The organism is Enterobacter sp. WP_7_1 (genome assembly GCF_003688535.1).
Taxonomy (GTDB): Bacteria; Pseudomonadota; Gammaproteobacteria; order Enterobacterales; family Enterobacteriaceae; genus Enterobacter; species Enterobacter asburiae.
This window is the reverse complement of sequence record NZ_REFK01000001.1, coordinates 1769630-1883942: the sequence shown is the minus strand read 5'-3', so window position 1 is coordinate 1883942 and position 114313 is coordinate 1769630. Positions and strand designations below refer to the sequence as shown.

General features: G+C 54.5%; 110 protein-coding genes, 2 tRNA genes and 1 other annotated feature (2 of these 113 cut by a window edge). Of the genes, 56 read left to right on the top strand and 56 right to left on the bottom strand.

Features of this window, described 5'->3' with window-relative positions; genetic code table 11:
- The 4 genes from BJ885_RS09365 to BJ885_RS09350 form a co-directional block, all read left to right on the top strand.
- A protein-coding gene (locus tag BJ885_RS09365; protein WP_121931773.1) for an HNH/endonuclease VII fold putative polymorphic toxin crosses the window boundary here: on the top strand, positions 1 to 2866 show its 3' portion. It extends 1493 nt beyond the left edge of the window; the window shows 2866 of its 4359 coding nt (coding positions 1494-4359); the start codon falls outside the window, past its left edge; its stop codon occupies positions 2864 to 2866.
- Positions 2867 to 3256: an Imm50 family immunity protein gene (locus tag BJ885_RS09360; RefSeq protein WP_039024232.1), complete on the top strand. Its 390-nt coding sequence runs from the start codon at positions 2867 to 2869 to the stop codon at positions 3254 to 3256.
- A gap of 689 nt (positions 3257 to 3945) precedes the next feature.
- Positions 3946 to 4302 (top strand): hypothetical protein, encoded by a 357-nt coding sequence (locus tag BJ885_RS09355; RefSeq protein WP_121931772.1) that lies wholly within the window; start codon positions 3946 to 3948, stop codon positions 4300 to 4302.
- 217 nt (positions 4303 to 4519) lie between these two features.
- Positions 4520 to 4813, top strand: coding sequence for a YciI family protein (locus BJ885_RS09350; protein ID WP_121931771.1), 294 nt, complete (start codon positions 4520 to 4522; stop codon positions 4811 to 4813).
- A 54-nt stretch (positions 4814 to 4867) separates the two neighbouring features.
- Here the strand turns inward: BJ885_RS09350 and ychF are convergent, their stop codons facing one another.
- Positions 4868 to 5962 (bottom strand): redox-regulated ATPase YchF, encoded by a 1095-nt coding sequence (ychF, locus tag BJ885_RS09345; protein WP_121931770.1) that lies wholly within the window; start codon positions 5960 to 5962, stop codon positions 4868 to 4870.
- Between the two features lie 126 nt (positions 5963 to 6088).
- Positions 6089 to 6673 carry an aminoacyl-tRNA hydrolase gene (gene pth / locus BJ885_RS09340; protein ID WP_023336005.1) on the bottom strand — a complete coding sequence of 195 codons (585 nt, stop codon included), beginning with the start codon at positions 6671 to 6673 and terminating at the stop codon, positions 6089 to 6091.
- 274 nt (positions 6674 to 6947) lie between these two features.
- Between pth and ychH the strand changes: the two genes are divergently transcribed.
- A complete protein-coding gene (gene ychH / locus BJ885_RS09335) occupies positions 6948 to 7223 on the top strand; it encodes a stress-induced protein YchH (protein ID WP_121931769.1) in 276 nt (91 codons plus the stop codon).
- Between the two features lie 120 nt (positions 7224 to 7343).
- Positions 7344 to 8402: a MerR family transcriptional regulator gene (locus BJ885_RS09330; protein WP_121931768.1), complete on the top strand. Its 1059-nt coding sequence runs from the start codon at positions 7344 to 7346 to the stop codon at positions 8400 to 8402.
- Here BJ885_RS09330 and dauA read toward each other — a convergent pair.
- From dauA to lolB, 4 genes are all read right to left on the bottom strand, one after another.
- Positions 8388 to 10067, bottom strand: a complete 1680-nt coding sequence (dauA, locus tag BJ885_RS09325) for a C4-dicarboxylic acid transporter DauA (RefSeq protein ID WP_121931767.1) — start codon at positions 10065 to 10067, stop codon at positions 8388 to 8390. The two genes, BJ885_RS09330 and dauA, sit on opposite strands and share 15 nt — an antisense overlap.
- 124 nt (positions 10068 to 10191) lie before the next feature.
- Positions 10192 to 11139: a ribose-phosphate diphosphokinase gene (prs, locus tag BJ885_RS09320; RefSeq protein WP_003856663.1), complete on the bottom strand. Its 948-nt coding sequence runs from the start codon at positions 11137 to 11139 to the stop codon at positions 10192 to 10194.
- 125 nt (positions 11140 to 11264) lie between these two features.
- Positions 11265 to 12134 carry a 4-(cytidine 5'-diphospho)-2-C-methyl-D-erythritol kinase gene (ispE, locus tag BJ885_RS09315; RefSeq protein WP_029741606.1) on the bottom strand — a complete coding sequence of 290 codons (870 nt, stop codon included), beginning with the start codon at positions 12132 to 12134 and terminating at the stop codon, positions 11265 to 11267.
- Positions 12131 to 12742, bottom strand: a complete 612-nt coding sequence (lolB, locus tag BJ885_RS09310) for a lipoprotein insertase outer membrane protein LolB (protein ID WP_023312128.1) — start codon at positions 12740 to 12742, stop codon at positions 12131 to 12133. Before lolB ends, ispE begins: the two co-directional genes overlap by 4 nt.
- A gap of 201 nt (positions 12743 to 12943) precedes the next feature.
- Between lolB and hemA the strand changes: the two genes are divergently transcribed.
- Genes hemA through kdsA form a run of 6 tightly spaced genes read left to right on the top strand, consistent with a single transcriptional unit; the run spans position 12944 to position 18247 of the window.
- Positions 12944 to 14200 (top strand): glutamyl-tRNA reductase, encoded by a 1257-nt coding sequence (gene hemA, locus BJ885_RS09305; protein WP_023335999.1) that lies wholly within the window; start codon positions 12944 to 12946, stop codon positions 14198 to 14200.
- 41 nt (positions 14201 to 14241) lie between these two features.
- Positions 14242 to 15324, top strand: a complete 1083-nt coding sequence (gene prfA, locus BJ885_RS09300; protein ID WP_021240360.1) for a peptide chain release factor 1 — start codon at positions 14242 to 14244, stop codon at positions 15322 to 15324.
- Complete coding sequence (prmC, locus tag BJ885_RS09295; protein ID WP_121931766.1) at positions 15324 to 16154, top strand: peptide chain release factor N(5)-glutamine methyltransferase; 831 nt, start codon at positions 15324 to 15326, stop codon at positions 16152 to 16154. The genes prfA and prmC overlap by 1 nt, the downstream gene beginning before the upstream one ends.
- Complete coding sequence (gene sirB2, locus BJ885_RS09290; protein WP_029741602.1) at positions 16151 to 16543, top strand: invasion regulator SirB2; 393 nt, start codon at positions 16151 to 16153, stop codon at positions 16541 to 16543. Before prmC ends, sirB2 begins: the two co-directional genes overlap by 4 nt.
- 3 nt (positions 16544 to 16546) lie before the next feature.
- Entirely contained in the window at positions 16547 to 17356 is an 810-nt protein-coding gene (gene sirB1 / locus BJ885_RS09285) for an invasion regulator SirB1 (protein ID WP_023312124.1), read from the top strand.
- Positions 17357 to 17392: 36 nt separating this feature from the next.
- On the top strand, positions 17393 to 18247 hold the full coding sequence (gene kdsA, locus BJ885_RS09280) for a 3-deoxy-8-phosphooctulonate synthase (RefSeq protein ID WP_121931765.1): 855 nt from the start codon (positions 17393 to 17395) through the stop codon (positions 18245 to 18247).
- A gap of 87 nt (positions 18248 to 18334) precedes the next feature.
- Here the strand turns inward: kdsA and chaA are convergent, their stop codons facing one another.
- Positions 18335 to 19435, bottom strand: coding sequence for a sodium-potassium/proton antiporter ChaA (chaA, locus tag BJ885_RS09275; protein WP_023312122.1), 1101 nt, complete (start codon positions 19433 to 19435; stop codon positions 18335 to 18337).
- Positions 19436 to 19705: 270 nt separating this feature from the next.
- On the opposite strand from chaA, the gene chaB reads away from it, so the two are divergent.
- Together chaB and BJ885_RS09265 are read left to right on the top strand one after the other, a co-directional pair.
- On the top strand, positions 19706 to 19936 hold the full coding sequence (chaB, locus tag BJ885_RS09270) for a putative cation transport regulator ChaB (RefSeq protein WP_121931764.1): 231 nt from the start codon (positions 19706 to 19708) through the stop codon (positions 19934 to 19936).
- Between the two features lie 177 nt (positions 19937 to 20113).
- Positions 20114 to 20809 carry a gamma-glutamylcyclotransferase gene (locus BJ885_RS09265; RefSeq protein ID WP_023344362.1) on the top strand — a complete coding sequence of 232 codons (696 nt, stop codon included), beginning with the start codon at positions 20114 to 20116 and terminating at the stop codon, positions 20807 to 20809.
- A gap of 30 nt (positions 20810 to 20839) precedes the next feature.
- On the opposite strand, the gene BJ885_RS09260 is transcribed toward BJ885_RS09265, so the two are convergent.
- From BJ885_RS09260 to BJ885_RS09250, 3 genes are all read right to left on the bottom strand, one after another.
- Positions 20840 to 21079, bottom strand: a complete 240-nt coding sequence (locus BJ885_RS09260) for a DUF1883 domain-containing protein (RefSeq protein WP_010432930.1) — start codon at positions 21077 to 21079, stop codon at positions 20840 to 20842.
- Between the two features lie 211 nt (positions 21080 to 21290).
- The gene (locus BJ885_RS09255) at positions 21291 to 23075 is read right to left on the bottom strand and encodes a methyl-accepting chemotaxis protein (protein WP_121931763.1); all 1785 of its coding nucleotides are present in this window, start codon (positions 23073 to 23075) and stop codon (positions 21291 to 21293) included.
- A 106-nt stretch (positions 23076 to 23181) separates the two neighbouring features.
- Positions 23182 to 23535, bottom strand: a complete 354-nt coding sequence (locus tag BJ885_RS09250; protein ID WP_121931762.1) for a DsrE/DsrF/TusD sulfur relay family protein — start codon at positions 23533 to 23535, stop codon at positions 23182 to 23184.
- A gap of 177 nt (positions 23536 to 23712) precedes the next feature.
- Here BJ885_RS09250 and BJ885_RS09245 point away from each other — a divergent pair, with 177 nt between their 5' ends.
- The gene (locus tag BJ885_RS09245) at positions 23713 to 25119 is read left to right on the top strand and encodes a YchO/YchP family invasin (RefSeq protein ID WP_121931761.1); all 1407 of its coding nucleotides are present in this window, start codon (positions 23713 to 23715) and stop codon (positions 25117 to 25119) included.
- Positions 25120 to 25122: 3 nt separating this feature from the next.
- Here BJ885_RS09245 and narL read toward each other — a convergent pair whose 3' ends face one another.
- Together narL and narX are read right to left on the bottom strand one after the other, a co-directional pair.
- Positions 25123 to 25773, bottom strand: a complete 651-nt coding sequence (gene narL / locus BJ885_RS09240) for a two-component system response regulator NarL (protein ID WP_008499531.1) — start codon at positions 25771 to 25773, stop codon at positions 25123 to 25125.
- Entirely contained in the window at positions 25766 to 27562 is a 1797-nt protein-coding gene (narX, locus tag BJ885_RS09235) for a nitrate/nitrite two-component system sensor histidine kinase NarX (RefSeq protein WP_121931760.1), read from the bottom strand. The genes narL and narX overlap by 8 nt, the downstream gene beginning before the upstream one ends.
- A 309-nt stretch (positions 27563 to 27871) precedes the next feature.
- On the opposite strand from narX, the gene BJ885_RS09230 reads away from it, so the two are divergent.
- From BJ885_RS09230 to narI, 5 genes are all read left to right on the top strand, one after another.
- A complete protein-coding gene (locus tag BJ885_RS09230) occupies positions 27872 to 29269 on the top strand; it encodes a NarK family nitrate/nitrite MFS transporter (RefSeq protein ID WP_121931759.1) in 1398 nt (465 codons plus the stop codon).
- Between the two features lie 381 nt (positions 29270 to 29650).
- Entirely contained in the window at positions 29651 to 33394 is a 3744-nt protein-coding gene (locus BJ885_RS09225) for a nitrate reductase subunit alpha (RefSeq protein ID WP_121931758.1), read from the top strand.
- The gene (gene narH, locus BJ885_RS09220; RefSeq protein ID WP_023312109.1) at positions 33391 to 34926 is read left to right on the top strand and encodes a nitrate reductase subunit beta; all 1536 of its coding nucleotides are present in this window, start codon (positions 33391 to 33393) and stop codon (positions 34924 to 34926) included. Before BJ885_RS09225 ends, narH begins: the two co-directional genes overlap by 4 nt.
- Positions 34923 to 35633, top strand: a complete 711-nt coding sequence (gene narJ / locus BJ885_RS09215) for a nitrate reductase molybdenum cofactor assembly chaperone (protein WP_121931757.1) — start codon at positions 34923 to 34925, stop codon at positions 35631 to 35633. The genes narH and narJ overlap by 4 nt, the downstream gene beginning before the upstream one ends.
- Positions 35633 to 36310, top strand: a complete 678-nt coding sequence (gene narI / locus BJ885_RS09210; RefSeq protein WP_023312107.1) for a respiratory nitrate reductase subunit gamma — start codon at positions 35633 to 35635, stop codon at positions 36308 to 36310. The genes narJ and narI overlap by 1 nt, the downstream gene beginning before the upstream one ends.
- Here the strand turns inward: narI and BJ885_RS09205 are convergent.
- Positions 36307 to 37203, bottom strand: coding sequence for a DMT family transporter (locus BJ885_RS09205; RefSeq protein WP_121931756.1), 897 nt, complete (start codon positions 37201 to 37203; stop codon positions 36307 to 36309). The two genes, narI and BJ885_RS09205, sit on opposite strands and share 4 nt — an antisense overlap.
- Positions 37204 to 37311: 108 nt before the next feature.
- On the opposite strand from BJ885_RS09205, the gene BJ885_RS09200 reads away from it, so the two are divergent.
- Positions 37312 to 37755: an Lrp/AsnC family transcriptional regulator gene (locus BJ885_RS09200; protein ID WP_029740417.1), complete on the top strand. Its 444-nt coding sequence runs from the start codon at positions 37312 to 37314 to the stop codon at positions 37753 to 37755.
- Between the two features lie 101 nt (positions 37756 to 37856).
- Here the strand turns inward: BJ885_RS09200 and BJ885_RS09195 are convergent.
- From BJ885_RS09195 to BJ885_RS09180, 4 genes are all read right to left on the bottom strand, one after another.
- Positions 37857 to 37941 (bottom strand) — tRNA-Tyr (locus tag BJ885_RS09195).
- Between the two features lie 35 nt (positions 37942 to 37976).
- A tRNA-Tyr gene (locus BJ885_RS09190) sits at positions 37977 to 38061 on the bottom strand.
- Positions 38062 to 38218: 157 nt separating this feature from the next.
- Entirely contained in the window at positions 38219 to 39061 is an 843-nt protein-coding gene (purU, locus tag BJ885_RS09185; RefSeq protein ID WP_021240336.1) for a formyltetrahydrofolate deformylase, read from the bottom strand.
- Positions 39062 to 39107: 46 nt separating this feature from the next.
- Positions 39108 to 39566: a YchJ family protein gene (locus BJ885_RS09180; RefSeq protein WP_121931755.1), complete on the bottom strand. Its 459-nt coding sequence runs from the start codon at positions 39564 to 39566 to the stop codon at positions 39108 to 39110.
- Positions 39567 to 39680: 114 nt separating this feature from the next.
- Between BJ885_RS09180 and rssA the strand changes: the two genes are divergently transcribed.
- The 3 genes from rssA (at position 39681) to galU (ending at position 42797) form a co-directional block, all read left to right on the top strand.
- Positions 39681 to 40583, top strand: a complete 903-nt coding sequence (gene rssA, locus BJ885_RS09175; protein ID WP_029741684.1) for a patatin-like phospholipase RssA — start codon at positions 39681 to 39683, stop codon at positions 40581 to 40583.
- A 91-nt stretch (positions 40584 to 40674) separates the two neighbouring features.
- Complete coding sequence (gene rssB / locus BJ885_RS09170) at positions 40675 to 41688, top strand: two-component system response regulator RssB (RefSeq protein WP_023312101.1); 1014 nt, start codon at positions 40675 to 40677, stop codon at positions 41686 to 41688.
- A 200-nt stretch (positions 41689 to 41888) separates the two neighbouring features.
- On the top strand, positions 41889 to 42797 hold the full coding sequence (gene galU / locus BJ885_RS09165; RefSeq protein ID WP_047647520.1) for a UTP--glucose-1-phosphate uridylyltransferase GalU: 909 nt from the start codon (positions 41889 to 41891) through the stop codon (positions 42795 to 42797).
- Between the two features lie 201 nt (positions 42798 to 42998).
- On the opposite strand, the gene hns is transcribed toward galU, so the two are convergent.
- Positions 42999 to 43412 (bottom strand): histone-like nucleoid-structuring protein H-NS, encoded by a 414-nt coding sequence (gene hns, locus BJ885_RS09160; RefSeq protein WP_008502781.1) that lies wholly within the window; start codon positions 43410 to 43412, stop codon positions 42999 to 43001.
- A gap of 548 nt (positions 43413 to 43960) precedes the next feature.
- Between hns and tdk the strand changes: the two genes are divergently transcribed.
- Positions 43961 to 44575 carry a thymidine kinase gene (gene tdk / locus BJ885_RS09155; RefSeq protein WP_029741683.1) on the top strand — a complete coding sequence of 205 codons (615 nt, stop codon included), beginning with the start codon at positions 43961 to 43963 and terminating at the stop codon, positions 44573 to 44575.
- A gap of 65 nt (positions 44576 to 44640) precedes the next feature.
- On the opposite strand, the gene adhE is transcribed toward tdk, so the two are convergent.
- The gene (adhE, locus tag BJ885_RS09150) at positions 44641 to 47319 is read right to left on the bottom strand and encodes a bifunctional acetaldehyde-CoA/alcohol dehydrogenase (RefSeq protein ID WP_121931754.1); all 2679 of its coding nucleotides are present in this window, start codon (positions 47317 to 47319) and stop codon (positions 44641 to 44643) included.
- Between the two features lie 478 nt (positions 47320 to 47797).
- Here adhE and BJ885_RS09145 point away from each other — a divergent pair, with 478 nt between their 5' ends.
- The 7 genes from BJ885_RS09145 (at position 47798) to BJ885_RS09115 (ending at position 55685) form a co-directional block, all read left to right on the top strand.
- Positions 47798 to 48445: a YchE family NAAT transporter gene (locus BJ885_RS09145; protein WP_023312098.1), complete on the top strand. Its 648-nt coding sequence runs from the start codon at positions 47798 to 47800 to the stop codon at positions 48443 to 48445.
- A 770-nt stretch (positions 48446 to 49215) separates the two neighbouring features.
- On the top strand, positions 49216 to 50847 hold the full coding sequence (oppA, locus tag BJ885_RS09140) for an oligopeptide ABC transporter substrate-binding protein OppA (RefSeq protein WP_038417461.1): 1632 nt from the start codon (positions 49216 to 49218) through the stop codon (positions 50845 to 50847).
- Between the two features lie 84 nt (positions 50848 to 50931).
- Entirely contained in the window at positions 50932 to 51852 is a 921-nt protein-coding gene (oppB, locus tag BJ885_RS09135; protein WP_008502786.1) for an oligopeptide ABC transporter permease OppB, read from the top strand.
- Between the two features lie 14 nt (positions 51853 to 51866).
- Entirely contained in the window at positions 51867 to 52775 is a 909-nt protein-coding gene (gene oppC / locus BJ885_RS09130; protein WP_023312096.1) for an oligopeptide ABC transporter permease OppC, read from the top strand.
- Positions 52776 to 52786: 11 nt separating this feature from the next.
- Positions 52787 to 53800 (top strand): ABC transporter ATP-binding protein, encoded by a 1014-nt coding sequence (locus BJ885_RS09125; RefSeq protein ID WP_121931753.1) that lies wholly within the window; start codon positions 52787 to 52789, stop codon positions 53798 to 53800.
- Positions 53797 to 54801, top strand: coding sequence for a murein tripeptide/oligopeptide ABC transporter ATP-binding protein OppF (gene oppF / locus BJ885_RS09120; protein WP_023312094.1), 1005 nt, complete (start codon positions 53797 to 53799; stop codon positions 54799 to 54801). Before BJ885_RS09125 ends, oppF begins: the two co-directional genes overlap by 4 nt.
- 14 nt (positions 54802 to 54815) lie before the next feature.
- A complete protein-coding gene (locus BJ885_RS09115) occupies positions 54816 to 55685 on the top strand; it encodes an ion transporter (protein ID WP_183128616.1) in 870 nt (289 codons plus the stop codon).
- Between the two features lie 30 nt (positions 55686 to 55715).
- On the opposite strand, the gene BJ885_RS09110 is transcribed toward BJ885_RS09115, so the two are convergent.
- The gene (locus BJ885_RS09110; protein WP_006810881.1) at positions 55716 to 56045 is read right to left on the bottom strand and encodes an HI1450 family dsDNA-mimic protein; all 330 of its coding nucleotides are present in this window, start codon (positions 56043 to 56045) and stop codon (positions 55716 to 55718) included.
- A 33-nt stretch (positions 56046 to 56078) separates the two neighbouring features.
- Complete coding sequence (gene cls / locus BJ885_RS09105; RefSeq protein ID WP_029741729.1) at positions 56079 to 57539, bottom strand: cardiolipin synthase; 1461 nt, start codon at positions 57537 to 57539, stop codon at positions 56079 to 56081.
- Between the two features lie 144 nt (positions 57540 to 57683).
- On the opposite strand from cls, the gene BJ885_RS23190 reads away from it, so the two are divergent.
- The 3 genes from BJ885_RS23190 to BJ885_RS09095 all read left to right on the top strand — a co-directional run bounded on the left by BJ885_RS23190 (position 57684) and on the right by BJ885_RS09095 (position 59649).
- On the top strand, positions 57684 to 57857 hold the full coding sequence (locus BJ885_RS23190; protein ID WP_086379783.1) for a YciY family protein: 174 nt from the start codon (positions 57684 to 57686) through the stop codon (positions 57855 to 57857).
- A gap of 109 nt (positions 57858 to 57966) precedes the next feature.
- On the top strand, positions 57967 to 58602 hold the full coding sequence (gene leuE, locus BJ885_RS09100; RefSeq protein WP_023312092.1) for a leucine efflux protein LeuE: 636 nt from the start codon (positions 57967 to 57969) through the stop codon (positions 58600 to 58602).
- Between the two features lie 93 nt (positions 58603 to 58695).
- Entirely contained in the window at positions 58696 to 59649 is a 954-nt protein-coding gene (locus BJ885_RS09095; RefSeq protein WP_121931752.1) for a helix-turn-helix domain-containing GNAT family N-acetyltransferase, read from the top strand.
- A 41-nt stretch (positions 59650 to 59690) separates the two neighbouring features.
- Here BJ885_RS09095 and BJ885_RS09090 read toward each other — a convergent pair whose 3' ends face one another.
- Complete coding sequence (locus tag BJ885_RS09090) at positions 59691 to 59987, bottom strand: YciI family protein (RefSeq protein ID WP_032656697.1); 297 nt, start codon at positions 59985 to 59987, stop codon at positions 59691 to 59693.
- A gap of 220 nt (positions 59988 to 60207) precedes the next feature.
- Here BJ885_RS09090 and tonB point away from each other — a divergent pair, with 220 nt between their 5' ends.
- Positions 60208 to 60930: a TonB system transport protein TonB gene (tonB, locus tag BJ885_RS09085; protein WP_121931751.1), complete on the top strand. Its 723-nt coding sequence runs from the start codon at positions 60208 to 60210 to the stop codon at positions 60928 to 60930.
- A gap of 38 nt (positions 60931 to 60968) precedes the next feature.
- On the opposite strand, the gene yciA is transcribed toward tonB, so the two are convergent.
- The 4 genes from yciA to BJ885_RS09065 all read right to left on the bottom strand — a co-directional run bounded on the left by yciA (position 60969) and on the right by BJ885_RS09065 (position 63238).
- Entirely contained in the window at positions 60969 to 61364 is a 396-nt protein-coding gene (gene yciA, locus BJ885_RS09080; RefSeq protein ID WP_008502796.1) for an acyl-CoA thioester hydrolase YciA, read from the bottom strand.
- A 104-nt stretch (positions 61365 to 61468) separates the two neighbouring features.
- Positions 61469 to 62008: a septation protein A gene (locus tag BJ885_RS09075; protein ID WP_059346875.1), complete on the bottom strand. Its 540-nt coding sequence runs from the start codon at positions 62006 to 62008 to the stop codon at positions 61469 to 61471.
- Positions 62009 to 62064: 56 nt separating this feature from the next.
- Positions 62065 to 62808, bottom strand: coding sequence for a YciC family protein (locus tag BJ885_RS09070; RefSeq protein WP_047647551.1), 744 nt, complete (start codon positions 62806 to 62808; stop codon positions 62065 to 62067).
- A gap of 25 nt (positions 62809 to 62833) precedes the next feature.
- A complete protein-coding gene (locus tag BJ885_RS09065) occupies positions 62834 to 63238 on the bottom strand; it encodes a YkgJ family cysteine cluster protein (RefSeq protein ID WP_032665088.1) in 405 nt (134 codons plus the stop codon).
- A 282-nt stretch (positions 63239 to 63520) separates the two neighbouring features.
- On the opposite strand from BJ885_RS09065, the gene ompW reads away from it, so the two are divergent.
- On the top strand, positions 63521 to 64153 hold the full coding sequence (gene ompW, locus BJ885_RS09060) for an outer membrane protein OmpW (protein WP_023312086.1): 633 nt from the start codon (positions 63521 to 63523) through the stop codon (positions 64151 to 64153).
- Positions 64154 to 64199: 46 nt separating this feature from the next.
- Here ompW and BJ885_RS09055 read toward each other — a convergent pair whose 3' ends face one another.
- The 3 genes from BJ885_RS09055 to yedE form a co-directional block, all read right to left on the bottom strand.
- A complete protein-coding gene (locus BJ885_RS09055; protein ID WP_054829751.1) occupies positions 64200 to 64538 on the bottom strand; it encodes a hypothetical protein in 339 nt (112 codons plus the stop codon).
- A gap of 126 nt (positions 64539 to 64664) precedes the next feature.
- Entirely contained in the window at positions 64665 to 64898 is a 234-nt protein-coding gene (gene yedF, locus BJ885_RS09050; RefSeq protein ID WP_003856774.1) for a sulfurtransferase-like selenium metabolism protein YedF, read from the bottom strand.
- A complete protein-coding gene (yedE, locus tag BJ885_RS09045) occupies positions 64895 to 66106 on the bottom strand; it encodes a selenium metabolism membrane protein YedE/FdhT (RefSeq protein WP_121931750.1) in 1212 nt (403 codons plus the stop codon). The genes yedF and yedE overlap by 4 nt, the downstream gene beginning before the upstream one ends.
- A gap of 618 nt (positions 66107 to 66724) precedes the next feature.
- Between yedE and BJ885_RS09040 the strand changes: the two genes are divergently transcribed.
- Positions 66725 to 67360, top strand: a complete 636-nt coding sequence (locus BJ885_RS09040; RefSeq protein WP_047647555.1) for a response regulator transcription factor — start codon at positions 66725 to 66727, stop codon at positions 67358 to 67360.
- Between the two features lie 133 nt (positions 67361 to 67493).
- Here BJ885_RS09040 and trpA read toward each other — a convergent pair whose 3' ends face one another.
- From trpA to trpL, 6 genes are all read right to left on the bottom strand, one after another.
- Complete coding sequence (gene trpA, locus BJ885_RS09030) at positions 67494 to 68303, bottom strand: tryptophan synthase subunit alpha (protein WP_029740534.1); 810 nt, start codon at positions 68301 to 68303, stop codon at positions 67494 to 67496.
- Positions 68303 to 69496 carry a tryptophan synthase subunit beta gene (trpB, locus tag BJ885_RS09025; protein WP_010431806.1) on the bottom strand — a complete coding sequence of 398 codons (1194 nt, stop codon included), beginning with the start codon at positions 69494 to 69496 and terminating at the stop codon, positions 68303 to 68305. Before trpB ends, trpA begins: the two co-directional genes overlap by 1 nt.
- Before the next feature lie 10 nt (positions 69497 to 69506).
- Positions 69507 to 70865: a bifunctional indole-3-glycerol-phosphate synthase TrpC/phosphoribosylanthranilate isomerase TrpF gene (gene trpCF, locus BJ885_RS09020; protein ID WP_121931748.1), complete on the bottom strand. Its 1359-nt coding sequence runs from the start codon at positions 70863 to 70865 to the stop codon at positions 69507 to 69509.
- A 3-nt stretch (positions 70866 to 70868) separates the two neighbouring features.
- Entirely contained in the window at positions 70869 to 72464 is a 1596-nt protein-coding gene (trpD, locus tag BJ885_RS09015) for a bifunctional anthranilate synthase glutamate amidotransferase component TrpG/anthranilate phosphoribosyltransferase TrpD (RefSeq protein WP_121931747.1), read from the bottom strand.
- Positions 72464 to 74026, bottom strand: coding sequence for an anthranilate synthase component 1 (locus tag BJ885_RS09010; protein ID WP_121931746.1), 1563 nt, complete (start codon positions 74024 to 74026; stop codon positions 72464 to 72466). Before BJ885_RS09010 ends, trpD begins: the two co-directional genes overlap by 1 nt.
- Positions 74027 to 74049: 23 nt before the next feature.
- Positions 74050 to 74143: a sequence feature (Trp leader region), on the bottom strand.
- Positions 74120 to 74164 (bottom strand): trp operon leader peptide, encoded by a 45-nt coding sequence (gene trpL / locus BJ885_RS23570; RefSeq protein WP_106993556.1) that lies wholly within the window; start codon positions 74162 to 74164, stop codon positions 74120 to 74122. (Overlaps the previous feature by 24 nt.)
- Before the next feature lie 139 nt (positions 74165 to 74303).
- Here trpL and rnm point away from each other — a divergent pair, with 139 nt between their 5' ends.
- The 3 genes from rnm (at position 74304) to rluB (ending at position 76774) form a co-directional block, all read left to right on the top strand.
- Positions 74304 to 75185 carry an RNase RNM gene (gene rnm, locus BJ885_RS09000; RefSeq protein ID WP_029740530.1) on the top strand — a complete coding sequence of 294 codons (882 nt, stop codon included), beginning with the start codon at positions 74304 to 74306 and terminating at the stop codon, positions 75183 to 75185.
- The gene (locus tag BJ885_RS08995) at positions 75182 to 75802 is read left to right on the top strand and encodes an L-threonylcarbamoyladenylate synthase (RefSeq protein WP_047061018.1); all 621 of its coding nucleotides are present in this window, start codon (positions 75182 to 75184) and stop codon (positions 75800 to 75802) included. The genes rnm and BJ885_RS08995 overlap by 4 nt, the downstream gene beginning before the upstream one ends.
- 96 nt (positions 75803 to 75898) lie before the next feature.
- Positions 75899 to 76774: a 23S rRNA pseudouridine(2605) synthase RluB gene (gene rluB / locus BJ885_RS08990; RefSeq protein WP_023312076.1), complete on the top strand. Its 876-nt coding sequence runs from the start codon at positions 75899 to 75901 to the stop codon at positions 76772 to 76774.
- A 35-nt stretch (positions 76775 to 76809) separates the two neighbouring features.
- On the opposite strand, the gene cobO is transcribed toward rluB, so the two are convergent.
- Together cobO and BJ885_RS08980 are read right to left on the bottom strand one after the other, a co-directional pair.
- Positions 76810 to 77400, bottom strand: a complete 591-nt coding sequence (cobO, locus tag BJ885_RS08985; RefSeq protein ID WP_121931745.1) for a cob(I)yrinic acid a,c-diamide adenosyltransferase — start codon at positions 77398 to 77400, stop codon at positions 76810 to 76812.
- Positions 77397 to 78158 (bottom strand): YciK family oxidoreductase, encoded by a 762-nt coding sequence (locus tag BJ885_RS08980; protein ID WP_121931744.1) that lies wholly within the window; start codon positions 78156 to 78158, stop codon positions 77397 to 77399. The genes cobO and BJ885_RS08980 overlap by 4 nt, the downstream gene beginning before the upstream one ends.
- A 251-nt stretch (positions 78159 to 78409) precedes the next feature.
- Between BJ885_RS08980 and sohB the strand changes: the two genes are divergently transcribed.
- Positions 78410 to 79456, top strand: a complete 1047-nt coding sequence (gene sohB / locus BJ885_RS08975; RefSeq protein WP_029740527.1) for a protease SohB — start codon at positions 78410 to 78412, stop codon at positions 79454 to 79456.
- Between the two features lie 34 nt (positions 79457 to 79490).
- On the opposite strand, the gene BJ885_RS08970 is transcribed toward sohB, so the two are convergent.
- The gene (locus tag BJ885_RS08970) at positions 79491 to 79742 is read right to left on the bottom strand and encodes a YciN family protein (RefSeq protein ID WP_023312072.1); all 252 of its coding nucleotides are present in this window, start codon (positions 79740 to 79742) and stop codon (positions 79491 to 79493) included.
- A 399-nt stretch (positions 79743 to 80141) separates the two neighbouring features.
- Between BJ885_RS08970 and topA the strand changes: the two genes are divergently transcribed.
- The 6 genes from topA to acnA all read left to right on the top strand — a co-directional run bounded on the left by topA (position 80142) and on the right by acnA (position 87627).
- Positions 80142 to 82739 (top strand): type I DNA topoisomerase, encoded by a 2598-nt coding sequence (gene topA / locus BJ885_RS08965; protein ID WP_121931743.1) that lies wholly within the window; start codon positions 80142 to 80144, stop codon positions 82737 to 82739.
- A gap of 187 nt (positions 82740 to 82926) precedes the next feature.
- Entirely contained in the window at positions 82927 to 83901 is a 975-nt protein-coding gene (gene cysB / locus BJ885_RS08960; protein WP_008502814.1) for an HTH-type transcriptional regulator CysB, read from the top strand.
- A 338-nt stretch (positions 83902 to 84239) separates the two neighbouring features.
- Positions 84240 to 84380 (top strand): YmiA family putative membrane protein, encoded by a 141-nt coding sequence (locus BJ885_RS08955; RefSeq protein ID WP_213327741.1) that lies wholly within the window; start codon positions 84240 to 84242, stop codon positions 84378 to 84380.
- Positions 84381 to 84382: 2 nt separating this feature from the next.
- Positions 84383 to 84553: a hypothetical protein gene (locus BJ885_RS23340; protein WP_032656727.1), complete on the top strand. Its 171-nt coding sequence runs from the start codon at positions 84383 to 84385 to the stop codon at positions 84551 to 84553.
- A gap of 138 nt (positions 84554 to 84691) precedes the next feature.
- On the top strand, positions 84692 to 84790 hold the full coding sequence (gene ymiC / locus BJ885_RS23470) for a small membrane protein YmiC (protein ID WP_032623144.1): 99 nt from the start codon (positions 84692 to 84694) through the stop codon (positions 84788 to 84790).
- 161 nt (positions 84791 to 84951) lie between these two features.
- Positions 84952 to 87627: an aconitate hydratase AcnA gene (acnA, locus tag BJ885_RS08950; protein WP_121931742.1), complete on the top strand. Its 2676-nt coding sequence runs from the start codon at positions 84952 to 84954 to the stop codon at positions 87625 to 87627.
- Positions 87628 to 87663: 36 nt separating this feature from the next.
- Here acnA and ribA read toward each other — a convergent pair whose 3' ends face one another.
- Complete coding sequence (gene ribA / locus BJ885_RS08945; RefSeq protein WP_008501210.1) at positions 87664 to 88254, bottom strand: GTP cyclohydrolase II; 591 nt, start codon at positions 88252 to 88254, stop codon at positions 87664 to 87666.
- Positions 88255 to 88451: 197 nt separating this feature from the next.
- Here ribA and pgpB point away from each other — a divergent pair, with 197 nt between their 5' ends.
- The 5 genes from pgpB (at position 88452) to yciH (ending at position 92101) form a co-directional block, all read left to right on the top strand.
- On the top strand, positions 88452 to 89219 hold the full coding sequence (gene pgpB / locus BJ885_RS08940) for a phosphatidylglycerophosphatase B (RefSeq protein ID WP_059446799.1): 768 nt from the start codon (positions 88452 to 88454) through the stop codon (positions 89217 to 89219).
- A 148-nt stretch (positions 89220 to 89367) separates the two neighbouring features.
- Entirely contained in the window at positions 89368 to 89676 is a 309-nt protein-coding gene (locus BJ885_RS08935) for a LapA family protein (protein WP_023312067.1), read from the top strand.
- A 6-nt stretch (positions 89677 to 89682) separates the two neighbouring features.
- A complete protein-coding gene (gene lapB, locus BJ885_RS08930; protein WP_023335944.1) occupies positions 89683 to 90852 on the top strand; it encodes a lipopolysaccharide assembly protein LapB in 1170 nt (389 codons plus the stop codon).
- 185 nt (positions 90853 to 91037) lie between these two features.
- Complete coding sequence (gene pyrF, locus BJ885_RS08925; protein WP_029740523.1) at positions 91038 to 91775, top strand: orotidine-5'-phosphate decarboxylase; 738 nt, start codon at positions 91038 to 91040, stop codon at positions 91773 to 91775.
- Positions 91775 to 92101: a stress response translation initiation inhibitor YciH gene (gene yciH, locus BJ885_RS08920; RefSeq protein ID WP_023312064.1), complete on the top strand. Its 327-nt coding sequence runs from the start codon at positions 91775 to 91777 to the stop codon at positions 92099 to 92101. The genes pyrF and yciH overlap by 1 nt, the downstream gene beginning before the upstream one ends.
- 105 nt (positions 92102 to 92206) lie before the next feature.
- Here yciH and osmB read toward each other — a convergent pair whose 3' ends face one another.
- From osmB to BJ885_RS08905, 3 genes are all read right to left on the bottom strand, one after another.
- A complete protein-coding gene (osmB, locus tag BJ885_RS08915) occupies positions 92207 to 92425 on the bottom strand; it encodes an osmotically-inducible lipoprotein OsmB (RefSeq protein WP_008501216.1) in 219 nt (72 codons plus the stop codon).
- Positions 92426 to 92688: 263 nt separating this feature from the next.
- Positions 92689 to 93441 carry a DNA-binding transcriptional regulator YciT gene (locus BJ885_RS08910; RefSeq protein ID WP_023312063.1) on the bottom strand — a complete coding sequence of 251 codons (753 nt, stop codon included), beginning with the start codon at positions 93439 to 93441 and terminating at the stop codon, positions 92689 to 92691.
- Between the two features lie 43 nt (positions 93442 to 93484).
- Positions 93485 to 93667, bottom strand: coding sequence for a hypothetical protein (locus BJ885_RS08905; RefSeq protein WP_029740522.1), 183 nt, complete (start codon positions 93665 to 93667; stop codon positions 93485 to 93487).
- A gap of 193 nt (positions 93668 to 93860) precedes the next feature.
- Here BJ885_RS08905 and BJ885_RS08900 point away from each other — a divergent pair, with 193 nt between their 5' ends.
- On the top strand, positions 93861 to 94730 hold the full coding sequence (locus BJ885_RS08900; protein WP_029740521.1) for a crotonase/enoyl-CoA hydratase family protein: 870 nt from the start codon (positions 93861 to 93863) through the stop codon (positions 94728 to 94730).
- Here the strand turns inward: BJ885_RS08900 and pdeR are convergent.
- The 7 genes from pdeR to BJ885_RS08865 form a co-directional block, all read right to left on the bottom strand.
- Entirely contained in the window at positions 94727 to 96718 is a 1992-nt protein-coding gene (gene pdeR, locus BJ885_RS08895) for a cyclic di-GMP phosphodiesterase (RefSeq protein ID WP_029740520.1), read from the bottom strand. The two genes, BJ885_RS08900 and pdeR, sit on opposite strands and share 4 nt — an antisense overlap.
- A 323-nt stretch (positions 96719 to 97041) precedes the next feature.
- Positions 97042 to 98976, bottom strand: a complete 1935-nt coding sequence (locus tag BJ885_RS08890) for an exoribonuclease II (protein WP_045355886.1) — start codon at positions 98974 to 98976, stop codon at positions 97042 to 97044.
- Between the two features lie 88 nt (positions 98977 to 99064).
- Positions 99065 to 100051 carry a CMD domain-containing protein gene (locus BJ885_RS08885; protein ID WP_121931741.1) on the bottom strand — a complete coding sequence of 329 codons (987 nt, stop codon included), beginning with the start codon at positions 100049 to 100051 and terminating at the stop codon, positions 99065 to 99067.
- Between the two features lie 152 nt (positions 100052 to 100203).
- A complete protein-coding gene (gene fabI / locus BJ885_RS08880; RefSeq protein ID WP_003856831.1) occupies positions 100204 to 100992 on the bottom strand; it encodes an enoyl-ACP reductase FabI in 789 nt (262 codons plus the stop codon).
- Between the two features lie 270 nt (positions 100993 to 101262).
- Complete coding sequence (locus BJ885_RS08875; RefSeq protein WP_121931740.1) at positions 101263 to 104358, bottom strand: multidrug efflux RND transporter permease subunit; 3096 nt, start codon at positions 104356 to 104358, stop codon at positions 101263 to 101265.
- A gap of 4 nt (positions 104359 to 104362) precedes the next feature.
- Entirely contained in the window at positions 104363 to 105274 is a 912-nt protein-coding gene (locus BJ885_RS08870) for an ABC transporter six-transmembrane domain-containing protein (protein WP_121931739.1), read from the bottom strand.
- Positions 105275 to 105397: 123 nt separating this feature from the next.
- Positions 105398 to 105808, bottom strand: coding sequence for a transporter (locus BJ885_RS08865; RefSeq protein WP_080352820.1), 411 nt, complete (start codon positions 105806 to 105808; stop codon positions 105398 to 105400).
- Between the two features lie 247 nt (positions 105809 to 106055).
- On the opposite strand from BJ885_RS08865, the gene BJ885_RS08860 reads away from it, so the two are divergent.
- Both BJ885_RS08860 and BJ885_RS08855 read left to right on the top strand, forming a co-directional pair.
- On the top strand, positions 106056 to 106760 hold the full coding sequence (locus tag BJ885_RS08860; protein ID WP_059346861.1) for a response regulator: 705 nt from the start codon (positions 106056 to 106058) through the stop codon (positions 106758 to 106760).
- Entirely contained in the window at positions 106757 to 107821 is a 1065-nt protein-coding gene (locus tag BJ885_RS08855) for an ATP-binding protein (protein ID WP_121931738.1), read from the top strand. Before BJ885_RS08860 ends, BJ885_RS08855 begins: the two co-directional genes overlap by 4 nt.
- Here BJ885_RS08855 and BJ885_RS08850 read toward each other — a convergent pair.
- The 7 genes from BJ885_RS08850 to pspF all read right to left on the bottom strand — a co-directional run.
- Positions 107802 to 108743: an ATP-grasp fold amidoligase family protein gene (locus BJ885_RS08850; protein ID WP_121931737.1), complete on the bottom strand. Its 942-nt coding sequence runs from the start codon at positions 108741 to 108743 to the stop codon at positions 107802 to 107804. The two genes, BJ885_RS08855 and BJ885_RS08850, sit on opposite strands and share 20 nt — an antisense overlap.
- Positions 108744 to 108905: 162 nt before the next feature.
- Positions 108906 to 109712: a putrescine export ABC transporter ATP-binding protein SapF gene (gene sapF, locus BJ885_RS08845; RefSeq protein WP_023312051.1), complete on the bottom strand. Its 807-nt coding sequence runs from the start codon at positions 109710 to 109712 to the stop codon at positions 108906 to 108908.
- Between the two features lies 1 nt (position 109713).
- Positions 109714 to 110706 carry a putrescine export ABC transporter ATP-binding protein SapD gene (gene sapD / locus BJ885_RS08840; protein WP_121931736.1) on the bottom strand — a complete coding sequence of 331 codons (993 nt, stop codon included), beginning with the start codon at positions 110704 to 110706 and terminating at the stop codon, positions 109714 to 109716.
- Complete coding sequence (gene sapC, locus BJ885_RS08835; protein WP_032656751.1) at positions 110706 to 111596, bottom strand: putrescine export ABC transporter permease SapC; 891 nt, start codon at positions 111594 to 111596, stop codon at positions 110706 to 110708. Before sapC ends, sapD begins: the two co-directional genes overlap by 1 nt.
- Positions 111583 to 112548, bottom strand: a complete 966-nt coding sequence (gene sapB, locus BJ885_RS08830) for a putrescine export ABC transporter permease SapB (RefSeq protein WP_023312049.1) — start codon at positions 112546 to 112548, stop codon at positions 111583 to 111585. The genes sapC and sapB overlap by 14 nt, the downstream gene beginning before the upstream one ends.
- Complete coding sequence (gene sapA / locus BJ885_RS08825; RefSeq protein WP_029740510.1) at positions 112545 to 114185, bottom strand: ABC transporter substrate-binding protein SapA; 1641 nt, start codon at positions 114183 to 114185, stop codon at positions 112545 to 112547. The genes sapB and sapA overlap by 4 nt, the downstream gene beginning before the upstream one ends.
- Before the next feature lie 88 nt (positions 114186 to 114273).
- A protein-coding gene (pspF, locus tag BJ885_RS08820) for a phage shock protein operon transcriptional activator (protein ID WP_054829758.1) crosses the window boundary here: on the bottom strand, positions 114274 to 114313 show its end. 938 nt of this gene lie beyond the right edge of the window; the window shows 40 of its 978 coding nt (coding positions 939-978); the start codon falls outside the window, past its right edge — the gene reads right to left on this strand; it ends in the stop codon at positions 114274 to 114276.

Sequence of the window (114313 nt, the reverse complement as noted above, 5' to 3'; positions counted from 1 at the left end):
GGTGACGCGTGAATACCGCTATAACGAGCACGGGCTGATGGTCTGGCACCGGATGCCGGGCGGTCTGGAGAGCGAATACCGCTGGAAAAAATTCGACCACTGGCGCGTGGTGGAAAACCGCACCAGCACCGGCGACGGGTGCCGCTTTAGCTACGATTTAGCCGCCGGGCTGACGACCGTCGAGCACTACGACGGCCAGACGCGCCGCCACTACTGGAACGCGCAGAATCTGATCGTCCGCTACGTTGACGAGCGCGGTGAAAACTGGCGCTACGAGTGGGATGAGAACGAGCTTCTGACGCGTCGCATCGATCCGCTCGGAAACGCCGTCACCTTCGTCTACGACGAGATGGGCAACCGGGTTCAGGAGATCGACGCCGACGGCAATACCCGCACCACCGCCTGGCTGGAGCACCGCGCGCTTCCTGCGGCCATTATCGAAGCCGACGGCAGCGCCACCCGGTTCTGGTACGACGAACATCACGGGCTGAAGCGCGTGGTGGACCCGATGGGGCAGACCACGCAGCTGCGCCGGGACGCGTTCGGCCTGGTCGTTGAAGAGGTCGATGCCGCCGGAAACAGCCGCTACCAGGAGTACAACGAGGCCGGGCAGATCGTTCGTTCGACGGACTGTTCCGGGCGTATTACCCGCTACCGCTATCACCCGCTGGGCTGGCTGGTGGCTGAAGTTAGCGCCGACGGGGAAGAGACGCGATATCGCTACGACGCCGCAGGGCGTCCGGTGCAGCTCGATCGCCCGGAAGGCTGGACGGAATCGCTCAAATGGAACGAACGTGGTCTGCCGGTGAAGCATGCGGGCGCCGACGGGAAAGAAAGTGAGTTCAGATACGATGAGGCAGGGCGCTTAACCGCCACCCGTAATACCCATGGTGAAGAGGTCCGTCGCCGCTGGGACAGCCGCGGGCGTCTGATTGCCCTAGAAAACGAAAACGGCGAAGCGTATCAGTTCCGCTGGGGCGCGGACTCGCTGCTGCTGGAAGAGGTGGGGCTTGATGGCGTAGCCTCGCAGTATCGATACGACGCCTGCGGGCGCACGATAGCGCGCACGCTTGCCGCAGGTCATCCGGAGGCCATCACCCACGCCTTCGCCTGGAGCGCGAGCGGCCAGCTGGTCGCCCGCACCACGCCGGAAGGGCAGACCCGCTACCACTACACTCCGGCCGGACTGTTAAGCCGGATTGGGCTACATCCTGCGCTTGCAGCCGACGCGTGGACCACCGAGGCAGAGCAGGAGCTCGCCTTTGACTATGACGCGCTCGGTCGCGTGACGCGCGAGGCGGGCGAGCACGGCGAGCTGGCGTGGGAGTATGACGCGCTGGGCAACCGCACTTCGATTACTTTGCCCGATGGACGCGAGCTGAAGCAGTTCTACTACGGCAGCGGGCATCTGCTCAGCATTGCTCTCGATAAGCTGTCGGTCTCTGATTTTACCCGCGACGAACTCCACCGTGAGACCAGCCGCACCCAGGGGCTGCTGACCACACGCAGCGAGTACGACCGCCTCGGCCGACTGCATCGCCGGGACGTCTTTACCGGCAATGCGCAGCGCCCGTCGCCGCGCCGCTGGTCCCGCCGCTGGGATTACGACTACCGCAATAACCTGGTGCGGGAAGAGCGGGACGATAATCCGTTCAGCTGGTACCGCTGGCAGTACGACAGCGCCGGGCGTCTGCTCGTTCAGGACGGCACGCTGCCCGGACAGGAGCAGTGGCGCTGGGACGCTGCCGGTAACCCGCTGGAAGGTGCTGCTGAGAAGGTCACGCACAACCGCCTGACGCAGCTGAACGGCATTCGCTGGCGCTATGACATCCACGGCCGCACCGTGGAAAAAGATAACGGCCAGACCCGCTGGCACTACTGCTACGACGGTGAACATCGCCTGACGGAGGTTATCAGCCAGCCGCGGGACCGCAACAAACCGCAGACGCAGGTAAGCTTCCGCTACGATCCGCTCGGGCGACGCATCAGCAAAACGCGACGCCAGATGCTGGGCGGACAGCCAACCGGCAAGCCGGTCACAACCCGGTTTGTCTGGGAAGGGTTACGCCTGCTGCAGGAGGTGCACGGGGATGTGCCGCTCACCTACGTCTACAGCGATCAGGACAGTTACGATCCGCTGGCGCGTATCGATGGCGTTGATTCCCCGGAGATTTTCTGGTTCCACTGCCAGCCCAACGGCACGCCGGAGCGGATGACGGATATCGAAGGGCAGGTGCGCTGGGAAGGGGTGAACAGCGCCTGGGGCAAGCTGCTGCGGGAAAGCGAGACGCAGGTATCAGGATATTCTCAGAACCTGCGCATGCAGGGGCAATACCTGGACCGTGAGACAGGGCTGCACTACAATCTGTTCCGGTATTATGACCCGGACTGCGGGCGGTTTACGCAGCAGGACCCGATAGGGCTGGCGGGGGGGATAAACCTTTACCAGTATGCGCCGAATGCGCTGGGGTGGGTGGATCCGTGGGGGTTGACGAAATGTAGTAGTGGTGGACCTAATAAAAAAACCAGTTATGAAGGAGTTAGTCGAAGAGATGCATTCAGGCAGGCTAAACGTGATGCGGGAATTCCTATGAATCAGCACCCTAGAGCTATTTCCAGACCAGACCTATTAGATGGGGAAGGCAACAAAATACTAAACTCAAAAGGATTGCCGATAAAAACTCGACAATATGAATTTAGGGATTCAAATAACAAGCCTGTTTTTATTCAGGAACATAGTTTGGGGCATGATAAAGCGACCACTGGTCATGGTGCTGAACCCCATTTCAATGTTAGGCCGCCACAAAACTTGAATACAGGTAGTGTTCCGGGTACTCATGGTCATTATAATTTTGAGGGTTTATAAATGTGGTTTGACAACGCAATAGGGAAAGAGAAAATTAATTTCATGTTTGGTGGGGAATTAAGCATGGAATTAGTCGAGTTCGATGGTTTTACCTTTGAAAGGTTTTCTGATATTTCATGTCGTTTTTTTACAAGAAAAATTCCATCTAACTACCCAAAAAAATGGAAAGAGAGTGAATTCAATGCCCTTTGTATTGTGTTGACATTTGGGGATGTGGTTAAATTTGATGTTAAAGGAATGAGGGTGGGTTTTGTTTGCTCTCCTGTGATTGTTTCGACGGAAAATTATAGTGAAATATCTATAAAAGATGAAAAATTAAATTTCCATTGTCAATCAAGATTTCTTACAATTGAAGGTATCACACCTTATCTTGACGAACGTTGGGATTGACGAGAATAAAATTGTAGAGCCAATAAATGGATATGTATTCCATGTTGTCCATCTGAGTTTTATTATTATTTTTTGTGTGTGAGTTCGCAACTATTCGTAAAGTATTATCCCCTCTGCAATCGCGCGTCATTTACACTGTGGGATGACCGCGAGTTGAAGCAATCCAACTACGAAAGAGGGGGATTACTCAGTATGGTCACAGCGATTACGGCTATCCTGATTTACTGTATCGACGCGGCATCTCTCCCGGCAATATGGAATGTTTATCATCAACGAAGTTAACCCTCCCGTGGATATTAAACTTACCTGTATTTAATGCGATTATAAAATATGCAACTATGTTTAGGGGGATGATTTTCCAAATAAAAAAAGTAAACATGCCGCCAGATAGAATATTAATTTGAGATGCAGTATAGACGCTTTGTTGTATGAATATATATGAAATTTAATGTGGAAAAATTAAGTAAGAACGTGAGGGTTTCGCATTTAAAAATAAACGGGTTAACCTGAATTATTAGGTTATATAATCTTAGGTTGGGGAAATATCCCATAGTTATGATGCAGTAAGCTGATTTGTTAAGCCTTGTGGTGTGAATGAATGGGTGTAAGGCGTACGCCATTGACTATTTTCTCAAATTATACAGTGGTCGTACTTGATACATATAAAGTAAAGATCGGTGTAAAGGATAATGAATATTACCGATGGCATTCGCTTTAATAATTCTAATCAAACTATTATTTTTAATCACTATAGCTGGGTTGAGTTAATTAAAGCGATTATTGTTGGATATGCTAATAAAACAGAGAGTGAGGCTGAGCGTATAGTATTAGCCTCTCCACTTGTTTGTATTACGGAAAATGATTACATGTCTGTGGCTTTGCGCAGTCATGAAAGTGAATATCATTGGGCAATGTTAATTGTCTATGGCGATCAATATTGGACCAAAGGCGTTTCTTCAAATGAACCTGAGGGTTACTTCGAGTGGGAAAAGGAATACAAGGAAAAAAATAAACTAGCGGAAAATAACTTTATTTTTAGTGATTAAATAAAATCTTAAGAAGAAAGAGCTTGCCAGTTTTTAATGTATGTTATGGCATTATTATGGTTAAGCATAAAGTAATATCTCATAGCGATCCCTTTTTAAGATTAAAATCTCCGCTAAAAAGTATTATGTTAGCTTAAGGCATAAGAGGATGTATTTCTGTAGAACCAACGAACGACTTAATTATTACTTTGAGATAATCCTAACTTAGGGGCAAAGGATGACCACGGTTTACATTGTTATTTTGACCTATATAAAACCACTCGATGAAATCGATGCAGCGATACCTGCTCATGTTGAGTGGCTAAAAAAGGGGTATGCAGAGGGGATTTTTCTGGCGTCCGGTAGACGGATCCCAAGAAACGGCGGTGTCATTCTCGCTAAGTGTGAGAGTCTTGCCTCTCTGGAAGAGCGCTTGCGCGAGGATCCTTTTCAGAGGTTAAAACTTACGACTGTTGAAATCATTCCCTTTGAACCCAGCATGAAGGCAGAACTTTTAGACAATGTGTTTTAACGCCGCAATAAAAAAATCCACGCCAGGGCGTGGATTTTTTTCATTCAAGACGACTCAGACGTTAAACAGGAAGTTCATCACATCGCCATCTTTAACGATGTAATCTTTCCCTTCCGCACGCATCTTGCCTGCTTCTTTCGCGCCTTGCTCACCCTTGTAGGTGATAAAGTCTTCAAACGCGATGGTCTGCGCACGAATAAAGCCTTTCTCGAAGTCAGTGTGGATTTTACCAGCCGCCTGAGGTGCAGTCGCACCTACAGGAATCGTCCACGCACGCACTTCTTTCACGCCAGCGGTGAAGTAGGTCTGCAGGTTCAGCAGCTCATAGCCTGCGCGAATTACGCGGTTCAGGCCAGGCTCTTCCAGACCCAGCTCGGCCATGAACTCTTCACGGTCGGCGTCGTCCAGCTCGGCAATATCGGATTCAACGGCAGCGCAAACAGCCACAACCACAGAACCTTCAGCCGCTGCGATTTCACGCACTTTGTCCAGGTACGGGTTGTTTTCAAAACCGTCTTCGTTAACGTTGGCGATGTACATGGTTGGCTTCAGGGTCAGGAAGCTCAGGTATTTGATCGCCGCCTTGTCTTCTTCAGTCAGGTTTTTCAGCGCGCGCAGCATGCCGGCGTTTTCCAGCTGTGGCAGGCATTTTTCCAGCGCAGCCAGTTCCGCTTTCGCGTCCTTGTCGCCGCCTTTGGCTTTCTTCTGCACGCGGTGAATAGCGCGTTCGCAGGTGTCGAGGTCAGAGAGCGCCAGCTCGGTGTTGATAACCTCGATGTCGTCAGCCGGATCCACTTTGTTGTTAACGTGGATGATGTTGTCGTTCTCGAAGCAGCGCACAACGTGGCCGATCGCTTCGGTTTCACGAATATTGGTCAGGAACTGGTTACCCAGGCCTTCACCTTTGGATGCGCCTTTTACCAGGCCCGCGATGTCCACGAATTCCATGGTGGTTGGCAGGATGCGCTGCGGCTTCACGATTTCCGCGAGCTGGTCCAGACGCAGGTCCGGCATTGGCACAACGCCGGTGTTAGGTTCGATGGTACAGAACGGGAAGTTCGCCGCTTCGATACCCGCTTTGGTAAGCGCGTTAAACAGGGTGGATTTGCCCACGTTTGGCAGACCGACGATACCGCATTTGAATCCCATTTCTAAATCACCTTAATATCTTGATAATCAATCCGTTAACGATAACCGACTGATGAAAAGTAAATAACTACGCTTATTATACACGTAACCCGCATGACGCGCGGTAAAAAAGCCGGATCGGGCGGATTATTGCGCTTTGAAAGCGTGCAAGCGGTTTGTCGCTTTGGTTAACCCATCTTTCAGCCAGATTTCAGTGCAGCGCGCCGCTTCGTCTACCGCCTCGTCAATCAGTTTCTGCTCAGAAACCGGGGGCTTACCGAGTACGAAACCGACAACTTTGTTTTTATCGCCCGGATGGCCGATTCCAACGCGCAAACGGTGGAAATTCGGGTTATTACCCAGCTTGCTGATGATGTCTTTAAGACCGTTGTGGCCGCCGTGCCCGCCGCCCAGTTTGAATTTTGCCACGCCGGGCGGGAGATCCAGCTCATCGTGAGCCACCAGAATTTCATCCGGATTGATGCGATAAAACGTTGCCATTGCCGCCACCGCTTTACCGCTCAGGTTCATAAAGGTGGTGGGCACCAGTAAGCGAACATCCGCGCCAGCAAGGTTGATACGTGAGGTATACCCGAAGAATTTAGGTTCTTCACGCAGGGGAGCACGTAACCGCTCGGCCAGCAGATCGACGTACCAAGCCCCGGCGTTGTGGCGGGTGGCCGCGTATTCTGCGCCCGGGTTGGCGAGGCCGACAATCAGTTTAATCGTCACGATTTAATTCCTAATGGGTTCCAGATCTGGCGCGTAGTTTACTGTCTGGCGCGCCGCTTGACAAAATTCTGCGATCTTCTCAGCGAAATACGAATAATTTCTGATTTGAACAATTAGAATTTCAAGCTGTTCAAAGTGTTATTTGTAAACTTTTGTTTGGGAGTTATCTGTAATTGTGATCATTCACGCAACTCATAAAAGGGGCGTTGTCTATACTTTACACACAAGGATTAGGGGCTTTTCCCCTGACAACCCAAAGTTCCGGAGGTGACACATGAAACGCAAAAACGCTTCGTTACTCGGTAACGTACTGATGGGATTGGGGCTGTTCGTGATGGTTGGCGGCGTGGGTTATTCCATTTTAAACCAGTTACCTCAGATTAACCTCCCGCAATACTTCGCGCACGGCGCGATATTGAGCATCTTCGTTGGTGCGGTATTGTGGCTCGCCGGGGCGCGCATGAGCGGCCATGAGGAAGTCTGCGATAAATACTGGTGGGTGCGCCACTACGATAAACGATGTCGTCGCGATCAGCATAAGCACAGCTAGTGCCTGAAAAAGAACGCCGAAACGGCTCCCGCGGGAGTCGTTTTTTTTTGCATCAAGGGTTGACCCTCACGTAACGTAAGGCTCCAGAGTGGCACCACTGGCAAAGAAAAAGGAGCAGTTATGTTGATTCAGGTGGGTGAGCTGGCGAAACGCGCCGGGATCACCGTGCGGACATTGCACCACTATGAGCAAACAGGGTTGTTGCTGCCTTCTGCCAGAAGCGCGGCAGGTTACCGGCTTTACAACCTGGCGGATGTCCAGCGTCTGCACATGATCCAGACGCTGGCAAAAGCGGGGCTGGAACTTGCTGAAATCAGGGATTTCCTGGAACAGGAGTCGCTGTCGTTAACCGAGTTACTCGATGCGCAAATCACGCTGCTGGATAAACAGCTGCGCAGCATACATACGCTGCGCGACCGGCTGGTGGAGCTGCGAACCGGGCTTATCGACGATGCGACGCCGGATCTGGAATCCTGGCTACAGACTCTGGAGTTAATGAATATGTACGATCGCTGGTTTAGCAAAGAAGAGTTACAGCAGCTGCCGTTTGCGGTGCAGAAGGATGCGCTGGCGGCTATTTGGTCGGGGCTGGTTGCAGAGGCCAGTGCGCTACTGGAGCAACATATCCCCGCTACGGACGCTCGGGCGATGGATCTGGCGACGCGCTGGATGGAGCGCCTTGAGCAGGACACGGCGGGCAAGCCGGAGTTTCTCACCCGGCTGAACGAGATGCACAGCGTTGAACCGCAGATGCAGGTGCAGACCGGTATCACGCCAGAGATGACGGATTACATCACGCGCGCGTTTGCTGAGTCTAAGCTCAGCATATGGGAGAAGTATCTCACTGCCGAAGAGATGGCCTTTACCCGGGCACACTACTTTGACCGCATGATGGAGTGGCCGCCGCTGGTGGCGAAACTGCATCAGGCGCAGCGGGATAATATCGATCCCGCTTCGGAGGAGGCGCAAAAGCTGGCTGAAAACTGGCTGGCATTGTTCCAGTCTTACGCGGGCACCAACCCGGAAACTCAGCAAAAGTTTCGTACTGCCATGCAGCAGGAGCCGCACCTGATGAAAGGAACCTGGATGACGCCTGCCGTGCTTGCATGGCTCCAGCAGGCGATCGGGGTGTTGATGCAGAGACGTTTCTCTGCATCAGGTCACTCACAGATCCGCTAACGCGGCTTCACGGTTAGGGTAGAAGGAGAGTCGGCCAGGGATAGGCTGCACGCCGGCGCGCGCCATGGTGCGCAGCGGCTGAAACTCCAGGTTACTCACCCGCAGCTCGCAGCCTTCCGGCAGACGTGCCACAAAGCGCTGGAAGGCATCAAGGCCGCCTGCATCCAGCACGGGTACGGCATCCCACTTCAGCACCACAACCCGTTTGCCAGCGATGCGGGACTCCAGATCGCTGAACAAACCTTCCGCCGCGGCGAAGAACAGCGGGCCAATCACGCGCAGCACCAGCACATCGTCAGGCACCTCGACGTTAACCGGGGAAAGGCGCGTCATCTGCGCGATGCGGCGCATAAACAGCAGGGAAGCCAACACGATCCCGACGCTGATGGCGATAACCATATCGAACAGCACGGTCAGCGACATACAGATCAGCATCACGATGATGTCGTCTTTCGGCGCGCGACGCAGCAGGTTCACCACCTTATGCGCCTCACTCATGTTCCAGGCCACCATCAGAAGCAGGGCAGCCATGGCGGAAAGCGGTAGCCATGATAGCAGCGGGGCGAGGATCAGCAGGGCGAGGATCACCAGCACGGAGTGGATGACCGCCGAAACGGGTGAAGTTGCCCCTGCGCGCACGTTGGCAGCAGAGCGGGCGATGGCTGCCGTTGCGGTAATACCGCCGAAGAACGGCGCGACGAGGTTGCCTAATCCCTGACCAACCAGCTCGCTGTTGGCTTTGTGTTTGGTGCCGGTCATGCCGTCCAGAACGACGGCGCAGAGCAGGGATTCAATCGCCCCCAGCATTGCCATAGAGAACGCGGCGGGAAGCAGGGCTCGCAGTGAATCCCAGCTTAGGGTGAAGCTGGAGCCGGGCATGTCCCACGGCAGCACCAGCTGCGGTAGCAGTTGCGGAATGCCGCTACCCTGTGAACCGTCCGCCAGAACATAGTGGAACTGCGAGCCGATAGTCGCGACGTGGCCACCGAACATATTGACGAGGGCCATCACCGCGCAGCCCAGCAGCAGCGCGGGCAGATGGCCCGGCAGACGAATACCGAGGCGAGGCCAGACGATCAGCGTGCCCAGCGTCACAATCCCGATGGCGGCGTCGCCCAGATTGGCCGTCGGCAGCGCCATAAACAGCGCCCCCACTTTTTGCAGATAGTGCTCTGGTACGTGGTGCATCTGCAGGCCGAGGAAATCTTTGATCTGCATGGTTCCGATGGTAATACCAATCCCCGAGGTGAACCCCAGCGTCACGGAAAGGGGAATATATTCAATCAGGCGACCAAAGCGTGCCAGACCAAACAAAATCAAAAAGACGCCGGACATCAGGGTGGCGACCAGCAGGCCTGCCAGACCAAACTGCTGCGAAACCGGGTAGAGGATCACCACGAAGGCGGCGGTCGGGCCGGAGACGCTGAAGCGCGAGCCGCCCGTCAGGGCGATGACGATCCCGGCAACGGCCGAGGTGTACAGACCGTACTGCGGCGCAACGCCGCTGCCAATTGCCAGCGCCATCGCCAGCGGGATGGCGATAATGCCGACGGTGATCCCGGCAATGAGGTCACGGACAAAGCGTGACGAGGTGTACTTCTCTTTCCAGCAGGCGTCGATGAGGGCGCGAAAGGGCAGAACATGTGAGGAGGCTACATTTTTCACAATTATCTATCATCCGTATGCGCATCATCTGTCATGTGAATGGCAGGTGAAGGAGGCATTAATCATACAAATAAAACCCGGAGACAAAAAAACCCGCCGCAGCGGGTTTTTCGGCCGTGTTCGATTAGTGTTCGAACATTGCTGAGATGGATTCTTCGTTGCTGATACGACGAATCGCTTCGGCCAGCATCCCGGACAGGGTCAACGTACGCACGTTTGGCAGTGCTTTGATCTCGTCGCTCAGTGGGATGGTATCGCATACCACCACTTCGTCAATGACGGAGTTGCGCAGGTTGTTTACCGCGTTACCGGAGAAGATCGGGTGAGTCGCGTAAGCGAACACGCGCTTGGCACCACGTTCTTTCAGCGCTTCAGCTGCTTTACACAGCGTACCGCCGGTATCGATCATGTCGTCAACCAGCACGCAGTCACGGCCAGCAACGTCACCGATGATGTGCATCACCTGAGAAACGTTTGCGCGCGGACGGCGTTTGTCGATGATTGCCATGTCGGTATCGTTCAGCAGCTTAGCGATAGCACGGGCACGTACCACGCCGCCGATGTCTGGAGAAACCACGATTGGGTTATCCAGGTTCAGCTGCAGCATGTCTTCCAGCAGTATTGGGCTGCCGAATACGTTATCAACCGGGACGTCGAAGAAGCCCTGGATCTGCTCTGCGTGCAGGTCAACGGTCAGTACGCGGTCAACGCCGACGCTGGACAGGAAGTCAGCGACAACTTTAGCGGTGATTGGCACACGTGCGGAACGGACGCGACGGTCCTGACGGGCATAGCCGAAGTAAGGGATTACAGCAGTGATACGGCCTGCTGAAGCGCGACGCAGGGCGTCGACCATAACAACCAATTCCATCAGGTTGTCGTTTGTTGGAGCACAGGTGGACTGGATGATGAAAATATCACCACCGCGTACATTTTCGTTAATTTGTACGCTGACTTCGCCGTCGCTAAAGCGACCTACGGCGGCGTCGCCGAGGGAAGTGTACAGGCGGTTGGCAATACGTTGTGCTAGTTCCGGGGTGGCGTTACCAGCAAAAAGCTTCATATCAGGCACGAGAAGAACCTCAGGCATGCGTCCAGTGGTGGATAGCGCTCGCCGCAAACTGTGCGGGCCAGGCGAAGGCTATCCAGGCGGTGTATTAAAGAGCGCGATGCAACGTCTGGAACAGGGTGACGTTGTCACCGAAACTCAGTCTGCGCCAGAATGGTCTGCTGTAGGGGGGAGGTGTTCATCCCGCGTGCTACAAAACCATGCAGCCAAACCGGCGCTTGCTCAAGCACCTGACGAGCGGCGGATTCGGTGTCAAATTCAGCAAAGACACAGGCCCCTGTACCAGTCAGGCGCGACGGCGCGTATTCTAACAGCCAGGAAAGCACCGCATCAACCTCGCGAAAACGTTTTCTTGCGATATCCTCGCAATCGTTGCTGAATTCACAATTTAATAACGTTTCTATTGACCGAACCGGGGTATTCCTTTTCAGGTCAGGATCTTTAAAGATGACCGGCGTCGGAATACTCACGCCAGGGTGGGCAACCAGATACCACTTCTCTGGCGGTTCAGCCGGGGAGAGGATCTCACCCACGCCTTCAGCAAAGGCCGCATGACCGCGCACAAACACCGGGACATCCGCCCCCAGCGTCAAGCCCAGGGCTGCCAGTTCGTCCTTTGACAGCCCGCAGCCCCAGAGGTGGTTCAGCGCAACCAGCACGGTGGCGGCGTTGGATGATCCGCCGCCCAGACCGCCGCCCATCGGCAGGCGTTTCTCGATACGGATATCCGCACCGCTTCCCGCGGGCAGACGGCCCGATTCCGCCGCGGCTTTCATCAGCAGACGCGCGGCGCGCACGATCAGGTTGTCCTCATGCGCCACGCCTTCGACAGGCGTTAGCAGGCAAATCTGCCCGTCCTGGCGCAGTTCAATGGAGATCGTGTCGCCATAGTCAATAAACTGAAACAGCGTCTGCAGGGTGTGATAACCGTCAGCACGCTGGCCGGTGATGTATAAAAACAGGTTCAGCTTTGCCGGAGAGGGCCAGTGGGTCATCATTTAACGATCCAGTTGTCCATTTTCAGCTTGATACGCTGGCTGCCCTGGGTCAGTTCCATGTTTGATGGCAGCGACGGTTTACTCTTGCTGTCATAGGCGCTGTACACCACTTTCCAGGTTTTGCCGTTCTGCGTGTAGTTCACCTGGCTCAGACGGTACTGATCGTCAAGGGTGTAGTCAGTTGCCTCGCCCGGCAGGCCAAGGATCCACTGGCGCAGGCTGTTGAGCGGGATTGGCATCCCGGTCAGCTTGCCAATCATCTCTTCGGCATCGGTCGCGGTATAGTGCTGGCCTTTGTTATCGGTGATCTGCGCTTCGCCCGGTTTGGCGATAAGCTCCAGCTCGGTGCTGCCCAGCGGGTTCAGCAGCAGCAGGCGGTAGTTGTCCTGCCCCGTCTGCTGCCAGAAGAAGCGGGCATAAACCTTTTGTTCGTCAGAGAGATAAGCGAAAGCGCCGCGGGTCTGGTACTGGTTCAAATTACGGACGTCCTGCTGGTGCTGACGCCACTGCGGTGAATCAGGGCTTTTGCCCGGGCCTTTTGGTTGGGTGACGGTACAGGCGGTCAGAACCAGTGCTGCCAGCGGCAGCAGGCGAATCAGTCGGGTCATAATGAGGACAAATCCTTGAGATACGTTGCAGTTATAACTGTTAATGCTAGCGTCGAAGGGGGCGACCGTCTACGTTCAAATTATCTCAAAGGGTTATGTAACCTATTACTCCGAAAGGGGGCAGTCCCTTTTATTGATCTCGCGCATCCTGTATGATGCGTTCTGCTAACCTTATTAACGCTGGTACTACTCCCGCTCAACATGACCCTATTAGCACTCGGCATCAACCACAAAACGGCTCCGGTTTCGCTGCGAGAACGCGTGACGTTTTCGCCGGATACGCTTGACCTGGCGCTGGACAGCCTGCTTGCACAGCCGATGGTGCAGGGTGGCGTGGTGCTCTCGACGTGCAACCGTACCGAGCTGTATTTAAGCGTGGAAGAGCAGGACAACCTGCACGAAGCGCTGATCCGCTGGCTATGTGACTACCACAACCTCAATGAAGACGAGCTGCGCAACAGCCTGTACTGGCATCAGGACAACGATGCGGTCAGCCATCTGATGCGCGTCGCCAGCGGGCTGGATTCGCTGGTGCTGGGCGAGCCGCAAATTCTGGGTCAGGTGAAAAAAGCGTTTGCGGATTCGCAAAAAGGGCATCTGAAGGCCAGCGAGCTGGAGCGCATGTTCCAGAAGTCGTTCTCCGTGGCGAAGCGTGTGCGAACCGAAACCGACATTGGTGCCAGTGCGGTTTCCGTTGCTTTCGCGGCCTGCACCCTTGCACGCCAAATCTTTGAATCCCTGTCTACCGTCACCGTGATGCTGGTGGGAGCGGGCGAAACCATCGAACTTGTTGCGCGCCATCTGCGCGAGCATAAAGTGAAAAAGATGATTATCGCTAACCGCACCCGCGAACGCGCGCAGGTGCTGGCGGATGAAGTGGGTGCAGAGGTGGTTGCCCTGAGCGACATTGATGAACGCCTGAAAGAGGCGGACATTATCATCAGTTCTACCGCCAGCCCGCTGCCGATTATCGGAAAAGGGATGGTGGAGCGTGCGCTGAAGTCCCGCCGTAATCAGCCGATGCTGCTGGTGGATATCGCCGTCCCGCGCGATGTGGAGCCGGAAGTGGGCAAGCTGCCTAACGCCTATCTCTACAGCGTGGATGACCTGCAAAGCATCATTTCGCACAACCTTGCCCAGCGTAAAGCGGCGGCGGTTCAGGCGGAAACCATCGTCGAGCAGGAAACCAGTGAGTTTATGGCCTGGCTGCGCGCGCAAAGCGTCAGCGAGACCATCCGCGAGTACCGCGGGCAGGCGGAGCAGGTGCGTGATGACCTGACTGCCAAAGCGTTAGCAGCCCTTGAACAGGGCGGCGACGCGAATGCGATTATGCAGGACCTGGCGTGGAAACTGACCAACCGCCTGATCCATGCACCAACCAAATCTCTTCAGCAGGCTGCCCGTGACGGGGATGATGAACGCCTGACCATTCTGCGCAACAGCCTCGGGCTGGAATAGCGCCCTATACCCATTTTCTAAGACAAGGTGCACTTACGCCTATGAAGCCTTCTATCGTCGCTAAACTGGAAGCTCTGCACGAGCGCCATGAAGAAGTACAGGCGCTGCTCGGGGATGCCGGGACCATTGCGGACCAGGAACGTTTTCGCGCGCTCTCGCGTGAATACGCGCAGTTAAGTGATGTTTCTAAATGCTTTACCGACTGGCGACAGGTTCAGGAAGATATCGAAACCGCGCAGATGATGCTCGACGATCCTGAAATGCGCGAGATGGCGCAGGAAGAGTTGCAGGATGCGAAAGCGCGTTCTGAAGAGATGGAGCAGCAGCTTCAGGTGCTTCTGCTGCCGAAAGATCCGGACGACGAGCGTAACGCGTTTGTGGAAGTGCGCGCCGGTACCGGCGGTGACGAAGCGGCGCTGTTTGCCGGGGATCTGTTCCGCATGTACAGCCGCTACGCCGAATCGCGTCGCTGGCGCGTGGAGATCATGAGCGCCAACGAAGGCGAACATGGTGGCTACAAAGAGGTTATCGCCAAGATCAGCGGCGACGGCGTGTACGGTCGTCTCAAGTTTGAATCCGGCGGTCACCGCGTGCAGCGCGTGCCGGCCACCGAATCTCAGGGCCGCATTCACACCTCCGCCTGTACGGTTGCGGTGATGCCGGAGCTGCCGGAAGCTGAACTGCCTGATATCAATCCGGCTGACCTGCGTATTGATACGTTCCGCTCCTCTGGCGCGGGCGGTCAGCACGTTAACACCACCGATTCCGCCATCCGTATTACCCACCTGCCGACCGGCATCGTCGTCGAATGTCAGGACGAGCGTTCGCAGCACAAAAACAAAGCCAAAGCGTTGTCCGTGCTGGGCGCGCGTATCCACGCAGCCGAAATGGCGAAACGCCAGCAGGCGGAAGCGTCTACGCGCCGTAACCTGCTGGGCAGCGGCGATCGCAGCGACCGTAACCGCACCTATAACTTCCCGCAGGGGCGCGTAACCGACCACCGCATCAACCTGACGCTGTACCGTCTGGACGAGGTGATGGAAGGGAAGCTGGATATGCTGATTGAGCCTATCGTGCAGGAATACCAGGCCGACCAGCTGGCGGCGCTGTCCGAGCAGGAATAATGGATTTTCAGCGCTGGTTACGTGAGGCGGCCGGTGAGCTTTCAGAAAGCGAAAGCCCGAAACGCGACGCCGAAATTTTGCTTGAGCACGTGACGGGTAAAGCCCGCACGTATCTGCTGGCTTTTGGCGAAACCGAACTGACCGCGGAACAGGAAGCGCAGCTCGCCGCGCTGCTTGCCCGTCGTAAAACCGGCGAGCCGGTGGCGCACCTTGTCGGTGAGCGCGAGTTCTGGTCGTTACCGCTGTACGTCTCGGCGGCGACGCTGATCCCACGTCCGGACACCGAGTGTCTTGTGGAGCAGGCGCTGGCGCGTTTACCGGCGGCGGCCTGCAGCATTCTCGATCTCGGTACCGGGACCGGGGCTATCGCGCTGGCGCTGGCCACCGAGCGGCCCGACTGCGCGGTGACGGCGGTGGATGTAATGCCCGATGCGGTGGCGCTGGCGCAGCGTAACGTGGAACGTCTCGGGCTCAGCAACGTGACGGTTCTGCAAAGCAGCTGGTTTGAGGCGCTGGAGAATCGCTCATTTGCGATGGTTGTCAGCAATCCTCCCTACATCGACGAACATGACCCGCACCTTGCGCAGGGAGACGTGCGCTTCGAACCGCTGACGGCGCTCGTGGCCGCCAACGCGGGATTAGCCGATCTCGATCACATTGTGACAACGTCACGAAAACATTTGCTTCCCGGCGGCTGGCTGCTCGTGGAGCATGGCTGGACGCAGGGAGAAGCCGTGCGGGCACTGTTTACGCAAGCAGGCTACGGCGCTGTCGAAACCTGCCGCGACTACGGCGGCAACGAACGCCTGACGCTGGGGCAGTGGCTATGAGCCTGTTTACCGTGCTCATTACCGTCCACCTCATTTCCGTTGCGCTGACCGTCAGCTTTTTCATCGTCCGTTACTGGTGGCGCTACAGCAACAATCCGCTGATGGATGCCCGCTGGGTGCGTATCGCACCGCACTGCATCGATACGCTATTGCTCCTTTCCGGTGCCGGGCTCATGTGGAAGACCGGCTATCTGCCATTTACTGATAAAGGTGCATGGCTGACTGAAAAGCTGTTTGGCGTTATCATCTACATCGTTTTGGGTTTTATCGCGCTTGGGCGTCGTCGTCCGCGCAGCCAGCAGGTCGGGTTTATCGCCTTTCTGCTGGGTCTGGTGGTGCTGTACATCATCATTAAACTCGCCACCACAAGAATACCGTTACTGGGGTAAGTCATGAGGTCCTTAGCCGATTTCGAATTTAATAAAGTGCCGCTTTGCGATGGCATGATCCTGATTTCTGAGATGATTCGCGACGATTTTACGTCGCAGTTTGTCTACGATGAGCTGGAGAATCTGGTCAGCCTGGCGCGTGAAGAGATTAATCAGGCTCGCCCGCAAGACTGGCAATTAGAGAAGCTGCTGGAGCTTTTCTACGGCGAATGGGGTTTCTGCGACACGCGGGGCGTGTATCGCCTGTCTGACGCGTTATGGCTGGACCAGGTCTTAAAAAATCGTCAGGGCAGCGCCGTGGCGCTGGGCTCTATTTTGCTGTGGGTCGCGCACCGTCTGGATATTCCGCTGGTCCCGGTCATTTTCCCGACGCAGATGATCCTGCGTGCAGAGTGGCTGGACGGCGAAATGTGGCTCATTAATCCCTTCAACGGCGACACGCTGGATGAACATACGCTGGACGTGTGGCTGAAAGGCAATATCAGCCCAGTGGCCGAACTCTTCAACGAAGATCTCGACGAGGCGGATAACGCAGAAGTGATCCGCAAGCTGCTGGATACGCTGAAGTCTGCGTTAATGGAAGAGCGTCAGATGGAGCTGGCGTTGCGCGCCAGCGAAGTGCTGCTGCAGTTCAACCCGGAAGATCCGTACGAAATTCGCGATCGCGGGCTGATCTATGCCCAGCTCGACTGTGAGCACGTTGCACTGAATGATTTGAACTATTTCGTCGAGCAGTGTCCGGAAGACCCCATTAGCGAAATGATTCGTGCGCAGATCAACGCGATCTCGCACAAACAAATTACACTGCATTAATCTTAATTCCGATTCACACCTGAATAAGGCGATCCTATGAAACAAAAAGTGGTTAGCATTGGTGATATCAATGTAGCAAACGACCTGCCGTTCGTACTGTTTGGCGGCATGAACGTGCTGGAATCCCGCGATCTCGCCATGCGTATCTGCGAACACTACGTGACCGTGACCCAGAAGCTGGGCATCCCGTACGTGTTTAAGGCCTCTTTTGACAAAGCCAACCGCTCCTCCATCAACTCTTACCGTGGCCCGGGCCTGGAAGAGGGAATGAAGATTTTCCAGGAGCTGAAGCAGACCTTTGGCGTGAAAGTGATCACCGACGTGCATGAAGCCTCACAGGCGCAGCCGGTGGCAGACGTGGTGGACGTGATTCAGCTTCCGGCGTTCCTGGCTCGCCAGACCGACCTGGTTGCAGCGATGGCGAAAACCGGCGCCGTGATTAACGTGAAAAAACCACAGTTCGTCAGCCCGGGCCAGATGGGCAACATCGTCGATAAGTTTATCGAAGGCGGAAACGACAAGGTGATCCTGTGTGACCGTGGCGCAAACTTCGGTTACGACAACCTGGTTGTCGACATGCTGGGCTTCAGCGTGATGAAAAATGTCTCCGGCCAGTCTCCGGTGATTTTCGACGTGACCCACGCCCTGCAGTGCCGCGACCCGTTCGGTGCCGCGTCCGGTGGCCGTCGTGCCCAGGTGACCGAGCTGGCGCGCGCCGGTATGGCGACCGGTCTGGCCGGCCTGTTCATTGAAGCGCACCCGGATCCGGCTAACGCGAAATGCGACGGCCCATCCGCGCTGCCGCTGGACAAGCTGGAGCCGTTCCTGAAGCAGATCAAAGCGATTGACGATCTGGTGAAGAGCTTCGACGAGCTGGATACCAGCAACTGATAAAAAAACCCGCTTCGGCGGGTTTTTTGTTCTCCCTCTCCCTGTGGGAGAGGGTTAGGGCGAGGCATCAGCCCGCGCCGCATAAAATTACGCAAATATCGTCATCAGATACGCAATAAACAACGCCATATGCGCCGCGCCGTTCAGCACGTTGGTACGCCCGGTTGAGAACGAAATCTGGCACAGCAGCAACGAGGCGACCATCACAATCATCTCCGGCGCGCCCAGCGCAAACTGCAGTTCGTTACCCGTCATAAAGGCAATCAGCGTCACCACCGGGACGGTGAGTGAAATCGTCGCCAGTACGGAGCCGAAGAACAGGTTCATTGCGCGCTGCACCTGATTATTCAACACCGCTTTCAGCGCGCCCAGCCCTTCCGGCGAAAGGATCAGCAGCGCCACCAGGAAGCCAGTAAACGCCACCGGCGCGTTCAGCTCGGTTAACAGCGTCTCCAGCGGGTTAGCGTTCATCTTGGTGACGGCAATCACCGCAATCAGATGCACGATCAGCCAAACCGTATGCCACGCGCTGCTGTGGGCCGACGGTTTGCCGTGGTGCGGGTCATCATCGTCGCCGTCATCTTCATGCTCGTACACAAACAGGCTCTGGTGCGTTTTGGTCTGAATCAGCAGGAACACGCCGTACATGGCGGCGGAAATCAGTGCGACCAGCAGCGCCTGCCCGGTAGAAAAATTCGCGCCCGGCAGCGCCATCGGGAAGACCAGCACGATAATGGCCAGCGGGAAGAGGGCAATTAGATACTGTTTAATGCCGAACAGGTTCATATACTGGGTCGCAAATTTGCGCCCGCCCAGCAGAAGAGAAAAGCCCACCAGGCCGCCCGTCACTATCATAATGATCGAGTAAAGCGTGTCGCGCATCAGCGTCGGCGCGGCATCGCCGGTTGCCATGAGCGCGGAAATCAGGCTGACTTCGAGGATAACAACGGAAAGGCTGAGAATTAACGATCCGTACGGCTCGCCCAGACGGTGGGCCAGGACGTCCGCATGGCGAACGACGCTAAATGCGCTGGTTAAGATGCCGACCAGGGCAAGAATATTGATACCAACCACCACTGGCAGTGACTGACTGCTTCCCCAGAAGAGCAGCACAGCCAGTGCCAGAACCGGGAAAATGAGTGACGTCTCCTTGTGGCGGGTCTTTACCGCCTCGTGTGTTGCTGTCATGTGCTTCTCCATCAATGCAGGTGCTTGTAATTATAGATAGATTTTTGAGGTCATTAAACTAACAGATCTCTGTTAAATACCCTTTATTTTTTACTTAATTTTACCCTTTGTCATGATTTTTTTGTTTGATGTCTATAATTTGCTGTCTTTATTTAATATTCATTAAATAACAATGAATTATAAATGGTATATATTCATAAATTATCGCGGAGTGGCACGCTGCCATATCGTCGTCCACACTTATCTCTTTAGCCAAAAGAGAGGTCAGTGATGCCCTATAAAACGAAACGCGAATTACCCGATAACGTACAAAACGTGCTGCCCGTCCACGCGCAGGATATCTACAAAGAGGCGTTTAACAGCGCATGGGATCAATACAAAGATAAGGACGATCGCCGGGATGATGCCAGCCGTGAAGAGACGGCGCACAAAGTCGCCTGGGCCGCCGTAAAACATGACTATGAGAAAGGAGACGACGATAAATGGCATAAAAAGAAATAGCCGTGAAATAATTCGCTGCCTTCATTTTGACTTTTCAGGCGGTTGAACTTCCGTTGTATTGCAACTGGTCCGCTAATTGCTTATCGTTATTTAACTGCTGGCAAAATGACCAGCAAAAAATGCCGGGAAGGCGAATTACAGATGTCGCAAGGAAGCATGCAGTGGCGGAGGTGGAAAGTGTTAACGCGTGATTTCTTAATGAAGGCAGATTGTAAGACGGCATTTGGTGCTATTGAGGAATCGCTTCTCTGGTCAGCTGAACAACGTGCGGCGTCACTCGCTGCCACGCTTGCCTGCCGCCCGGATGATGGCCCGGTATGGATTTTTGGCTACGGTTCTCTGATGTGGAACCCGGCTCTGGAATTTGTCGAATCGGCAACGGGAACGCTGCCTGGCTGGCATCGCGCATTCTGCCTGCGCCTGACGGCCGGACGCGGCAGCGCGTGCCAGCCGGGGCGCATGCTTGCACTGAAAGAGGGCGGGCGCACCACGGGCGTGGCGTATCGCCTGCCGGATGCCACGCTGGAAGAGGAGCTCACGCTGCTCTGGAAGCGCGAGATGATCACCGGCTGCTATATGCCGAGCTGGTGCAAGCTGGAACTGGACGACGGTCGTACCGTCAATGCGCTGGTGTTTATTATGGACCCGCGCCATCCGCTGTATGAAGCGGATACACGTACGCAGGTGATTGCCCCGTTGATTGCCGCCGCGAGCGGGCCGCTGGGCACCAACGCGCAGTATCTGTTCTCCCTCGACCAGGAGCTAACCCGCCTCGGCATGAAGGACGACTGTCTGAATGAGCTGGTGGTGAAGGTAAAGGCGCTGCTGGAAGGGAACCCGCTCAACGGCACGCTGCGACCGGGTTTTGCCTGACAATACGCCCGGCTTGCCGGGCGTTTAAACTTATGCTGCCACGTAGCTGACGGAATGCTCCAGCGACTGGCTGTGGCTATCGATCAGCACATCCCACGTGCCGGTATACGGCACGGTAAGCCAGGCCTTATCGTCCTGTACGGTGAGAATATCCGCCTGGGACTGTTTTTGTGCTTTCGAACTCATCAGATGAATACGACAGCGTTCTGAGCAACGCACCACTACCGTATCCCCGCCAAACAGTTTCAAACTTGTTTTTACCAGTGCCATTTTTTACCCCGTAGTCTCAAACAACGCTCTCCCTGCAACCATATCCGAGCGTGATGTTGTTCACAATTCACTCATGGCATAACACCAAAGGGGAGGGGGCGGGATGCTGATTTTGATCAAAAAATGGCATAACGATTAAACAAAAATGACAAAATTCCTCAAAATTTACGCTGGCGCGCGTTTTACCCGCTAAACGCGCGCCGGAAGAAGATTAAATGCGGAAATGACCGGCTGTTTCAGCAAGGTCGCCCGCCTGGCTCTGCAGGGCACCCGCGGCGGCGGCGGATTCCACCACCAGCTCGGCGTTCTGCTGAACCATTCTGTCGAGATGGGTCACCGCGTGGTTGATTTCATGAATCCCTTTCATCTGCTCGCTGGTGGCGATGGAGATTTCGCGCATAATGCCGGAGACGCTGCCGATGCTGGAGCGGATCTCATCCATGCTTTCCCCTGCCAGATGCACGTAGCGGGAGCCGGTTGCCACGCTGTCGGTGGTGGAATCAATCAGGGATTTGATCTCTTTCGCCGCCTGAGCGCTGCGGCTCGCCAGGTTACGCACTTCGCCTGCTACGACCGCAAACCCACGCCCCTGCTCACCCGCTCGCGCCGCCTCGACGGAGGCGTTCAGCGCCAGAATGTTGGTCTGGAAAGCAATGCCGTCAATCACGCTGGTGATATCGCCAATTTTTGCCGACGCGACTTCAATGGACTGCATGGTGCTGATCGCCTGCGATACCACCTCGCCGCCGCGCGCCGCGGCCGCTGAGGCCTTGCTCGCCTGGTCGTTCGCTTCTGCCGCCGATTCATTCGACTGCGTCACGGAGGCGGTGATCTGCTCTACTGCGCTGGCCGTCTCGCGCAGGCTGGATGCCGCCTGCTCGGTACGTCCGGAAAGATCCTGGTTACCCGCGGCAATCTCCTGCGCCGCGTTTTTCACCGATTCACTGGCATCCCGGAGCTGCACCATCACCACCGACAGCTTATCGCTGAAGGCGTTAAAGGCCTGGGCAATCTGCGCGACTTCGTCCTCGCCGCTGTCCGGCAGGCGCTGGGACAGATCGTTAGTCCCGTTGGCAATGTTGTGCATCGCGTCGCGAATGTCGGACAGACGCTTCAGCAGGCGGGCAATCAGGAAGTGAACAATGGCCGCGCTCAGGAGTGCCAGGATCACCAGCGAAATCGCCGATGCTTTGAGCAGGGAACGCATGCCGGAGGTGGCGTCACCGCTGTCGAGCGCGACGACTAGCAGCCAGTTAGTGCCCGGTACGGCTGTCGCCACGAAGGTTTTTTCAGCGTCGTTCAGCGTTCCGTCGACGAGGTTACCGCTTTTCAACGCAGCAAAATCAATGCCTTTGATCGTCTCAGCAAAGGGTTTGAGCGTCAGGGCCGGATCGTTAGCGGCAATCACGCTGCCGTCACTGTTCAGAAGCAACCCGCTGCTGGCCGGAGTTGGATGGATCCCGCGCACGTTTGCCACCACGCTGTCCATCGCCACATCGCCCGCCACCACCGCTTTAAGGGTGCCATTTTCTTTCACCGGCACGGCGAAGGTCACCACCAGTTTACCGGTCCCCGCGTCAACGTAGGGCGCGGTGACAACCGGACCGTCCGTGCTGACTACCTGCTGATACCAAGGGCGAATGGTCGGGTCATAGTCCGCCGGGACGCCCGCCGGCTCAGAGAATTTCGCCGTTTTGCTGGCGTAGCCAACATAGACGTTGGTAAAACCACCCGCCTGCGCAAGCTGTTTAAACACCGGAACCGGATCGTCATTCAGCGCAACGGTCTGCGCAGAGGCAATCACCGTCATCTTGCTTTTGACCCAGTCGGCAATCGCCATGTTATGGCTGGCGCTGGTGCTGGTCAGGATATCTCGCTGGGACTGCTGGTTATCCTGGCGCGTGACCTGGAAGTTGATAACGGTGTTAAGGAGAAGGGCGACGACCAGACAGCCTGCCGTCGCAGCGATGATGCGTGCACGAATCGATCTGAACATAAGTGAAATACCTGCTGTGTTGTTTCCATGCCTATCGGCAACCCCGCAGGTAAACTTGATGCTGAAACCGCGTCCATAAGAAAATAATATTTTTACGAGTTTATTATTAAAAAGTTAATACTTTATCTGCGGACAGCGTCCACTCGGCAAGCTCAACCAGCGTACCAATTTCTACCCCCTCAATCAGCGGCAGTCCGGTAATGCCGCGGCCGTCGGTGCAGGTCTTGCACAGCTTCACCGGCACGTTTTGCGCGGTCAGGATTTCAATCATTTGCTGAATGTTATAGCCCTCTGCCGGTTTTTGACCCTTCAGCCCCGCGGTGACCGCGTCCGACATTAAAAAGAGCCGTAACGCCAGGTCGCTCTCTTTTTCACGCAGCGCAATGGCCAGGCGCAGGCTGTTAAAAAGGGATTCGCTGCCGTAGGCCGCACCGTTGGCGACGATCACAATCTTTTGCATGTTGACTCCTGTTCTTATAAAGGCACGAATAATATAGGGTTTAACGAGTTTACGCTGCTTGCAGCCGACAATAAACTTCAGGTTATTCCTGGAATGTCCCGTAAGGCTGCAATTCTTTCCCAATGACGTTAAGGTAAGAGGGTCTTTAACAAAACTCAGGCGCAAATCCCGACGTTGATGGCTGTATCGTCCCGCATTCGTTTGCTGTTATTACTCCCCCTTCTTACGGCCGGAGCCGTTCACGGTGCGCCGAATTCCTTTATCCAGCAGGCACAACATCCCTTCGATAATAATGGGGACAGTTTGCCTGACCTCGGCATGGCGGCACCCACCGGGGAGGGGGAAAAACATCTGGCCGAAATGGCGAAAGCCTTCGGTGAGGCCAGCATGACCGACAACGGCCTGACAACGGGCGAGCAGGCGCGTCAGTTTGCGTTTGGCCAGGTGCGCGACGCGGTGAGCGGCGAAGTGAACCAGCAGATTGAATCCTGGCTTTCGCCATGGGGTAACGCCAGCGTGAACTTGCTGGTAGATAACGATGGCAAATTTAACGGCAGCAGCGGGAGCTGGTTTATCCCCTGGAACGATAACAACCGCTATCTGAGCTGGAGCCAGCTTGGCCTGACCCAGCAGACGGATGGCCTGGTGAGTAACGCTGGAATCGGTCAGCGCTGGGTCGCCGGAAAATGGCTGCTGGGTTACAACACCTTTTACGATAACCTCCTGGATGAAAACCTGCAGCGTGCCGGACTGGGCGCGGAAGCGTGGGGGGAAAATCTGCGCCTGTCAGCCAACTATTATCAGCCCTTTGCCGGCTGGCGCGACCGCTCCGACGTCCAGGAGCAGCGCATGGCGCGCGGATATGACGTCACCGCTAAAGCCTGGCTGCCGTGGTTTCATCACCTGAACACCAGCGTTAGCTTCGAGCAATATTTTGGCGATAACGTCGATCTCTTCAACAGCGGAACTGGCTATCACAATCCGGTGGCGGTGAATCTGGGGCTTAACTATACCCCCGTTCCGCTGGTCACCTTGACCGCCGGGCATAAGCAGGGCGAAAGTGGCGCGAGCCAGAATAACCTCGGACTGAAGCTCAACTATCGCTTTGGCGTGCCGCTGGTTAAGCAGCTTTCCGCCGGTGAAGTTGCCGCCACGCGCTCCCTGCGCGGAAGCCGCTATGACTCGCCGGAGCGCAATAGCCTGCCGGTGATGGAGTTCCGCCAGCGTAAAACGCTGTCCGTGTGGCTGGCAACGCCGCCGTGGGATTTGAAAGGGGGCGAGACCGTTATGCTGAAGCTGCAGGTTCGCAGCGCGAACGGTATTCGTCAGATCCACTGGCAGGGGGATACGCAGGCGCTGAGCCTGACGTCGCCGACTAAAAGCAACAGCAGCGACGGCTGGAGCGTGATTATGCCTGCCTGGGATGACCGCGAAGGGGCGACAAACCGCTGGCACCTGTCGGCGGTGGTGGAAGATGAGAAAGGCCAGCGCGTCTCGTCCAATGAGATCGCGCTGACCGTCGTGCAGCCGCTGGTCGCATTGCCGGACAACGACCCGCGCTGGAAGCTTCTGCCGGAGGAGTAATCCTTAAAAAATGCGTTCCTGGTGCACCCACACCGCGGCTTCAACGCGGGATTTGAGCTTCATTTTCTTCAGCATATGCTTCACGTGCACTTTGACCGTGCTTTCGGTGATGTCCAGGCGGCGGGCGATCATTTTGTTCGGCAGCCCCTGGGCAATGAGTTTGAGAATATCGCGCTCGCGCGGGGTTAACTGACTCACGTCACGGTCAGAGGTGGCGCGGTTGGCGCGCAGGCTGGCGGCCAGCACCGGCGTTAAGGCTTCGCTGAGAACCATTTCGCCCGCCGCAGCCTGCTGCAGCGCCTTAAGCAAGTCTTCCGGCTCCATATCCTTCAGCAGATAACCATCCGCCCCGCGCTTCAGCGCCGTGACCACATCCTCTTCATGGTTTGACACGCTAAAGACGACGATGCGCCCGGAAAGCGATTTTTCCCGCAGCTTGTCGAGGGTTTCCAGCCCGTTCATGCCGGGCATATTCAGATCGAGCAGGATCAGATCGGGATCGAGGGATTCGGCAAGCTCAATGCCCTGTTCACCGTTGCTGGCTTCGCCCACCACGGTGATATCGGGTGCCATGCTGACCAGCTGTTTCACGCCAGTACGCAGCATCGGATGGTCGTCGATCAACAGAATGGATGCCGGTTCCTGATTAGTCATGGGTTTCTCCTTGAGCAGTTGTAAGCGGTTTCTCGGGAATAAAGGTGACGACAACTTCCGTGCCGCCCGTCTCTCTCCGGCGAACCTGGCAATCACCGCGCAGGCTTTGGGCGCGGTCTCGCATAATAATTAAACCATAGTGGTTAGTGCGTTCGGCATTTTCCGGCACGCCGCGGCCGTTGTCGTGAACCGTGAGCTTCACCTGATTGCCGTGCTGGCTGACGGTGACCGTTACCGCCGTCGCGCCGGAATGCTTGAGCACGTTGCTCAGCGCTTCACGGGCAATCTGCAGTAAATGTATGGCCTGGTGGGAGGGGACAAACCGCGGCGGCAGCTGGTAGTCCAGCTTCACCAGGAACCCCAGCCGGGCGCTAAATTCGTGACAGCTCGCTTCCAGCGCCGGGCGCAGGCCCGGCTCGGTCAGCTGCAGACGGAAGGTGGTCAGCAGCTCGCGAAGCTGTATCCAGGAGGTGTTCAGCTCGTTGCGGATCTGGCTGAGCAACTGCTTATTGCTTTCCGGCATCTCCGCATCCTGCATCTGCAGGCAGCTCACCTGCATTTTCATACAGGAGAGCGACTGGGCGATAGAGTCGTGAAGCTCGCGGGCAATAGTCGCGCGTTCTTCCATGACAATCAGCTGCTGCTGCTTTTCCTGATGCCTGTCGAGCGCCAGCGTGGCCGTGAGCTGTTCGACCAGCGTATCAACCAGCTGCTGCTGGTCGTGGCTCAGGTGACGCCCGGCAGGCAGCGTTGCCAGCAGAATACCGTACTGGGTGTGGCTGTCGGTCAGGCGCCACTTCAGGGTGGTGCCGCCGGACGTCAGCGGCGGCAGGCCGCGAGGGCAAAGATGGCAGCCTTTGTCATCGCAGGACATATCCGACTGACAGGTAAATTCCTGATGGTTATCTTCGTCTTCAACGTCGTAGACCCGCAGCTCAAGATCGTGCAGCAGGGTCAGATTTTGCAGGCCGTTCAGCACCGGCGAAAGGCGTTCGCATAGCGGCACCTGCATGTGCAGACGACGGTTAGCCTGCCACAGGAAGGAGAGGATCTCGTTTTTCTGCTCCAGCCCGGCCGTTTTTTCCTGAACGCGCTGCTCCAGCACCGCGTAGCTCTCGGAGAGCTCTGCCGACATGGTGTTGAGCGCCTGGCCGAGCATGGCCATCTCATTGCGCCCGCTGATGTGCGTGCGCTGGGTAAAATCGCGTGCGGTGACCGCGCGGGCCATTGCCAGCAGCTGTTTCCACGGGTTCAGCAGCCGCGCGCGGAGCCAGACGATGGTGAAGATCAGCAGCAGACCCATAAACAGCGCCATCGCGCGGTGCACCATCACCACCCGATCGATGCGGAGTTCGGTGGTTTGGTCAAAAGAGGAGACCAGCGCATCAATGCGTGAGACGAACCCCGCCACGTCCTGCGCAACGGTTTCTGTGCTGCGCGCCTGCTTCAGCCCGGGCTCCAGCTGGCTGTGCCAGTAGCCCTGAAGGGCATTAAGCTGGGACTGCTGACCGGCGCGGATGGCGGCGTTTTCCAGTTCGGGGCTGAAGACCGTGCGCTCCATTTCATCAATCAGGGGCCGATCGTCCTGCGTCAGGGGAACCGATGCCAGCAGGCGATAACTCTGCATGCGTAGCGAGCCTGCCTCGTTGATGGCATGCGCATTACCCTGTACTCCCTGCACAAGCCAGCCGGAGATCGCCATGCCGGTCACGCCGATGGCGGTGGACAGCAAAACGATAAGGGCTAGCTGATTCACGAGCGTCAGCGGAGATAAACATCTTTTTAACATAGAGGTGGCGTGCTCCTGACGTGGCCTGCTTGCAGGAATGGCGCTATTCTGGTGCATACCCTGGAGTATACCCATACCAATAAAGGATTACCCCTAAATTGCCAACGGAGTAGAGGGAAGGAGGTGGGGGTAGCGAGGAACCGTCAGTGCCGTGAAAAACCACGTCTTTTTTACCGAATTAGCCTACTCACTTAGGGTGAGGCCTTATTTTGCGCCGCAAATCCTCCCACTTTTCCTTTGATTTATATCAACTTACCGCCGCCCTAAAACCCTAATGTTTGCAGCATCATTCGAGAATCAGAGGTGTCTATGAGTCACTCATCCGCTCCCGAAAGGGAAAATGGTGCCGTTATTACAGACTGGCGTCCAGAGGATCCGGCGTTCTGGCAACAGCGCGGCCATCGTGTAGCAAGCCGGAATCTATGGATTTCCGTGCCCTGTTTGTTATTAGCGTTTTGCGTATGGATGTTGTTTAGCGCGGTGGCGGTCAATCTGCCGAAAGTTGGGTTTACGTTTACGACCGATCAGCTGTTCATGCTGACCGCGCTGCCGTCGCTGTCAGGCGCGCTGCTGCGTGTACCTTACGCGTTTATGGTGCCGGTATTTGGCGGTCGTCGCTGGACGGCGTTCAGTACGGGCATCATGATCGTCCCCTGCGTCTGGCTCGGCTTCGCGGTGCAGGATACCTCTACGCCGTTTAGCGTATTCGTGATTATCTCCCTGCTGTGCGGTTTTGCGGGCGCGAACTTCGCCTCCAGCATGGCGAACATCAGCTTCTTCTTCCCGAAAGCGAAGCAGGGCGGCGCGCTGGGCATTAACGGCGGTCTGGGGAACATGGGCGTCAGCGTGATGCAGCTCATTGCCCCGCTGGCGATCTCGGTCTCCATTTTTGCGGCCTTTGGCGGCGGTGGCGTTGAGCAGGCGGATGGTTCTTCCCTCTATCTGCAAAACGCCGCCTGGATCTGGGTACCTTTCCTGGTAGTCTTCACCCTCGCAGCCTGGTTCTTTATGAATGACCTGTCCGCGTCGAAGGCGTCGCTGAGCGAACAGCTGCCGGTGCTGAAGCGTGGACACCTCTGGGTGATGGCGCTGCTGTATCTGGCCACCTTCGGTTCGTTTATCGGCTTCTCTGCGGGCTTCGCGATGCTGTCGAAAACGCAGTTCCCGGAGATTCAGATCCTGCACTTTGCCTTCTTCGGGCCGTTTATTGGTGCCCTGGCACGTTCGCTGGGCGGCATGGTGTCTGACCGTCTCGGCGGCACCCGCGTGACGCTGGTTAACTTCGTCGTGATGGCAATCTTCTGCGCGCTGCTGTTCCTCACGCTGCCAGCCAACGGGCAGGGCGGTAACTTTATTGCCTTCTTCGGCGTGTTTATGGTGCTGTTCCTGACGGCCGGGCTGGGGAGTGCGTCTACCTTCCAGATGATCTCCGTGATCTTCCGTAAGCTGACGATGGATCGCGTGAAGGCGCAGGGCGGGAGCGAAGAGCAGGCGATGCGCGAAGCGGCGACGGATACGGCTGCGGCGCTGGGCTTTATCTCTGCCATCGGCGCGATTGGCGGCTTCTTTATCCCGAAAGCGTTCGGTATCTCTCTGGACCTGACCGGCTCTCCGGCTGGTGCCATGAAGGTCTTCCTCGTTTTCTATATCGCCTGCGTTGTGATTACGTGGCTGGTATATGGCCGAAATACTAAGAAAAATAAGTAAGTGTGATTATCCGTTTACGCGGCCTTCGGGCCGCGTTTTTTTTAGCCTGAATAATAGTTACAACATACTTATGGCTTTTACGGCAGACGCCTGCGGTGACACTGCGATCGCCATCGCTCTGCAGGTGGGTCTACCCCTTAATACCTGAGATGTTAAATTTTGACTGGATTTTTGTACGATAAAATAAAAATAACTTTATATTTCATATTGATAAGAATTTTTCGAAGATACCGCTTTGGTGGTATTCGGTATAATCCCTCACCTGAAAGTCCCTCCTCGTCTTGATCGTTATCAATTCTCCCCCTCTTTCAGGGCGTTACCTTCGCTGCAAATCAGCAATGTCGATTTAGAGAGCCACAGGCTCCACACAGGAGATACCCGATGAGCAAATTTTTGGACCGGTTTCGCTACTTCAAACAGAAGGGTGAAACTTTTGCCGATGGGCACGGCCAGGTTCTGGATACCAACCGGGACTGGGAAGACGGTTACCGTCAGCGCTGGCAGCATGACAAAGTCGTCCGTTCGACCCACGGCGTGAACTGTACTGGCTCATGCAGCTGGAAGATTTTCGTTAAAAACGGTCTGGTGACCTGGGAAATGCAGCAGACCGACTATCCGCGCACCCGCCCGGATATGCCAAACCACGAACCGCGCGGCTGCCCGCGTGGCGCCAGCTACTCCTGGTATCTCTACAGCGCTAACCGTCTGAAATACCCTCTTATGCGCAAGCGCCTGATGAAGATGTGGCGTGAAGCGAAAGTGCAGCACAGCGATCCGGTGGATGCCTGGGCGTCCATCATCGAAGACGCGGACAAAGCAAAAAGCTTCAAGCAGGCTCGCGGTCGCGGTGGTTTCGTTCGCTCCTCATGGAAAGAAGTGAACGAGCTGATTGCCGCCTCCAACGTCTACACCGTTAAAACCTACGGTCCTGACCGCGTGGCGGGCTTCTCGCCAATCCCGGCGATGTCGATGGTCTCTTACGCCTCCGGGGCGCGCTATCTGTCGCTTATCGGCGGGACCTGCCTGAGCTTCTACGACTGGTACTGCGACCTGCCGCCTGCGTCTCCGCAGACCTGGGGCGAGCAGACCGACGTGCCGGAATCCGCGGACTGGTATAACTCCAGCTACATCATCGCCTGGGGCTCTAACGTTCCTCAGACGCGTACGCCGGACGCGCACTTCTTTACTGAAGTCCGTTACAAAGGCACCAAAACCGTGGCGGTGACCCCTGACTACGCGGAAATCGCCAAGCTTTGCGATCTGTGGCTGGCGCCGAAACAGGGTACCGATGCCGCGATGGCGATGGCGATGGGCCACGTCATGCTGCGTGAATTCCATCTTGATAAGCCAAGCCAGTACTTCACCGACTACGTTCGCCGCTACACCGACATGCCGATGCTGGTCATGCTGGAAGAGCGTGATGGCTACTATGCCGCTGGCCGCACGCTGCGCGCCGCAGATCTGGTGGATTCGCTGGGCCAGGAAAATAACCCTGAGTGGAAAACCGTTGCGTATAACAGCAACGGCGAGCTGGTGGCGCCAAACGGCTCTATCGGCTTCCGCTGGGGCGAGAAGGGCAAGTGGAACCTTGAGCAACGCAACGGCACCACCGGCGAAGAGACGGAGCTGCGCCTGAGCATGCTGGGCAGCCAGGACGAGATCGCTGAAGTCGGATTCCCATACTTCGGCGGCGAAGGTTCAGAGCATTTCAACAAGGTTGAACTGAAAAACGTTCTGATGCACAAACTGCCGGTTAAACGCCTGCAGCTGGCCGACGGCTCTACCGCACTGGTCACCACCGTTTATGACCTGACCATGGCGAACTATGGTCTGGAACGCGGTCTGGGCGATGAAAACTGCGCAACCGGCTATGACGACGTGAAGGCCTACACCCCGGCCTGGGCGGAGCAGATCACCGGCGTGCCTCGCGCGCACATTACCCGTATCGCACGTGAGTTCGCAGAAAACGCGGACAAAACGCACGGCCGTTCGATGATCATCGTCGGTGCGGGTCTGAACCACTGGTATCACCTCGATATGAACTATCGCGGTCTGATCAACATGCTGATCTTCTGCGGCTGCGTCGGTCAGAGCGGCGGCGGCTGGGCGCACTATGTGGGCCAGGAAAAACTGCGTCCGCAGACCGGCTGGCAGCCGCTGGCGTTTGCCCTCGACTGGCAGCGTCCGGCACGCCATATGAACAGCACCTCGTACTTCTATAACCACTCCAGCCAGTGGCGCTATGAAACGGTCACCGCGCAGGAGCTGCTGTCGCCGATGGCGGATAAATCCCGCTACAGCGGCCACCTGATTGACTTCAACGTGCGTGCTGAACGCATGGGCTGGCTGCCGTCTGCGCCGCAGCTGGGCACTAACCCGCTGCGCATTGCGGAAGCGGCGAAGAAGGCGGGCATGTCACCGGTGGATTACACCGTGAAATCCCTGAAGGATGGCTCTATCCGCTTCGCGGCAGAACAGCCGGAGAACGGTAAAAACCACCCGCGTAACCTGTTCATCTGGCGCTCCAACCTGCTGGGCTCGTCCGGTAAAGGCCACGAGTACATGCTGAAATACCTGCTCGGTACCGAAAACGGTATCCAGGGGAAAGATCTCGGCAAGCAGGGCGGCGTGAAGCCGGAAGAGGTGGAGTGGAAAGACAACGGTCTCGACGGCAAGCTGGATCTGGTGGTGACGCTCGACTTCCGTCTGTCCAGCACCTGCCTGTACTCCGACATCGTGCTGCCAACCGCGACCTGGTACGAAAAAGACGACATGAATACCTCGGATATGCATCCGTTTATTCATCCGCTGTCTGCGGCCGTTGACCCGGCGTGGGAATCGAAAAGCGACTGGGATATCTACAAAGACATCGCGAAGAAATTCTCCGAGGTCTGCGTAGGGCACTTGGGCAAAGAGACCGACGTAGTGACGCTGCCCATCCAGCACGACTCCGCCGCCGAACTGGCGCAGCCGCTGGACGTGAAGGACTGGAAAAAAGGCGAATGCGACCTGATCCCGGGCGTGACCGCGCCGCACATTATTCCGGTTGAACGCGACTATCCGGCAACCTACGAGCGCTTTACCTCTATCGGCCCGCTGATGGAGAAAATCGGTAACGGCGGGAAGGGGATCGCCTGGAATACCCAGAGCGAAATGGATCTGCTGCGCAAGCTCAACTACACCAAAGCGGACGGCCCGGCGAAAGGCCAGCCAATGCTGAACACGGCGATTGATGCGGCAGAGATGATCCTGACCCTGGCCCCGGAAACCAACGGCCACGTTGCCGTGAAAGCCTGGGCGGCACTGAGCGAGTTCACCGGCCGCGACCATACGCACCTGGCGACGAATAAAGAGGAAGAGAAAATCCGCTTCCGCGATATTCAGGCGCAGCCGCGCAAGATTATCTCCAGCCCGACCTGGTCAGGCCTGGAAGATGAGCACGTGTCTTATAACGCGGGCTACACCAACGTTCACGAGCTGATCCCATGGCGCACCCTGTCAGGCCGCCAGTCGCTGTATCAGGATCATCAGTGGATGCGCGACTTCGGTGAAAGCCTGCTGGTCTACCGTCCGCCAATCGACACCCGCTCCGTGAAAGCGGTGATGGGCGCGAAATCGAACGGTAACCCAGAGAAGGCGCTGAACTTCCTGACGCCTCACCAGAAGTGGGGTATTCACTCAACCTACAGCGACAACCTGCTGATGCTGACCCTGTCGCGCGGCGGTCCGATTGTCTGGATGAGCGAAACGGACGCCAAAGATCTGGGTATTGAAGATAACGACTGGATCGAAGTGTTTAACAGCAACGGTGCCCTGACGGCGCGTGCGGTGGTGAGTCAGCGCGTACCGGCCGGGATGACCATGATGTACCACGCGCAGGAACGTATCGTTAACCTGCCGGGGTCAGAAATTACCGAGCAGCGCGGCGGGATCCACAACTCCGTGACCCGCATTACGCCGAAGCCGACCCACATGATCGGTGGCTATGCGCAGCTGGCCTACGGCTTTAACTACTACGGCACCGTAGGATCGAACCGCGATGAGTTCGTGGTGGTACGTAAGATGAAGAACATTAACTGGTTAGACGGCGAAGGTAATGACCAGGTACAGGAGAGCGTAAAATGAAAATTCGTTCACAAGTCGGCATGGTGCTGAATCTGGATAAATGCATCGGATGTCATACCTGCTCGGTCACCTGTAAAAACGTCTGGACCAGCCGCGAAGGTATGGAGTACGCCTGGTTCAACAACGTGGAAAGCAAGCCGGGCACCGGCTTCCCGACCGACTGGGAAAACCAGGAGAAGTGGAAGGGCGGCTGGATCCGTAAAATCAACGGCAAGCTGCAGCCGCGCATGGGTAACCGCGCGATGCTGCTGGGTAAAATCTTCGCTAACCCGCACCTGCCGGGCATTGACGATTACTACGAGCCGTTTGACTACGACTACCAGAACCTGCACAACGCGCCGGAAAGCAAGCACCAGCCGATCGCCCGTCCTCGCTCGCTGATCACCGGTCAGCGCATGGACAAGATCACCAGCGGTCCAAACTGGGAAGAGATTCTGGGCGGTGAGTTCGAGAAACGCGCCAAAGACCAGAACTTCGAGAACATGCAGAAGGCGATGTACGGCCAGTTCGAAAATACCTTCATGATGTATCTGCCGCGCCTTTGCGAGCACTGCCTCAACCCGGCGTGCGTGGCGACCTGCCCAAGCGGCGCCATCTACAAGCGTGAAGAAGACGGCATCGTGCTGATCGACCAGGACAAGTGCCGCGGCTGGCGTATGTGTATCACCGGCTGCCCGTACAAAAAAATCTACTTCAACTGGAAGAGCGGCAAGTCTGAGAAGTGCATCTTCTGCTACCCGCGTATCGAAGCCGGGATGCCAACCGTCTGCTCCGAAAGCTGCGTGGGCCGTATTCGCTACCTCGGCGTGCTGCTGTATGACGCGGACGCAATTGAAAATGCGGCCAGCACCGAGCACGAGAAAGATCTGTATCAGCGTCAGCTGGACGTCTTCCTCGATCCAAACGATCCGAAGGTGATTGAGCAGGCGCTGAAAGACGGCGTGCCGCAGAGCGTCATCGACGCGGCGCAGCAGTCTCCGGTGTACAAAATGGCGATGGACTGGAAGCTGGCCCTGCCGCTGCATCCGGAATACCGTACCCTGCCGATGGTTTGGTACGTGCCGCCGCTGTCGCCGATTCAGTCTGCCGCTGACGCGGGCGAGCTGGGCAGCAACGGCATCCTGCCGGACGTGGAAAGCCTGCGCATTCCGGTTCAGTACCTGGCTAACCTGCTGACCGCAGGGGACACCCAGCCGGTACTGCTCGCGCTGAAGCGTATGCTGGCGATGCGTCACTTCAAACGTGCGGAAACCGTAGACGGTGTGACCGATACCCGCGCGCTGGAAGAGGTCGGACTGACCGAAGCGCAGGCGCAGGAGATGTACCGCTATCTGGCGATTGCCAACTACGAAGACCGTTTCGTGGTGCCGAGCAGCCATCGTGAGCTGGCCCGCGAAGCCTTCCCGGAAAAAAATGGCTGTGGCTTTACCTTTGGTGACGGTTGCCACGGGTCAGACAGCAAATTCAACCTGTTCAACAGCCGCCGCATCGATGCCATGGATGTGACCAGCAAAACGGAGCCGCACCAATGATTGAACTCGTCATTGTTTCGCGTCTGCTCGAGTACCCGAATGCTGCGCTTGCGCAGCATCAGCAGGAACTCTTTGATGCACTCGCGTCATCTGAAAACCTGGATAAAGAGGATGCCCAGACGCTGGGCGTCTTCCTCCGCGATCTGCTCGCGTGCGATCTTCTGGATGCCCAGTCGGACTACAGCCAGCTGTTTGACCGGGGTCGTGCGACCTCGCTTCTGCTGTTTGAACACGTGCACGGTGAATCCCGCGATCGCGGTCAGGCGATGGTGGACCTGATGGCCCAGTATGAACAGCACGGCCTGCAGCTCGACAGCCGCGAGCTGCCGGATCATCTGCCGCTGTATCTGGAGTACCTGGCGCAGCTACCGAAAGAAGAGGCGCTGGGCGGTCTGCAGGACATCGCGCCGATCCTGGCGCTGCTCGGCGCGCGTCTTCAGCAGCGGGAGAGCCGCTATGCGGTGCTGTTCGATCTGCTGGTGAAGCTGGCCAACGCTGCGGTCGACAGCGAAAAAGTGGCGGAGAAAATTGCGGATGAAGCCCGCGATGATACGCCACAAGCGCTGGACGCGGTCTGGGAAGAAGAGCAGGTGAAATTCTTTGCTGACCAGAACTGCGGCGAGTCTGAAATCTCCGCTCACCAGCGTCGTTTTGCCGGCGCGGTTGCCCCGCAATATTTGAATATCTCTAACGGAGGACGGCACTAATGCACTTCCTGAATATGTTCTTCTTTGACATTTACCCGTATATCGCGGGCACCGTGTTCCTGGTGGGAAGCTGGCTGCGTTACGACTACGGCCAGTACACCTGGCGTGCTGCCTCCAGCCAGATGCTGGATCGCAAAGGAATGCATGTGGGATCTAATCTGTTCCACATCGGTATTCTGGGGATTTTTGCCGGCCACTTCCTGGGAATGCTGACGCCGCACTGGATGTATGAAGCGTGGCTACCAATTGAGGTGAAGCAGAAGATGGCGATGATCGCCGGCGGTGCCTGCGGGGTGATGACCCTGGTAGGCGGCCTGCTGCTGCTGAAACGTCGTCTGTTCAGCCCGCGCGTGCGTGCAACGACAACAGCAGCGGACATCCTGATCCTCTCCCTGCTGATGGTGCAGTGCGCGCTGGGCCTGCTGACCATTCCGTTCTCGGCGCAGCATATGGACGGCAGCGAAATGATGAAGCTGGTCGGCTGGGCGCAGTCCGTGGTGACCTTCCACGGCGGCGCGTCCGCGCACCTGGACGGCGTGGCGTTTATCTTCCGCGTTCACCTGGTGCTGGGGATGACGCTTTTTGTTCTGTTCCCGTTCTCTCGTCTGGTGCATATCTGGAGCGCGCCGGTAGAGTACCTGACGCGCAAATACCAGATTGTGCGCGCCCGCCGCTAATTCACCGTTTTGACACTCACCCCGCACTCGCGGGGTTTTTTTTCGCCCCAGCCCAGGTTGTTGCCCGCTGCAGCAAACAGGATCAGCGCGCCGCCCGCGAGCTGCGTCAGGTTCAGCGAGTGTCCGAACACCAGATTATCGACAACGATCGCCACCACCGGATAGATAAACGACAGGGAGCCGGTTATAGGCGTAGGCAGCTTCTGAATTGCGCTGTAGAGCAGCTGGTACATAATGCCGGTATGGACGATGCCCAGCGTCAGCAGGATCGGCCAGGGGAAATCACCGGAAAATGACGGCATGCTGGCAAACGGTAAAAGCATCACGACGCCCGTCAGCACCTGGATAAAGGCAATATGCTGCGGCGCAACGGATCTGAGTTTGCGCGCAATAATGGCCGTGACCGCATAGAAGAAAGCCGCGGCCATCGCCAGGCCGATTCCGGCGAGCCATTCACTGCCATGCGCGCCGGTCAGCTCGCTGGAGAGCAATATCACCACGCCGCCGAAGGCGAGGAACAGCCAGCCCCATTTCACGAGGCTGACGCGTTCACCTAAAAACATCCCCATCAGGACCAGCATAAACGGCTGGGTGTTATAGACTACGGTCGAAAGCCCAATAGAGATCCGCTCATAGGCCGCGAAGAGCAGCAGCCAGTTCACCACTAATGCCACGCCGCCGAGAATGGCCAGCAGCAGCGTGGTGCGGGTGAGGGGACTGAAGGGCTTTTGACTTATTCGGATAAAAATAAAAAGCGCCATTGCCCCAATAAAACAGCGCCAGAACACCACCTCCGTCACCGGCAGACCGCTGAGTAAAACAAACGCACCGATTGAGCCGGAAATTAACATCGCCAGGCTCATTTGCCAGACGCCTTTATGGAAATCACGCATCATCCACCTCCTGATTGTATGACGCTATTGTCGAAAATCGCTGTCGGGTTTTACAGGGATGAGATAAGGTGAAATGCAATGATGGCTTTTTAAAATTAGGTGAAAACGATGGAATACCTTCTCGATGATATCGACCGACAAATTTTAGCCTGTCTGGTTGAGGATGCGCGCATGTCTTTGAAGGTGCTCAGCGGACGCATCGGTCTGACTTCCCCCAGCACGGCAGAACGCCTGAAGAGGCTGGAAGAGCGCGGTGTGATTCAGGGGTATGGCGCACGGGTGAATCTGGCGGCGCTGGGGTATACGCTGCAGGCGCTGGTGCGCGTGCGGCCTTTGCCGGGGCTGTTGCATAAGGTGGATAAATACATTCAGGCGATGCCGGAGTGTATAGAGAGTGACAAAGTCACCGGGGAAGATTGCTTTGTGATTAGGCTGGTGGTGCGATCGATAGAGCAGCTGGATGTGCTGCTGGACGGCCTGGCGGAGCATGCCCAGTGCAATACATCCATTGTGAAAAGTTCGCCGGTGAAGCGTCGTTTGCCGCCGATGTAGGCTTCTGTCGCCGGGTGGCGGCTGCGCCTACGAAGGCTTCCCCGTTACGGAAATGCATGATGCCTGGTGCAAAAAGGAGATTCAGAGTTATTTGGAAGTGATGGTGGTGGGGGAAGGATTCGAACCTTCGAAGTCGATGACGGCAGATTTACAGTCTGCTCCCTTTGGCCGCTCGGGAACCCCACCAGGGGTAATTCAAATTTTGAGGTCGTGCTGAGAGATGGTGGTGGGGGAAGGATTCGAACCTTCGAAGTCGATGACGGCAGATTTACAGTCTGCTCCCTTTGGCCGCTCGGGAACCCCACCACGGGGTAATGCTTTTAACTGGCCTGCTTCCTGCTGGAAGCGGGGCGCATCATATCAAATAAGACGCCCCTGTAAAGCATTCCTTTAGGGAAATGAAGCTGTTTGCCTGCTTTTTATCCGTAAAGGCGCAAAGCTAATCAATTCATTTTCCGAAAGATTAAAGAATGATGGTTCTGTTGCCGTAGACAAAGACACGCTGCGCCAGCACCTGATACAGCGCACGGCTCAGCACGTTCTTCTCAACGTCACGCCCCGCACGCATCATGTCCTCGGCAGTGTAGGTGTGATCCACGTGAATCACGTCCTGCATGATGATTGGACCTTCGTCCAGGTTATCATTCACGTAGTGCGCGGTTGCACCGATGATCTTCACCCCGCGCTCGTACGCCTGATGATATGGGCGAGCACCGATAAAGGCCGGCAGGAACGAGTGGTGAATGTTGATGATCTTGTTCGGGAAACGCGCCACGAAGGAGGGCGTTAACACGCGCATATATTTCGCCAGTACCACGTAGTCCGGGTTATGCGCTTCAATGGCCTGGGCCATCAAATCGTCGTGTTCTTCACGGGTATGGCCTTCGTGGCTAACCAGCTCGAACGGAATATCAAAACGCTCGACCAGCGAGCGCAGCGTCTCATGGTTGCCAATAACGGCAGCTATTTCCACGTCCAGACCGCCGTAGTTTGCTTTCATCAGCAGGTCGCCCAGACAGTGTGCTTCTTTGGTCACCAGGATCACAATGCGGCGTCGACCGGCTGGGGTCAGCTCGCGTACGGAACCTTCCGGAAGCGCGCTGTCGAGATCGGCAAGCAGGGTGGTGTCGTTGAAAATACCTTCGAGTTCGGTACGCATAAAGAAGCGGCCGGTACGGTGGTCAACGAACTCGTTGTTCTGCACGATATTCAGTTCATGTTTGTAGCAAATGTTGGTAATTCGTGCGATCAGTCCTTTTTGATCGGGACAGATGGTGCGCAGAACTTTACGTTGTAATGATTGCATCGCCGGGAAATCCTGTTTGTATTTGCGAAGTCTGGGTTGTCAGGCATTACTGCCCGCAACACTTTTTAAATTTTTTACCTGAACCACACGGGCAGGGATCGTTACGACCAAACTGTGGGCGCGTTCCGTCAATATAATACCACTGCCCGCTTTCCTTTAAGAACCGGGAACGCTCGATAATAGCTCCAGGTTTATTATTCTCGCTAAAGCGGGCGACGAAGCTGACGTAACCTTCATCAACATGGCTGCCCGTTGAGGATTCATAGACGGTAAGGCCGAGCCACTGCGTGTTCGCGAAGCCGGCTTCGATGTTCTGTCTGAATTCGTCAGCGTGGCAGGAGGGATGCCAGGTTTTAATCAGGTAGTCTGCGTCTTTGATCACAAAAGCAGTGTAACGTGAACGCATGAGGTGTGACGGGTCTGGTGCAACCTGATCGCCAGACAGATATCGCTGGCAACATAGGCTATACTCCAGAGCGCTACCACAAGGGCAGAGTTGAGACACGATTCTCTTCCTGGAACAAATAATAAAGGCGTAAAACGCTTCGGGTAGCACTATGTTAACTGAGCTGTTGCGTTGACGCTATGTCAGGAATCCAGGGGAAGTAAAACAGGGCTAATGAGAAAGGTTAAAATTGGACTGGCGCTGGGCTCAGGTGCAGCCCGGGGATGGTCACACATCGGCGTGATTAATGCCTTGAACAAGATGGGCATTGACGTAGATATTGTCGCGGGTTGTTCAATAGGATCGCTTGTCGGCTCCGCTTACGCGTGCGGGAAGCTTCCGGAACTTGAGACCTGGGTGCGTTCATTCAGTTACTGGGACGTCCTGCGTCTGATGGACCTCTCGTGGCAGCGTGGTGGGCTGTTGCGCGGCGAACGCGTCTTTAACCAGTTCCGCCAGGTGATGCCTCTCGAAGACTTTACTGATTGTCAGATGCCCTTCGGCGCCGTCGCGACGAACCTCAGCACGGGACGCGAACTGTGGCTAACCGAAGGGGATATTCATCTTGCCGTGCGCGCCTCCTGCAGCATGCCGGGGCTCATGGCGCCTGTCCCACACAACGGTTACTGGCTTGTCGACGGTGGCGTCGTGAACCCGGTTCCCATCTCTCTGACCCGTGCAATGGGGGCGGATATCGTAATTGCCGTCGACCTGCAGCACGATGCCCACCTGATGCAGCAGGACCTCATGCCGGTCAATCTCCAGAGCGAAGATGCCGAGGGCGAGAAACTGGCCTGGCATGAGCGCCTGCGCGGCAGAATCGGGCGCATGGCCGCGCGACGCTCGGTTGCCGCGCCGACGGCGATAGAAATCATGACCACGTCAATCCAGGTTCTGGAGAACCGCCTAAAGCGCAATCGTATGGCAGGCGACCCGCCAGATATTCTTATTCAGCCTTACTGTCCGCAAATCTCTACTCTTGATTTCCATCGGGCTGAGGCCGCCATCGCAGCGGGCTCGTTAGCCGTCGAAAAGAAAATGGACGAATTGTTGCCTTTTGTGCAAACAGCACGTTAAGCACCTTTTTTTGACTACTTCAGCAAAATCTGACAGGCGATAGTGCCGATCGCATGCCACTATTTAGTTACTGTCAGCCAGGGGAGGAACCATGACGCAGCCATTGGCCGGAAAACACATTTTGATTGTAGAAGACGAGCCCGTTTTCCGATCGCTACTGGATTCGTGGTTATCCTCGCTGGGAGCAATCACTTCACTCGCTGAAGATGGTATCGACGCCCTGGAAAAAATGATCAGTATTACGCCCGATTTGATGATTTGCGACATTGAGATGCCGCGCATGAATGGACTGAAGCTGGTTGAACATCTGCGTAACGAAGGCAACCAGACGCCGATTCTGGTGATCTCTGCCACAGAGAATATGGCGGATATCGCCAAAGCATTGCGTCTTGGCGTCCAGGATATTCTGCTTAAGCCGGTCAAGGATCTGAACCGGCTGCGAGAAACAGTCTTAGCGTGCCTTTATCCGAATATGTTTAATTCCCGGGTCGAGGAAGAGGAGCGTCTTTTCCAGGACTGGGATGCCCTGGTGAGTGATCCTCCTGCTGCGGCGAAACTGTTGCAAGAACTTCAGCCGCCCGTACAGCAAACTATTTCGCACTGCCGCGTAAATTATCGCCAGCTGGTGGCGGCTGACCAGCCGGGACTGGTGCTGGATATCGCACCATTATCTGATTCCGACCTTGCGTTTTATTCTCTGGATGTCACCCGTGCGGGGGATAATGGCGTATTAGCCGCGTTGCTTCTTCGCGCGCTATTTAATGGTTTGCTGCAGGAACAGTTATCGCATCAGGGACAACGGCTGCCGGAGTTAGGCAGTTTGCTCAAACAGGTAAACCAGCTTTTTCGTCAGGCTAATTTGCCCGGACAGTTCCCGCTGCTGGTCGGCTATTACCACAGCGGTTTAAAGAATCTGATCCTCGTTTCAGCAGGTCTCAACGCTTCACTGAATACCGGTGAACATCATATTGAGGTGAGTAACGGTGTGCCCCTTGGGACATTGGGTACGGCGTATCTTAATCAAATTAGCCACCGCTGTTCCTCCTGGCAGTGCCAAATTTGGGGCGCCGGGGGACGGCTACGCTTAATGTTGTCCACGGAATAAGCAATTGGATCTTAATTTTAAGATTGCTTTACCTGTGTTTTACGGGGAGTGCTACTATCGCTGCCCAGTTTCATGCGTATTTATCCTAATTGATCGGCAACGCGTTCTTTTCAGACCCGAACTGCGGGGCGAGGCTGATATACTCAACGCGTTATTTATTGCATAAAAGTTCAAAACTTGAACAGCTCAGGAGAATTTGAATGGCTGCCCTAAATTCGAAAGTCAGAAAGGCCGTCATCCCGGTAGCGGGATTGGGGACCAGGATGTTACCAGCAACTAAGGCAATTCCTAAAGAGATGCTGCCTCTGGTTGATAAGCCATTAATCCAGTATGTCGTTAATGAATGTATCGCAGCCGGCATCACTGAAATTGTGCTGGTTACGCATTCATCAAAAAACTCTATCGAAAACCATTTCGATACAAGCTTTGAACTTGAAGCCATGCTGGAAAAGCGTGTTAAGCGTCAGCTGTTAGAAGAAGTTCAGTCTATTTGCCCGCCACACGTTACCATTATGCAGGTTCGTCAGGGCCTGGCTAAAGGTCTGGGCCACGCTGTTATGTGTGCACATCCTGTTGTAGGTGATGAGCCTGTAGCGGTAATTCTGCCTGACGTAATTCTGGACGAATACGAATCCGATCTTTCTCAGGATAACCTGGCTGAGATGATCAAACGTTTCGACGAAACCGGCAGCAGCCAGATCATGGTAGAGCCTGTTGAAGACGTGACGGCATACGGTGTGGTTGACTGCAAAGGCGTTAACCTTGATCCGGGAGAAAGCGTGCCAATGGTTGGCGTGGTAGAGAAGCCTAAAGCCGACGTAGCGCCTTCAAACCTGGCCGTTGTAGGTCGCTATGTTCTGAGCGCTGAAATCTGGCCTCTGCTGGCGAAAACGCCTCCAGGAGCGGGGGATGAGATTCAGCTGACGGATGCCATTGATATGCTGATCGAGAAAGAGACCGTTGAGGCTTACCATATGAAAGGTAAGAGCCATGACTGCGGTAATAAGCTTGGTTATATGCAGGCGTTTGTTGAATATGGTATTCGCCACAATACTCTTGGTGAAGAATTTAAAACCTGGCTCAAAGAGAGCGTAGGTATTAAGAAATAAGCCACGGTTACATATGTCCGAAACCGGTGAGGCGCTGCCCACCGGTTTTTTTATGCCCTAAACACTTCTGAAACCTGTCTCTAAGTACAGTTATTAAAATTGCCAAATAATGCTTTATGACAGAGTGTAAGGGGATGTTTGCCACAAATTTAGGTTAAAAAAAATCCCGCATTACGCGGGATTTTTCTGAATACGGCTGGATTAATCCTTGATCAGGAAGTCGTCCAGCTGTTTACCTTGTTCGTCCATGGCTTTCTTGATAACAGCAGGAGTGCGGCCCTGGCCAGTCCAGGTTTTAGTTTCGCCGTTCTCGTCAACGTAGCTATATTTAGCAGGACGAGCAGCACGCTTGGCTTTAGTACCGGTTTTAGCTGCAGCCATGCTGTTCAGCAATTCATTTGGATCGATACCATCAGCAATCAGCATTTCACGATATTGCTGCAGTTTACGAGTACGTTCTTCGATTTCAGCAGCAGCTGCGCTTTCTTCTTCACGACGTTCATTAACTACAACTTCTAATTTTTCCAGCATTTCTTCAAGCGTTTCGAGGGTGCATTCTCTTGCCTGCGCACGAAGAGTACGGATGTTGTTCAGAATTTTAAGTGCTTCGCTCATTGTAGTAATCTCAAACTTATAATGGGGGTGGTTTGTTGACCTAATAATAGAGCCATAAATTCAGTTGTGCAATAGCCAGGAATGTAAGGAATTCAAAAAATACTAAATAATGCCGCTATTATTAATTACGCTAACTTAAATTTCATCACCCAACAGTGTCGTTTGTTATCACGTGACCCGGCAGAACCCGGCCGATTGCATCTTTTTTTTGTGACATTTACCGCAGGAATTATAGTTGCGGCGGAAAAATATCAGCCTTTTGTATTAGTTCCCCAGCGTGATGTTAAGACAGTAATAGTTAATAAATAGTGAATTTTAAAGAACGGGGATTCCACTATAAAAAGCAGTGTTATGTTTGGCTGAACATATAACATATTGGCCGGGCAGAAGGAGTTTACCTCATGTTTTAACGGGCTATTTTCTTAAAAAGAAGGTTGTGAACTCCGCGCTGAAACGCTTCCCCAGCTTGCTACATCGCTGATGACCAGACAAATTATGGTACAATGAATCATCGGGAATATTACACATTGATTAGGGTTTTACGGCCAATGGCACAACTTTATTTCTACTATTCGGCAATGAATGCCGGGAAATCCACCGCGTTGCTGCAATCCTCGTACAATTACCAGGAGCGCGGGATGCGAAGCGTTGTTTATACGGCTGAAATTGACGATCGCTTTGGCGCAGGGAAGGTGAGCTCAAGAATAGGGCTCTCGTCGCCTGCCAGACTGTTTAACCCGAAAACCGATCTGTTTGAGGACATTCGTACAGAACATGCGTTGCAGCCCATTCACTGTGTTCTGGTAGATGAGAGCCAGTTTCTGACGCGTGAACAGGTTCATGCCCTTTCAGAGGTGGTCGATGAGCTTGATATTCCCGTGCTGTGTTACGGCCTGCGTACGGATTTCCGCGGTGAGCTCTTTGCCGGTAGCCAGTATTTGCTCGCCTGGTCGGATAAGCTTGTCGAATTGAAAACAATCTGCTTCTGCGGTCGCAAAGCCAGCATGGTGCTTCGTCTTGACCAGGCCGGGAAACCTTATGCAGATGGCGAGCAGGTGGTTATAGGCGGTAATGAACGCTATGTATCGGTATGTCGTAAGCATTATAAAGAAGCGTTGTCTGTAGGCTCGCTGACGGCGATTCAGCACGACAACAGGAAATAACGCCAGCCTTGTTATACAGACATAAAAAAACCCGCCATAAAGGCGGGTTTTTCATCTGCTGCTAATTAAGCGCTTTTCTTCGTTTTCTTATCAGCTTTGATGACAGGAACTTCTGTTTTCACAGCGGCAACGTCACCTTCTTTGAACTCACGACCGTAGAAGGTATCCAGCAGAATCTGTTTCAGCTCGGAGATCAGTGGGTAGCGCGGGTTAGCACCAGTACACTGGTCATCGAATGCATCTTCAGACAGCTTATCTACGTGAGCGAGGAAGTCAGCTTCCTGAACGCCTGCTTCACGGATAGATTTAGGAATACCCAGCTCAGCTTTCAGGCTTTCCAGCCATGCCAGCAGTTTCTCAATCTTCGCAGCAGTACGGTCACCCGGTGCGCTCAGACCAAGGTGGTCTGCGATTTCAGCGTAACGACGACGCGCTTGCGGACGGTCGTACTGGCTGAAAGCAGTCTGCTTGGTTGGGTTGTCGTTAGCGTTATAACGGATAACGTTGCTGATCAACAGGGCGTTCGCCAGACCGTGAGGAATGTGGAACTGAGAACCCAGTTTGTGCGCCATAGAGTGGCAAACACCCAGGAAGGCGTTCGCAAACGCGATACCAGCGATGGTAGCTGCACTGTGAACGCGTTCACGTGCTACCGGGTTTTTAGACCCTTCGTTGTAGGACGCTGGCAGGTTTTCTTTCAGCAGTTTCAGAGCCTGCAGAGCCTGACCGTCAGAGAACTCAGATGCCAGCACAGAAACGTAAGCTTCCAGGGCGTGAGTTACCGCATCCAGACCACCGAACGCACAGAGTGATTTCGGCATCTCCATGACCAGGTTCGCATCAACGATAGCCATGTCTGGGGTCAGTGCATAGTCAGCCAGTGGGTATTTCTGACCTGTTGCATCGTCTGTTACTACCGCGAATGGCGTAACTTCTGAACCGGTACCGGAAGTCGTGGTTACCGCGATCATTTTCGCTTTTACGCCCATTTTCGGGAACTTGTAGATACGTTTACGGATGTCCATAAAGCGCAGCGCCAGTTCTTCGAAGTGGGTTTCAGGATGCTCGTACATGACCCACATGATTTTCGCGGCGTCCATTGGGGAACCGCCACCCAGTGCGATAATCACATCTGGTTTGAAGGAATTAGCCAGCTCAGCACCTTTACGCACAACGCTCAGGGTCGGGTCAGCTTCAACTTCAAAGAACACTTCTGTCTCAACGCCAGACGCTTTCAGAACAGAGGTGATCTGGTCAGCGTAGCCGTTGTTGAACAGGAAACGGTCAGTCACGATGAGCGCACGTTTGTGGCCATCAGTAATCACTTCATCCAGCGCGATTGGCAGTGAGCCACGGCGGAAGTAGATAGATTTCGGAAGTTTGTGCCACAACATGTTTTCAGCTCGCTTAGCAACGGTTTTCTTGTTGATCAGGTGTTTTGGACCAACGTTTTCAGAGATGGAGTTACCACCCCAGGAACCACAACCCAGAGTCAGGGAAGGTGCGAGTTTAAAGTTGTACAGGTCACCGATACCACCCTGAGAAGCAGGGGTGTTAATCAGGATACGTGCAGTTTTCATCATCTGACCGAAGTGGGCAACGCGTTCTGGCTGGTTATCCTGGTCGGTGTACAGACAAGACGTGTGACCGATACCGCCCATGGCAACCAGTTTCTCGGCTTTCTCTACCGCGTCTTCGAAATCTTTCGCACGGTACATAGCAAGCGTTGGAGACAGTTTTTCATGTGCAAACGGCTCGCTTTCGTCGACAACTTTCACTTCACCGATCAGGATTTTGGTTGTTGCCGGAACGGTAAAGCCTGCGAGTTCAGCAATTTTGTAGGCCGGCTGACCCACGATGGCAGCGTTCAACGCGCCATTTTTCAGGATAATGTCCTGAACTGCTTTCAGCTCTTTGCCCTGCAGCAGGTAGCCGCCGTGGCTGGCGAAACGTTCACGAACAGCGTCGTACACGGAATCGACAACAACAACAGACTGTTCAGATGCACAGATCACGCCGTTATCGAAGGTTTTAGACATCAGTACAGACGCAACGGCACGTTTGATGTCAGCGGTTTCGTCGATAACAACAGGGGTGTTACCCGCGCCCACACCGATCGCTGGTTTACCGGAGCTGTATGCGGCTTTAACCATGCCAGGACCACCGGTCGCCAGGATCAGATTAATGTCCGGGTGATGCATCAGCGCATTGGAGAGCTCAACGGAAGGTTGGTCGATCCAGCCAATCAAATCTTTTGGTGCGCCAGCAGCGATCGCCGCCTGCAGGACAATATCTGCCGCTTTGTTGGTCGCGTCTTTCGCACGTGGGTGTGGAGAGAAGATGATTGCGTTACGGGTCTTCAGGCTAATCAGTGATTTGAAGATAGCTGTAGACGTCGGGTTAGTTGTCGGAACAATACCGCAGATGATGCCGATAGGTTCAGCGATGGTGATGGTACCGAAGGTGTCGTCTTCGGACAGCACGCCACAGGTTTTCTCATCTTTATAGGCGTTGTAGATATACTCGGAAGCAAAGTGGTTTTTGATCACTTTATCTTCCACGATACCCATGCCGGATTCGGCAACGGCCATTTTAGCGAGAGGGATTCGAGCATCTGCAGCAGCCAGTGCGGCCGCGCGGAAGATTTTATCAACCTGTTCTTGGGTGAAATTGGCATATTCACGCTGGGCTTTTTTAACGCGCTCGACGAGGGCGTTCAGTTCAGCGATATTAGTAACAGCCATAATGCTCTCCTGATAATGTTTAAACTCTTTTAGTAAACCAGCGCTCGATACGTCACACAGTATAGACAGAGCCGATACGACTTGCGTAACACAAAGTAAAACAAAGAGTTACTTTCTGCGTCAGCACACTAATTTACTAAAAGAGCCTTACCTTAGCATCATCCCTTTTTGTCAGGCGATCTCCCTGGGGGCGTAACCAAGATTACTCACTTCTGAGTACGGAAATCATGATCTGCGTCAATTTTCCCCCAAGCTGATACCTTTCAGCAGGGTTATTTCGTTGAGGTTTTTCAAGTGTTAAATAATTACGTAAGTAATGGAAGCGACGCCGTCATTGATTATACATATATTTAACATCCTGAAATGATAACGTTTTGCCGCAGATTTCGAGTGAAGTATGCTAATAAAAAGGGTATCTTCAGCGCGATTTCTCATGACAAAGTGTCAGTCCCGGGCATGTGTATAAGCGGAGCAAAACGTGATCCAAACGCTCTTTGATTTTCCAACGTATTTTAAATTTTTTATTGGTTTGTTTGCCCTGGTCAACCCGGTGGGGATCATTCCTGTCTTCATTAGTATGACGAGTTATCAGACGGCGGCGGCCAGGAATAAGACCAACCTCACCGCTAACCTGTCAGTAGCTATCATATTGCTCACCTCCCTTTTCCTGGGTGACGCCATTCTCCAGCTCTTCGGGATTTCGATTGACTCTTTCCGCATTGCGGGTGGGATCCTGGTCGTGACCATCGCCATGTCAATGATCAGCGGTAAGCTGGGCGAGGATAAACAAAACAAGCAGGAGAAGTCAGAAACCGCCATCCGCGAAAGTATTGGCGTGGTGCCGCTGGCCTTGCCGCTCATGGCTGGCCCTGGCGCCATCAGTTCAACCATTGTCTGGGGCACGCGTTACCATAGCCTGATGCACCTGATTGGCTTTTCCGTTGCCATTGCACTTTTCGCGCTCTGCTGTTGGGGAGTATTCCGCATGGCACCCTGGCTGGTGCGACTGTTGGGGCAGACGGGCATTAACGTCATAACGCGTATTATGGGCCTGCTGTTGATGGCGTTAGGGATTGAATTCATCGTTACAGGAATTAAAAGCATTTTCCCCGGTTTGCTGCACTGATATTTCGTATGAAAGAACGGAGCCACGGCTCCGTTTTTTTACGTCATTATCAGTAAATCCTATAACTAAAGTTGAAATGCTCACATATCATAATAAATTCTACTAATAATGTTCATTGCTTGTATTTCAACAAGTTATTAATTCCCGCCAAACACGCCTGCGCAGAAAACCTTCGATCGATCTGTTATTTTACTCACATGATACTCTGGGGCTTGCTGAGAGATAACCGAAATGATATTAGTAAATTCAACATTCCCCTAGATGAATGTGCTAAATAATAACCAGTTGTTAATTTTTTGTACAAAATCACTCGATGATAGCGCAGCGACGCGCTTGTAGAGAAAATTTTCTCTATCTTATTGAATGTCATGATTTTTAAGTGGTGTTCGATGTCCGGCAGGGCTGCCCTCAACGATGCGGTACTCACCGTAAAAGAGAATTGCTTAACAAATTTGCAAAATGTATTGGCGCGCGTTTACGCCATTTGATACTTTCCGGCCTAATATTTTGCAGCATAAAACAAGCAGATGAGAATTATTTTCATATGGTTCTCTTCTCAGATATCCAGCGCAGGCCTCAAACAGGGGAGGCCTGTAAAGAATCGACGCAAGACGGCCATACGAGCGGTCAGTAATAAAAAAGTCGGTGATAGCAAGCAGTAAAAGAAGAACCTGACAGCAGCTAAAAAAACTCCTGCGCTGTACAGGCCCCAACAGGGGATTACACAGCTGGCGAAGGCCAGTCATTATAATGAGTGGAGTACCAACACAATGTCCATCATCACAAAAAAAAATCTGGTAGCGGCGGGGATTTTAACTGCGCTAATCGCGGGCAACGCTGCAATGGCTGCGGACGTTCCTGCAGGTGTTCAACTGGCGGAGAAACAGACGCTGGTGCGTAACAACGGTGCGGAAGTTCAGTCTCTTGACCCGCACAAAATTGAAGGTGTTCCTGAGTCTAACGTTAACCGCGACCTGTTCGAAGGCCTGCTGGTGACAGACGTAGACGGCCACCCGGCACCGGGTGTAGCAGAAAAATGGGAAAACAAAGATTTCAAAGTCTGGACATTCCATCTGCGTAAAGATGCGAAATGGTCCGACGGTACACCGGTTACGGCCGAAGATTTCGTTTATAGCTGGCAGCGTCTGGCGAACCCAACCACCGCCTCTCCGTATGCGAGCTACCTGCAATATGGCCACATTGCCAATATTGATGACATCATCGCGGGCAAAAAACCTGTTACCGACCTGGGCGTAAAAGCGATCGATGCCAATACCTTTGAAGTGACGTTGAGCGAACCTGTTCCGTACTTCTATAAGCTGCTGGTTCACCCGTCCGTCTCCCCGGTACCAAAATCTGCAGTAGAAAAATTTGGTGAGAAATGGACGCAGCCTGCCAACATCGTCACCAACGGTGCCTATAAGCTGAAAGACTGGGTGGTCAACGAACGTATGGTGCTTGACCGTAACCCGCAGTATTGGGATAACGCGAAAACCGTCATTGACCAGGTGACTTACCTGCCAATCTCTTCCGAAGTAACTGACGTTAACCGCTACCGCAGCGGTGAAATCGACATGACCTATAACAACATGCCGATTGAACTGTTCCAGAAACTGAAAAAAGAGATCCCTAAAGAAGTTCACGTCGATCCGTACCTGTGCACCTATTACTATGAAATCAACAACCAGAAAGCCCCGTTTACCGACGTACGTGTTCGTACCGCGCTGAAGCTGGCTCTGGATCGCGATATCATCGTGAACAAAGTGAAAAACCAGGGCGATCTGCCGGCGTACAGCTATACCCCTCCATACACCGATGGCGCAAAACTGACCGAGCCAGAGTGGTTCAAACAGACTCAGGAACAGCGTAACGCAGAAGCGAAGAAACTGCTGGCCGAAGCGGGCTACACCGCAGATAAGCCGCTGACCTTCAGCCTGCTCTACAACACTTCCGATCTGCACAAAAAACTGGCTATCGCCGTTGCCTCAATCTGGAAAAAGAACCTGGGCGCGAACGTGAAGCTGGAGAACCAGGAGTGGAAAACCTTCCTCGACAGCCGTCATCAGGGCACCTTTGATGTGGCTCGTGCTGGCTGGTGTGCGGACTATAACGAACCGACCTCCTTCCTGAACACCATGCTGAGCGACAGCTCGAACAACACCGCTCACTATAAGAGCCCGGCGTTTGACAAGCTGATTGGCGACACGCTGAAAACCACTGACGAAGCACAGCGTAAAGAACTGTACTCTCAGGCCGAGCAGCAGCTGGATAAAGATTCCGCGATCGTTCCGGTTTACTACTACGTTAACGCCCGTCTGGTGAAACCGTGGGTAGGTGGGTATACCGGTAAAGACCCGATGGATAATATCTACGTTAAAAACTTGTATATTATCAAGCATTAATGGCAATGAGTGGGGCGGGCGTGCTCGCCCCACGGTGTCTAACCAACGTCACATAATATAGGCACACGCCAGAAGGTACGGGCAATGTTGAAATTTATCCTACGTCGCTGTCTTGAAGCGATTCCAACGCTATTTATTCTCATCACGATTTCCTTCTTCATGATGCGCCTTGCGCCGGGAAGTCCATTTACCGGTGAGCGTACGCTGCCGCCTGAAGTCATGGCGAATATCGAAGCGAAATACCACTTGAACGATCCTATCTCCACCCAGTACTTCAATTACCTGAAGCAGCTGGCCCACGGCGATTTTGGACCGTCATTTAAATATAAAGACTATTCCGTTAACGACCTGGTCGCGTCCAGCTTCCCGGTTTCGGCTAAGTTGGGTGCTGCGGCATTCATTCTGGCCATCGTTTTCGGGGTCACCGCGGGCGTTATCGCCGCGCTCAGACAAAATACCAAATGGGATTATGCCGTAATGGGGGTGGCAATGACCGGGGTAGTGATACCCAGCTTCGTTGTCGCGCCATTACTGGTGATGATATTTGCCATCACGCTGAAGTGGCTGCCTGGCGGCGGCTGGAACGGCGGGGCATTGAAGTTCATGATTTTGCCGATGGTGGCATTATCTCTGGCGTACATCGCCAGCATCGCGCGTATCACCCGTGGTTCAATGATCGAAGTGCTGCACTCGAACTTCATTCGTACCGCGCGCGCTAAAGGGCTGCCGATGCGTCGGATTATCTTCCGCCACGCGCTCAAACCGGCGCTGTTGCCCGTGCTCTCCTACATGGGACCGGCATTCGTCGGGATCATCACCGGCTCTATGGTTATCGAAACAATTTACGGCCTGCCTGGCATTGGTCAGCTGTTCGTTAACGGTGCGCTCAACCGCGACTATTCGCTGGTGCTGAGCCTGACGATTCTCGTCGGTGCGCTGACCATTCTCTTTAACGCTATCGTCGATGTGCTGTATGCCGTCATCGACCCGAAAATTCGTTACTAACGCTGGAGCACGCCATGATGTTGAGTAAGAAAAACAGCGAGGCGCTGGAAAACTTCAGTGAAAAACTGGAAGTAGAAGGTCGTAGCCTCTGGCAGGACGCGCGCCGTCGCTTTATGCACAACCGTGCAGCGGTTGCCAGTCTGGTTGTTCTGGTGATTATCGCGCTGTTTGTGACCCTGGCGCCGATGCTGTCGCAATTTACCTATTTCGACACCGACTGGGGCATGATGTCGAGCGCGCCAGATATGGAATCAGGCCACTATTTCGGCACGGACTCCTCGGGACGCGACCTGCTGGTGCGTGTCGCTATCGGTGGCCGTATTTCGCTGATGGTCGGTATTGCTGCCGCGCTGGTGGCGGTGATCGTGGGTACGCTCTACGGCTCACTTTCCGGCTACCTCGGCGGCAAAATAGACTCGGTAATGATGCGTCTGCTGGAAATCCTGAACTCCTTCCCGTTCATGTTCTTCGTCATCCTGCTGGTGACCTTCTTCGGCCAGAACATCCTGCTGATCTTCGTGGCCATCGGGATGGTGTCCTGGCTGGATATGGCGCGTATCGTTCGCGGCCAGACGCTGAGCCTCAAACGCAAAGAGTTTATCGAAGCCGCACAGGTAGGCGGTGTGTCCACCGGGAATATCGTGGTTCGCCATATCGTTCCTAACGTGCTGGGCGTGGTGGTGGTCTATGCCTCACTGCTGGTGCCAAGCATGATCCTGTTTGAATCTTTCCTGAGCTTCCTGGGCCTCGGTACACAAGAGCCGCTGAGCAGCTGGGGCGCGCTGCTGAGCGATGGCGCAAACTCGATGGAAGTTTCACCGTGGCTGCTGCTTTATCCGGCGGGTTTCCTGGTCGTCACCCTGTTTTGTTTTAACTTTATCGGCGATGGCCTGCGTGATGCCCTCGACCCGAAAGACCGTTAAGGAGCGCCGTCATGACAATTATTGAAACGGCCACTGCGCCACAGGTGCAACAGCAGAACAGTCTTCTGCTGGATGTGAAAGACCTCCGCGTGACCTTTAAAACGCCGGACGGGGATGTTACAGCCGTCAACGATCTCAACTTCAACCTGCGCGCGGGTGAAACGTTGGGGATCGTAGGGGAATCCGGTTCCGGAAAATCCCAGACTGCCTTTGCGCTGATGGGCCTGCTGGCTGCTAACGGCGTGATTGGCGGCTCCGCTAAATTCAACGGGCGTGAAATCCTCAACCTGCCGGAACACGAGCTGAACAAGCTGCGCGCTGAGCAGATCTCGATGATTTTCCAGGATCCCATGACCTCGCTGAATCCGTATATGCGCGTAGGCGAGCAGCTGATGGAAGTCTTGATGCTGCACAAAGGCCTGGGCAAAGCGGAGGCCTTTGAAGAGTCGGTCAAAATGCTGGATGCGGTGAAAATGCCGGAAGCCCGCAAGCGTATGCGCATGTTCCCGCACGAGTTTTCTGGCGGTATGCGTCAGCGCGTGATGATTGCGATGGCGCTGCTGTGCCGGCCAAAGCTGCTGATTGCCGATGAACCTACCACCGCGCTGGACGTTACCGTTCAGGCGCAGATCATGACCCTGTTGAACGAGCTAAAGCGCGAATTCAACACGGCGATTATCATGATCACCCACGACCTGGGCGTGGTGGCGGGCATCTGCGACAAAGTGCTGGTGATGTACGCCGGTCGAACCATGGAATACGGTAAAGCGCGCGATGTCTTCTATCAGCCTGCGCACCCGTACTCGATTGGCCTGCTGAACGCGGTACCGCGTCTTGATGCGGAAGGGGAATCCCTGCTCACCATTCCGGGCAACCCGCCAAACCTGCTGCGTCTGCCGAAAGGCTGTCCGTTCCAGCCGCGCTGCCCGCACGCGATGGAAATCTGCAACAGCGCTCCGCCGCTGGAAGAGTTTGCACCAGGCCGTCTGCGCGCCTGCTTTAAGCCGCAGGAGGAGCTGGTATGAACGCATTAGATGAAAAACGCAACGTGCTGCTCGAAATCGCCGATCTTAAAGTGCATTTCGACATCAAAGACGGCAAACAGTGGTTCTGGCAGCCGCCGAAGACCCTGAAAGCGGTGGACGGCGTCACGCTGCGCCTGTACGAAGGGGAAACCCTGGGCGTGGTGGGAGAGTCCGGCTGCGGTAAATCGACCTTTGCGCGAGCCATTATCGGTCTGGTCAAAGCCACCGACGGTAAAGTGGCCTGGCTGGGTAAAGATCTGTTGGGCATGAAGCCTGACGAGTGGCGCGAGGTGCGCAGCGATATCCAGATGATTTTCCAGGATCCGCTGGCATCACTTAACCCGCGTATGACCATCGGCGAGATTATTGCCGAGCCGCTGCGCACCTATCATCCGAAGATGTCTCGTCAGGAAGTGCGCGATCGCGTAAAGGCGATGATGATGAAAGTCGGCCTGTTGCCAAACCTCATCAACCGCTATCCGCATGAGTTCTCTGGCGGTCAGTGCCAGCGTATTGGTATTGCCCGTGCGCTGATCCTCGAACCGAAGCTGATTATCTGCGATGAGCCGGTTTCCGCGCTGGACGTCTCCATTCAGGCCCAGGTGGTTAACCTGCTGCAGAAGCTGCAGCGCGAAATGGGGCTGTCGCTGATCTTCATCGCGCATGACCTGGCCGTCGTGAAACACATTTCTGACCGCGTGCTGGTCATGTATCTGGGGCATGCCGTGGAGCTGGGCACCTATGACGAGGTGTACCATAATCCACTGCACCCCTACACCAGAGCGCTGATGTCCGCGGTGCCGATCCCCGATCCGGATCTGGAAAAGAATAAAACCATCCAGCTTCTGGAAGGGGAATTACCCTCACCGATTAACCCGCCGTCGGGCTGCGTCTTCCGCACGCGCTGCCCGATGGCCGGGCCGGAATGTGCTAAAACGCGACCGGTTCTCGAAGGCAGTTTCCGACATGCGGTTTCCTGCCTGAAAGTAGACCCGTTATAATCGCAAGGGCTGACATGATGTCAGCCCTTATTTTTTGCGAGGTAACCGTGTCGCGTTTATTCACGTCAGCCCGTCGGCGGCTATATCATTTTTTATTCGATCCTGAAACGCTTTCCGGACGACGCTTCGAAGGTCTTTGCGGTTTATTTGCGCTCCTCAGCGTAGTTGTCATCTTTATTGAATCGGGTGCCGGGACGCAATACCACCTGACGTTTGATGAATGGCATATCTTTGTCTGGCTTGAGCTGGCGATTACCCTGGTTTTTACCGCTGAATATCTCCTCCGGGTAATAGCCTGGCCTAACCCGGCCAGATATGTTTTCAGCTTCTGGGGATTTATCGATTTAGCCACCATCCTGCCGCTCTATGTAATGTGGCTGTGGCCGGAGATTAGCCTGAGCTATGTCTTTGCCTGGCGAGCGATGCGCGTGATTCGGGTATTACGTATTCTGAAGCTACTGCGTTTTATGCCGTCATTACGCGTGTTCTGGAGTGCGATCGTCAGCGCCCGCCATCAGCTTATTTTGTTCTACTCGTTTATTGCCATCGTCATGATTGTTTTTGGCGCGCTGATGTATTTAATAGAAGGGCCCAAATATGGCTTTACGACGCTCAATGCGTCCGTCTACTGGGCCATTGTGACCGTCACCACCGTGGGTTATGGTGATATCACGCCCCATACGCCATTGGGGCGCATCGTGGCATCAGTGCTGATTTTGATTGGCTATTCGGTGATTGCGATCCCGACGGGACTTATTACCACACACATGAGCAGCGCGTTTCAGAGCCGCAAGCAGCAGCGCAAATGTCCCGATTGCCAGCAGGGCGAACATGAACACAGCGCGCGGTTTTGTTACCGCTGCGGCAGTGAATTGCCGGAGTAAATAAAAAAGGCTGCAATCGCAGCCTTTTTTTTATTCGCGCCAGAGTATATGGCACAGCTTGTGGTCTTTCTCCCGACAGAGCAGGACGCGGGCGAAAATATCGTTAATTTCGCCGCCGTCTTCATCGGCCAGCCCAATCACCACTTCGGCAAAGAAGTCAGGATTCAGGTCGAAATCCACATGCTCAGCCCAGTCTTCTGAAGGGTCGAACAATTCAGCGCCGCCGCGCTCTTCGAACTGCAGATTAAAGAGGATCACGTCTGCGGGATCGAGGTTATCAACCGCCAGTTCGAGAAAAATGTCATAGGCCTGCTCGAGCGTTTCGTCTTCGGTCAGGCGATTGTTCAGATCCATTTCCATGATGACTACCTGTTTAACATCGTTGGGCACGTTTTACAGCAACGGACTAAAGAAGTAAAACAGTCGTTCGGCAATTCTCTGCCACATCGGACGTTTTACCCACAGTCTGGCATCCAGCAGCCGCGAGCGGGAGATATAATCATCCTGCACCGCAGCGAGGTCGCCGCCAAAGCCGGCATCATCAATGACCAGCGTGATTTCAAAGTTTAGCCACAGGCTGCGCATATCCAGGTTGACCGTTCCCACCAGGCTCAGCTCACCGTCGACAAGAACGCTCTTGGTGTGGAGCAATCCGCCTTCAAACTGGTAAATTTTCACCCCTGCGGCCAGCAGTTCGCTGAAGAATGCCCGGCTGGCCCAGCCCACCAGTAGGGAGTCATTTTTGCGTGGCAAAATGATGCTCACATCGACACCGCGCTGCGCGGCGGTACAGATCGCGTGCAGGAGGTCGTCGCTGGGGACAAAGTAGGGCGTCGTCATGATCAGATATTCACGCGCCGAGTAGGTTGCCGTCAGCAGCGCCTGATGGATTAAGTCTTCCGGGAAGCCCGGTCCGGAAGCAATGGTATGAATGGTATGACCGCTCGCCTCTTCAAACGGCATAATATTGCCGTCCGGCGGTGGCGGCAGGATACGCTTGCCGGTTTCAATCTCCCAGTCGCAGGAATAAACGATGCCCATCGAGGTGGCAATCGGCCCCTCCATTCGCGCCATCAAATCAACCCATTGACCTACGCCCGAGTCCTGTTTGAAGAAGCGCGGGTCAACCATATTCATGCTGCCGGTGTAGGCAATATAGTTATCGATCATGATCATTTTGCGATGCTGGCGGAGATCCATCCGGCGCAGAAACACGCGCAGGAGATTCACCTTCAGCGCTTCAACCACTTCGATACCGGCATTACGCATCATGCCCGCCCAGGGGCTACGGAAAAATGCCACGCTACCCGCGGAGTCAAGCATCAGGCGGCAATGAATGCCGCGACGCGCGGCGGCCATCAGTGATTCAGCGACCTGGTCAGCCATCCCGCCGGGCTGCCAGATATAAAAAACCATCTCGATATTATGACGCGCCAGCTGAATATCGCGGATTAACGCCTGCATGACGTCGTCGGACGAGGTCAGCAGCTGCAGTTGATTGCCCTTAACGCCGCCAATCCCCTGGCGGCGCTCGCACAGCTTAAACAGTGAGGAGGCGACGCTGCTGTTCTCCTCGGCAAAAATATGTTTGCAGGCCTTAAGATCGTTCAGCCACTTCGCGGTGGAGGGCCACATGGCGCGGGCGCGCTCGGCGCGGCGTTTACCCAAATGAAGCTCGCCGAAAGAGAGATAGGCAATAATTCCCACCAGCGGGAGGATATAAATGATCAGAAGCCAGGCCATGGCAGAGGGTACGGCTCTGCGCTTCATCAGGATGCGTAATGTCACACCCGCGATTAACAGCCAGTATCCCAAAATGACCAGCCAACTCACCACGGTGTAGAAGGTTGTCATAGGTAAAAAAATCCTTTTGAAAGCGTATTGTTATGAGTGTACGCATCAGGATTCATCTGGCAAATAAAAACGCCAGGTAAAAGCGCTGGTTTGCTGCCGGGTTGGGTTTATAATGGCGATTCTGTTAGTTAAAGAGTTGTAGACATGAAGCGCAGTAGAACAGAAGTAGGGCGCTGGCGCATGTTGCGACAGGTGAGTCGTCGCAAGGCTCGTTGGCTGGAAGCACAATCCCGCCGCAATATGCGTATTCACGCCATCAGAAAATGTGGATTGACCAGGCACCGCAATGCGTTGCTGTTCGCAGTCCAGGATATCTGAAACCATGAGGGCACCGTAACGGGTGCCCGCTGATTTTATAGCGTCTGATTTTTTAGGAATAGCGTATTTGCAGCGATATTCCTGTTGTGTTTAGCAAAAGGAGGGAGAAGTGTTTGCGGAGTTTGGCGTACTGAATTTCTGGACGTATGTTGTCGGCGCATTTTTTATCGTGCTGGTGCCAGGGCCGAATACCCTGTTTGTGCTAAAAACCGGGATCGGTCACGGTGTTAAAAAAGGGTATCTTGCCGCCACAGGCGTATTTATCGGCGATGCGGTGCTGATGTTTCTGGCCTGGGCGGGCGTCGCGGCATTAATCCAGACCACGCCGGTACTGTTTAACATCGTGCGCTATCTCGGGGCCTTCTATCTGCTCTGGCTGGGCGGCAAAATGCTCTGGTCAGTGGTGAACCGCCAGAAAAATGCCCATGAGAGCGGCCCCGAACCGGCCAGTATGATCATGAAACGTTCGCTGGTATTAAGCCTGACCAATCCCAAAGCGATTCTGTTCTACGTATCGTTCTTCGTTCAGTTCATTGACGTGAATGCACAGAGCACGGGCACTTCTTTCCTGATCCTCGCGACGACGCTGGAGTTAATAAGCTTCATGTACATGAGCTTCCTTATCTTCTCCGGCGCGTTTGTGACGCGTTATCTGAAAACCAAAAAGAAACTGGCAAAGCTGGGGAACGGTCTGATAGGTCTGCTGTTTGTCGGGTTTGCGGCGAGGCTAGCATCGCTACATTGATGGTTTGAAAGGCTCCCGAGGGAGCCTTTTTATTATGTTTGACAACCCCTCAGCATTTAGTTGTATAGTACAACTAAATGCTGAGGGCACAACATGCACAGCGAAACCCCGCTAGTCAGTGTTATTCGACGTTCCTCGCGCCTGATGGTGCGAGAGTTAGGTTTTATGGGGTCTACCCTGGCCTCAACAAATTACTCTCCTTCAGCCGTCCATACCCTGGTCGAAATCGCCTTACGCAAAGAGATGACGGCGAGTCGGCTGGTACAGCTGCTGGGCCTGGAAAAGTCCAGCGTCAGCCGGATGCTGGCTCGCCTGATTGCCGCGGGCGAACTCGAGGAGGTGATTTCACCTGAAGATGCGAGAGCGAAGAGCCTCAGACTGACCGCGAAAGGTCATGAGACGGTCAGTAAAATTAATACCTTTAGCAATGAGCGCGTGGCCTCAGCAATAAAGAGTCTTGCTCCTGCCCAGCAGCAGACCATTTCTGAAGGACTCTCCCTTTATGCCAACGCGCTGCTGGCGTGCCGTGAAAAGGGCAACGACACGCCCCCCGATGAGCTCACGATAGTGCAGGGGTATATTCCCGGCATGATTGGCCGTATCGCGGAGTTGCACGGGGTTTACTACGCGCGCGAGCACCATTTTGGCCGCTTTTTTGAAGCCAAAGTGGCCGCAGGGGTTGCAGAATTTAGTGACCGCCTGGATAAGCCATGCAACCAGATCTGGCTGTCGGTGATGAACGGCAGGATAGTGGGGTCAGTGGCGATAGACGGCGAGGATTTAGCGCCGGGTGAAGCCCATCTGCGCTGGTTTATTCTCGACGATGGCTGCCGGGGACACGGGGTGGGGAAAAAACTGCTTACCGAAGCGATGCGCTTTTGCGACAGCGTAGGTTTCTCTGCCGTGCATCTCTGGACATTCAATAAGCTTACCGCCGCACGACGTTTATACGAATCGTTTGGATTTACGCTCGTCAAAGAGTGGGAGGGCGATCAGTGGGGAACCCTTATAACGGAGCAACAGTTTACCCGGCGCAGAGACGCGTAATCTCTACTATAAAAAAGGCTCCTTTCGGAGCCGCTTTGGTATCAGAACACTTTCTTATACGGTCGAACCGTCACTTTCGCATACACACCTGCTGCGACATACGGATCTGCGTCAGCCCATGCCTGAGCGGTTTCCTGAGATTCAAACTCAGCAATCACGGTGGAACCGGCAAAACCGGCGGCACCCGGATCGTTGCTGTCTACTGCAGGCATTGGGCCGGCGGTCAGTAAACGGCCCTCATCTTGGAGCAGCTGCAAACGTGCCAGATGCGCAGGGCGCACGGCCTGGCGTTTTTCGAGCGAATCAGCAACATCTTCAGAGTAAATCACGTAAAACACGGCGAAGCTCCTTAACCGGTAAAAGTGTCAGTTACGTTATGTGAAAGGGCAAACGACTGCAATGTAAAATAAAAACAATGTTAATACCCTGATCTGAATGCGCCTTTTTTGGCCTCTCATGCGCTAAAGTTGCGTCAGAACAAAGTGTCTTATTGAATATGATTGCTATTTGCATTTAAAATCAGTGTTCGGTTTTTTAACGTTGATGATTATGACTTCGATGACCCTTGATTTACCTCGCCGCTTTCCCTGGCCGACGCTGCTTTCTGTCGTGATTCACGGTGCTGTTGTGGCGGGATTGCTGTATACCTCGGTTCATCAGGTTATTGAAATGCCCGCGCCCGCGCAGCCGATTTCGGTGACGATGGTATCGCCAGCGGATCTCGAACCGCCGCAGGTTGCACCTCCGCCACCGCAGCCGGTGGCTGAACCTGAGCCAGAGCCCGAGCCTGTTCCGGCGCCACCGAAGGAAGCGCCGGTAGTGATCCACAAGCCTGAACCGAAGCCAAAACCTAAGCCGAAGCCAAAGCCGGTTAAGAAGGTCGAGGAGCGTCCAAAACGCGAAGAACGTCCGGTTGAACCGCAGGCGACCCAGACGGTCGAGAATGCGGCGCCTTCGCGTCCGGTGATGAATAACACCGCAACAGCGCCTAAGCCGACAGTCAGTGCCCCGGCGGGCCCGCGCGCGCTGAGTCGCAACCAGCCTCAGTATCCGGCACGAGCGCAGGCCTTACGTATTGAGGGTCGCGTACGGGTAAAATTTGACGTCACTGCGGATGGCCGCGTGGATAACGTGGAAATATTGTCCGCTCAGCCTTCTAATATGTTTGAGCGCGAAGTGAAATCGGCGATGCGCAGATGGCGCTATGAAGCCGGAAAACCGGGCAGCGGACTGATTGTGAATATTGTTTTCCGCCTGAACGGCGGGGCGCAGATGGAATAAAAAAAGCCTCCTGATGGAGGCTTTTTTTTGCCTGTCGATCAGGCCTGCGGAAGTTGACGAGGTTTACCCTCGCTATCTACGGCGACATAAATAAACAGCGCTTCAGTGGCCTTATAACGCTGCCCAATGGGTTCAGAAGAGACTTTCTTAACCCATACTTCGATGTTGATTGAAATAGAAGTGTTGCCGCGTTTGACGCAGCGCGCGTAGCAGCAAACCACATCTCCCACCGCAACCGGGCGCAGGAAGGTCATGCCGTCCACTCGCACAGTCACTACGCGCCCGTGGGCAATCTCTTTTGCCAGAATTGCGCCGCCCATGTCCATCTGCGACATCAGCCAGCCGCCAAAAATATCGCCATTGGCATTGGTGTCAGCGGGCATTGCCAGTGTGCGTAAAACCAGTTCGCCCTGCGGGGCGTTAGTTGTTGTCATTGTTTTAACTCGTAACGGAAGACTTCAGGCGGGATGCTACTATGATTTCACAGCGGAGAGAATAGACCAGAACGCCTGTCGTAGACGTTCTGGTCAGTCGTTAATCAGTGGTTGTCATCCTGGGGCATGTGGCGATAGATGTATACGCCGCTTAACAGCGTGAAGATAAGCGTCAGCGCGGTCAGGCCAAAGACCTTAAAGTTGACCCAGATATCCTGCGGCAGCCAGAAGGCGATATAGATATTAGCGAGACCGCAAAGTATAAAGAAGATTGCCCACGCGGTATTCAGACGCGACCAGACTACCTGCGGCAGCGTTAGTTCTTTACCTAACATGCTCTGGATCAGGGGCTTTTTCATGAACCATTGACTGAACAGTAACGCTGCTGCAAACAACGCATAAATAACGGTAACCTTCCACTTAATAAATTCAACATCATGCAAGGCAATGGTCAATCCACCGAACACCGCCACTAAAATGAACGTGATAAGCGCCATTTTTTCGACTTTGCGATAGCGAATCCAGCTATAGATCAGCACTACGGCGGTCACGACGATTAACGCTTTTGTTGCAGCAAAAATGTCATACAACTTATAGACAGCGAAAAAGACCGCGAGCGGTAAAAAATCAAGTAACTGCTTCATTCTGTGATTCCATCTTCTGAGCGGGGCGGGAGGCAGCGATGCCGCCCGCCTCAGGTTTACTGACGAATTAACATATACAGGCGGAACAGATAGACCAGCAGCACCGCTGAAATCAGATTGCTCAGCGTATTCGCCACTACCGCGCCAACATTGGGCGTTAATACCGCGAAATTCGGTGCAAACAACAGCAGGAGCGTTTTGGCGAGCAGCCAGCCGATCACGGCGGGAGCCACCAGACGCATATTCGCCCATGCCAGTCTGATGCTGCTGCGCATCGCGGTAAAAATCCCCATCTTATCCTGCACCACCATCACAGGCGCAAATGAGAGCACGATAGCCAGTAATACGCCCGGCACCACGACCAGCATAATCCCCATTTGCACCAGCAGGGTGGTTAAAAAGATCAGGATAAACAGCTTAGGTAAGACTGGCGCACTCGCACCAATCGCCCGTAAGGCGCTGACCCGGTGACCCGCCGAGACCAGTTGAATCATCAGCAAAACGCCGCCCGCCAGAATTGCATTACCAATCAGGCCTGAGAACGTTGACGCGGCAGACGCCCGCAGCAGAATTTGCTGCTGCTCCGGCGTCATGTTTTGCACCAGTTCAAATAGCCCCACGCTTCCGGCAAGGTGGTCGCCCTGGCTCAGGCTGGCAATCTGTTCATCGCTCGGTGAGAAGGCATGGCCCAGCACCACCGTGATAAAGGCACATAGCAACGCGATCAGTAAAAAGGTTATGAACTGATTGCGGAAAAAGTTTCCCGTGTCACGGTAGACAGACTTCGCCGTGATAGACATGCACTCTCCTTGAGTATTGCAGGTGTTAATTAGCCGGCAATTGTACACCGGATGCGCCTGCTGTGGCAGCATCAAGGCTTGTATGGAAAAGCATATCTTTGTAAAGCGGCGGTAATCCAACGCGCGCCCGGGCCCGATTGCAGGCTTCGTTGACCTGCCCATCTTCCCCCGACATGGCAAATTCCCGGCACGGACTGGGCCGATCCTCATAGATAGAACATCGGGTAGAGACCCCGGGCTCACCCTGTAGCGCTACGCAGCGGGCCTGCTTTTGGTTTGTGCCGCTCATGCAGCGTAGAAAAGGCGTTAGCGGCTCTGTGAAATGAACCGGAACGGTACCGCCGCCATCGCTGGCTTCGGCCCAGTAGAAAGAGACTCGAAAATACGCACAACAGGCTCCGCACGTCATGCACGGGTTGATATCACTCATGGCACACCTGCTAAAGAAGAACGCATCAAATCAACTTGTGAGAGCGATAAATTATCCAGCCGCCTGAGGAAGAGCAAGAGGGGGAAAAGGGAAAATTTTGTAACCGTGAAATGCCAAAAATTGACATGGAAACAACTTATCGCTTTTGGATGCGCAACAAAAAATTAATCCAGATCAATGAATGTTAAGTTACTGGTTTTAATGTGATCTGTAGCAGATCACTTATTACTCATTTGTGAGTATATTCTCATCCGCGATTAAAACCACAACGATGGAGCGGATATGAAAAAATTAGCGGTGGCAGCCCTTGTATTAAGCAGTCTCTCTGGCGGCGCGTATGCGCATGAAGCAGGCGAATTCTTTATTCGTGCCGGTTCGGCTACGGTTCGCCCGACTGAAGGATCGGATAACGTGCTGGGTATGGGCGGTTTTAACGTCAGTAATAACACCCAGTTAGGGTTAACGTTCACCTATATGGCGACGGAAAACGTTGGTGTTGAGCTTCTGGCTGCAACGCCGTTCCGTCATCGCGTGGGTCTGGGCGCAACCGGTGATATCGCTACGGTTCACCACTTACCGCCAACGCTGATGGCGCAATGGTACTTTGGCGATGCCAGCAGCAAGGTGCGTCCTTATATTGGCGCCGGTGTGAACTACACTACCTTCTTCGACGAGAAGTTTAACGATACCGGTAAAGAGGCCGGTCTGACTGACCTCAGCCTGAAAGATTCGTGGGGTATGGCGGGGCAGGTCGGTCTGGATTATCTGATTAACCGCGACTGGCTGATTAACGCCTCGGTCTGGTACATGGATATTGATACGGACGTACGCTTCAAGGCGGGCGGTCAGCAGCAAAGTATCAATACTCGCCTGGATCCGTGGGTGTTTATGTTCTCTGCGGGTTATCGTTTCTGATCCCCCGTCAAACTGGCCACAGGGTGGCCAGTTTGCGTTGCTCACTTCAAAACGACGGATAAACCGGCCGCTCATCAAGCTTTACGCAGTGCCTCAGGATATTTTCCCCATCATATAAATAGCTGAAAGCGTCGCTGGACAGGGAATGAAAGAGAATATCGCCGTTGGCAAACGGGATGATTTCGGTATCACCCGCACGTTTATGTCCCGCGCCGGTTTCAAAATGGCCGCGCCATCGTTCCTGGGTATGGTCATAAACGTGCAGAATAACCTCGACAAGTCCTCTTTGCGGACAATTAAGGCGCAGGAAGGTTGAAGAGAAATTGAGGGACAGCGCATGGAAGGGAATCAATAAGGCGAAAACCAGTAAAGCTCGTAAATACATCAAACCGCGAAAACCTCCTTCAAAAGGGAAGTGAGATTTTACTTAAGTCAAAAATCTCGTTTTTGCCGTGGATCAAGATGTCTTATAATTCAATGCGATAAAGGCCCCTCGCGAGGCCCTTAGCGATCATTTTTGAATCAAATAGCGAATGGTCGGGCCATCCTGCTGGATATCCAGCACCGTGTAGCCGTGGTTTTTCGCATCCAGCGGAATGTTGTTGATGGACTGCGGACAGTCGCTGACCACTTCCAGAATTTCCCCTTTTTTGAGCTGCGGTAGGGCTTCAAGCGTGGCAACAGCCGGATAAGGGCAGGGTTCACCGACCATATCCAGACGGTAATCGGGCACGATCTCTTTCATGCAGCATTCTCCTGGGTTTCTGTTTTAACACTCGCACGACGGAAGAAGCGTTTCTCCTGCGCGACAACCAGTAAAAAAGCGACCAGCAGCAGGGCGTAGGTGACCAGCAGGCCGCCGAGAGGGCCGAAGGTGTTCAGCAGGTTGACCTTGTCCCAACTCGTGGCAAGCGCCGGGGACAGATCGTCCCAGAAGTACGCCAGGACCGTCGAGCCGATAACATTTCCCAGGCCCACCCACCAGTAATGCACCTGACCTTCAACGGCGCGGTACATCCAGCCGGTTTCACACCCGCCAGCCAGCACAATCCCGAAGCCAAACAGCAGGCCGCCAATCACCGCATTAGGACCAGCCCACATGATTTTCGGTTCAACGCCGAGCTGAACATAGCTGAAGATACCGATGGCGCTGACCGCCATCCCGGCGATAATCGCCTTCGCCATCATCGTACGGCCGGTGATCCACATATCGCGAAACGCGGAGGTAAAGCAGATCTGCGCGCGTTCAATGAGCAGGCCAAAACCCACGCCGAACAGCATCGCCAGGCCGAGTTTGGGCTGATTCATCGCAGTGCAAAGCGCCCAGGCGACCATAGCCAAAAAGACCAGCATACCGAGGCGGAAACGACGACGCGCCTGGTCTGGCTTCTGGGTTAACGGTGACGCTGCGCTGACTTTTGTCATTTTCACCGGAATGCGGAACAGCGGCAGCAGGGTGAATTTTGCGCCAAAGTAAGAGCCGATGGCCGTGGCGACAGCAAAGAACCAGGCGTGAAGCGAAAACTGAGGAATCCCCGTAAAGAAAGCGGCCAGGTTACAGCCCATCGCCAGACGGGCGCCAAACCCGGCAATGATACCGCCGACCACCGCCTGCATTATGCGAATACGGCTTTTGGGCATCCGCAACTTAACGTTGTTTGCCCACAGCGCCGCTGCGAAACAGCCGCCGAACATGCCGATGATCATCATCCCGTCGATGCGGGTAAGCGGCGTGCCGTCCAGATGAATGAGTTTAAAGTAACCCCACTCTTCGGTATGCACGCCAGCGAGCTGTAGCAATTGACCACCCCAGCGGGTGAACTCGCCGGTCACGGCCCAGAAGGTGCTGGTGATGCCGAAATAGTAGGTAGAGAGAATGCCTGCCGCGATAACGGCCGGAACAGGTGACCAGAACTTAACCAGGTAAGTCTGTTTGAAGGCGTGCCATGACATGAATAAGCCTCTGAACTCAGAAGGTGTAAGTGAATTTAACGGACTGGAATATATATCTTTTTCGTTTGCCTCAAAACCTCTCCAAACCTTTTCTCCAAAATACCGCCTCTTTTTATGACCTCAGTCATTAAACCGTGCTGCGTTTGGATTCTCGGCACGGCTGCGGAATTCAGAGCAGCAAGAGCCGTTGATATACCCGATGCTCTGACAGAGACTCTGGCTGGAGTGCGGGTGGATCCTGAATCGGCGTTAATACCAAAAACGCACTCTTATTCAGCTTAACCACCTTGCAGATATAAAAACTGCACCTTAAAACGACAAAGCTAAGATAATTTCCGCGATATGAGTCAAATATCCAAAAGGGTTTGCTTGAAGGATGCGTTTTAACAGTACCGCTGCTCAAAAACGACTTTTATATGTATCTTTTTTTCAGAATATCCTCATGCTAATTGCCTTTGCTAAATTAGAATATTCGCATACGGATTGTTAGTCTTTGATTTTATTACTTCAGGTTATTAAACGATATCAGACATAGAGGCTGGCAATCCTAAAATTTTTTGTGAATGGACGCCTCCGTTCGTATTATGTACGTCGAAGGCCTGGTGAGGAGAGAGTGATATGGAAGATGTTGTTTATGTTATCGATGATGATGATGCATATAGGCTGTATGTGGTTAAATTGTTAATGGCGAAAGGTTATCAAACTTTTGACTTCAAAAATGCCGAAGAATTTCTCTCCTGCCCCATAGTTGATCATCCCTCATGCTTAATACTTGAAATTAACACCTCAGACACTAACGGTTTCGATGTGATAGAGGCCCTGAAGGAACGTGGCTGTACAATACCGATAATTATCCTGACTATGACCAACTCTATCCCACTCTGCGTACAAGCGATGAAAGCAGGCGTTCGGGACTTTTTGACTAAGCCCGTCGAACCGGAACAACTTATCAATGTCGTGAAAGATGTGCTAATCGAAGCGACCAATAATTTTTTAGAGCAGCAAAGAATATTCGAGCTTTGTAAAAACTATCAGGCATTGACACGGCGCGAGAAGCAGACCTTTGAGTTGGCGATTAACGGCCTGCAAAACAAACAAATTGCGTCTGAACTGGGCATATCAGAAATTACCGTGAAGGTCCATCGACGTCGGGTTATGGATAAAATGCAGGTTCGTACTTTAGCTGATTTGGTCCATGCCGCCGGTACTTTACAAATTGGTAAGTCCCGATGTCCGCCCCGGAAACGTTATTAATAAAGCATAATTGAAGCATTCATCATTACTGGCCTGTCAATTGCGTTCTTAAATAGCAGCCCGCACGTCAGAAGCATGAAGAGTGATAACCAGGAAGGGGAACCGTCTGGCAGGAAGCCAGACGGTAGAGAGGTTATGCTTTACGCGTCGCCGCTTTCATTGCGGTCACAAACGCTTTCAGCTCAGCCAGCATCTGCTCTGGCTTGTCCACGTTCTTTTCGATGATCTTCACAATCGCGGAGCCGGAGATGGCGCCAGCCGCCTTAGCATCAATTGCTGCGGTTACCTGATCCGGGGATGAAATCCCGAACCCCTGCAGCGGAGGCGCGGCATGGTACTCGGCCAGCTTCTCCACCAGATGATGCAGAGGCAACGCCGCTTTATTCTCGGCACCGGTCACGCCCGCGCGGGAGAGCAGGTAGGTATACCCGCGTCCGTAAGAGGCAATCTGGCGCAGCAGTGCGTCATCGGCGTTCGGCGGGCAGATGAAAATCGGGGCGACGTTATGACGCATCGCCGCCTGACGGAATGGCGCAGACTCCTCAACCGGCACGTCTGCCACCAGAACGGAGTCGACGCCTACGCGCGCGCACTCGGCATAGAACTCATCAATACCGCGGTTAAAGACCAGGTTGGCGTACATCAGCAGGCCGATCGGAATGGTCGGGTGCTTCTGGCGAATCGCCGCCAGCATCTCGAAGCACTGGGTCGGCGTCACGCCGGATGCGAATGCGCGCAGCGTCGCGTTCTGGATGGTCGGGCCATCCGCCAGCGGATCGGAGAACGGAATACCCAGCTCCAGCGCGTCGGCGCCGGCTTCAATCAGGGTGTCGATAATCTTCAGCGACTGTTCCGGGCCCGGATCGCCCAGGGTGACGAAGGGAACGAACGCGCCTTCCTGGCGGGATTTCAGCTCTGCAAATACGTTATCGTAGCGTTCCATCAGATTTCCCCTCGTGCTTTCAGAATATCGTGAACGGTGAAGATATCTTTGTCACCGCGTCCGGAAAGGTTCACCACCAGCAGCTGTTCTTTTTCCGGGTTTTCTTTAATCATTTTCAGCGCATGCGCCAGCGCGTGCGAAGACTCCAGCGCCGGGATGATCCCTTCGCTGCGGCACAGCGTTTTAAAGGCTTCCAGCGCTTCGTCATCGGTAATGGAGACATAGTCCGCGCGGCCGGTGCTGTTCAGATACGCATGCTGCGGCCCGACGGACGGGAAGTCGAGGCCGGCAGAAATAGAGTAAGACTCTTCAATCTGACCTTCATCTGTTTGCATCATCGGGGATTTCATTCCGAAGTAGATCCCCACGCGGCCATGCTTCAGCGGCGCGCCGTGTTCACCCGATTCAATGCCGTGACCGGCTGGCTCGACACCAATCAGACCGACGCTGGTGTCGTCGATAAAGTCTGCGAACATGCCGATGGCGTTAGACCCGCCGCCAACGCAGGCGATCACCGCATCCGGCAGGCGACCCTCTTTTTCAAGGATCTGCGCTTTGGTCTCTTCACCGATCATGCGCTGGAATTCGCGCACGATAGTCGGGAACGGGTGCGGGCCCGCCGCGGTACCGAGCATATAGTGTGCGGTGTCATAGCTGCCAGACCAGTCGCGCAGCGCTTCGTTACAGGCGTCTTTCAGCGTCGCGGAGCCGCTGTGCACCGGGATCACTTCTGCTCCCATCAGACGCATACGGAAGACGTTCGGAGACTGACGCTCAACGTCTTTCGCTCCCATATAGATGCGGCATTTCAGACCGAGCAGGGCGCTGGCAAGCGCGGAGGCCACGCCGTGCTGGCCTGCACCGGTTTCGGCGATGATTTCGGTTTTGCCCATACGCTTCGCAAGCAGCGCCTGGCCCAGCACCTGGTTAGTTTTATGTGCGCCGCCGTGCAGCAGGTCTTCACGCTTCAGATACAGCGTGGTTTTGGTGCCTTCCGTCAGGTTGCGGCATTTAGTCAGCGCGGTCGGACGACCGGCGTAATTTTTCAGCAGGTCGGTAAATTCAGCCTGAAACGCCGGATCTTTCTGCGCGCTGACAAACGCTTCTTCCAGCTGGCGCAGCGCGGGCATCAGGATTTGCGGGACGTACATCCCGCCGAACTCACCAAAATACGGGTTAAGTAATGTCGTCATCTTCTCTTCCTTAATATGCACGCAGAGTTTTAAAAACCGAGGCCAGCTTGCTGGCATCTTTGATACCCGGTTGGGACTCTACGCCTGAATTGAAATCGAGGCCTGCGCAGCCGGTTTTAGCGGCTTCTACGCAGTTATCCGGGCTTAATCCGCCCGCCAGCAGGACGTTGTCCAGCTTTTCGCCGTTCAGCAGCGACCAGTCAAAACGCTGGCCGGTACCGCCCTGGCCGTTATCGAGGACGTATTTATCCACATGGTTCAGGTTACGCGAAGGCAACGTATCGCCAACGCTTTGTGCTTTCCAGATCTGCACCTGTGGTGCCAGCGCGGCGCGCAGGGCATCGATGTAGCTCTGGTCTTCATCGCCGTGGAGCTGCACCGCGCTCAGGGATAACGCGTCGGCTTTGGCCGCAACGTCTGCAATATCTGCGTTGCGGAAAACGCCCACGTAGCTGAGAGGAGCCGCTGCGATGACCTTACGCGCCTGCTCTTCGCTGACCGCGCGTGGAGAGGAGTCCACAAAGATCAGCCCGCCGTAAATCGCCCCGGCTTCATACGCGGCCTGGGCATCCTGTACGCGGGTTAAGCCGCAGACTTTGTTTTCACCCAGCAGCACGCGACGCACGGCCGCATTGAGATCGTCATGCTCCATCATGGCGGAGCCAATCAGGAAACCGTTGGCGAAGTGGCTTAGCTCGCGCACCTGAGCGTAGCTGTTAATGCCGGATTCGCTGATCACCGTGACGCCAGACCCCAGACGCGGCGCCAGCTGACGCGTACGGTTAAGATCAATGGACAGGTCGCGCAGATCGCGGTTGTTAATGCCGACCACTTTGGCTTCCAGCGCAATCGCGCGCTCCAGCTCCTCTTCGTTGCTCACTTCGGTCAGTACGCCCATGTTCAGGCTGTGCGCCACGGCGGAAAGCTGGCGATACTGCTCGTCGTCGAGCACCGAGAGCATCAGCAGGCAGGCGTCGGCCTGGTAAAAGCGCGCCAGCCAGATCTGATACGGGTCGATAATAAAGTCTTTGCACAGGATCGGCTGCGGCGCGATGCTGCTGACGATCGGCAGAAAGTCGAAGCTGCCCTGAAAATATTTCTCATCCGTCAGCACGGAGATGGCTGAAGCATGATGCTTATAAATGCCGGCAATACGCGCCGGGTCGAAATCGTCACGAATAACGCCTTTGGACGGGGACGCTTTTTTGCACTCAAGAATAAACGCGGTGCGAGTACCCCGCAGGGCGTCATAGAAACGACGGCTGCTCGGGACGACGTCATTCTGGAAACTGGCAAGCGGCTGCTGTTGCTTGCGGGCTTCCACCCAGATGGCCTTATCGGCAACGATTTTCGCTAAAACGGTCTGCATTCTTTACCCTCTTGCCGCAAGTGCGGTAACGCGATCGTAAGCTGCACCGGAGCGCAGTACATCCAGAACTTTTTGAACGTTGGCCTTCAGGTCTTCCTCACCGTGCAAACGCATCAGCATGGCGACGTTGGCAGCAACGGCGGCCTCATGGGCGACCTCTCCTTTACCTTGTAATAAGCGAGTCAGAATGTCACGGTTTTCTTCCGGCGTACCGCCTGCCAGCGCTTCCTGATGGTATGGCGCAAGGCCGAAGTCGGCAGCCTCCAGCTGATAGCTGAGGATTTCACCGTCGCGCAGTTCGGCAACCAGCGTCGGGGCATGAAGAGAAACCTCATCCATACCTCCGCTGTGCACCACGGCGGCACGTTGATAACCCAGCACGCGCAGCGTCTCGGCAATCGGCAGAACCAGCTCAGGGCTGTAAACGCCAATCAGCGCCAGCGGCGGATGAGCCGGGTTGATCAGCGGGCCGAGCACGTTAAACAGCGTGCGGGTTTTGAGCTGCTGACGAACCGGCATCGCGTGGCGGAAACCGGTGTGGTACTTCGGCGCAAACAGGAAGCAGACGCCCAGGTCATCCAGCGCTTCGCGGGAACGCTCGGCGTTCATATCGAGGTTAATACCGAATGCGGCGAGCAGATCGGAAGAACCTGACCGGCTGGAAACGCTGCGGTTACCATGCTTCGCGACCTTCATACCGCACGCCGCCGCCACGAAGGCGCTGGCGGTGGAGATATTGATGCTGTTACTGCCGTCACCGCCGGTACCGACAATATCGGCAAACTGATAGTCCGGGCGCGGGAACGGGGCGGCATTTTCCAGCAGGGCCGTGGCGGCACCGGCAATCTCCTGCGGGCTTTCGCCGCGCACCTTCATGCTCACCAGCGCGGCTGCAAGCTGCTCAGGCTTCAGCTCGCCGCGAACCACGGCGGAGAAGAGCTGATGGCTCTCCTGCTGGCTCAGGGTCTGCGCCTGGTACAGTTTTTCCAGAATCGGCTGCAGGGTGTTGGTCTGCTCCAGCTTCTGTAACGCCCAGTCGAGAGTCTGCTCCAGCAGGCGGGCGCCGTGGGAGGTCAGGATCGATTCCGGGTGGAACTGCAGGCCGCAGACGCGGTCCGCATCGTGGCGCACCGCCATCACCATGCCTTCAAACGAGGCGTTGATCGTCAGCCCGGCGGGAATATTGCTGCCAACCAGCGAGTGATAGCGCGCGACCGGGAGCGGGTTCGGCAGCCCTGCAAACATCGCCTGGCCGTCATGTTCAATGCTGGACGCTTTACCGTGCAGGATCTCACCCGCCTGGCCAACGTAGCCGCCATAGGCTTCAACGATCGCCTGATGGCCGAGGCAGATGCCGACGATCGGCAGCTTGCCGCGCATGCGGGTCAGCAGCTCCGGCATACAGCCCGCTTCGCTCGGCGCGCCTGGCCCCGGGGAGAGCATCAGCACCGGGTTTTGCATGGTGGCCAGACGGTCAATCAGGGTCTGCGCCGGAACGTGGTTGCGGTAGATAACAACGTTGTGGCCATTCGCACGCAGCTGATCTGCCAGGTTATAGGTAAAGGAGTCGATATTATCGAGCAGCAGAATGTCAGCCATCAGAAAATCTCCTGTGCATGGTGTGCGGTAGCAATGGCGCGAAGGACCGCACGGGCTTTACTGCGCGTTTCGTCAGCTTCAGACTGCGGAACAGAATCAAGAACAATCCCGGCACCCGCCTGGACGGTGGCGATACCGTCTTCGACATAGGCGGAGCGGATTACGATGCAGGTATCGAGATCGCCGTGGGCGGTGAAGTAGCCCACCGCGCCGCCGTAGCTGCCGCGACGGCGTCCTTCGGCGGCGGCAATCAGCTGCATGGCGCGCACTTTCGGCGCGCCGCTGAGGGTGCCCATGTTCATACAGGCGCGGTAGGCGTGCAGCACGTCGAGGTCATGGCGCAGCTCGCCGACCACTCGGGAGACGAGGTGCATCACGAACGAATAGCGGTCGACTTTGGTCAGGTCCGCCACGTAGCGGCTGCCTGGGGTGCAAATGCGTGCCAGATCGTTACGCGCCAGGTCAACCAGCATCAGGTGCTCGGAGAGTTCTTTGTGGTCGGTACGCATCTCCAGTTCGATGCGGCTGTCCAGATCGCGGTCCAGGGAACCGTCGGCGCGACGCCCGCGCGGACGGGTACCGGCAATCGGGTAGATCTCAATCTGACGGCTGGTGGCGTCGTATTTCAGCGAGCTTTCCGGCGAGGCGCCGAACAGCGTGAATTCGTTGTCCTGCATGAAAAACATGTACGGGCTTGGGTTACTCTTTTTCAGCACGTCGTAGGCTGCGAGCGGCGACGGGCAGGGCAGTGAGAAGCGACGGGACGGCACGACCTGGAAAATTTCCCCGGCGCGAATCGCTTTTTGCATCTGGCGAACCACGGCGCCGTACTGATCGTCAGTCTGGTTAACGTCGCAGGTCATTTTCTCCACGCGCTGCACCGGCAGCGCAGGCGGTGCTTCCGTCATCTGATGCTGCAGCTGAGCGATGCGGTGCTCAAGACGGTTTTTCTCAGCGGGAGAGGGCGTGAACAGACTTGCCTGGATGCGTGTGTATTGCTTCTGGTGGTCGATCACCAGCAGCGTTTCAGCCAGATAGAAGCAATAGTCCGGGCAGCGATTACCCTGTTCGGTTTCCGGCAAATCTTCAAATCCGGCGACCAGGTCATAAGCAAACAGCCCCCCAAAGAACATCGCCTCACGCTCGTCTTCCGGCACGGTGACCAGGTTCTGCAGCAGGCGGAAGGCATCGAAAACGGACAGGGAGCAGAGGCGCGCGTCTTCGTCCAGCAGCTGGCTCACCGGCGGGAAATGCAGAATACGCATTTCTGGATGACGTTCATTTTCAATGCCTGACGGCAGGGCGGCATCCAGCAGCGGCAGCAGTGATGCGCCATTGTCAGACAAAGCCTTGATGGTGACAGTGTCACCTAAAGCGGTAATGCGCAGCGCGCTGTCGACCAGCAGCAGGCTCTTGAGATCGTCCTTGCTGTCGATATCCGCAGACTCCAGCAGCAGCGTTGCCGGGCGAGCCCCGCACACCTGATGAAACAGCGCGGTCGGGTTGTGGCGATAGGCCGCCTCGCAGGTCAGCAGTTCGAGATGAGGTTTGGCTGTTTGCATGTTGTTGTTCTCATATTTTGTTCAAAAAAAAGCCCGCTGGGTAGCGGGCGGGTATCTGTTTGCATTTCGCAGACGCGTGACACTGCCCGAAGATCAGGAAGTGCGCCACCAGCCGTGTAGAGTGAAATGTGCTGTCATTTTCAGATACCTTTCTCGTGTGAACTTGCGTACTAGTTAACTAGTTCGATGGCAAGTTGTCAACCCTTGATTTCAGAATTTCGCGTTAAGTCGGTATCATGGTGTTTTCGGATGTCTCCAACCTGTTATGGGAAGTGCTTTGAGCGATACCACCTACGCCATTATTTATGATTTACACAGCCATACTCAGGCCTCTGATGGCCTGCTGACACCCGAAGCCCTGGTTCATCGCGCCGTTGAAATGCGCGTCGGCACGCTGGCGATAACCGATCACGATACCACTGATGCCATTCCGGCGGCGCGCGCCGAGATTGCCCGCAGCGGGCTGGCGCTGAATCTGGTGTCCGGCGTCGAGATCTCGACCGTCTGGGAAAACCATGAGATTCATATTGTTGGCCTGAACATCGATATAGACCATCCGGCACTTACGGCATTTTTGCAAGAACAAAAAACGCGCCGCAATCAGCGCGCAGAGATGATAGGCGAGCGTCTGGAAAAGGCACATATTCCGGGCGCGCTGGAAGGCGCGCAAAAGATGGCGAACGGCGGGGCGGTTACCCGCGGTCATTTCGCCCGTTTTCTGGTCGACGCGGGCAAAGCGACGAACATGGCCGACGTCTTTAAAAAGTATCTGGCACGCGGTAAAACCGGATACGTTCCGCCACAGTGGTGTACAATAAAACAAGCTATTGATGTGATTCATCATTCTGGCGGTAAGGCCGTGCTGGCCCATCCGGGGCGGTATAATCTTTCTGCTAAATGGCTGAAAAGGCTGCTGGCACACTTTGCCGAATGCGGTGGCGAGGCGATGGAAGTCGCCCAGTGTCAGCAGGCACCCAACGAGCGCGCGCAGCTCGCGACCTATGCCCGTCAGTTCGGCCTGCTTGGTTCACAGGGCTCTGATTTCCATCAGCCCTGCGCGTGGATCGAACTGGGGCGCAAGCTCTGGTTGCCCGCTGGCGTTGAGCCGGTCTGGCAGCTCTGGGAACAGCCGCAGCAAATTGAAGAGAGGGAAGTATGAGTCAGTTTTTCTATATCCATCCGGATAACCCGCAGCCACGTCTGATCAACCAGGCCGTGGAGATCGTCCGCAAAGGCGGCGTGATTGTCTACCCGACCGATTCAGGCTACGCGCTGGGCTGTAAAATTGAAGATAAAGGGGCAATGGAGCGCATTTGCCGTATTCGTCAGCTGCCGGACGGCCATAACTTTACCCTGATGTGCCGCGATCTCTCTGAGCTGTCGACCTATGCGTATGTCGATAACGTGGCGTTTCGCCTGATTAAGAACAACACGCCGGGTAACTACACCTTCATCCTGAAGGGCACGAAGGAAGTACCGCGTCGTCTGCTGCAGGAGAAACGCAAAACCATCGGCATGCGCGTGCCGTCGAACCCGATTGCGCAGGCGCTGCTGGAAACCCTCGGCGAACCGATGCTTTCTACCTCGCTGATGCTGCCCGGAAGTGAGTTTACCGAGTCCGATCCGGAAGAGATCAAAGATCGTCTGGAGAAGTTGGTCGAGCTGATTATTCACGGCGGCTATCTCGGCCAGCAGCCGACCACCGTGGTCGACTTAACCGAAGATGCACCGGAAGTGATTCGTGAAGGCGTGGGTGACGTAAAGCCTTTCTTGTAAAGGTATAAGCAGATATACTACGCGGCCATCAAAGCAGGGCTCAGCCCTCTTTTGACCTGATTCGACGCCTGTGAAGGCGACACCTGAGGAAGCTCAATGAGCGAGAAGTTACAGAAAGTGCTGGCGCGTGCCGGCCACGGCTCACGCCGTGAAATCGAAGCCATTATTGAAGCGGGCCGCGTGAGTGTGGACGGTAAAATCGCCACGCTGGGTGACCGCGTTGAAATCGTACCGGGGCTGAAGATCCGCATCGACGGTCACCTCATCTCCGTGAAAGAGTCCGCTGAACAGATCTGCCGCGTACTGGCTTACTACAAGCCGGAAGGCGAGCTGTGCACCCGCAACGACCCGGAAGGTCGTCCGACGGTGTTTGACCGTCTGCCTAAACTGCGCGGCGCTCGCTGGATTGCCGTCGGTCGTCTGGACGTAAACACCTGCGGTCTGCTGCTGTTCACCACCGATGGTGAACTGGCAAACCGTCTGATGCACCCAAGCCGTGAAGTGGAACGTGAATACGCGGTGCGCGTATTTGGCCAGGTTGATGAGAATAAACTGCGCGATCTGTCGCGTGGCGTTCAGCTGGAAGACGGTCCTGCGGCGTTCAAAACCATCAAATTTACCGGTGGGGAAGGCATTAACCAGTGGTACAACGTGACCCTGACCGAAGGCCGTAACCGCGAGGTGCGTCGTCTCTGGGAAGCGGTAGGCGTCCAGGTGAGCCGTCTGATCCGCGTCCGTTACGGCGACATTCTGCTGCCGAAAGGTCTGCCGCGCGGTGGTTATACCGAACTGGATCTGACCCAAACCAACTACCTGCGCGAGCTTGTCGGCCTGACGCCGGAAACCACCTCAAAAGTGGCGGTGGAGAAAGATCGTCGTCGCATGAAGGCGAATCAGATCCGTCGCGCGGTGAAGCGACACAGCCAGGTGAGCAGCAGCCGCCGCTCCGGCAGCCGTAACAACAACGGTTAATACAAAAGCCCGGTGAACACACCGGGTTTTTTTCTTTAGTAATCAATTCCAATTTGCGCTTTGATGCCCGCATCAAACGCATGTTTGACCGGACGCAGCTCGCTGACGGTATCGGCCATCTCCAGAATATCCCGATGACACCCGCGCCCCGTGACGATAACCGTCTGGTGTACAGGACGATTCTTCAGAGCATCCAGCACGGCTTCCAGCGGCAGGTAGTCGTAGGCGACCATATAGGTGATCTCATCCAGCAGAACCATATTCAGCGAGCGATCGGCCAGCATTCTCTTTGCATGCTCCCAGACGGCGAGACAGGCTGCAGTATCCGTTTCCCGGTTCTGAGTATCCCACGTAAACCCGGTCGCCATTACCTGAAACTCAACGCCGTGAGGCTCAAGCAAATTCCGCTCACCGTTGGGCCATTCGCCTTTGATAAACTGGATCACGCCCACTTTTTGACCGTGTCCGACGGCGCGTGTCGCCGTGCCGAATGCGGCAGTGGTTTTGCCCTTGCCGTTGCCGGTAAAAACGATGACGATCCCACGTTCGTCCTGGGCTGCCGCGACGCGCGCATCGACCTGTTCTTTCAGACGCTGCTGGCGCTGCTGATGACGTTCTTCACTCATTGAGAAATTCCTGGTTTACGTCCCGGCTGGGCGTCAAAGGTCATCCCGGTTTTGCGGCGGCTGTCGTCGCCCATCAGCCAGAGATAGAGCGGCATAATGTCTGCCGGGGTTTTCAGCTTCTGCGGATCTTCGCTCGGGAACGCGCTGGCGCGCATTTTGGTGCGCGTACCGCCCGGGTTAATGCAGTTTACGCGCAGATGGCGGCTCTGATACTCCTCCGCCAGCACCTGCATCATGCCTTCGGTCGCGAATTTTGATACGGCATAGGCTCCCCAGTTTGCGCGTCCTTCACGACCAACGCTGGACGAGGTAAAGACCAGGGACCCTGACTCGGATTTGAGTAATAAAGGAAGCAATGCCTGTGTGAGGAAAAACGTGCCGTTGACGTTGACCTGCATCACCTGCTGCCAGATATCAGGATCCTGTTCATCCATCGGACGAACCTCGCCTAACAAACCGGCGTTATGCAGCACGCCGTCGAGTCTCGGATAGTGAGCGCTGATGCGCTGGGCTAATTCCTGGCACACCGCAGGCGTGCAGGTCAGTAAATCGAGCGTATACCACGGGGCCGGCGTGCCGCATGCAGCCTCAATCTCCTGAGCGACGCTTTTCAGTTTTTCTTCGTTGCGCCCGATCAAAATGACGTGCGCGCCATATTCGGCGTATGTCAGGGCTGCCTCGCGGCCAATCCCGTCGCTGGCACCGGTGACAAGAATAATCCGGTTGTGCAGCAGATTTTTTTGCGGTTGATAATGCACGGTGACTCCTCAGGCGACCGGTGATGCAATGGCGCCTTTATAATGACTTTTCGGCTTTATGCCCGAATTAGCCTAATAATTCAATCAGTCTACAGGACGCATTACTGTAAAATTAACAATTTGCAAATATTTAAACTCCAGCCCGGGGATTCCTGAAGGCGGCTCGCAGAGGTAATGTCACGAACGAGACGCATGGGCAGGGCTGTTGTACACTGCCGTGAAAGATTCGTGGTTAAATCAAGGTGGAACGCGTGGAATTACTTTCTCAATATGGGTTGTTTTTGGCCAAAATCGCGACGGTGGTGGTTGCCATTGCGGTGGTAGCCGTTCTGATTGTCAACCTGACGCAGCGCAAGCGTCAGCGTGGGGAGTTACGCATCACCCGCCTGAGCGAGCAGTATAAAGAGATGCAGGAAGAGATGTCTCTGGCGCTGCTTGATAGTCATCAACAGAAACTCTGGCTGAAAGCGCAGAAGAAAAAGCATAAACAGGAAGCCAAAGCGGCAAAGGCAAAAGCAAAGCTCAATGCGCCGCAGGATAAGGCCACGCCGCGCGTCTATGTGCTCGATTTTAAAGGCAGTATGGATGCGCATGAAGTGTCTTCTCTGCGGGAAGAAGTGACTGCCGTTCTGGCCGTGGCGACACCGCAGGATCAGGTTGTCGTGCGTCTTGAAAGCCCGGGCGGGGTGGTTCACGGTTACGGACTGGCCGCCTCACAGCTGCAGCGCCTGCGTGAAAAACAGATCCCGCTGACCGTGGCCGTGGATAAAGTGGCGGCGAGCGGTGGCTACATGATGGCCTGCGTGGCGGACAAAATTGTTGCCGCGCCGTTCTCCATTATTGGCTCGATCGGCGTGGTCGCGCAAATTCCGAACTTTAACCGCTTCCTGAAAAATAAAGAGATTGATATCGAACTTCACACGGCGGGTCAGTACAAACGTACCCTGACGCTGCTGGGGGAAAACACGGAAGAAGGGCGTCAAAAATTCCGCGAAGATCTCAACGAAACGCATCATCTCTTTAAAGATTTTGTACACCGTATGCGCCCAACGCTCGATATTGAACAGGTCGCGACGGGCGAGCACTGGTACGGCGTCCAGGCGCAGGAGAAAGGGCTGGTGGATGAGGTCGGAACCAGCGACGATCTGCTGCTCAATCTAATGGAAGGCCGGGAGCTGGTGGGCGTGCGTTTTACCCAGCGTAAGCGACTCCTTGACCGCTTTACAAACAGTGCAGCGGAAAGCGCGGATCGTCTGCTGCTGCGCTGGCTACAGCGCGGACAAAAACCGCTGCTGTAAACAAAAACGCGAGGCATATGCCTCGCGTTTTGCGTTAATCGACCAGGTGATATTTCTCTGAAAGCGTATGCGCCAGGTATTTGAACATGTTAAACACGGCGGTGCTTTTCGGGGTCGGTAAACCCTGTTCGTCAAGGAAGTATTCGCCGCTGAAAATCAGCACGCCATTACGCTGCTCTACGCCAGTGGCTTCAATGCCCGCCAGCGTATCTTCATGGTCACGGATAAGCTTGTTTGCTTCGATAAGCAGAGAGGCTCGGTCAATAGGTTGGGTCGTATTCTGCATAATCCACTCCTTAAACAGTGACAATAGTCTACGCCGAGGGCGCTTTGGGGGCAAATTTTCCCTGTAATGTGAGGGGATAAGGTGCAGGGGCCTGGCTGGCGGGATCTGCTTTTGCATGCTAATAAAGTTGCGTAACGAATTTTATCAGGTAGAGTGTGCGCTTTCGTCATTCTGGCAATAGAATTGCTTGACATTCAACCGGGAATTCGTCACGAATTACACGAGATGTGAGAAAAATACCCGAAAACTCAATCACCTGGGCGTCTTCTCATTAACGTCCGGTAAGTCAAAGGGGTTGATATCTCCTGACGCAGTCGCAATATCATTGGCTCGTCGTCAGCGGAAGGGAAATCAACGTGCGGCGTATTCCTGGAAGAATTAAATTAGGTAAAGGTGAATATGGGTAAAGCTCTCGTCATCGTTGAGTCCCCGGCAAAAGCCAAAACGATCAATAAGTATCTGGGTAATGACTACGTGGTTAAGTCCAGCGTCGGTCATATCCGCGATTTGCCGACCAGTGGCTCAGCCAGCAAAAAGAGCGCAGACTCTACCTCCACCAAAGGGGCTAAAAAGCCTAAAAAGGATGAACGTAGCGCGCTTGTCAACCGCATGGGTGTTAACCCATGGCATAACTGGGATGCACAATATGAAGTGCTGCCCGGGAAAGAAAAAGTCGTTAACGAGCTGAAGCAGCTTGCTGAAAAAGCAGACCACATCTATCTCGCAACCGACCTTGACCGCGAAGGGGAAGCCATTGCGTGGCACCTGCGGGAAGTGATCGGTGGTGATGACAAACGCTACAGCCGTGTAGTGTTTAACGAAATTACGAAGAATGCGATTCGTCAGGCGTTTGAGAAGCCGGGCGAACTGAATATTGACCGCGTAAACGCACAGCAGGCACGTCGCTTTATGGACCGCGTGGTGGGCTACATGGTCTCTCCACTGCTGTGGAAGAAGATTGCCCGTGGCCTGTCCGCAGGGCGTGTGCAATCCGTCGCCGTGCGTCTGGTCGTTGAGCGTGAGCGCGAAATTAAAGCCTTCGTGCCGGAAGAGTTCTGGGAAGTCGATGCCAATGTGACCACGCCGGGCGGTGACGCTCTGCCGCTGCAGGTGAGCCATCACAACGATAAGCCTTTCCGTCCGGAAAACCGCGACCAGACCATGGCCGCCGTAGCGCTGCTGGAAAAAGCACGCTATCAGGTGCTGGAACGTGAAGACAAACCGACCAGCAGCAAGCCGGGTGCGCCGTTTATTACTTCAACGCTGCAACAGGCTGCAAGCACGCGTCTGGGTTATGGCGTGAAGAAAACCATGATGATGGCGCAGCGCCTGTATGAAGCGGGCTACATCACCTACATGCGTACTGACTCCACCAACCTGAGCCAGGACGCTGTTAATATGGTTCGCGGTTATATCAGCGACAATTTCGGCAAAAAATACCTGCCGGAAAGTGCGAATCAGTACGCCAGCAAAGAGAATTCCCAGGAAGCGCACGAAGCAATTCGTCCTTCCGACGTCTCCGTCCTCGCGGAATCGTTAAAAGATATGGAAGCGGATGCGCAGAAGCTGTATCAGCTGATCTGGCGCCAGTTTGTCGCTTGTCAGATGACGCCTGCGAAGTACGATTCCACAACGCTGACCGTCGGCGCGGGTGATTTCCGCCTGAAGGCGCGCGGTCGTATTCTGCGCTTCGACGGCTGGACGAAAGTGATGCCTGCGCTGCGTAAAGGCGATGAAGACAGAACGCTGCCTGCGGTTAATAAAGGTGACGAGTTGTCGCTTGTCGATCTGGTTCCGGCACAGCACTTCACCAAGCCGCCTGCGCGCTTCAGTGAAGCGTCCCTGGTGAAAGAGCTGGAAAAACGCGGTATTGGTCGTCCGTCGACCTACGCGTCCATCATCTCGACGATTCAGGACCGTGGCTACGTGCGCGTTGAAAACCGCCGTTTCTATGCGGAAAAAATGGGTGAGATCGTCACTGACCGTCTGGAAGCAAACTTCCGCGAATTGATGAACTACGATTTCACCGCGCAAATGGAAGACAGCCTCGACCAGGTTGCCAGCCATCAGGCGGAATGGAAAAAGGTACTCGACAGCTTCTTCAGCGACTTTACCGACCAGCTTGAAAAAGCGGAGAAGGATCCTGAAGAGGGCGGCATGCTGCCTAACCAGATGGTTCTGACCAGCATCGACTGTCCAACCTGCGGCCGCAAGATGGGGATCCGTACCGCAACCACGGGCGTGTTCCTTGGCTGCTCCGGCTACGCACTGTCACCAAAAGAGCGCTGCAAAACCACCATCAACCTGGTGCCTGAGAACGAAATTCTCAACGTGCTGGAAGGTGACGATGCGGAAACTAACGCTCTGCGTGCCAAACGCCGCTGCAAGAAATGCGGCACGGCAATGGACAGCTACCTGATCGATCCAAAACGTAAGCTGCACGTTTGCGGTAATAACCCAACGTGTGACGGGTATGAGATCGAAGAGGGCGAGTTCCGCATTAAAGGCTATGACGGCCCGATTGTGGAATGCGAGAAGTGTGGCTCTGAAATGCACCTGAAAATGGGGCGTTTCGGTAAGTACATGGCCTGTACCAACGACGAGTGTAAAAACACGCGCAAAATTCTGCGTAACGGCGAAGTGGCTCCTCCGAAGGAAGATCCGGTTCCGCTGCCAGAACTGCCGTGCGAGAAATCAGACGCGTACTTCGTGCTGCGTGATGGTGCCGCAGGTGTCTTCCTGGCCGCCAACACCTTCCCGAAATCGCGTGAAACGCGCGCGCCGCTGGTGGAAGAGTTGCATCGCTTCCGCGATCGTCTGCCTGAGAAATTGCGTTATCTGGCCGATGCGCCACAGCAGGATCCGGAAGGCAACAAAACCGTGGTACGGTTTAGCCGTAAAACTAAGCAGCAGTATGTTGCGGCAGAGAAAGAGGGTAAAGCGACCGGATGGTCTGCCTTCTTTGTCGATGGCAAATGGGTTGAAGGCAAGAAATAATCTTCCCTTACCGTAACTTACCTGTAAAAGGGCCGGATTTCCGGCCCTTTTTTATTACCTTGTTATTATTTTTTGTTCCGTACTATACAGTCAGGCTATAAATGATATAGTGGTTATAGTTAACCTGTTTCTTATTATTAAATCGTCTTAAGCGATTGACCGCATGCGCTAAATCGGATGGTCTGGCATGAAATTACAGCAGCTTCGTTATATCGTTGAGGTGGTGAATCATAACCTTAACGTCTCTTCTACCGCCGAGGGGTTATATACCTCGCAACCGGGCATCAGCAAACAAGTTCGTATGCTGGAGGACGAGTTAGGTATCCAGATATTTGCCCGCAGCGGTAAGCATCTCACCCAGGTGACGCCTGCGGGGCAGGAAATCATCCGCATTGCGCGGGAAGTCCTCTCCAAAGTCGACGCAATTAAGTCTGTGGCGGGGGAACACACCTGGCCGGATAAAGGTTCGCTGTATATTGCCACGACGCATACCCAGGCACGCTATGCGCTACCCGGCGTTATCAAAGGCTTTATCGAGCGTTATCCTCGCGTCTCTTTGCATATGCACCAGGGCTCGCCAACGCAAATTGCTGAAGCCGTCTCCAAGGGTAATGCAGACTTTGCCATCGCCACCGAAGCGCTTCACCTGTATGACGATCTGGTGATGCTTCCTTGCTATCACTGGAATCGTTCTATCGTGGTGACCCCCGATCACCCCCTGGCGGGTAAAGGGTCGGTCACTATCGAAGAGCTGGCTCAATATCCGTTGGTGACGTATACGTTTGGCTTTACCGGACGGTCCGAGCTTGATACAGCCTTTAACCGGGCAGGGTTAACGCCGCGCATTGTCTTTACCGCAACGGACGCCGACGTGATTAAAACCTATGTGCGGCTTGGTCTGGGGGTGGGCGTCATTGCCAGCATGGCGGTGGATCCGGTGTCAGACCCTGACCTGGTGCGTCTTGATGCGCATGATGTTTTCAGTCATAGCACCACAAAGATTGGCTTCCGTCGCAGCACCTTCCTGCGCAGCTATATGTATGATTTTATTCAGCGCTTTGCCCCTCATTTAACGCGTGATGTGGTTGATACCGCCGTTGCATTACGCTCAAATGAAGATATTGAAGAGATGTTTAAAGACATCAAACTCCCCGAAAAATAATCACACCCGGTATCTTTCCCTCAGGGAAAGATACCGAAATAACGCCTCAAAGCTAAATTAGAATTATCATCATCTACGCATCCCCTGTCATATAATGTCATTATCCATTTAATCCGTAAGGTTATAATGTCGTGAATTGGCGACAAAAGTAGAAACTAATTTACGCCTTCGCAAATTTTTCTTTTCAATTATTTATTTCTGGTCAAAAGATTGAATATTTCATACCTTCCGGTGCGTAAATTCACTGGCTTTTCGGCTAAAGTTTCTTTAGGATTTATCTCAACAGATGATTAATTGTACCAATTGTTTGGTCCTAAATGATAAGCGATGTCGATTGTATGAGGTTAGCAATGCCTTCAGGAAGTGAAGAACCGCAAAGGGATCCTGCGCTCAAGCGTAAAGCCTGGCTGGCGGTCTTTCTCGTCTCTACCCTGTTTTGGGTGGTGGTTGCTCTCCTGGCCTGGAAATATTGGGGTTAAATATGGCAGTGACGGTACGTACAGAAACGGTAAAACAGATGTGTCAGCATCGTGACAATGGCCACAGAGGGCGTAAAGCACCTGCGACTGTTGTACCCGCGTCCTGGAAACTGACGCCGCAGCAGCAAGCGTTTATTGATGTGTTCGCTGAAGACGAACCCAAAAAACAATAATTTAGTTAATTGCGTAATGATGCAAATAGTCTGAATATCGACTCTGCACTTTTGTACTCTTTAATAAATACACATCAGCAATATAGCACTGAGGACTTACCTCGGAACTTTTAATAAATAATGCCTGGTGTCCCTATGATGAATAACATGACGTCTCACAAATACTGGTCATGGATCGGCGTTTTTACCGTGTCGATTCTGTTCTGGAGTCAGCTCATCTGGTTGGCCCTCCACTAAATTGTAAAACCTCGCTACGGCGGGGTTTTTTGTTTTTCCTTTCTGGACCAATCCTAAATTTATCAATTTGGGTTGTTATCAAAACGTTACGACATCTTTGTGTTATCTTTAATTACGGCCCTGATGATTGTCGGGGCATCTCTGTGATTAAGGAGGAGCTTATGTCGTTAACCCTACGCGAAGCCAGTAAGGACACGTTACAGGCAGAAAATAAAACCTGGCATTACTACAGCCTGCCGATGGCTGCCAGAACGCTTGGGGACATTTCGCGTTTACCCAAGTCATTGAAAGTTTTACTGGAAAATCTATTGCGCTGGCAGGACGGTGACTCTGTCACCCTCGGTGATATTCAGGCGCTGGCAGGGTGGCTAGAAAATGCCCATGCCGACAGAGAAGTCGCCTACCGCCCGGCCAGGGTGCTGATGCAGGACTTTACCGGCGTTCCTGCCGTCGTTGATTTAGCCGCGATGCGCGAGGCCGTTAAGCGTCTCGGCGGAGATACGGCAAAAGTGAATCCGCTTTCCCCCGTTGACCTCGTCATTGACCACTCCGTAACGGTTGACCGCTTTGGTGATGACGACGCCTTTGGCGAGAACGTGCGTCTGGAGATGGAGCGCAACCACGAGCGCTACGTGTTCCTGAAGTGGGGACAGCAGGCGTTCAGCCGGTTTAGCGTGGTCCCGCCGGGTACCGGTATTTGTCACCAGGTGAATCTTGAATATCTGGGTAAAGCCGTCTGGAGTGAATTGCAGGATAAAGAGTGGGTCGCCTATCCGGACACGCTGGTGGGCACGGACTCTCATACCACCATGATCAACGGTCTGGGCGTGCTGGGCTGGGGCGTCGGGGGTATCGAAGCGGAAGCGGCCATGCTCGGCCAGCCGGTGTCCATGCTTATCCCTGACGTGGTGGGCTTCAAGCTCACCGGCAAGCTGTCTGAAGGCATTACCGCCACCGATCTGGTGCTCACCGTCACCCAGATGCTGCGTAAGCATGGTGTGGTGGGCAAGTTTGTAGAATTCTACGGTGATGGTCTGGATTCGCTGCCGCTTGCCGACCGTGCCACCATTGCCAATATGGCGCCGGAATACGGTGCAACCTGCGGCTTTTTCCCCATCGATGACGTCACGCTGGAGTACATGCGCCTTAGCGGGCGCAGCGAAGAGCAGGTCGCGCTGGTGGAGGCCTATACCAAAGCGCAGGGCATGTGGCGAAACCCGGGCGATGAACCGGTCTTCACCAGCACGCTTGAGCTCGATATGGGAAGCGTCGAGGCGAGCCTCGCCGGGCCGAAACGTCCGCAGGATCGGGTTGCGCTGAGTGACGTGCCAAAAGCCTTTGCCGCCAGCAATGCGCTGGAAGTGAACGTGGCGCAGAAAGACCACCGTCCGGTCGACTATGTTCTGAACGGACATCAGTATCAGCTCCCGGATGGCGCGGTTGTTATTGCGGCCATTACCTCCTGCACCAACACCTCGAACCCCAGCGTCTTAATGGCGGCCGGTCTGTTGGCGAAAAAGGCGGTAGAGCTTGGGCTAAAACCTCAGCCATGGGTCAAGGCCTCGCTGGCACCGGGTTCCAAAGTGGTATCGGATTACCTGGCGCAGGCCAAACTGACGCCGTACCTTGACGAACTGGGCTTTAACCTCGTGGGCTACGGCTGTACGACCTGTATTGGTAACTCCGGCCCGCTGCCTGAACCCATTGAAACGGCGATCAAGCAGGGTGACCTGACGGTAGGCGCGGTCCTGTCCGGTAACCGAAATTTTGAAGGGCGTATTCACCCGCTGGTGAAAACCAACTGGCTCGCCTCGCCGCCGCTGGTTGTGGCGTATGCCCTTGCAGGGAACATGAATATCAACCTGGCGACCGATCCAATTGGTCACGATCGCAAGAATGATCCTGTCTACCTGAAAGATATCTGGCCATCTTCGCGTGAAATCGCGCTGGCCGTTGAAAAGGTCTCAACCGAGATGTTCCGCAAAGAGTATGCGGAGGTCTTTGAAGGCACGCCGGAGTGGAAAACCATCAACGTCGTGGGCTCAGATACCTACGACTGGCAGGATGACTCGACCTATATTCGTCTGTCGCCGTTCTTTGACGAGATGCTGGCCGAGCCGGCACCGCTTAAGGATATCCACGGCGCGCGCATACTGGCGATGCTGGGAGATTCCGTCACGACCGACCATATCTCTCCGGCGGGAAGTATCAAAGCCGATAGCCCGGCAGGACGTTATCTGCAGAGCCGGGGCGTCGAACGCCGCGATTTTAACTCCTACGGCTCGCGTCGCGGCAATCATGAGGTCATGATGCGCGGGACCTTTGCCAACATCCGCATTCGTAACGAAATGGTACCGGGCGTGGAAGGGGGCATGACGCGCCATCTGCCGGGGACGGAAGTGGTTTCGATTTATGATGCTGCGGTCAAATATCAACAGGAAGGTACGCCGCTGGCGGTGATCGCCGGGAAAGAGTACGGTTCCGGCTCCAGCCGCGACTGGGCGGCGAAAGGTCCGCGTCTGCTTGGCGTTCGCGTGGTTATCGCCGAATCGTTTGAACGTATTCACCGCTCGAATCTGATCGGTATGGGGATCCTGCCGCTTGAGTTCCCGCAGGGAGTGACGCGTAAAACGCTGGGACTTACCGGGGAAGAGCAGATTGAGATTAGCGGTCTGCAAAACCTGCAGCCGGGGAAAACGGTGCCGGTGAAGCTAACGCGGGCAGACGGGAAAACCGAGGTGCTGGATTGCCGGTGCCGTATTGATACGGCAACCGAGCTGACCTATTACCAGAACGACGGCATTTTACATTATGTGATTCGTAAGATGCTGGACTGATGAAACAAGCCCGGCGCGCGTGCCGGGCTTTTAGCATCACTCTTTCAGCAGATGGCCCATCTTGGCGGCTTTGGTATCCAGGTAGTGGGCGTTTTTAGGGTTACGGCCGACAATCAGCGGTACGCGCTCGACGATGTTGATCCCCGCTTCGGTCAGGATCTCCACTTTTTTCGGGTTATTGGTCAGCAGGCGAACTTCGTCCACGCCCAGCAGCTTGAACATATCGGCGCACAGGGTGAAGTCCCGTTCGTCAGCGGCAAAGCCAAGCTGATGGTTTGCTTCAACCGTATCGTAGCCCTGGTCCTGAAGCGCGTAAGCGCGAATTTTATTCAGCAGACCAATATTACGACCTTCCTGACGGTGATAAAGCAGCACACCGCGGCCTTCTTCTGCAATATGAGACAGGGCGGCTTCCAGCTGGAAACCACAATCACAGCGCAGGCTGAACAGCGCGTCGCCGGTAAGACACTCTGAATGGACGCGGGACAGCACCGGCGTCTGCCCTGAAATGTCGCCATATACCAGCGCGACATGATCCTGTCCGGTTGCCAGTTCTTCAAAACCCACCATCAGGAAATCGCCCCATGGGGTTGGCAGTTTGGCTTCTGCCACACGTTTAAGCTGCATGTGATTCTCCAGAGTAGGCTGACACGTTTCGTGCCTTTGCCCTGTTTTGCTTTCTGTATCAGTTCATTTTGCCACAAGCTCAGCAGGTTCGCCTAATGGGCACCATGCTATATGAACGTTAAACGCACGATCCGACATATCCACCCAAAGGATTAATTTCAGTTATGATTGTGACGCTTAGCGAAAAAGGAGAAGACATGCTTTCAATCGCCAGACGTACGGCAGCAGGCGCGGCCATTTTACTGATTATGCCTCTGGCCGTATGGCTTTCAGGCTGGATGTGGCAGCCCGGGCATAATGCCACGTGGCTGAAAACGTTATACTGGATAACGGAAACGGTCACCCAGCCGTGGGGGATTATTACCCACGTACTCCTCTGCGCCTGGTTTCTGTGGTGCCTGCGCTTTCGTTTGCGCGCGGCGCTGATGCTCTTTGCGATCCTCGGGGGCGCTATCCTTGTCGGTCAGGGCGTGAAATCCTGGGTTAAAGATCGCGTTCAGGAGCCACGTCCTTTTGTCGTCTGGCTGGAAAAAACGCATCATGTTCCGGTGGATGAGTTCTACAATTTAAAACGTAAAGATCGTGGAGCGCTGGTGAAAGAACAGCTTGCGGAACAGCAGGATATCCCGAAATTCTTGCGTAAACACTGGCAGAAAGAGACCGGGTTCGCGTTTCCTTCCGGTCACACCATGTTTGCGGCCAGCTGGGCGTTGCTGGGGGTTGGGCTGCTTTGGCCAAGGCGTCGAACGATTACTATCGTGATTTTACTGGTCTGGGCGACGGGAGTCATGGGCAGCCGCTTGCTGCTGGGGATGCACTGGCCCCGGGACCTGGTCGTCGCCACGCTCATCTCATGGCTGCTGATCGTGCTGGCGACCTGGCTCACTGAACGATTCTGCGGCCCGCTAACGCCACCGCCAGAAGAGAAAGAAGAAATAGCCGAAAGGGACCAAACGGACGCCTGACGGTTGATATTCCGTATTTTGCCCATAGATCCATGACCTGCGCGTCACTTTTTCCGTTTCGCGCTCGTCGCTAAAATGGTAGTTTATAAGGCTGATTGCGGTGAGTTGAACACACTTTATTCGCTTGAACCACATAACGGGAAGTAATGTGAAATATTTACTCATTTTCTTACTGGTATTGGCGATTTTTGTCATTTCAGTCACGTTGGGTGCACAAAACGATCAGCAGGTGACGTTTAACTATCTGCTGGCTCAGGGTGAGTATCGCGTCTCGAGCCTGCTGGCGGTCTTATTTGCTGCCGGATTTGCCATTGGCTGGCTGGTTTGCGGTCTGTTCTGGCTGAAAGTCCGTGTTTCTCTTGCGCGCGCTGAACGTAAAATTAAGCGACTCGAAAATAACATTGCCCCTGCGTCTGACATCCCGGAAAGCTCTGGTGTGCCGGTCGTGAAGGAATAATCGACTATGCTGGAGTTGTTGTTTCTGCTTTTGCCTGTAGCCGCAGCCTATGGCTGGTATATGGGCCGCAGAAGTGCGCAACAAACAAAACAGGATGAGGCCAACCGCCTCTCCCGCGACTACGTTGCGGGGGTGAACTTCCTCCTGAGTAATCAGCAGGACAAAGCTGTAGACCTGTTCCTCGATATGCTGAAAGAGGATACGGGGACGGTTGAAGCGCATCTCACCCTGGGCAACCTGTTCCGCTCGCGCGGCGAGGTCGATCGCGCCATACGTATTCACCAGACCCTGATGGAAAGCGCCTCGCTGACCTACGATCAACGTCTCCTTGCGGTACAACAGCTGGGGCGGGATTACATGGCCGCAGGGTTGTACGATCGCGCAGAAGATATGTTCGCGCAGCTGGTGGACGAAACAGATTTCCGCATCGGCGCGCTGCAGCAGCTCCTGCAGATTTATCAGGCCACCAGCGACTGGCAGAAAGCCATTGATACCGCCGAACGTCTGGTGAAGCTGGGTAAAGATAAGCAGCGCGTTGAGATAGCCCATTTCTACTGTGAGCTTGCGCTTCAGCAGATGGGCAACGACGACATGGATAAAGCCATGGCGCTGCTGAAGAAAGGCGCCGCCGCGGACCGCAACAGCGCGCGAATCTCCATCATGATGGGGCGCGTCTTTATGGCGAATGGCGACTACGCCAAAGCCGTTGAAAGCCTGCTGCGGGTTATCGACCAGGACAAAGAGCTGGTCAGTGAAACGCTGGAAATGCTGCAAACCTGCTATCAACAGCTCGACAAGCAGGAAGAGTGGGTAGCATTTCTGCGTCGCTGCGTGGAAGAGAATACCGGCGCTACCGCTGAACTGATGCTCTCAGACGTTGTTGAGCAGTATGAGGGAAGCGACACCGCGCAGGTTTATATTACGCGTCAGCTGCAGCGCCATCCTACCATGCGGGTATTCCACAAGCTGATGGATTATCACCTGAACGATGCTGAAGAAGGGCGCGCCAAAGAGAGCCTGATGGTGCTGCGCGACATGGTTGGCGAACAGGTGCGCAGCAAGCCGCGCTATCGCTGTCAGAAGTGCGGTTTTACCGCGTATACGCTCTACTGGCACTGTCCTTCCTGCCGCGCCTGGTCCACAATCAAGCCAATCCGTGGCCTGGACGGGCAGTAATTTTTTAAAACGTCGCATTTTAGTTACAACATACTGATCGTTTTTCCCATATCCTGAACTCCGTGCGGTTTGTCAGCCTGGCAGGCGCGTAAATGGATCCTGTCAATTTGCGGCGTCGACAGGTAGAATGCTGGCCGTTTATCTGTTCCGCGCCGCTGCGCGCCCATAGACGAAAAGGGCTGGTCATGACGTCTGTTACATCCTCCACTTCCCGCGTAATTACGGATTCTCCTGTTGTTGTTGCGCTTGATTACAATAAGCGTGACGCCGCACTGGCGTTTGTCGACGGCATCGACCCTCGCGACTGCCGTCTGAAAGTTGGCAAAGAGATGTTCACGCTGTTTGGACCGCAAATCGTTCGCGATCTGCAGCAGCGCGGCTTTGACGTTTTCCTCGACCTGAAATTCCATGATATCCCGAATACCACGGCGCACGCCGTTGCCGCAGCCGCAGAGCTGGGCGTATGGATGGTCAACGTCCATGCATCGGGTGGGGCAAGAATGATGACGGCCGCCCGCGAGGCGCTCCTGCCGTTCGGTAAAGATGCACCGCTGCTGATTGCGGTCACGGTGCTGACCAGTATGGACGAAAACGATCTTCGTGACCTGGGCGTGACGTTGTCACCCGCCGAGCATGCCGAACGTCTCGCACGTCTGACGCAGCATTGCGGCCTGGATGGTGTTGTTTGCTCCGCGCAGGAAGCGGTACGTTTCAAATCAGCGCTGGGCCAGGATTTTAAACTGGTTACGCCGGGTATCCGTCCTGCAGGTAGCGACGTGGGCGATCAGCGCCGCATTATGACGCCTGAGCAGGCGCTGGCTGCTGGCGTTGACTACATGGTCATCGGGCGTCCGGTAACGCAGTCTGCCAACCCGGCTGAGACGCTTAAGGCTATCAACGCATCGCTGAAAAAGGGGGCCTAATGACCGATTCCAACAGCCGTCTGGTCTATTCAACCGATAGCGGGCGTATAGACGAGCCGAAAGCGAAAGTGGAACGTCCAAAGGGGGACGGCATCGTTCGGATCCAGCGTCAAACCAGTGGACGAAAGGGGAAAGGGGTTTGCCTTATCTCCGGCATTGACCTGGATGATGCTGAACTGGCAAAGCTGGCGGCCGAGTTAAAAAAGAAATGTGGCTGCGGCGGCGCCGTGAAAGACGGCATTATTGAAATCCAGGGAGATAAGCGCGATTTAATAAAATCTCTTCTGGAAGCCAAAGGTATGAAAGTCAAACTGGCAGGCGGTTAGAATAAATGAGCCACGGCAAATGCCGTGGCTCGTGTTATATACGTGCGTATGTCAGACCTGAAATGCGTTCAAATATCGCAATACCGGGGAAGGCTTAGATAATAATTATTTGCCAACCTGGTGACCGATAATACCACCGACAGCAGCGCCACCTAATGTACCCAGCGTACTACCATCCGTTAATACTGCACCACCGAGAGCACCGGCACCGGCACCAATAGCGGTGTTACGGTCACGTTTAGACCAGTTAGAGCACGCGCTCAGGGACATTGCTACAGTGATTGCCAGAACAGCGGCGGCTAATTTTTTGCTGGTTAAGGTCATAATACTTTCTCCTGAATTATCGATTCACGGAAAGATGTACACGTTAAGTATAGACGAATCGAATACTTAATTCTTTTCTCCGTGAAAGCTGGTCGCGCAGGCGTTACGTAATCACGCAGGTGATAGTCACTTCCTGTTATATCGCTAACATTAATTTTACGACTTTAATGCAGGTTAAACAGGTAAAAACTCTTAAAGAAGTACCAGGAATCATCTCAGAGAAAGAAGGGCGTATGCGCCCGAAATTCGGGCGCGGAGGGGACTCAGGCGGTCGTTTTAATAATATTGACGATCAGCCCGTCATCTTCCAGCTTATTACGGTGCGCGTCGCTCAATCTTTCATCGGTAATCACGCGGCTAAAGCGTGAAACGGGGCCCATCGTATAAGGATGAACGGCGCCAAATTTAGAACTGTCGGTCAGCACAATGGCTTCACACTCTTTTTCCAGCACGGCATTCACGACGTCAGAGCGCATCATATCCCGACCGGTAAAACCTGTCTCCGGCTGCCAGCCGTCAATCCCGATAAAGGCCTTGCTGAAATGAACCTGCTGGACATACTGACGGGTCAGCGGGCCTACCATGCTTTCACTTTTTTTCTGGTAAATACCGCCGAGCAGAATCACCTCGCAGCGCGTCTCTTTGAGCAAATGCGCGATATAGCTGCTGACGGTGATGATGGTAACGTCTTTTTGATCGGCAAGCGTGCGCGCCAGAAGGGCATTACTGCTGCCGTTTTCAATAAAGACGGTCTCGCCGTTGTTCACCAGGGATGCGGCAAATTCCGCCAGTTCACGTTTGAGCGCGTAGTTATTCATCATGCGCGTTTCGACGTCGTCACTGTCCAGCGGGACAGCATATCCGTGCGCGCGACGCAGGTAGCTCTGTTTTTCCAGCAGATTAAGATCCTGACGGATTGTAACTTCAGACACGCCGGTGGTTTTAGCAAGATCGACTACGCTTACGCGTCCCTGATCGATGACCATCTGCAAAATGAGTTGTTGTCGGGAATTCATAGCATCCATTTAATAAAGCGAAACGAGGTCGGAGACGGTGGGGTTAAACTTCCCACGGCGCTTTTGGCTGTCCGTTTTCTGGCGCATTGTCAGCACCATTCTGAGCAAGAAGTTCAGACTTCAGGATCTCGAGATTACGGATAGCAGAGTGATAATCGCCCGCCACCAGGATATCCAGCACGGTATCAATTCGTTGTGCTACAGCTTGTGCGTCAATAGTCGACATAATCTCACCCCAGGCGCGAAAAGTTAATATTTTCAATGATGCAGAAAATAGGATCAAAAGAGAAGGGAAAAAATGCAATAACTAAATTACATAAACGTAAGTGATAAATTTATTCCCCCTCATGCAGCAGGCTTAATGAGTGGATTAGTCTAAAACTGCGCGCAAGGCGCTTTTTTATAAGAGGAATTAGACTATGACAGTTATCAATCAGCCTACCTGCACACTGTTTACCGATACTGAACGGTTCACACAGCTGTCAGGGTATTACGAGGCGGAGCGTCACACGGTCTGGATGATGCTGCGGGCTCAGCCACGTCCTTGCTTTAACCATGCGTTAATAGAGGAGATCATGAACTTTTCATGGCTGGTTCGCCAGTCTGGGTTTGCGGTTGATTTTTGGGTAACCGGATCGCTGGTTCCCGAGATGTACAATGCCGGCGGGGATTTACAGTTCTTCGTCGAGTGCATTCAGAACGGACGTCGGGAAGCGTTACGGGCGTACGCTCGCGCCTGCGTTGATTGCGTCCATGCGGCCTCGCGGGGGTTTGATACGGGAGCCATCACTCTGGCAATGGTCGAAGGCAGTGCGTTAGGGGGCGGGTTTGAGGCCGCTCTGGCACACCATTTCGTCCTGGCTCAGCGCGATGCCCGTTTAGGTTTCCCGGAGATTGCCTTCAACCTGTTTCCGGGGATGGGAGGATATTCCCTGGTTGCACGCCGTGCAGGCATGAAGCTGGCGGAGGAACTCATCTACAAAGGGGAATCCCATACGGCTGAATGGTACGAACAGCACGGGCTGGCGGATGTCCTGTTTGAACCCGGACAAAGCTATGTTTCCACCCGAACCTTCATCGATACGCTGCGGCCAAAACTGAATGGCGTAAGGGCGATGCTGCGCGCCCGTACGCGCGTTCTGCAATTGCCCCGCAGTGAACTGATGGACATCACGGAAGACTGGGTAGATGCCGCTTTCTGCCTGGAGCCGAAAGATATCGCTTACATGGAGCGTCTGGTCACGCTGCAAAATCGCCATCACGCGGCGGGCCTGCGTAAAGCCAGTTAACGTTGATTTCGCGCTTGATATCGTTTTAGCCATCGCTCGAATGCGGCAGCGGGCATCGGCTTAGCAAACAGAAAACCCTGCCGTTCGTTGACGCCGTTCTTGGTCAGAAAGGCGTCTTCTTTTGCATTTTCCACACCTTCGGCAATCACCTGCAGATTTAACGCCTGCGCCACCGCGACGATAGCGCGCACCAGTGACTGGGAAATAGACTGCTTATGAATATCCCTGACGAAAGATTGATCGAGCTTAATGGCGTCGATAGGGAAACGGGCCAGCTGAGAAAGGGAAGAGTAGCCGGTGCCAAAATCATCCAGATGAATTTGCGCCCCGAGTCGGCTGAACTGCTGGATCACGGACAGCGCCAGCTCTTCATTCTCGATAAGACAGCTTTCGGTCAACTCGACGTCGACCGGGCAGTATTCAAAATTCAGATCCTTCAGCGCCTGCTTTAAGTCGCTGAAGATGGTCTGGTCGGCCAGCTGGCGTGCAGAGACGTTCACCGCCACGCGCAGGTTAATTCCCTTATCGCGCCATTTTGCCACCTGGCGAACCACATCGAGCATCACCCAGCGGCCCAGCGGCACAATCAACCCCGACTCCTCGGCATAAGAGATAAATTCCAGTGGCGGGATCAGGCCGCGTTCTGGCGATTGCCAGCGGACCAGCGCTTCAAGGCTTCTGACTTCTCCGCGCCAGGTTATTTTCGGCTGATAGTGGATCAGAAGCTGATCGTTATCCAGTGCCTTACGCAGGTTGGTATCCAGCCAGAGATACTCAAACACGCGCTGGTTCATCTCGGGTGAGAAGACGCAGAACTTGCCCCGGCCGTTCTCTTTGGCGGTGTACATAGCGGTATCGGCGTTGCGAATGACGCTTTCCCGGTCGTTCCCGTGCTGCGGGGCGAGGGCGATACCCAGGGAGCAGCCGGTATAAATCTCAATCAGACCGATTCGGAACGGCTGACGCAGGCGGGTTAAAATGCGCGACGCCATCGCCTCCAGAGAGCCCTGAGAGGTGTTGGTAGCCATGACGATAAACTCATCGCCGCCAAGTCGCGCCAGCACCTGTTCCTCGTCCAGGCAGCTTAAAATGGCGAGGGCGACGGCCTGTAACAGCTGATCGCCAAACATATGACCGTAAGCATCGTTGACCTTTTTAAAGTTATCCAGATCGAGATACACCACGCCCACCTGCGTGTCGCCGCGGTTGTCGATGGCGTCAGAAATCAGGTCGTGGATCGCATTGCGGTTTGGCAGGCCGGTGATGGTATCGGTATTGGCCAGCACGCGCAGCCGCTCCTGAGCGCGGCGCTCCTCGGTAATATCGGTCCCGGAACAGATAAGGAAAATTTCATTTTTACCGCTGCCGCTGTGCACGAATTTGTTTCTGAACAGAAACAGACGCTGCCCTTTACGCGTTTTGATCCAGCGTTCGACTTCGTAGGAGCTGCCGTTGCGAAAAAAACCGGTAATATTGCGCTTTGAGGCTGCCGCTTCGCTGCGGCTCATAAACAGCTTAAATACGTTCTGACCAATGACTTCCTGCTCTTTCAGGCCGGTATACTCTTCGCTAAGCCGGTTAAAACGCTGAATATTGCCGTGCTGATCGAGAATAACAATGACGGAGTTAGCCTCTGAGACAACCTGTTCCGCGAAAGAGAGCCCCTGAGCCAGATCGCGCGCCACCGAGGGCGTATCGTTCCAGGCGGAAGCGGTGCCTGCCCACTCGTTGCGGGTAATTTTACGGCCCACAAGATGAACCGGGACATCTTCCCCGTACAGGGAGAGCGACATGGAAATGCTGGAGGTAATAACGGTTAAATGACGGATGAGATCGGCCTGTTCATCGTCCAGCGCCACGACCTGAGTGACATCGGCATTTTCGCTGGTGGAAAGGTGCAGAGCGTTGCTGTCAGCTGACAGGCGCCACCACGGGCTGTGAGTCCCCATGTAGCGAAACAGCAAATTCTGCTCCAGATCGTCCATCATGTTTTCTCCCGCAGCTGTTCATTAGCGCACAAATTATTCATTTGCTGTCGACTTTTCCGTTGAGAAACAGCGGCAAAACCGAAGTGAACCTGTTGTTTTTCCCTGCTTTCTTATAATAAAACGAGTCAGGTGAAAAAGGATACTGAGCGTATAGAAATTCACGTAACCGAATATAACAACACTCTTTTACTGTAGATAATTATGGCGGTTTTGGGCGAAGGGATACTGAAAATAGTAAGGAAAAATAATGATTTTGTGGCGGGGATAAAAAGAAAAATTGCCGGCCCTTCCGGAAAGGAAATGACCGACAATTGAACCGGTTATCAGGCGACAGGGCGCGCGATAATACTGCGGGTTTCCATGCGAACTTCGGCGATAGTAACGTCAATCACGTCGGTGACTTTGTAAACTGTTTCACCTTTAATTTGCACGGTACCGTTTTCCTGGCTACAGACCATTTCGTCACGAACCGCATGCAGGAACGGCGCAGGAATAAACGCGACAGCACCGTTATCGACCAGACGGACGCGCATCCCCCCTCGGCTGATATCGATGATCTCTGCGGCGAAACGGGTGTCCGTACCGGCTTTATCCTGCAGGAAGCGCGCGTACAGCCAGTCTCCAACGTCACGTTCCGCCATGCGGTTCAGGCGGCGGCGATCGGCCATCTGCAGCGTGGTGTCCTCCTGCGGACGGGCAATGGTTTCACCTTTGATAATCGCTTTCAGCAGACGGTGGTTGACCATATCGCCATACTTACGGATCGGCGATGTCCAGGTGGCGTAAGCTTCGAGGCCAAGACCAAAGTGCGGGCCAGGTTCGGTGCTGATTTCAGCGAAGGACTGGAAGCGACGAATGCGGCTGTCCAGGAAACCCGACGGCTGCGCGTCCAGTTCGCGACGAAGCTTGCAGAAGCCCGGCAGCGTCAGCACTTCTTCAGGATCAACGTGCACATCGTGAGTCTTCAGCAGAGCCGCCAGCGCTTCGGTATTCGCCGGATCAAACCCGGTGTGAACGTTGTAAATACCAAAGCCCAGCTTGTCGCGCAGCACGCGTGCGGCGCAGATGTTGGCGGAGATCATCGCCTCTTCAACGATACGGTTCGCAATGCGTCGCGGTTCGGCCACGATGTCCAGCACTTCGCCTTTCTCGCCCAGAACAAAGCGATAGTCCGGGCGGTCTTTGAACACCAGCGCATGGGTTTTACGCCATTCGCCGCGGTTCAGGCAGATGCGATGCAGCAGACGGATTTGCGCGGCAATGGCGTCTGATTCAGGTTTCCAGCTACCGGTATTTTCAAGCCAGTCGGACACGTTATCGTAGGCCAGCTTGGCTTTCGATTCGATGGTGGCGGCAAAGAACTCGATATCGTCTTCAATCGCGCCATCTGCGGCGATAGTCATGCGGCAGGCAAGGACCGGGCGCACTTCATTTGGACGCAGCGAGCAGAGATCGTCTGACAATTCGCGCGGCAGCATCGGAATGTTGAAGCCTGGCAGGTAGTTAGTGAACGCACGGATTTTCGCGGCGTCATCCAGCTTGCTGCCTTCGGCAATCCAGGCGGTTGGATCGGCAATGGCGACGGTCAAATGGAGTTTGCCATCGGCGCCCTCTTCAGCGTACAGCGCGTCATCCATATCTTCCGTGCTGGCGCTGTCGATGGTGACAAACTCCAGCGCGGTGAGATCGCGGCGCGTCAGACCTTCGTCCTGCATCTCGGTCGCTACGCCGTTCGGCGCTTCTTTTTCAAGATTGTGGCGTGCCAGCGTGACCCACCATGGCACGAAATGGTCGGCGCCAAAGGTGATGAACTGGGTCAGCTCAGCATAAAAACCGCGATCGCCTTTCAGAGGATGACGGCGCATTTCTGCTACGGCCCAGTCACCTTCTTTAAAATCATGCTCAACGCCACGGGCGGCGCGGCAGGGAATGGCATCTTTCAGCAGGGGATGATCCGGCACGATAGCAAGACGATCGTCTTTTCTCTGCACCTTACCCACAAAACGGGTCAGGAACGGTTCGATCAGTTCTTCCGGCTCGGCAGACTCGCGGTCCTTCTCGGTATGAATGACGGCCATGACGCGATCGCCATGCATCACTTTCTTCATCTGCGGTGGCGGAATGAAGTAGCTTTTCTGCGCGTCAACCTCAAGGAAGCCAAAGCCCTTTTCCGTGGCTTTTACGACCCCTTCTGCACGCGGCGTCTGGGAATGCAGTTGCTGTTTAAGCTGCGCTAGCAGCGGGTTGTCCTGAAACATAATGTTCTATTTTCGTAGCCATTGAGCGGCTGACAGTTTTACGCGATTCTCACTGTCTCAGCAAGCGCTCTTTGGGTAATTAGTATGGTTATTCCTCTTTACCAAACGCGACTTTCAAACGATTGAGCCAGCCGTCAAACGCGCTCCGGGTAAGCAGCATGATGGCATGTTCGCCCGGGAGTCCTTGATCCGTGAGCGGGGTAAACTGCGCGGCGCTGAAGCGGTCCGGAGAGCGAGTCAGCAGTTCGACCGCCGCCGAAAGTGCGGGGGACGTCAGCGGGATCGCTTCGCGGGTGTTTAACAGGATCTCTCCGGTCAGGTCGAGCAGCGACGGCTCGTGGCAAAGGACCGGCGTCAGCGCCTTCAGCGCGGGTTCTGCCTGCCAGCGAGACAGCGACTCAAGCTGATGCGCACTCGCATAGCGCAGCTCGACGACGGGCAACAGCGGCACCCAGGCGGCGTGGCTCGCGGGCAGAGTTTGCGGCTGAATATGATGGCCTGGCAACCAGCGAACAGGGTGTCCTAACAGCGCCTGAAAAATCGCGACCACGCGCGCCTGAAAACCGATAAACCCGATAATCTGGTTTATTACCACAATGTCATACGTCGACAGGCCAACCTCATCAAGCTGGTTCTGCGCTTTATCATCGATGACATCAGGGGAGCTGGCGAGCTGGCGGGCATACTGCGTAATTTGCGCCAGACGTCTGTTGCTTTCACGCGAGGAGTCCGGGCCGGGAAGCGGGGCGAGGAGGGCGGCGTAATGGTTACAGAGCCGCTGAACGCCACAGGCCTGTGCGACCGTTAGCGCGGTGCTGAGCCGATCGTAGGCGCTGAGCGTATGCAGGCGGTTCACGGGAATCGAGAGCGGAAACAGCTGGTGGCATAAGGCCCTGGCAGGGGTAAGCCAGCCAGAACAGGCGGCGACAATCTCATCAGGCAGGGCTAAATCGAGCAAAAAACGATCGTCGACGTTAGCGGCTTCGGGCACCAGAGGCAGAACATCTGTCTGCGCGTGGTTCGACTGGGTCTCGTGATACCAGTGGCCTTTGCCGGAAAAACGGCGTTGTTCCATGTGCGTTCCTTGATCTCAAAATGGCGATCAATATCTTGGCGTAAGGCAGATAAAGGGAAAAATATTGTTAGGTGATAACAAATAGCAGAACGGAATAACGAAGGGGCGGTGCGGGGGGAAACTCTCTTCCCGGGAGGGAAGAGAGTCACAGCTTATTTAATTTCCAGCTCGTTCATTGCAGCGATGTTGAAGCCGCCGTCAACGTGAACCACTTCGCCGGAGATACCAGCGGAAAGGTCAGAGCACAGGAATGCTGCAGAGTTACCCACATCTTCAATGGTAACGGTACGACGAATCGGGGTAACCGCTTCGCAGTGTGCCAGCATTTTACGGAAATCTTTAATACCGGAAGCTGCCAGGGTGCGGATAGGACCTGCAGAGATGGCGTTAACGCGCACGCCTTCAGGACCCATTGCGTTCGCCATGTAGCGTACGTTCGCTTCAAGAGACGCTTTCGCCAGACCCATAACGTTGTAGTTAGGGATAGCACGCTCAGCGCCCAGGTAGGACAGGGTCAGCAGGGCTGCGCCCGGGTTCAGCATCGCGCGGCAGGATTTCGCCATCGCAACGAAGCTGTAGGAGCTGATGTCGTGAGCGATTTTGAAGCCATCACGGGTAACCGCGTTCACGTAGTCGCCGTCCAGCTGGTCGCCAGGAGCGAAGCCAATGGAGTGAACGAAACCGTCGAATTTCGGCCATGCTTTTGCCAGTTCAGCAAACATGCCGTCGATGCTTTCGTCTTGTGCAACGTCACATTCCAGAACAATGCTGGAACCCAGCTGCGCGGCAAACTCTTCAACACGGCCTTTCAGCTTGTCGTTCTGGTAGGTGAACGCCAGCTCAGCGCCTTCGCGATGCATTGCCTGTGCGATGCCGTATGCGATGGACAGTTTGCTGGCAACGCCAGTTACCAGAATGCGCTTACCGGAAAGAAAACCCATAGCTTTAATCCTTATATTCATTGCTAATTTTGCCTTGTAATTCATAGCGTTACAGGCAGTATTTCAAAATCATTCGAAATTAGCTCGAAATTATAGCCCACTCACAGCCCCTTGTGTCACGATATTTCTCGCTGTTCTCCGAAGACGCCTGCCCCGAAGAATGCGCCGCGGACTCGCGGGGGCTCAAAATTTCAGCATTCGTCCAGTATATCACCCGGCAACAGCTTCGCCTCATCCAACCAGCGAGGAAGCGCGATCCCGCAAGGGTATTCACGCTTTCCTGAGGTTGTCGATGAAGCGCGCGATGACGATAAAGAAAACCGGTACGAAGAAAATGGCGAGAAGCGTACCGCTAATCATGCCGCCAAATACGCCGGTACCGATGGCATGCTGCGTACTGTCGCTCGCCCCACGGGCCAGCATCAACGGAACAACCCCTAAGGTGAAGGCTAACGACGTCATCAAAATAGGGCGCAGGCGCTGGCCGGCGGCATGAATGGTTGCCGCCAGCAGGGGCTGCCCCTGGCGATGGAGCTGCCTCGCAAATTCAACAATCAGAATGGCGTTCTTGGCCGACAGGCCGATAAGCGTAATCAGGCCGACCTTGAAGAAAACGTCATTTGTCATGTCGGCAACAGACACCGCTATCACCGCGCCGATAAGGCCCAGCGGAACGACCAGCATGACCGCAAATGGAATAGACCAGCTCTCATACAGGGCGGCGAGCACCATAAACACGACCAGTATCGACAGGACGATAAGGCCCGGAAGCTGAGATTCCGATTTTCTCTCCTGCAATGAACTCCCGGCCCACTCGCCCGCCATGCCCAGAGGTAAATCTCTGGACAAACTCTCCATAACCTTCATTGCGGTGCCGCTGGACGCTCCCGGCGCCGCACTTCCGGTAATGCGAATAGCCGAATATCCCTGATAACGCGTCAACTGCTGCGGCGCAACGTGCCAGGAAAGCGTGGCAAACGTTGATACCGGCACCATCTGCCCCATCCGGTTTTTCACTGATAATGTCAGTATCTGCTCAGGCTGCATTCGGTAGGGCGCATCGGCCTGAATAATCACCTGCTGAACGCGGCCGTTGTTCGTATAGTCATTGACGTAATTTGAGCCCAGGGTGACGGAGAGCGTCTGGTTGATTTCATCAAATGAGACGCCCATCGCTTCCGCCTTTTCTCTGTCCACCTGGAGCGCAAGGCTTGTTCCTTCCGGAAGCCCGTCTATATACACGTCACTCAGTTCAGGGCGCTGGTTGGCCTGCAGGACCAGCGCGTCGGCAGCGCGCTTTAACACCTCGTAGCCGAGTCCCGCTCTGTCCTGCACGTACCAGGTGAAGCCCGACGAAGTGCCCATATCCGAAATGGCCGGCGGGAGCAGGCTCATCGTGACGGCATCAGAGACGTCCGCCATGCTGGCCTGTATCTTGTCGGCTTCCCCCTGGGCCGTCGAGCCCTGCCGATCTTTCCAGTCCTTCAGCGTGGTGAAGGCCATAGCCGAGTTTGGTCCTGAACCTGAAAACCCAAACCCCAGGATCATAATGTTGCTTTCAATATCCGGCCGGGCCGCAATTTCCTCTTCAAATTTTTTAACCACGTTGAGGGTGCGCTGCATCGTGGCATCAGAAGGCAGCTGGATTGAGGACATAAAGTAGCCCTGATCTTCGTCCGGCAGAAAGGACGACGGTAACGAAGACAATCCCAGAAACAGCGCAGCACAAAGCGCAGCGTACAGGAGCAGCATACGCCCGGTTCGCTTCAGAACGGCACCCAGCCCGGCTTCGTAACAGGCGGTGAGCGCACGAAAGCGCGCGTTAAACCCGACCGCGAACCTTCCGCCTCCGCTCTTTCCTGCCTGATGCGGCTTGAGTAGCGTTGCGCACAGGGCAGGCGTCAGCGTCAGGGCAAGAAACGCGGACAGCAGTATGGAGACCGCCATGGAAATACAAAATTGTCGGTAGATAATCCCGACGGACCCTTCCGCAAACCCCATGGGGATAAAGACGGCGGTAAGCACCAGCGTGATGCCAATAATCGCCGGGGTGATTTCCTGCATAGCTTGCCGCGTGGCGTCACGCGGGGACAGGCTTTTTTCCTCCATCAGCCGTTCAACGTTTTCTACGACCACAATGGCATCATCAACGATAATCCCTATCGCCAGCACCATGCCGAACATCGTCAGAATATTGATGGAGTAGCCGCTCAATAGCATCACGGTGAAGGTGCCAAGAAGTGCGACGGGAGCAACAATCGCCGGGATAAGCGTGCAGCGTATCTTGTGCAGAAACAGCAGCATAACCAGGAAGACCAGGACCATTGCTTCCACAAATGTCTGAACAACTTTCATGATAGAAAGTTTCACAAATGGCGCGGTGTCGAAGGGGATCGTAAATGCCATTCCTTCAGGTAGCACCCGGGAAAGCTCGTCGATGCGCGCCCGTACGCCGGAAGCCGTACTCATTGCATTCGCGCCTGGCGAGAGCTGAATTGCCGCCGCCGTTGCGGGCACGCCATTTTCACGGATACCAAAAGCGTAGCTTTGCAGGCCAGATTCAATCCGCGCAATGTCGGACAGTTTCAGGCGGGCGCCGGATGCGTCAGATTTCAGGGTGATATTCCTGAACGCCTCAACCGAGGAGAGTTGTCCCTTCACGGTGATGGGATACGTCACCCCTTGTCCTGCAGATGCTGGCTCATCTCCCGTTTTGCCGGGCGACACAAGGGCATTTTGCTGGCCAACGGCGGTAAGAACATCGCTCACCGAAAGCCCGTAGCCGTGGAGCTTCATGGGATCCAGCCAGATGCGCAGCGCTTTTTCGCCGCCAAACAGCTGAACTTTCCCTACGCCGGGCACGCGACGAAGCTCGTCACTGACGTTTCTGGCAAAATAGTCGCTTAAATCGGCTTCCTCAAATTGACCCGTCGCGGACTTCAGCCCCACCATCATTAAAAAGCCAGAGTTAGCGGCCTCGACGTTAATGCCGTTTTGCCTTACTGCCTGAGGTAGACGAGGCTCGACGATCTTAATCTGATTCTGCAGATCCATCTGCGCCAGCTTGATATCCGTGCCCGGTTTAAACGTGACGGTAATCGATGCCGAACCGGTTGTGTCACTGGATGATTCAAAGTAGAGCAAATTATCTACGCCAGAGATTTCGCGCTCGATTAATGACACCACCGACGTATTCATGATGTCGGGGCTGGCCCCCGGGTAACTGACAGAAATAATGATTCCCGGCGGTGCCACCGCCGGATACTGCGCAACCGGCAAACGGGGAATAGACAGAAGTCCCGCCAGAACGATAAAAAGCGCCACTACCCAGGCGAAAACGGGGCGTTCAATAAAAAAATGCGGCATTAAATTAACGTCCAGTTACGTGAATTTCATCATCAGTGGATACGCGCTTACCGATATCCCTGAGCTGCGAAAATTTCTCAAGAAGCTGCGGCGCGTCATCGAGGCTCGTCGCGAACATCCACATGTAGGTCATCACTGAGTAAATATGTCCGGCGGTGATGCCGCTTGAGCGCGTCATCCAGACGATGGTCAGTGTAAAAAGCGCGGCAACAAGCACGCCGACCCACAAATAGCCCCACGCCTCGCGGTCAGATAGTGCGATACGTAAACGCGCCAGCGTCGAGTAATGTCGGTGAAGGGTAGCCGTGCCCGCCTTATGAACATAATCCACTTCTTTTTCCAGCCGATTATTCAGGCGCATGAACAGCCATTCATTTTTACGGGCATATCCTGAGACAAATCCGAGCAGAATAAATACAATCGCAAAGCACATGACGCCGGCCCAAAACTCAATAAACAGCAACATGATGGCGGCACCAAAAAGTGAGCTCAGTGAGGTAATAAGCAGGGGAAGGTGCATTTCAAAGAAATCCACATATTCGCGCGAGAGCGTTACCCTGGCGGCGATTGCCGAATGGTTAAGCTGATATTTGCGCTGTGCCAGGACGACGGAAACCGCGAGTCCGGCATAAATGCGTGCAAACGTGCGCGTGTCGATGCTCCGTCTGGCTGCACCGATGAACCACATACAAAGTACCATCAGGCCATACAGCGCGGCGTTAAGCGTTTCACCGGCGAGGATGGCATTTATCGCAATACCTGCCAGAACGGGATAAAGTAAAAAAGTTACGTTTTCGGCCACCACCAGGAAGAAAGTGACAGCCAGTTTTTTTCGGTGCCGTATCGCGAGTTTTTTAAGCGAGCGCATCACACCGGCAGGTTCAGAAGAACGAAAATTATTATTACGGTTCATCATTATGGGTAAGTCATGTCAGACTTTTCAGTGAGTTATTTTTGTGTAAAAGAGTGAGGTAGCGACTCTACCGCGCGCCTGTTTAGCAGACATGGGCGGTTTATGGAGGACGTGTGGAGCAGCGGCTCAAATCATTCTCATAATGAGGTACAGCGGTGCTCCGCCAAAAAAAATGATCAAATAACACTCGTAGTAAAAGACCAGATCCTCGATATCGGGCATCGCGTTTAACAGCACGGTGAACGTAATAATGAGATAGACAAAAATCACTATTAGCCAGAAGGCGATGACAAGCAGCTCAGTCAACGCGCCAGCTTTATTTTGTATTATCAGAGAGACAACCGACAATGCGATGCAGCCATAGATAATGGGTGAAGAGAGCAGCGTCGAGGCGACTTTTTCATCCATTCTGTGCACCAGCACCAGCCAGGTATAAAGTAATCCCCACGACAGCAGCAGAAACAGGGAATATATGCCCAGTTTTTTAGGTGAGAAATATTTTGAAAGTTCCATGTTCATTATTTCAGCCAACTTCATAAAATCTTTAAGAAACAGTGGTAATTTGCAACGCGCAATGCACAAAGGGTTATGCCTCAATAGCGATTTTGAACGGACATTGTCGAGTCTTTATTGACTGAATGTGTAGGCTGTGTGGAGAAATAACCGGGCATTTAAATCAACCGGGAAATTTTCGTCACCACGGCACTTTTTCGCGGAGGCTGTGTCTTATTGTGCTAAAGATATCTGATAGCGTGCTCAAAGGGATTTCACCCACGGAGATAAAATGCACAAAAATACGCTGATCCTTATTGTTGAAGATGAAGACGAAATCGCCGATATACTGATGAGCTACTTAGAGCGTTCGGGAATGAAAACGCTCAGAGCCAGGCAGGGCGAACAGGCCATAACGCTCAATCGCCTCCATAAACCGGATCTCATATTGCTGGACATTCACCTGCCCGTATGTGACGGCTGGAGCGTACTTACCACGCTTCGTCAGGAAAGTTCTGTCCCGGTCATTATGGTTTCCGCTCTCGATCAGGATGTCGATAAGCTCATGGGGCTGAGGCTGGGCGCGGATGATTACGTAATCAAACCCTTCAACCCTTCTGAGGTTGTCGCACGGGTTGAGGCGGTGCTGCGCAGGACAAAAACTGCGCTTCAGCAGGCGGGTTCTCTACCGCTCAGAACGCCCTTTATTACGGTCTATCCGGATGATTTCTACGTGGAAGTCACCGTGGGCGAAGAGGTCATCTCCCCTGTATTAACGACGACCGAATTTAAATTACTTACCTGGCTGATGCGATATCCGCGAAAGGTCTGTTCCCGCGAAGAGTTACTCAACGCGTGTCTGCCGGAAGGTGATACGCTCGACAGAACGGTCGACAGCCATATGAGCAAGCTGCGTAAAAAACTGGAGCTTGCCGGCCTTTACGGTGTTCCCGAGAGCATCAGAGGCATGGGCTACCGGCTTGGGGAAAAGAAATGAACAAAGAGTCTGTCCTGAGTCGTCAGATCTTAACGTATATGCTGTTGCTGACGTTTACGATAATTGCCATCGCCATACTCGGCTCATGGTTTTTTTACTCCTTTATTCTGGATCACCTCCCGGGCGGCCCTGCAGCGGGCGATGACGAGCAGATGACGATGTGGGACTGGGCATGGATTGGGACCGCGACTACGATCAGTATGATTATTGCCCTCTTTTTCACGGTCAAACTATCATCGCGAATCCTCACCCCGCTAAACGCGGTAGCGTCCAGCCTGAAAAGGATTTCTCAGGGCGATCTGGACGCCAGGGCATTTTGCGCCAGTTCCAGGCTGGGTGAGATCAATCACCTGGTGACGGATTTCAATGAAATGGCGGAAAAATTACAGAAGCTGGATATTCAGAGGAAATCCTGGAATGCCGCTATTGCGCATGAGCTGAGAACGCCGGTCACGATCTTACGTGGACGGCTTCAGGGGTTGGTTGACGGCGTTTTTACCCCGGACCCGGTGCTGTTTAATAATCTTCTCAAACAGACGGAAGGGTTAACCCGTCTGATTGAAGATCTCCGGGTTGTCAGTTCGAATGGCGGGGCGGGATACACGCTGTGCCAGTCAAGAACGGATCTAAAAGGGACAATACAGAACGCACTCGATACGTTCATGCCCGAGTTCAGCCGTAAGGCGTTTACCGTCAATACAGACCTGAGGGAGCAGCAATGCGTATTTGATCCAATACGCATCAATCAGTGTCTGACCGTTTTATTTGATAATGCCTTACACTATTCAACCTCGCGCACGCTCATCGTGAAAAATGGCGTTTCTGATAAAGGCAATTATATCCTTATTCAGGACGGGGGACCGGGCATCCCCAGAGAGTTTCATGATTTCCTGTTTCAGCCCTTTCAGCGCGATAATGGCGCCAGACATGTGAACCCGGAAGGCTGTGGTTTGGGCTTGTCGGTGGTTAAAGCCATCATGCTGGCTCATGGTGGCGATGTTACCTATACCTTATCGATGCAAAACCACTCGATATTTAAACTCACCTGGCCCGACTCGTGAGCTTCAGCGGCAGGTCAAATGTGCCTGCCGGCGATAAATGCCATATTTTTCCTAACTTAGCATCCCATTCCTGCGGGGTAATCGTCAGTTTACCGCGTCTCGGGCTTAAGGTTATTTCGCTGAAATAGATTTCATCTTTTTTTAGCATAAGGTCAACGCGGCAGTAGTCAATTCCATGCGCCAGTTCCTGGGAGGCCAACAGTGCCTGGCGGAACAAGAGCGGTTCGCCAGGCGTTGCTGAAGTATTCGGATATTCCATCCGGAAGGGTTGTAAGTTCCAGTGCCTGTCATAAACGTTGATAAACCCTTTGCCGTTCTCATCCGTAAAATCCGCTTCTACATAGTGGGCAACGCCATGAAAGCAATGGATCCTCAGCATTTCGGGCGTTGTGTTCCTGTCAGCTTCGTCGAAGAGATCGACATACGGCTCGCAAAGTATACTCGGCGTAATGTTTTTGTACTGCCATTCGCGCGTGGTGTAGTAAAGATTTTTCTTTAACGCGAGGCTCAGTTTTTTACACGCTTCTCTTTCATTAAATTGCGCTTTGTTTGTACATATTATTGTGCTGCCGCTGTCATGGTTGCACTTAAGGACGAATTCGTCAGGAAGAACTGAAAAATCAATCTGCGACGGCCGGGTATAAACGCCAATTAATGGCACCGTTTTCACGCGCGTTGTTCTGGAGGAAACGTATGCCCGAACGGCGAGTTTATCGGCAAGCATCGTGTAGAAGTTATTATGGTCATAGACCAAACGATGACATATTTTTTCGCTCAACGTCGTGGGCGAGTTAATGTCAGGGGTTTTCCCGGTTGTTTTTTTAAGCCTTAGAGTATGAAAGTGCAGGTCCGTCATTAAAAATGAACGGCATTTTCTGATGAGATACTCTGTGTATTTTAAAACGTAAGTGGCGGTGTTCATTTCTTCTCCTCCGTAATGTCCGGATATTCTGGAGAAGAACTGTTGATTGATATTGCTTAAAATATGGAGCAGGGATGGAGACGAAAAATTAAAGGATTAAATAGCGTACGCAGGCTATTTAATCCTTAATTTAATGGGGTGATTTTTTGCTGAGCGTCGCGCTTAGCGGTCCTTTCTCCACGCATCGGCGGTCAATGCTTCACCGAAATGACCGGCAATCAGCCGTTTTGTCAGCTCATGAAGCGGAGAGGCCATCACATCCGCGGTGCTGCCGCGCTCGACCACCTCACCCTGGTGCATGACCATCACCTGATCGCTGATGTGCTTCATCATTCCCAGATGTTGGGTGACGTAGATATACGAAATCCCCTGTTTTTCCTGTAATTCCAGCATCAGGTTAATCAGCTGTGAGCGCATTGACATATCCAGCGAGGCAAGCGCTTCATCCGCAATGATCACTTTTGGCCGCAAAATCAGTGCACGCGCCAGACCCAGACGCTGTTTCTGGCCGGGGGCCAGCATATGCGGGTAGTAGCTTTCGTGATCCGGTAACAGGCCAACCATACGCAGGGTTTCAAATACGCGCTTACGGCGCGCCTCCGGCTCCAGGTCGGTGTTCAGACGCAGCGGAAAATCGAGGATCTGCGAAATGCGCTGGCGCGGATTAAGCGAGGTTGAAGGATCCTGAAAGATCATGCGGATGCGCTGGCTGCGGAAAGAGTAATCGCCGAACGTCAGAGGATGATCGTCAATCAACACTTCGCCTGCAGTCGGTTCAACCATGCCGGCGAGCATTTTCGCCAGGGTGGATTTCCCGGAACCATTCTCGCCGATGATCGCCAGGGTCTGTTTTTCACGCAGCGTAAAGCTCAGCGGCTTCACCGCGTCGACAGTTTGACGATGAAACAGCCCCGTGCGGTAGCGAAAGGTCTTACTCAGGTTGCGAACTTCCAGTAAGGTTTCGACCATTTCACTCTCTCTCCATGTTCAGCGGGAAATGACAGGCGTAAAGATGATTTTTGGCCCCCGTCAGGCGCGGCGTCTCGATACATTTACGCTGAGCATAAGGGCACCGCGGCCCCAGACGACAGCCTATCGGCAGGGATTCCAGCAGCGGGATCGCCCCCGGTAGGGTATTCAGGCGGCTTTTATGCGGCATGGCGCTGCCAAAATCAGGAATGGCGCGGATAAGCGCCTGCGTATACGGATGATGCGGGGCGTTAATCAGATCTTCACTCGGCGCGGTTTCGACCGTTTGCCCGCAGTACATGACGTCAATTTTATCCGCCCATTTGCTGAGCATTTGCAGGTCATGGCTGATCAGCAAAATGGTGGTGTTGTTATTCTGGTTGAGGCGCGACAGCAGGCGGAAAATTTGCGCCTGGGTGGTGGGTTCCATCGCGTTGGTGGGTTCATCCGCAATCAGCAAACGCGGCTGATTTGCCAGCGCGATGGCAATCATCACTTTCTGACATTCGCCGTCGGTCAGCTCATAGGGGAAGCTGCGCATCGCATCTTTGTGATCTTTGATCCCGACGCGGTGTAAAAGCTCGATGGCGCGGCGCTTGCGCCAGCCAGCGCGTTGCCACCAGCGACCTTTATAGGTCCAGCCGGGAATGTTCTGCATGAGCTGTTTACCCACGCGTTCGGACGGGTCGAGACAGGACTGCGGCTCCTGGAAAATCATTGAGACGTTATGCCCGACCAGCTTACGCCGCTCGCGGGGGGAGAGGCGCAGCAGATCGATATCGTCAAAACGCATACGGTCTGCCGTCACGCGCCAGTTGTCTTTCGCCACGCCGCAGATAGCTTTGGCAATCAGGCTTTTTCCGGAGCCGGATTCCCCCACCAGCCCGCGAATTTCACCCTCCGCAAGGGTGATACTGATGCGATCGACGGCTTTAACCCAGCCTTCACCGGTTTTGAATTCGATGGTGAGGTTGCGAATATCAAGAAGCGGCATTATTGCACCCCCGCGTTAATTGCACGGCGAATACCGTCGCCCAGCAGGTTGATAAGCAGCACGCTCACCATAATGGCCGCACCCGGCAGCATGACCGTCCATGGTGCCACGTAGATTAACTCCAGCGCGTCGCCGAGCATCGCACCCCATTCGGGCGACGGCAGCTGTGCACCGAGATCGAGGAAGCCGAGCGCCGCGATGTCCAGGATCGCCATCGACAGGGCGCGGGTGATCTCAGTGACCAGCCCGGCGGCGATGTTAGGCAGTACGGCAAACCACAGAATGTTGAAGGTTGTCGCGCCGTCCAGACGCGCGGCGACGACGTACTCTTTTTCCAGCTCATCATGCACCATGCTGTAAACCGAGCGCACGATGCGGGGCAGGATAGCCAGCCAGACGGCGAACATGGCATGCGACAGATGCGGTCCGGCAAAGGCAACAACAATGATCGCCAGCAGCAGGGACGGAATCGACAGCAGCGTATCCAGAATGTGGTTAAGCACCGCCGAGCGCAGGCCATGGGTGGATCCCGCAAAAATACCGAGCGCCAGCCCACAGATCGTAGCCGCGAGCGTCACCACAAATGCACCGCCCACCGTCGGGGCTGCACCGCTCAGCAGGCGGCTCAACACATCACGTCCGAGGTCGTCCGTTCCCAGGAAGAAAGAGACTTCACCGTAGCGCGACCAGGACGGTGGCAGCAGCTGATAGCCAAGGAACTGCTGGTCGATGCCGTACGGCGCAAACCACGAGCCAAAGACGCAAAGCAACACCAGGCCGGCACAGCCGTATAGACCGATCATCGCCGTGGTATCACCATAGAATTTACGCCACACGGTGCGCAGCACACCGGGCGTGCGCTTTTCACTGTATACGCTATCGTAAGGCATACCATTCCTTATGCTTCAATGGGTTGGCCATGGCACCCAGAATATCGGACAACACGTTAACAATAATCACCAGCGAACCAATCACCATCACGCCCGCAGAAATCGCGGCGTAGTCCTGCTGGCGGATGGCGTTAATCAGCCATCGCCCCAGGCCTGGCCAGCTAAAGACCATCTCGGTGATCATGGCCAGCGTCAGCATGGTGGAAAACTGTAATCCCAGACGCGGAATAACCGGCGGCAGCGCGTTGTGCAGGACGTTGCGGCGCAGTATGGTCAGGCGGGACAACCCGCGCGTGGCGGCAGCTTTGACGTAGTTCTGGTCAAATACCTCAATGGTGCTCAGGCGCATCAGGCGGATCACTTCGGTGGTTGGCGCAACCGCCAGCGTCAGCACCGGCAATACCATATGGCGCACGGCGCTGACGATCATCTCATGGCGCCATACCGAATCGGACAGCCACGCGTCAATGATGGCAAAACCGGTCACCGTTTTAACCGTATAGAGCAGGTCAAAGCGACCCGAAACCGGCAGCCAGCCCATCGTCAGCGAGAAGAACAGCGTCAGCAGCAGCGCCAGCCAGAATACCGGGATGGAGAAGCCGAACAGGGCGAGGGCGCTGATAAACTTATCCTGCCATTTATTGCGATAGATCCCGGCCAGCATGCCTACGGGGATCCCGACCATCAGGGCAAAGCCGAAGGCCAGAATGCAAAGCTCCATCGTGGCCGGGAACACCTCTTTCAGCTGCTGGGAAATCAGCTGTCCGTTAATGCTGGACACGCCGAAATCCCAGTGCAGCAGCCCGTTAAACCAGAACAGCCAGGCATCCCATAGCGACGACCCCTGAAGCGGGGCGTGGGGCGTGAAATAGCTCAGGCTGAAGCCGACAAAGTTCAGGAAAAAGAGCGTCACCAGCAGCAAAAGGAGCCGACGTAAGGTAAAAATAATCATGGTTTTTTCACCTCTTGTTCTTTTTCACGCGACACGCCGGCGAACGAGGCATTGCCGAACGGACTCAGCACCAGACCTTTAATATCATAACGATAGGCCTGAAGACGCAGGGAAGAGGCCAGCGGCAGCACCGGCAGTTCCTGGGCAAGGATCTTCTGCGCTTCATCATAGGCGTCGATGCGTGAGGCCAGCTGTTGGGAAGCCAGCGCTTTTTGCAGCACGGCGTCAAACTCCCGGTTGCACCAGTGGGCATAGTTGGTCTGCGAGTTTATCGCCGCACAGCTCAGCAGCGGCCGGAAGAAACTGTCCGGATCGTTACTGTCGGTCGCCCAGCCGGTCAGGGTTAAATCATGATTCATGTCCATCAGGCGCGCCTCCTGAAAACGGCCCTCAACCGGTACGATGATCACTTTGACGCCCACCTGCGCCATATCTGCCTGCAGCAGTTCGGCGGTCTTGAGCGGGCTCGGGTTCCACGCCTGGGAGCTGGTTGGCACCCAAAGCTGCAGCGTGAGGTTTTCCGCCCCCAGTGCCTTCAGCTGTTCACGCGCTTTTGCCGGATTGTATTCCGTAATTTTAGCTTCACCGTCATAGGCCCACGAGGCGCGCGGTAAAATTGAGGCGGCGGTTTCCGCCGTGCCGTAGTAGATCGACTGCATCAAACGCTGGTTGTTAATCGCCAGCGCCAGAGCGTGACGTACGGCAGGGTTATTCAACGGCGGCTTATCGGTGTTAAAGGCCAGATAAGCGATATTCATGCCCGGGCGTAACGTCAGGCGCAGGCGCGGATCGTCGCGCAAAATGGTGAGCTGGCTGGCCGCCGGCCAGGCGAGTACGTCACATTCCCCGGTGAGCAGTTTCGACAGACGTCCCGTTCCACCTGAACCGAGATCGACTACCACCTGCGGCATCAGCGGAGTGCCGCGCCAGAAATGCTCATGGCGCTGCAGGCGAATATACTGCCCGGCGCGATATTCGGCCAGCTGGAACGGACCGGTGCCAACCGGCTGACGATCGAGCAACTCCTGGCGATCTTTTTTCGTCAGGTTCGCCGCGTATTCAGCGGACATGACCGATGCATAGTGGGTCGCCAGGTGCCAGAGGAAGGAGGCATCCGGGCGCGTCAGCGTAAATTCGACCGTCCGGTTATCCAGCTTGCGCACGCTTTTGATGGTGTCGGCAAACTGCAGGCTGTCAAAATAGGGGAAGTTCCCGCCGTTAACGTTATGCCACGGGTGGTTGCGGTTAAAGATGCGCTGGAAGGTAAAGACCACGTCATCTGCGTTCAGCTTGCGCGTGGGGGTAAACCACGGCGTGCGCTGAAACGCGACGTCATCGCGCAGGTGAAAACGGTAGGTTGCGCCGTTATCCAGCACTTCCCAGCTTTCCGCCAGCTCAGGCACCAGACGGTAGGTGTATGGGTCAACATCAAGCAGACGGTCGTAAAGCTGCGCGGCAAGGGTATCCACGATCAGGCCGCTGCCCGCTTTTTGCGGGTTGAAGGTGTCCACCTGGCCGCTTACGCAATAGACGAAGCCGCTGTCACGAATGTCAGGCTGCGGAGTTAGCTCGGGCGCGGCAAAGGCCAGGCTGCTAAACAGACCGAGTGCAAAAAAGGACGATAAAACCAGACGCATAATTTTTAAGGTTTTTAGGTTCGATCTGCAAAGTGTATCGCACTTACGCCTGCTTCGTAAAAATGTCTGCGGGTAAGTGCTGATATTGTCAGCGCATTTGATGCTTTTTGAGCAATGCCCTTAACTGA

What these genes read in the sequence shown, in the direction of transcription:
- BJ885_RS09360 (WP_039024232.1), top strand. Translation starts at nt 2,867, where the DNA reads ATGTGGTTTGACAACGCAATAGGGAAAGAGAAAATTAATTTCATGTTT.
- BJ885_RS09355 (WP_121931772.1), top strand. Translation starts at nt 3,946, where the DNA reads ATGAATATTACCGATGGCATTCGCTTTAATAATTCTAATCAAACTATT.
- BJ885_RS09350 (WP_121931771.1), top strand. Translation starts at nt 4,520, where the DNA reads ATGACCACGGTTTACATTGTTATTTTGACCTATATAAAACCACTCGAT.
- ychF (WP_121931770.1), bottom strand. Translation starts at nt 5,962, where the DNA reads ATGGGATTCAAATGCGGTATCGTCGGTCTGCCAAACGTGGGCAAATCC.
- ychH (WP_121931769.1), top strand. Translation starts at nt 6,948, where the DNA reads ATGAAACGCAAAAACGCTTCGTTACTCGGTAACGTACTGATGGGATTG.
- BJ885_RS09330 (WP_121931768.1), top strand. Translation starts at nt 7,344, where the DNA reads ATGTTGATTCAGGTGGGTGAGCTGGCGAAACGCGCCGGGATCACCGTG.
- ispE (WP_029741606.1), bottom strand. Translation starts at nt 12,134, where the DNA reads ATGATGACCCACTGGCCCTCTCCGGCAAAGCTGAACCTGTTTTTATAC.
- lolB (WP_023312128.1), bottom strand. Translation starts at nt 12,742, where the DNA reads ATGACCCGACTGATTCGCCTGCTGCCGCTGGCAGCACTGGTTCTGACC.
- hemA (WP_023335999.1), top strand. Translation starts at nt 12,944, where the DNA reads ATGACCCTATTAGCACTCGGCATCAACCACAAAACGGCTCCGGTTTCG.
- prfA (WP_021240360.1), top strand. Translation starts at nt 14,242, where the DNA reads ATGAAGCCTTCTATCGTCGCTAAACTGGAAGCTCTGCACGAGCGCCAT.
- prmC (WP_121931766.1), top strand. Translation starts at nt 15,324, where the DNA reads ATGGATTTTCAGCGCTGGTTACGTGAGGCGGCCGGTGAGCTTTCAGAA.
- sirB2 (WP_029741602.1), top strand. Translation starts at nt 16,151, where the DNA reads ATGAGCCTGTTTACCGTGCTCATTACCGTCCACCTCATTTCCGTTGCG.
- sirB1 (WP_023312124.1), top strand. Translation starts at nt 16,547, where the DNA reads ATGAGGTCCTTAGCCGATTTCGAATTTAATAAAGTGCCGCTTTGCGAT.
- kdsA (WP_121931765.1), top strand. Translation starts at nt 17,393, where the DNA reads ATGAAACAAAAAGTGGTTAGCATTGGTGATATCAATGTAGCAAACGAC.
- chaA (WP_023312122.1), bottom strand. Translation starts at nt 19,435, where the DNA reads ATGACAGCAACACACGAGGCGGTAAAGACCCGCCACAAGGAGACGTCA.
- chaB (WP_121931764.1), top strand. Translation starts at nt 19,706, where the DNA reads ATGCCCTATAAAACGAAACGCGAATTACCCGATAACGTACAAAACGTG.
- BJ885_RS09260 (WP_010432930.1), bottom strand. Translation starts at nt 21,079, where the DNA reads ATGGCACTGGTAAAAACAAGTTTGAAACTGTTTGGCGGGGATACGGTA.
- BJ885_RS09255 (WP_121931763.1), bottom strand. Translation starts at nt 23,075, where the DNA reads ATGTTCAGATCGATTCGTGCACGCATCATCGCTGCGACGGCAGGCTGT.
- BJ885_RS09250 (WP_121931762.1), bottom strand. Translation starts at nt 23,535, where the DNA reads ATGCAAAAGATTGTGATCGTCGCCAACGGTGCGGCCTACGGCAGCGAA.
- BJ885_RS09245 (WP_121931761.1), top strand. Translation starts at nt 23,713, where the DNA reads ATGGCTGTATCGTCCCGCATTCGTTTGCTGTTATTACTCCCCCTTCTT.
- narL (WP_008499531.1), bottom strand. Translation starts at nt 25,773, where the DNA reads ATGACTAATCAGGAACCGGCATCCATTCTGTTGATCGACGACCATCCG.
- narX (WP_121931760.1), bottom strand. Translation starts at nt 27,562, where the DNA reads ATGTTAAAAAGATGTTTATCTCCGCTGACGCTCGTGAATCAGCTAGCC.
- BJ885_RS09230 (WP_121931759.1), top strand. Translation starts at nt 27,872, where the DNA reads ATGAGTCACTCATCCGCTCCCGAAAGGGAAAATGGTGCCGTTATTACA.
- BJ885_RS09225 (WP_121931758.1), top strand. Translation starts at nt 29,651, where the DNA reads ATGAGCAAATTTTTGGACCGGTTTCGCTACTTCAAACAGAAGGGTGAA.
- narH (WP_023312109.1), top strand. Translation starts at nt 33,391, where the DNA reads ATGAAAATTCGTTCACAAGTCGGCATGGTGCTGAATCTGGATAAATGC.
- narJ (WP_121931757.1), top strand. Translation starts at nt 34,923, where the DNA reads ATGATTGAACTCGTCATTGTTTCGCGTCTGCTCGAGTACCCGAATGCT.
- narI (WP_023312107.1), top strand. Translation starts at nt 35,633, where the DNA reads ATGCACTTCCTGAATATGTTCTTCTTTGACATTTACCCGTATATCGCG.
- BJ885_RS09205 (WP_121931756.1), bottom strand. Translation starts at nt 37,203, where the DNA reads ATGCGTGATTTCCATAAAGGCGTCTGGCAAATGAGCCTGGCGATGTTA.
- BJ885_RS09200 (WP_029740417.1), top strand. Translation starts at nt 37,312, where the DNA reads ATGGAATACCTTCTCGATGATATCGACCGACAAATTTTAGCCTGTCTG.
- purU (WP_021240336.1), bottom strand. Translation starts at nt 39,061, where the DNA reads ATGCAATCATTACAACGTAAAGTTCTGCGCACCATCTGTCCCGATCAA.
- rssA (WP_029741684.1), top strand. Translation starts at nt 39,681, where the DNA reads ATGAGAAAGGTTAAAATTGGACTGGCGCTGGGCTCAGGTGCAGCCCGG.
- rssB (WP_023312101.1), top strand. Translation starts at nt 40,675, where the DNA reads ATGACGCAGCCATTGGCCGGAAAACACATTTTGATTGTAGAAGACGAG.
- galU (WP_047647520.1), top strand. Translation starts at nt 41,889, where the DNA reads ATGGCTGCCCTAAATTCGAAAGTCAGAAAGGCCGTCATCCCGGTAGCG.
- hns (WP_008502781.1), bottom strand. Translation starts at nt 43,412, where the DNA reads ATGAGCGAAGCACTTAAAATTCTGAACAACATCCGTACTCTTCGTGCG.
- tdk (WP_029741683.1), top strand. Translation starts at nt 43,961, where the DNA reads ATGGCACAACTTTATTTCTACTATTCGGCAATGAATGCCGGGAAATCC.
- adhE (WP_121931754.1), bottom strand. Translation starts at nt 47,319, where the DNA reads ATGGCTGTTACTAATATCGCTGAACTGAACGCCCTCGTCGAGCGCGTT.
- oppA (WP_038417461.1), top strand. Translation starts at nt 49,216, where the DNA reads ATGTCCATCATCACAAAAAAAAATCTGGTAGCGGCGGGGATTTTAACT.
- oppB (WP_008502786.1), top strand. Translation starts at nt 50,932, where the DNA reads ATGTTGAAATTTATCCTACGTCGCTGTCTTGAAGCGATTCCAACGCTA.
- oppC (WP_023312096.1), top strand. Translation starts at nt 51,867, where the DNA reads ATGATGTTGAGTAAGAAAAACAGCGAGGCGCTGGAAAACTTCAGTGAA.
- BJ885_RS09125 (WP_121931753.1), top strand. Translation starts at nt 52,787, where the DNA reads ATGACAATTATTGAAACGGCCACTGCGCCACAGGTGCAACAGCAGAAC.
- oppF (WP_023312094.1), top strand. Translation starts at nt 53,797, where the DNA reads ATGAACGCATTAGATGAAAAACGCAACGTGCTGCTCGAAATCGCCGAT.
- BJ885_RS09115 (WP_183128616.1), top strand. Translation starts at nt 54,816, where the DNA reads ATGATGTCAGCCCTTATTTTTTGCGAGGTAACCGTGTCGCGTTTATTC.
- BJ885_RS09110 (WP_006810881.1), bottom strand. Translation starts at nt 56,045, where the DNA reads ATGGAAATGGATCTGAACAATCGCCTGACCGAAGACGAAACGCTCGAG.
- cls (WP_029741729.1), bottom strand. Translation starts at nt 57,539, where the DNA reads ATGACAACCTTCTACACCGTGGTGAGTTGGCTGGTCATTTTGGGATAC.
- BJ885_RS23190 (WP_086379783.1), top strand. Translation starts at nt 57,684, where the DNA reads ATGAAGCGCAGTAGAACAGAAGTAGGGCGCTGGCGCATGTTGCGACAG.
- BJ885_RS09095 (WP_121931752.1), top strand. Translation starts at nt 58,696, where the DNA reads ATGCACAGCGAAACCCCGCTAGTCAGTGTTATTCGACGTTCCTCGCGC.
- tonB (WP_121931751.1), top strand. Translation starts at nt 60,208, where the DNA reads ATGACCCTTGATTTACCTCGCCGCTTTCCCTGGCCGACGCTGCTTTCT.
- yciA (WP_008502796.1), bottom strand. Translation starts at nt 61,364, where the DNA reads ATGACAACAACTAACGCCCCGCAGGGCGAACTGGTTTTACGCACACTG.
- BJ885_RS09075 (WP_059346875.1), bottom strand. Translation starts at nt 62,008, where the DNA reads ATGAAGCAGTTACTTGATTTTTTACCGCTCGCGGTCTTTTTCGCTGTC.
- BJ885_RS09070 (WP_047647551.1), bottom strand. Translation starts at nt 62,808, where the DNA reads ATGTCTATCACGGCGAAGTCTGTCTACCGTGACACGGGAAACTTTTTC.
- BJ885_RS09065 (WP_032665088.1), bottom strand. Translation starts at nt 63,238, where the DNA reads ATGAGTGATATCAACCCGTGCATGACGTGCGGAGCCTGTTGTGCGTAT.
- ompW (WP_023312086.1), top strand. Translation starts at nt 63,521, where the DNA reads ATGAAAAAATTAGCGGTGGCAGCCCTTGTATTAAGCAGTCTCTCTGGC.
- BJ885_RS09055 (WP_054829751.1), bottom strand. Translation starts at nt 64,538, where the DNA reads ATGTATTTACGAGCTTTACTGGTTTTCGCCTTATTGATTCCCTTCCAT.
- yedF (WP_003856774.1), bottom strand. Translation starts at nt 64,898, where the DNA reads ATGAAAGAGATCGTGCCCGATTACCGTCTGGATATGGTCGGTGAACCC.
- yedE (WP_121931750.1), bottom strand. Translation starts at nt 66,106, where the DNA reads ATGTCATGGCACGCCTTCAAACAGACTTACCTGGTTAAGTTCTGGTCA.
- BJ885_RS09040 (WP_047647555.1), top strand. Translation starts at nt 66,725, where the DNA reads ATGGAAGATGTTGTTTATGTTATCGATGATGATGATGCATATAGGCTG.
- trpA (WP_029740534.1), bottom strand. Translation starts at nt 68,303, where the DNA reads ATGGAACGCTACGATAACGTATTTGCAGAGCTGAAATCCCGCCAGGAA.
- trpB (WP_010431806.1), bottom strand. Translation starts at nt 69,496, where the DNA reads ATGACGACATTACTTAACCCGTATTTTGGTGAGTTCGGCGGGATGTAC.
- trpCF (WP_121931748.1), bottom strand. Translation starts at nt 70,865, where the DNA reads ATGCAGACCGTTTTAGCGAAAATCGTTGCCGATAAGGCCATCTGGGTG.
- trpD (WP_121931747.1), bottom strand. Translation starts at nt 72,464, where the DNA reads ATGGCTGACATTCTGCTGCTCGATAATATCGACTCCTTTACCTATAAC.
- BJ885_RS09010 (WP_121931746.1), bottom strand. Translation starts at nt 74,026, where the DNA reads ATGCAAACAGCCAAACCTCATCTCGAACTGCTGACCTGCGAGGCGGCC.
- BJ885_RS08995 (WP_047061018.1), top strand. Translation starts at nt 75,182, where the DNA reads ATGAGTCAGTTTTTCTATATCCATCCGGATAACCCGCAGCCACGTCTG.
- rluB (WP_023312076.1), top strand. Translation starts at nt 75,899, where the DNA reads ATGAGCGAGAAGTTACAGAAAGTGCTGGCGCGTGCCGGCCACGGCTCA.
- cobO (WP_121931745.1), bottom strand. Translation starts at nt 77,400, where the DNA reads ATGAGTGAAGAACGTCATCAGCAGCGCCAGCAGCGTCTGAAAGAACAG.
- BJ885_RS08970 (WP_023312072.1), bottom strand. Translation starts at nt 79,742, where the DNA reads ATGCAGAATACGACCCAACCTATTGACCGAGCCTCTCTGCTTATCGAA.
- topA (WP_121931743.1), top strand. Translation starts at nt 80,142, where the DNA reads ATGGGTAAAGCTCTCGTCATCGTTGAGTCCCCGGCAAAAGCCAAAACG.
- cysB (WP_008502814.1), top strand. Translation starts at nt 82,927, where the DNA reads ATGAAATTACAGCAGCTTCGTTATATCGTTGAGGTGGTGAATCATAAC.
- BJ885_RS08955 (WP_213327741.1), top strand. Translation starts at nt 84,240, where the DNA reads ATGAGGTTAGCAATGCCTTCAGGAAGTGAAGAACCGCAAAGGGATCCT.
- BJ885_RS23340 (WP_032656727.1), top strand. Translation starts at nt 84,383, where the DNA reads ATGGCAGTGACGGTACGTACAGAAACGGTAAAACAGATGTGTCAGCAT.
- ymiC (WP_032623144.1), top strand. Translation starts at nt 84,692, where the DNA reads ATGAATAACATGACGTCTCACAAATACTGGTCATGGATCGGCGTTTTT.
- acnA (WP_121931742.1), top strand. Translation starts at nt 84,952, where the DNA reads ATGTCGTTAACCCTACGCGAAGCCAGTAAGGACACGTTACAGGCAGAA.
- ribA (WP_008501210.1), bottom strand. Translation starts at nt 88,254, where the DNA reads ATGCAGCTTAAACGTGTGGCAGAAGCCAAACTGCCAACCCCATGGGGC.
- pgpB (WP_059446799.1), top strand. Translation starts at nt 88,452, where the DNA reads ATGCTTTCAATCGCCAGACGTACGGCAGCAGGCGCGGCCATTTTACTG.
- lapB (WP_023335944.1), top strand. Translation starts at nt 89,683, where the DNA reads ATGCTGGAGTTGTTGTTTCTGCTTTTGCCTGTAGCCGCAGCCTATGGC.
- pyrF (WP_029740523.1), top strand. Translation starts at nt 91,038, where the DNA reads ATGACGTCTGTTACATCCTCCACTTCCCGCGTAATTACGGATTCTCCT.
- yciH (WP_023312064.1), top strand. Translation starts at nt 91,775, where the DNA reads ATGACCGATTCCAACAGCCGTCTGGTCTATTCAACCGATAGCGGGCGT.
- osmB (WP_008501216.1), bottom strand. Translation starts at nt 92,425, where the DNA reads ATGACCTTAACCAGCAAAAAATTAGCCGCCGCTGTTCTGGCAATCACT.
- BJ885_RS08910 (WP_023312063.1), bottom strand. Translation starts at nt 93,441, where the DNA reads ATGAATTCCCGACAACAACTCATTTTGCAGATGGTCATCGATCAGGGA.
- BJ885_RS08905 (WP_029740522.1), bottom strand. Translation starts at nt 93,667, where the DNA reads ATGTCGACTATTGACGCACAAGCTGTAGCACAACGAATTGATACCGTG.
- BJ885_RS08900 (WP_029740521.1), top strand. Translation starts at nt 93,861, where the DNA reads ATGACAGTTATCAATCAGCCTACCTGCACACTGTTTACCGATACTGAA.
- pdeR (WP_029740520.1), bottom strand. Translation starts at nt 96,718, where the DNA reads ATGATGGACGATCTGGAGCAGAATTTGCTGTTTCGCTACATGGGGACT.
- BJ885_RS08890 (WP_045355886.1), bottom strand. Translation starts at nt 98,976, where the DNA reads ATGTTTCAGGACAACCCGCTGCTAGCGCAGCTTAAACAGCAACTGCAT.
- BJ885_RS08885 (WP_121931741.1), bottom strand. Translation starts at nt 100,051, where the DNA reads ATGGAACAACGCCGTTTTTCCGGCAAAGGCCACTGGTATCACGAGACC.
- fabI (WP_003856831.1), bottom strand. Translation starts at nt 100,992, where the DNA reads ATGGGTTTTCTTTCCGGTAAGCGCATTCTGGTAACTGGCGTTGCCAGC.
- BJ885_RS08875 (WP_121931740.1), bottom strand. Translation starts at nt 104,358, where the DNA reads ATGCCGCATTTTTTTATTGAACGCCCCGTTTTCGCCTGGGTAGTGGCG.
- BJ885_RS08870 (WP_121931739.1), bottom strand. Translation starts at nt 105,274, where the DNA reads ATGATGAACCGTAATAATAATTTTCGTTCTTCTGAACCTGCCGGTGTG.
- BJ885_RS08865 (WP_080352820.1), bottom strand. Translation starts at nt 105,808, where the DNA reads ATGAAGTTGGCTGAAATAATGAACATGGAACTTTCAAAATATTTCTCA.
- BJ885_RS08860 (WP_059346861.1), top strand. Translation starts at nt 106,056, where the DNA reads ATGCACAAAAATACGCTGATCCTTATTGTTGAAGATGAAGACGAAATC.
- BJ885_RS08855 (WP_121931738.1), top strand. Translation starts at nt 106,757, where the DNA reads ATGAACAAAGAGTCTGTCCTGAGTCGTCAGATCTTAACGTATATGCTG.
- BJ885_RS08850 (WP_121931737.1), bottom strand. Translation starts at nt 108,743, where the DNA reads ATGAACACCGCCACTTACGTTTTAAAATACACAGAGTATCTCATCAGA.
- sapF (WP_023312051.1), bottom strand. Translation starts at nt 109,712, where the DNA reads ATGGTCGAAACCTTACTGGAAGTTCGCAACCTGAGTAAGACCTTTCGC.
- sapD (WP_121931736.1), bottom strand. Translation starts at nt 110,706, where the DNA reads ATGCCGCTTCTTGATATTCGCAACCTCACCATCGAATTCAAAACCGGT.
- sapC (WP_032656751.1), bottom strand. Translation starts at nt 111,596, where the DNA reads ATGCCTTACGATAGCGTATACAGTGAAAAGCGCACGCCCGGTGTGCTG.
- sapB (WP_023312049.1), bottom strand. Translation starts at nt 112,548, where the DNA reads ATGATTATTTTTACCTTACGTCGGCTCCTTTTGCTGCTGGTGACGCTC.
- sapA (WP_029740510.1), bottom strand. Translation starts at nt 114,185, where the DNA reads ATGCGTCTGGTTTTATCGTCCTTTTTTGCACTCGGTCTGTTTAGCAGC.